Source organism: Acidaminococcus sp. HCP3S3_H5, from assembly GCF_052122235.1.
GTDB lineage: Bacteria > Bacillota > Negativicutes > Acidaminococcales > Acidaminococcaceae > Acidaminococcus.
In genome coordinates this window covers 171,703-284,906 of record NZ_JBQKCS010000003.1, presented here as the reverse complement: position 1 = coordinate 284,906, position 113,204 = coordinate 171,703, and the positions used below count along the sequence as shown (strand labels likewise).

Annotated in this window: 105 protein-coding genes, 7 tRNA genes, 1 other RNA gene, 1 pseudogene and 2 other annotated features (1 of these 116 running past the window's edge); of the genes and pseudogenes, 89 read left to right on the top strand and 25 right to left on the bottom strand. The window is 56.1% G+C overall.

The window, feature by feature from the left end:
• The 3 genes from hgdA to ACTQY5_RS05440 form a co-directional block, all read left to right on the top strand.
• A protein-coding gene (hgdA, locus tag ACTQY5_RS05450; RefSeq protein ID WP_279127953.1) for a (R)-2-hydroxyglutaryl-CoA dehydratase subunit alpha crosses the window boundary here: on the top strand, positions 1-1,365 show its 3' portion. 69 nt of this gene lie to the left of the window's left edge; the window shows 1,365 of its 1,434 coding nt (coding positions 70-1,434); the start codon falls outside the window, past its left edge; the stop codon is at positions 1,363-1,365.
• 2 nt (positions 1,366-1,367) lie between these two features.
• Positions 1,368-2,507, top strand: coding sequence for a (R)-2-hydroxyglutaryl-CoA dehydratase subunit beta (hgdB, locus tag ACTQY5_RS05445; protein WP_303225178.1), 1,140 nt, complete (start codon positions 1,368-1,370; stop codon positions 2,505-2,507).
• An 81-nt stretch (positions 2,508-2,588) separates the two neighbouring features.
• Complete coding sequence (locus tag ACTQY5_RS05440; RefSeq protein ID WP_441368911.1) at positions 2,589-3,923, top strand: acetyl-CoA hydrolase/transferase family protein; 1,335 nt, start codon at positions 2,589-2,591, stop codon at positions 3,921-3,923.
• A 49-nt stretch (positions 3,924-3,972) separates the two neighbouring features.
• Here ACTQY5_RS05440 and ACTQY5_RS05435 read toward each other — a convergent pair whose 3' ends face one another.
• Positions 3,973-4,896: a LysR family transcriptional regulator gene (locus ACTQY5_RS05435; RefSeq protein ID WP_441368910.1), complete on the bottom strand. Its 924-nt coding sequence runs from the start codon at positions 4,894-4,896 to the stop codon at positions 3,973-3,975.
• 159 nt (positions 4,897-5,055) lie between these two features.
• On the opposite strand from ACTQY5_RS05435, the gene ACTQY5_RS05430 reads away from it, so the two are divergent.
• The 11 genes from ACTQY5_RS05430 to ACTQY5_RS05380 all read left to right on the top strand — a co-directional run bounded on the left by ACTQY5_RS05430 (position 5,056) and on the right by ACTQY5_RS05380 (position 16,797).
• Entirely contained in the window at positions 5,056-6,465 is a 1,410-nt protein-coding gene (locus ACTQY5_RS05430) for a YfcC family protein (protein WP_154487846.1), read from the top strand.
• Between the two features lie 86 nt (positions 6,466-6,551).
• A complete protein-coding gene (locus tag ACTQY5_RS05425; RefSeq protein ID WP_154487845.1) occupies positions 6,552-7,742 on the top strand; it encodes a M20 family metallopeptidase in 1,191 nt (396 codons plus the stop codon).
• Positions 7,743-8,111: 369 nt separating this feature from the next.
• Positions 8,112-10,238 (top strand): anaerobic ribonucleoside-triphosphate reductase, encoded by a 2,127-nt coding sequence (gene nrdD / locus ACTQY5_RS05420; protein WP_154487844.1) that lies wholly within the window; start codon positions 8,112-8,114, stop codon positions 10,236-10,238.
• 12 nt (positions 10,239-10,250) lie between these two features.
• On the top strand, positions 10,251-10,784 hold the full coding sequence (gene nrdG, locus ACTQY5_RS05415; RefSeq protein ID WP_012939145.1) for an anaerobic ribonucleoside-triphosphate reductase activating protein: 534 nt from the start codon (positions 10,251-10,253) through the stop codon (positions 10,782-10,784).
• 704 nt (positions 10,785-11,488) lie between these two features.
• Positions 11,489-11,929: a hypothetical protein gene (locus ACTQY5_RS05410; protein WP_441368909.1), complete on the top strand. Its 441-nt coding sequence runs from the start codon at positions 11,489-11,491 to the stop codon at positions 11,927-11,929.
• Between the two features lie 66 nt (positions 11,930-11,995).
• Positions 11,996-12,613: a hypothetical protein gene (locus ACTQY5_RS05405; RefSeq protein WP_279127945.1), complete on the top strand. Its 618-nt coding sequence runs from the start codon at positions 11,996-11,998 to the stop codon at positions 12,611-12,613.
• Positions 12,614-12,665: 52 nt separating this feature from the next.
• Positions 12,666-13,076: a hypothetical protein gene (locus tag ACTQY5_RS05400; protein WP_441368908.1), complete on the top strand. Its 411-nt coding sequence runs from the start codon at positions 12,666-12,668 to the stop codon at positions 13,074-13,076.
• Between the two features lie 732 nt (positions 13,077-13,808).
• Complete coding sequence (locus ACTQY5_RS05395) at positions 13,809-15,017, top strand: M20 metallopeptidase family protein (RefSeq protein WP_441368907.1); 1,209 nt, start codon at positions 13,809-13,811, stop codon at positions 15,015-15,017.
• A 13-nt stretch (positions 15,018-15,030) separates the two neighbouring features.
• Positions 15,031-15,624, top strand: a complete 594-nt coding sequence (locus tag ACTQY5_RS05390; RefSeq protein ID WP_279127942.1) for an SGNH/GDSL hydrolase family protein — start codon at positions 15,031-15,033, stop codon at positions 15,622-15,624.
• Complete coding sequence (locus tag ACTQY5_RS05385; RefSeq protein ID WP_302157921.1) at positions 15,621-16,007, top strand: acyl-CoA thioesterase; 387 nt, start codon at positions 15,621-15,623, stop codon at positions 16,005-16,007. The genes ACTQY5_RS05390 and ACTQY5_RS05385 overlap by 4 nt, the downstream gene beginning before the upstream one ends.
• Before the next feature lie 37 nt (positions 16,008-16,044).
• Positions 16,045-16,797, top strand: a complete 753-nt coding sequence (locus tag ACTQY5_RS05380) for an EFR1 family ferrodoxin (protein WP_441368906.1) — start codon at positions 16,045-16,047, stop codon at positions 16,795-16,797.
• Between the two features lie 43 nt (positions 16,798-16,840).
• On the opposite strand, the gene ACTQY5_RS05375 is transcribed toward ACTQY5_RS05380, so the two are convergent.
• From ACTQY5_RS05375 to ACTQY5_RS05365, 3 genes are all read right to left on the bottom strand, one after another.
• Positions 16,841-18,322, bottom strand: a complete 1,482-nt coding sequence (locus ACTQY5_RS05375) for a sodium-dependent transporter (protein WP_441368905.1) — start codon at positions 18,320-18,322, stop codon at positions 16,841-16,843.
• 113 nt (positions 18,323-18,435) lie between these two features.
• Complete coding sequence (locus ACTQY5_RS05370) at positions 18,436-19,908, bottom strand: sodium-dependent transporter (protein WP_441368904.1); 1,473 nt, start codon at positions 19,906-19,908, stop codon at positions 18,436-18,438.
• Between the two features lie 168 nt (positions 19,909-20,076).
• Positions 20,077-20,484: a hypothetical protein gene (locus ACTQY5_RS05365; protein WP_288310372.1), complete on the bottom strand. Its 408-nt coding sequence runs from the start codon at positions 20,482-20,484 to the stop codon at positions 20,077-20,079.
• Positions 20,485-20,865: 381 nt separating this feature from the next.
• On the opposite strand from ACTQY5_RS05365, the gene ACTQY5_RS05360 reads away from it, so the two are divergent.
• The 3 genes from ACTQY5_RS05360 (at position 20,866) to ACTQY5_RS05350 (ending at position 23,428) form a co-directional block, all read left to right on the top strand.
• Positions 20,866-21,366 carry a hypothetical protein gene (locus tag ACTQY5_RS05360; RefSeq protein ID WP_441368903.1) on the top strand — a complete coding sequence of 167 codons (501 nt, stop codon included), beginning with the start codon at positions 20,866-20,868 and terminating at the stop codon, positions 21,364-21,366.
• A gap of 357 nt (positions 21,367-21,723) precedes the next feature.
• Positions 21,724-22,518, top strand: a complete 795-nt coding sequence (locus tag ACTQY5_RS05355) for an HAD family hydrolase (RefSeq protein ID WP_441368902.1) — start codon at positions 21,724-21,726, stop codon at positions 22,516-22,518.
• A gap of 1 nt (position 22,519) precedes the next feature.
• A complete protein-coding gene (locus tag ACTQY5_RS05350; protein WP_302574159.1) occupies positions 22,520-23,428 on the top strand; it encodes a hypothetical protein in 909 nt (302 codons plus the stop codon).
• A 44-nt stretch (positions 23,429-23,472) separates the two neighbouring features.
• On the opposite strand, the gene cysK is transcribed toward ACTQY5_RS05350, so the two are convergent.
• Together cysK and cysE are read right to left on the bottom strand one after the other, a co-directional pair.
• Positions 23,473-24,414 (bottom strand): cysteine synthase A, encoded by a 942-nt coding sequence (gene cysK / locus ACTQY5_RS05345; RefSeq protein WP_302574161.1) that lies wholly within the window; start codon positions 24,412-24,414, stop codon positions 23,473-23,475.
• Positions 24,415-24,624: 210 nt separating this feature from the next.
• The gene (gene cysE, locus ACTQY5_RS05340; RefSeq protein WP_154487835.1) at positions 24,625-25,323 is read right to left on the bottom strand and encodes a serine O-acetyltransferase; all 699 of its coding nucleotides are present in this window, start codon (positions 25,321-25,323) and stop codon (positions 24,625-24,627) included.
• 42 nt (positions 25,324-25,365) lie between these two features.
• Positions 25,366-25,583 (bottom strand) — a binding site (T-box leader).
• A gap of 137 nt (positions 25,584-25,720) precedes the next feature.
• On the opposite strand from cysE, the gene ACTQY5_RS05335 reads away from it, so the two are divergent.
• From ACTQY5_RS05335 to glyS, 22 genes and pseudogenes are all read left to right on the top strand, one after another.
• Positions 25,721-26,446 (top strand): L,D-transpeptidase, encoded by a 726-nt coding sequence (locus ACTQY5_RS05335; protein ID WP_022487654.1) that lies wholly within the window; start codon positions 25,721-25,723, stop codon positions 26,444-26,446.
• Between the two features lie 272 nt (positions 26,447-26,718).
• Positions 26,719-27,162 (top strand): Fur family transcriptional regulator, encoded by a 444-nt coding sequence (locus ACTQY5_RS05330; protein ID WP_154487834.1) that lies wholly within the window; start codon positions 26,719-26,721, stop codon positions 27,160-27,162.
• 136 nt (positions 27,163-27,298) lie between these two features.
• Positions 27,299-28,084: an MBL fold metallo-hydrolase gene (locus tag ACTQY5_RS05325; protein WP_302574165.1), complete on the top strand. Its 786-nt coding sequence runs from the start codon at positions 27,299-27,301 to the stop codon at positions 28,082-28,084.
• A 14-nt stretch (positions 28,085-28,098) separates the two neighbouring features.
• Complete coding sequence (locus ACTQY5_RS05320; protein ID WP_195839606.1) at positions 28,099-29,229, top strand: S1C family serine protease; 1,131 nt, start codon at positions 28,099-28,101, stop codon at positions 29,227-29,229.
• A complete protein-coding gene (rlmH, locus tag ACTQY5_RS05315) occupies positions 29,226-29,708 on the top strand; it encodes a 23S rRNA (pseudouridine(1915)-N(3))-methyltransferase RlmH (RefSeq protein ID WP_022487650.1) in 483 nt (160 codons plus the stop codon). Before ACTQY5_RS05320 ends, rlmH begins: the two co-directional genes overlap by 4 nt.
• Positions 29,709-29,824: 116 nt before the next feature.
• Positions 29,825-30,949, top strand: coding sequence for a DUF362 domain-containing protein (locus tag ACTQY5_RS05310; RefSeq protein ID WP_022487649.1), 1,125 nt, complete (start codon positions 29,825-29,827; stop codon positions 30,947-30,949).
• A 98-nt stretch (positions 30,950-31,047) separates the two neighbouring features.
• On the top strand, positions 31,048-31,794 hold the full coding sequence (locus ACTQY5_RS05305; RefSeq protein WP_022487648.1) for a metallophosphoesterase: 747 nt from the start codon (positions 31,048-31,050) through the stop codon (positions 31,792-31,794).
• Positions 31,795-31,968: 174 nt separating this feature from the next.
• Positions 31,969-32,042, top strand: a tRNA-Gln gene (locus tag ACTQY5_RS05300).
• Positions 32,043-32,154: 112 nt separating this feature from the next.
• Positions 32,155-32,228 (top strand) — tRNA-Gln (locus ACTQY5_RS05295).
• Positions 32,229-32,340: 112 nt separating this feature from the next.
• Positions 32,341-32,414 (top strand) — tRNA-Gln (locus tag ACTQY5_RS05290).
• A gap of 12 nt (positions 32,415-32,426) precedes the next feature.
• A tRNA-Glu gene (locus tag ACTQY5_RS05285) sits at positions 32,427-32,501 on the top strand.
• A 118-nt stretch (positions 32,502-32,619) separates the two neighbouring features.
• On the top strand, positions 32,620-33,585 hold the full coding sequence (locus ACTQY5_RS05280) for a FecCD family ABC transporter permease (protein ID WP_441368901.1): 966 nt from the start codon (positions 32,620-32,622) through the stop codon (positions 33,583-33,585).
• Between the two features lie 38 nt (positions 33,586-33,623).
• Entirely contained in the window at positions 33,624-34,190 is a 567-nt protein-coding gene (locus ACTQY5_RS05275) for a flavin reductase family protein (RefSeq protein WP_441368900.1), read from the top strand.
• 186 nt (positions 34,191-34,376) lie between these two features.
• Positions 34,377-36,767: a phosphoenolpyruvate synthase gene (ppsA, locus tag ACTQY5_RS05270; protein ID WP_022487644.1), complete on the top strand. Its 2,391-nt coding sequence runs from the start codon at positions 34,377-34,379 to the stop codon at positions 36,765-36,767.
• 89 nt (positions 36,768-36,856) lie between these two features.
• A complete protein-coding gene (locus ACTQY5_RS05265) occupies positions 36,857-37,522 on the top strand; it encodes a helix-turn-helix transcriptional regulator (RefSeq protein ID WP_154487829.1) in 666 nt (221 codons plus the stop codon).
• Entirely contained in the window at positions 37,515-38,336 is an 822-nt protein-coding gene (locus ACTQY5_RS05260) for a pyruvate, water dikinase regulatory protein (RefSeq protein WP_347567405.1), read from the top strand. The genes ACTQY5_RS05265 and ACTQY5_RS05260 overlap by 8 nt, the downstream gene beginning before the upstream one ends.
• A gap of 98 nt (positions 38,337-38,434) precedes the next feature.
• The gene (gene dnaG / locus ACTQY5_RS05255) at positions 38,435-40,246 is read left to right on the top strand and encodes a DNA primase (protein WP_022487641.1); all 1,812 of its coding nucleotides are present in this window, start codon (positions 38,435-38,437) and stop codon (positions 40,244-40,246) included.
• 51 nt (positions 40,247-40,297) lie between these two features.
• Positions 40,298-40,822, top strand: a pseudogene (locus tag ACTQY5_RS05250) (RNA polymerase sigma factor region1.1 domain-containing protein); the annotation flags it as partial.
• A 54-nt stretch (positions 40,823-40,876) separates the two neighbouring features.
• The gene (gene rpoD / locus ACTQY5_RS05245; RefSeq protein WP_441368918.1) at positions 40,877-42,073 is read left to right on the top strand and encodes an RNA polymerase sigma factor RpoD; all 1,197 of its coding nucleotides are present in this window, start codon (positions 40,877-40,879) and stop codon (positions 42,071-42,073) included.
• Positions 42,074-42,112: 39 nt separating this feature from the next.
• Positions 42,113-42,187 (top strand) — tRNA-Ile (locus ACTQY5_RS05240).
• Positions 42,188-42,408: 221 nt separating this feature from the next.
• Positions 42,409-43,281, top strand: coding sequence for a glycine--tRNA ligase subunit alpha (glyQ, locus tag ACTQY5_RS05235; protein ID WP_022487639.1), 873 nt, complete (start codon positions 42,409-42,411; stop codon positions 43,279-43,281).
• Positions 43,282-43,286: 5 nt separating this feature from the next.
• Positions 43,287-45,347, top strand: coding sequence for a glycine--tRNA ligase subunit beta (gene glyS, locus ACTQY5_RS05230; protein WP_441368899.1), 2,061 nt, complete (start codon positions 43,287-43,289; stop codon positions 45,345-45,347).
• A 186-nt stretch (positions 45,348-45,533) separates the two neighbouring features.
• Here the strand turns inward: glyS and ACTQY5_RS05225 are convergent, their stop codons facing one another.
• A complete protein-coding gene (locus tag ACTQY5_RS05225; protein WP_441368898.1) occupies positions 45,534-46,415 on the bottom strand; it encodes a LysR family transcriptional regulator in 882 nt (293 codons plus the stop codon).
• Between the two features lie 156 nt (positions 46,416-46,571).
• Between ACTQY5_RS05225 and ACTQY5_RS05220 the strand changes: the two genes are divergently transcribed.
• Positions 46,572-47,642, top strand: coding sequence for a tartrate dehydrogenase (locus tag ACTQY5_RS05220; protein WP_022487636.1), 1,071 nt, complete (start codon positions 46,572-46,574; stop codon positions 47,640-47,642).
• A gap of 33 nt (positions 47,643-47,675) precedes the next feature.
• Here the strand turns inward: ACTQY5_RS05220 and ACTQY5_RS05215 are convergent, their stop codons facing one another.
• Entirely contained in the window at positions 47,676-48,815 is a 1,140-nt protein-coding gene (locus ACTQY5_RS05215) for a trans-sulfuration enzyme family protein (RefSeq protein ID WP_022487635.1), read from the bottom strand.
• A 233-nt stretch (positions 48,816-49,048) separates the two neighbouring features.
• On the opposite strand from ACTQY5_RS05215, the gene gatC reads away from it, so the two are divergent.
• The 7 genes from gatC (at position 49,049) to ACTQY5_RS05180 (ending at position 57,328) form a co-directional block, all read left to right on the top strand.
• A complete protein-coding gene (gene gatC / locus ACTQY5_RS05210) occupies positions 49,049-49,336 on the top strand; it encodes an Asp-tRNA(Asn)/Glu-tRNA(Gln) amidotransferase subunit GatC (protein ID WP_022487634.1) in 288 nt (95 codons plus the stop codon).
• Positions 49,337-49,350: 14 nt separating this feature from the next.
• Entirely contained in the window at positions 49,351-50,817 is a 1,467-nt protein-coding gene (gene gatA / locus ACTQY5_RS05205; RefSeq protein ID WP_441368897.1) for an Asp-tRNA(Asn)/Glu-tRNA(Gln) amidotransferase subunit GatA, read from the top strand.
• On the top strand, positions 50,817-52,265 hold the full coding sequence (gatB, locus tag ACTQY5_RS05200; protein ID WP_022487632.1) for an Asp-tRNA(Asn)/Glu-tRNA(Gln) amidotransferase subunit GatB: 1,449 nt from the start codon (positions 50,817-50,819) through the stop codon (positions 52,263-52,265). The genes gatA and gatB overlap by 1 nt, the downstream gene beginning before the upstream one ends.
• 167 nt (positions 52,266-52,432) lie before the next feature.
• Positions 52,433-53,743, top strand: coding sequence for an SGNH/GDSL hydrolase family protein (locus tag ACTQY5_RS05195; protein WP_022487631.1), 1,311 nt, complete (start codon positions 52,433-52,435; stop codon positions 53,741-53,743).
• A gap of 45 nt (positions 53,744-53,788) precedes the next feature.
• Positions 53,789-54,676 (top strand): epoxyqueuosine reductase, encoded by an 888-nt coding sequence (locus tag ACTQY5_RS05190; protein ID WP_370833077.1) that lies wholly within the window; start codon positions 53,789-53,791, stop codon positions 54,674-54,676.
• 16 nt (positions 54,677-54,692) lie between these two features.
• Positions 54,693-55,901, top strand: coding sequence for an HD domain-containing protein (locus tag ACTQY5_RS05185; protein ID WP_022487629.1), 1,209 nt, complete (start codon positions 54,693-54,695; stop codon positions 55,899-55,901).
• A gap of 188 nt (positions 55,902-56,089) precedes the next feature.
• A complete protein-coding gene (locus tag ACTQY5_RS05180; protein ID WP_154487823.1) occupies positions 56,090-57,328 on the top strand; it encodes a Glu/Leu/Phe/Val family dehydrogenase in 1,239 nt (412 codons plus the stop codon).
• Between the two features lie 83 nt (positions 57,329-57,411).
• On the opposite strand, the gene recQ is transcribed toward ACTQY5_RS05180, so the two are convergent.
• Complete coding sequence (gene recQ, locus ACTQY5_RS05175) at positions 57,412-59,259, bottom strand: DNA helicase RecQ (RefSeq protein WP_288310403.1); 1,848 nt, start codon at positions 59,257-59,259, stop codon at positions 57,412-57,414.
• A gap of 198 nt (positions 59,260-59,457) precedes the next feature.
• Between recQ and ACTQY5_RS05170 the strand changes: the two genes are divergently transcribed.
• Positions 59,458-60,696, top strand: a complete 1,239-nt coding sequence (locus ACTQY5_RS05170; RefSeq protein WP_154487823.1) for a Glu/Leu/Phe/Val family dehydrogenase — start codon at positions 59,458-59,460, stop codon at positions 60,694-60,696.
• Between the two features lie 234 nt (positions 60,697-60,930).
• On the opposite strand, the gene ACTQY5_RS05165 is transcribed toward ACTQY5_RS05170, so the two are convergent.
• Complete coding sequence (locus tag ACTQY5_RS05165; protein WP_022487582.1) at positions 60,931-61,266, bottom strand: DUF3870 domain-containing protein; 336 nt, start codon at positions 61,264-61,266, stop codon at positions 60,931-60,933.
• A 284-nt stretch (positions 61,267-61,550) separates the two neighbouring features.
• On the opposite strand from ACTQY5_RS05165, the gene murI reads away from it, so the two are divergent.
• Both murI and ACTQY5_RS05155 read left to right on the top strand, forming a co-directional pair.
• Positions 61,551-62,387, top strand: a complete 837-nt coding sequence (gene murI / locus ACTQY5_RS05160; protein WP_441368917.1) for a glutamate racemase — start codon at positions 61,551-61,553, stop codon at positions 62,385-62,387.
• Positions 62,388-62,684: 297 nt separating this feature from the next.
• Positions 62,685-63,197 carry a transcription repressor NadR gene (locus tag ACTQY5_RS05155; protein ID WP_118287208.1) on the top strand — a complete coding sequence of 171 codons (513 nt, stop codon included), beginning with the start codon at positions 62,685-62,687 and terminating at the stop codon, positions 63,195-63,197.
• Between the two features lie 25 nt (positions 63,198-63,222).
• Here ACTQY5_RS05155 and ACTQY5_RS05150 read toward each other — a convergent pair whose 3' ends face one another.
• Positions 63,223-64,065: a DMT family transporter gene (locus tag ACTQY5_RS05150; RefSeq protein WP_441368896.1), complete on the bottom strand. Its 843-nt coding sequence runs from the start codon at positions 64,063-64,065 to the stop codon at positions 63,223-63,225.
• A 169-nt stretch (positions 64,066-64,234) separates the two neighbouring features.
• On the opposite strand from ACTQY5_RS05150, the gene ACTQY5_RS05145 reads away from it, so the two are divergent.
• Genes ACTQY5_RS05145 through ACTQY5_RS05135 form a run of 3 tightly spaced genes read left to right on the top strand, consistent with a single transcriptional unit; the run spans position 64,235 to position 67,887 of the window.
• Positions 64,235-64,963 (top strand): TetR/AcrR family transcriptional regulator, encoded by a 729-nt coding sequence (locus ACTQY5_RS05145; protein ID WP_231086553.1) that lies wholly within the window; start codon positions 64,235-64,237, stop codon positions 64,961-64,963.
• Positions 64,964-64,980: 17 nt separating this feature from the next.
• Positions 64,981-66,390 (top strand): YfcC family protein, encoded by a 1,410-nt coding sequence (locus tag ACTQY5_RS05140; RefSeq protein WP_022487466.1) that lies wholly within the window; start codon positions 64,981-64,983, stop codon positions 66,388-66,390.
• 12 nt (positions 66,391-66,402) lie between these two features.
• Positions 66,403-67,887 carry an aminoacyl-histidine dipeptidase gene (locus ACTQY5_RS05135; RefSeq protein ID WP_154487820.1) on the top strand — a complete coding sequence of 495 codons (1,485 nt, stop codon included), beginning with the start codon at positions 66,403-66,405 and terminating at the stop codon, positions 67,885-67,887.
• Between the two features lie 98 nt (positions 67,888-67,985).
• Here the strand turns inward: ACTQY5_RS05135 and ACTQY5_RS05130 are convergent, their stop codons facing one another.
• Positions 67,986-68,918: a LysR family transcriptional regulator gene (locus ACTQY5_RS05130; RefSeq protein ID WP_022487464.1), complete on the bottom strand. Its 933-nt coding sequence runs from the start codon at positions 68,916-68,918 to the stop codon at positions 67,986-67,988.
• A gap of 124 nt (positions 68,919-69,042) precedes the next feature.
• Between ACTQY5_RS05130 and ACTQY5_RS05125 the strand changes: the two genes are divergently transcribed.
• Genes ACTQY5_RS05125 through ACTQY5_RS05115 form a run of 3 tightly spaced genes read left to right on the top strand, consistent with a single transcriptional unit; the run spans position 69,043 to position 71,769 of the window.
• The gene (locus tag ACTQY5_RS05125) at positions 69,043-69,345 is read left to right on the top strand and encodes a UxaA family hydrolase (protein ID WP_022487463.1); all 303 of its coding nucleotides are present in this window, start codon (positions 69,043-69,045) and stop codon (positions 69,343-69,345) included.
• Between the two features lie 12 nt (positions 69,346-69,357).
• The gene (locus ACTQY5_RS05120; protein WP_441368895.1) at positions 69,358-70,518 is read left to right on the top strand and encodes a UxaA family hydrolase; all 1,161 of its coding nucleotides are present in this window, start codon (positions 69,358-69,360) and stop codon (positions 70,516-70,518) included.
• A gap of 30 nt (positions 70,519-70,548) precedes the next feature.
• On the top strand, positions 70,549-71,769 hold the full coding sequence (locus ACTQY5_RS05115) for a dicarboxylate/amino acid:cation symporter (RefSeq protein ID WP_441368894.1): 1,221 nt from the start codon (positions 70,549-70,551) through the stop codon (positions 71,767-71,769).
• 44 nt (positions 71,770-71,813) lie between these two features.
• On the opposite strand, the gene ACTQY5_RS05110 is transcribed toward ACTQY5_RS05115, so the two are convergent.
• A complete protein-coding gene (locus ACTQY5_RS05110; RefSeq protein ID WP_022487460.1) occupies positions 71,814-72,713 on the bottom strand; it encodes a hypothetical protein in 900 nt (299 codons plus the stop codon).
• Positions 72,714-72,889: 176 nt separating this feature from the next.
• Between ACTQY5_RS05110 and ACTQY5_RS05105 the strand changes: the two genes are divergently transcribed.
• Positions 72,890-73,420, top strand: coding sequence for a nitroreductase (locus ACTQY5_RS05105; protein ID WP_022487459.1), 531 nt, complete (start codon positions 72,890-72,892; stop codon positions 73,418-73,420).
• Positions 73,421-73,494: 74 nt separating this feature from the next.
• Here ACTQY5_RS05105 and ACTQY5_RS05100 read toward each other — a convergent pair whose 3' ends face one another.
• Entirely contained in the window at positions 73,495-74,325 is an 831-nt protein-coding gene (locus ACTQY5_RS05100; RefSeq protein ID WP_329778164.1) for a 4Fe-4S binding protein, read from the bottom strand.
• Positions 74,326-74,498: 173 nt separating this feature from the next.
• Here ACTQY5_RS05100 and ACTQY5_RS05095 point away from each other — a divergent pair, with 173 nt between their 5' ends.
• The 4 genes from ACTQY5_RS05095 (at position 74,499) to ACTQY5_RS05080 (ending at position 77,927) form a co-directional block, all read left to right on the top strand.
• Positions 74,499-75,074, top strand: a complete 576-nt coding sequence (locus ACTQY5_RS05095) for a GNAT family N-acetyltransferase (RefSeq protein WP_022487457.1) — start codon at positions 74,499-74,501, stop codon at positions 75,072-75,074.
• Between the two features lie 16 nt (positions 75,075-75,090).
• Positions 75,091-75,921 carry an oxidoreductase gene (locus tag ACTQY5_RS05090; RefSeq protein WP_329778163.1) on the top strand — a complete coding sequence of 277 codons (831 nt, stop codon included), beginning with the start codon at positions 75,091-75,093 and terminating at the stop codon, positions 75,919-75,921.
• Between the two features lie 12 nt (positions 75,922-75,933).
• Positions 75,934-76,854, top strand: coding sequence for an AEC family transporter (locus tag ACTQY5_RS05085; protein WP_308664254.1), 921 nt, complete (start codon positions 75,934-75,936; stop codon positions 76,852-76,854).
• A 131-nt stretch (positions 76,855-76,985) separates the two neighbouring features.
• Positions 76,986-77,927 carry an alpha/beta hydrolase gene (locus tag ACTQY5_RS05080; RefSeq protein WP_288310414.1) on the top strand — a complete coding sequence of 314 codons (942 nt, stop codon included), beginning with the start codon at positions 76,986-76,988 and terminating at the stop codon, positions 77,925-77,927.
• A 46-nt stretch (positions 77,928-77,973) separates the two neighbouring features.
• On the opposite strand, the gene ACTQY5_RS05075 is transcribed toward ACTQY5_RS05080, so the two are convergent.
• Both ACTQY5_RS05075 and rlmD read right to left on the bottom strand, forming a co-directional pair.
• Positions 77,974-79,536: a nitrite/sulfite reductase gene (locus ACTQY5_RS05075; protein WP_288310415.1), complete on the bottom strand. Its 1,563-nt coding sequence runs from the start codon at positions 79,534-79,536 to the stop codon at positions 77,974-77,976.
• Positions 79,537-79,643: 107 nt separating this feature from the next.
• Complete coding sequence (rlmD, locus tag ACTQY5_RS05070; RefSeq protein WP_022487453.1) at positions 79,644-81,020, bottom strand: 23S rRNA (uracil(1939)-C(5))-methyltransferase RlmD; 1,377 nt, start codon at positions 81,018-81,020, stop codon at positions 79,644-79,646.
• A 265-nt stretch (positions 81,021-81,285) separates the two neighbouring features.
• Between rlmD and ACTQY5_RS05065 the strand changes: the two genes are divergently transcribed.
• Positions 81,286-81,678 carry a fluoride efflux transporter FluC gene (locus tag ACTQY5_RS05065; protein WP_022487452.1) on the top strand — a complete coding sequence of 131 codons (393 nt, stop codon included), beginning with the start codon at positions 81,286-81,288 and terminating at the stop codon, positions 81,676-81,678.
• A gap of 15 nt (positions 81,679-81,693) precedes the next feature.
• Complete coding sequence (locus ACTQY5_RS05060; protein WP_302157147.1) at positions 81,694-82,776, top strand: metallophosphoesterase; 1,083 nt, start codon at positions 81,694-81,696, stop codon at positions 82,774-82,776.
• A gap of 9 nt (positions 82,777-82,785) precedes the next feature.
• On the opposite strand, the gene ACTQY5_RS05055 is transcribed toward ACTQY5_RS05060, so the two are convergent.
• Positions 82,786-83,454, bottom strand: a complete 669-nt coding sequence (locus ACTQY5_RS05055; protein ID WP_308664253.1) for a uracil-DNA glycosylase family protein — start codon at positions 83,452-83,454, stop codon at positions 82,786-82,788.
• A gap of 89 nt (positions 83,455-83,543) precedes the next feature.
• The gene (locus tag ACTQY5_RS05050; protein ID WP_022487449.1) at positions 83,544-84,206 is read right to left on the bottom strand and encodes a Crp/Fnr family transcriptional regulator; all 663 of its coding nucleotides are present in this window, start codon (positions 84,204-84,206) and stop codon (positions 83,544-83,546) included.
• Positions 84,207-84,334: 128 nt separating this feature from the next.
• Positions 84,335-84,565, top strand: a binding site (T-box leader).
• Between the two features lie 42 nt (positions 84,566-84,607).
• Between ACTQY5_RS05050 and ACTQY5_RS05045 the strand changes: the two genes are divergently transcribed.
• The 3 genes from ACTQY5_RS05045 (at position 84,608) to ACTQY5_RS05035 (ending at position 86,185) form a co-directional block, all read left to right on the top strand.
• Positions 84,608-85,531 carry a homoserine O-succinyltransferase gene (locus ACTQY5_RS05045; RefSeq protein ID WP_022487410.1) on the top strand — a complete coding sequence of 308 codons (924 nt, stop codon included), beginning with the start codon at positions 84,608-84,610 and terminating at the stop codon, positions 85,529-85,531.
• A gap of 63 nt (positions 85,532-85,594) precedes the next feature.
• The gene (gene tadA, locus ACTQY5_RS05040) at positions 85,595-86,074 is read left to right on the top strand and encodes a tRNA adenosine(34) deaminase TadA (protein ID WP_302574013.1); all 480 of its coding nucleotides are present in this window, start codon (positions 85,595-85,597) and stop codon (positions 86,072-86,074) included.
• A gap of 23 nt (positions 86,075-86,097) precedes the next feature.
• A tRNA-Ser gene (locus ACTQY5_RS05035) sits at positions 86,098-86,185 on the top strand.
• A gap of 170 nt (positions 86,186-86,355) precedes the next feature.
• On the opposite strand, the gene ACTQY5_RS05030 is transcribed toward ACTQY5_RS05035, so the two are convergent.
• Entirely contained in the window at positions 86,356-87,549 is a 1,194-nt protein-coding gene (locus ACTQY5_RS05030) for a tyrosine-type recombinase/integrase (RefSeq protein WP_441074010.1), read from the bottom strand.
• Positions 87,550-87,623: 74 nt separating this feature from the next.
• Positions 87,624-88,178: a helix-turn-helix domain-containing protein gene (locus ACTQY5_RS05025; protein WP_441074012.1), complete on the bottom strand. Its 555-nt coding sequence runs from the start codon at positions 88,176-88,178 to the stop codon at positions 87,624-87,626.
• A 138-nt stretch (positions 88,179-88,316) separates the two neighbouring features.
• Here ACTQY5_RS05025 and ACTQY5_RS05020 point away from each other — a divergent pair, with 138 nt between their 5' ends.
• The 6 genes from ACTQY5_RS05020 (at position 88,317) to ACTQY5_RS04995 (ending at position 94,234) form a co-directional block, all read left to right on the top strand.
• Entirely contained in the window at positions 88,317-88,526 is a 210-nt protein-coding gene (locus ACTQY5_RS05020) for a helix-turn-helix domain-containing protein (RefSeq protein ID WP_441074014.1), read from the top strand.
• Positions 88,527-88,766: 240 nt separating this feature from the next.
• A complete protein-coding gene (locus ACTQY5_RS05015; protein WP_441074016.1) occupies positions 88,767-89,024 on the top strand; it encodes a hypothetical protein in 258 nt (85 codons plus the stop codon).
• Positions 89,021-89,266, top strand: coding sequence for a hypothetical protein (locus tag ACTQY5_RS05010; protein ID WP_441074018.1), 246 nt, complete (start codon positions 89,021-89,023; stop codon positions 89,264-89,266). The genes ACTQY5_RS05015 and ACTQY5_RS05010 overlap by 4 nt, the downstream gene beginning before the upstream one ends.
• A gap of 561 nt (positions 89,267-89,827) precedes the next feature.
• Positions 89,828-90,997: an AAA family ATPase gene (locus tag ACTQY5_RS05005; protein ID WP_441074022.1), complete on the top strand. Its 1,170-nt coding sequence runs from the start codon at positions 89,828-89,830 to the stop codon at positions 90,995-90,997.
• A 314-nt stretch (positions 90,998-91,311) separates the two neighbouring features.
• On the top strand, positions 91,312-91,779 hold the full coding sequence (locus ACTQY5_RS05000) for a hypothetical protein (protein WP_441368893.1): 468 nt from the start codon (positions 91,312-91,314) through the stop codon (positions 91,777-91,779).
• Positions 91,780-92,833: 1,054 nt separating this feature from the next.
• Complete coding sequence (locus ACTQY5_RS04995; protein ID WP_302157154.1) at positions 92,834-94,234, top strand: FAD-binding oxidoreductase; 1,401 nt, start codon at positions 92,834-92,836, stop codon at positions 94,232-94,234.
• 103 nt (positions 94,235-94,337) lie between these two features.
• Here ACTQY5_RS04995 and ffs read toward each other — a convergent pair.
• Positions 94,338-94,437, bottom strand: an RNA gene (gene ffs / locus ACTQY5_RS04990) — signal recognition particle sRNA small type.
• A 54-nt stretch (positions 94,438-94,491) separates the two neighbouring features.
• A tRNA-Ser gene (locus ACTQY5_RS04985) sits at positions 94,492-94,582 on the bottom strand.
• Positions 94,583-94,765: 183 nt separating this feature from the next.
• On the opposite strand from ACTQY5_RS04985, the gene dnaX reads away from it, so the two are divergent.
• The 8 genes from dnaX (at position 94,766) to ACTQY5_RS04945 (ending at position 102,880) form a co-directional block, all read left to right on the top strand.
• Positions 94,766-96,754, top strand: coding sequence for a DNA polymerase III subunit gamma/tau (dnaX, locus tag ACTQY5_RS04980; RefSeq protein ID WP_441368892.1), 1,989 nt, complete (start codon positions 94,766-94,768; stop codon positions 96,752-96,754).
• Between the two features lie 36 nt (positions 96,755-96,790).
• Positions 96,791-97,123: a YbaB/EbfC family nucleoid-associated protein gene (locus tag ACTQY5_RS04975; protein ID WP_022487406.1), complete on the top strand. Its 333-nt coding sequence runs from the start codon at positions 96,791-96,793 to the stop codon at positions 97,121-97,123.
• A gap of 15 nt (positions 97,124-97,138) precedes the next feature.
• Positions 97,139-97,735, top strand: a complete 597-nt coding sequence (gene recR, locus ACTQY5_RS04970; protein WP_022487405.1) for a recombination mediator RecR — start codon at positions 97,139-97,141, stop codon at positions 97,733-97,735.
• 65 nt (positions 97,736-97,800) lie between these two features.
• A complete protein-coding gene (locus ACTQY5_RS04965) occupies positions 97,801-98,046 on the top strand; it encodes a pro-sigmaK processing inhibitor BofA family protein (protein ID WP_022487404.1) in 246 nt (81 codons plus the stop codon).
• A 1-nt stretch (position 98,047) separates the two neighbouring features.
• Positions 98,048-98,446 (top strand): GtrA family protein, encoded by a 399-nt coding sequence (locus ACTQY5_RS04960; RefSeq protein ID WP_022487403.1) that lies wholly within the window; start codon positions 98,048-98,050, stop codon positions 98,444-98,446.
• A 29-nt stretch (positions 98,447-98,475) separates the two neighbouring features.
• On the top strand, positions 98,476-99,420 hold the full coding sequence (locus tag ACTQY5_RS04955) for a diacylglycerol/lipid kinase family protein (RefSeq protein WP_154487808.1): 945 nt from the start codon (positions 98,476-98,478) through the stop codon (positions 99,418-99,420).
• An 11-nt stretch (positions 99,421-99,431) separates the two neighbouring features.
• Positions 99,432-101,462 carry an LTA synthase family protein gene (locus ACTQY5_RS04950; protein WP_441368891.1) on the top strand — a complete coding sequence of 677 codons (2,031 nt, stop codon included), beginning with the start codon at positions 99,432-99,434 and terminating at the stop codon, positions 101,460-101,462.
• Between the two features lie 62 nt (positions 101,463-101,524).
• Positions 101,525-102,880 carry an MATE family efflux transporter gene (locus ACTQY5_RS04945; RefSeq protein WP_279128004.1) on the top strand — a complete coding sequence of 452 codons (1,356 nt, stop codon included), beginning with the start codon at positions 101,525-101,527 and terminating at the stop codon, positions 102,878-102,880.
• 23 nt (positions 102,881-102,903) lie between these two features.
• Here ACTQY5_RS04945 and ACTQY5_RS04940 read toward each other — a convergent pair whose 3' ends face one another.
• Positions 102,904-103,842: a DMT family transporter gene (locus ACTQY5_RS04940; protein WP_279127847.1), complete on the bottom strand. Its 939-nt coding sequence runs from the start codon at positions 103,840-103,842 to the stop codon at positions 102,904-102,906.
• Positions 103,843-103,975: 133 nt separating this feature from the next.
• On the opposite strand from ACTQY5_RS04940, the gene ACTQY5_RS04935 reads away from it, so the two are divergent.
• Positions 103,976-104,842: a LysR family transcriptional regulator gene (locus tag ACTQY5_RS04935; protein WP_022487398.1), complete on the top strand. Its 867-nt coding sequence runs from the start codon at positions 103,976-103,978 to the stop codon at positions 104,840-104,842.
• A gap of 7 nt (positions 104,843-104,849) precedes the next feature.
• Here ACTQY5_RS04935 and ACTQY5_RS04930 read toward each other — a convergent pair whose 3' ends face one another.
• Positions 104,850-105,422, bottom strand: coding sequence for a chromate transporter (locus ACTQY5_RS04930; RefSeq protein ID WP_154487804.1), 573 nt, complete (start codon positions 105,420-105,422; stop codon positions 104,850-104,852).
• Entirely contained in the window at positions 105,422-105,961 is a 540-nt protein-coding gene (locus tag ACTQY5_RS04925; protein WP_308664250.1) for a chromate transporter, read from the bottom strand. The genes ACTQY5_RS04930 and ACTQY5_RS04925 overlap by 1 nt, the downstream gene beginning before the upstream one ends.
• A 253-nt stretch (positions 105,962-106,214) precedes the next feature.
• Here ACTQY5_RS04925 and ACTQY5_RS04920 point away from each other — a divergent pair, with 253 nt between their 5' ends.
• The 8 genes from ACTQY5_RS04920 to atpG are packed head-to-tail and all read left to right on the top strand — an operon-like array spanning position 106,215 to position 113,201.
• Positions 106,215-107,228 carry a glycosyltransferase family 4 protein gene (locus ACTQY5_RS04920; protein ID WP_288310428.1) on the top strand — a complete coding sequence of 338 codons (1,014 nt, stop codon included), beginning with the start codon at positions 106,215-106,217 and terminating at the stop codon, positions 107,226-107,228.
• 17 nt (positions 107,229-107,245) lie between these two features.
• The gene (wecB, locus tag ACTQY5_RS04915; RefSeq protein ID WP_022487394.1) at positions 107,246-108,412 is read left to right on the top strand and encodes a non-hydrolyzing UDP-N-acetylglucosamine 2-epimerase; all 1,167 of its coding nucleotides are present in this window, start codon (positions 107,246-107,248) and stop codon (positions 108,410-108,412) included.
• A 6-nt stretch (positions 108,413-108,418) separates the two neighbouring features.
• Complete coding sequence (locus tag ACTQY5_RS04910) at positions 108,419-108,799, top strand: hypothetical protein (protein ID WP_441368890.1); 381 nt, start codon at positions 108,419-108,421, stop codon at positions 108,797-108,799.
• A 55-nt stretch (positions 108,800-108,854) separates the two neighbouring features.
• Positions 108,855-109,562 (top strand): F0F1 ATP synthase subunit A, encoded by a 708-nt coding sequence (gene atpB / locus ACTQY5_RS04905; RefSeq protein ID WP_279127840.1) that lies wholly within the window; start codon positions 108,855-108,857, stop codon positions 109,560-109,562.
• A 30-nt stretch (positions 109,563-109,592) separates the two neighbouring features.
• The gene (gene atpE / locus ACTQY5_RS04900) at positions 109,593-109,850 is read left to right on the top strand and encodes an ATP synthase F0 subunit C (protein WP_022487392.1); all 258 of its coding nucleotides are present in this window, start codon (positions 109,593-109,595) and stop codon (positions 109,848-109,850) included.
• A 40-nt stretch (positions 109,851-109,890) separates the two neighbouring features.
• Complete coding sequence (gene atpF / locus ACTQY5_RS04895) at positions 109,891-110,382, top strand: F0F1 ATP synthase subunit B (protein ID WP_279127838.1); 492 nt, start codon at positions 109,891-109,893, stop codon at positions 110,380-110,382.
• Positions 110,383-110,420: 38 nt separating this feature from the next.
• Complete coding sequence (gene atpA, locus ACTQY5_RS04890; RefSeq protein ID WP_022487390.1) at positions 110,421-112,277, top strand: F0F1 ATP synthase subunit alpha; 1,857 nt, start codon at positions 110,421-110,423, stop codon at positions 112,275-112,277.
• Positions 112,278-112,292: 15 nt separating this feature from the next.
• The gene (gene atpG, locus ACTQY5_RS04885; protein ID WP_022487389.1) at positions 112,293-113,201 is read left to right on the top strand and encodes an ATP synthase F1 subunit gamma; all 909 of its coding nucleotides are present in this window, start codon (positions 112,293-112,295) and stop codon (positions 113,199-113,201) included.
• Positions 113,202-113,204: the final 3 nt, after the last annotated feature.

Here is a 113,204-nt window from a genome sequence, read left to right as displayed (position 1 = left end):
CGGGAAGCCAAAGAAAGAGGAGAAAAAGTAGGATGGTCCTCTTCCAAGTTCCCCTGCGAACTGGCAGAATCTTTCGGTCTGCATGTAGGGTATCCTGAAAACCAGGCTGCCGGCATCGCTGCCAACCGTGACGGCGAAGTGATGTGCCAGGCTGCTGAAGATATGGGGTACGACAACGATATCTGCGGCTATGCCCGTATTTCCCTGGCTTATTCCGCAGGTTTCCGCGGTGCCAATAAGATGGACAAAGACGGCAACTATGTCATCAACCCCAACAGCGGGAAACAGATGAAAGATGCCGATGGGAAGAAAGTCTTCGACGAAAACGGCAAACCCGTGATCGATCCCAAGACCCTGAAACCCTATGCTACGGTAGACAACATCTATGAAATCGCTGCCCTGCCGGAAGGGGAAGAAAAGACCCGCCGTCAGAACGCACTGCACAAATACCGTCAGATGACCATGCCTCAGCCGGATTTCCTGCTGTGCTGCAACAACATCTGCAACTGCATGACCAAATGGTATGAAGACATTGCCCGTCGGCACAACATTCCTTTGATCATGATCGACGTTCCTTACAACGAATTCGACCATGTAAACGAAGCCAACGTAAAATACATCCGGTCCCAGCTGGATACGGCCATCCGTCAAATGGAAGAAATCACCGGCAAGAAGTTCGATGAAGACAAATTCGAACAGTGCTGCCAGAACGCCAACCGTACCGCCAAAGCTTGGTTGAAGGTTTGCGACTATCTGCAGTACAAACCGGCTCCCTTCAACGGGTTCGACCTGTTCAACCATATGGCTGACGTGGTAACCGCCCGTGGCCGTGTGGAAGCTGCTGAAGCTTTCGAACTGCTGGCCAAGGAACTGGAACAGCATGTGAAGGAAGGCACCACTACCGCTCCCTTCAAAGAACAGCATCGTATTATGTTCGAAGGGATTCCCTGCTGGCCGAAACTGCCGAACCTGTTCAAACCGCTGAAAGCCAACGGCCTGAACATCACCGGCGTTGTGTATGCTCCTGCTTTCGGGTTCGTGTACAACAACCTGGACGAACTGGTCAAAGCCTACTGCAAGGCTCCGAACTCCGTCAGCATCGAACAGGGTGTTGCCTGGCGTGAAGGCCTGATCCGGGACAACAAGGTTGACGGCGTACTGGTTCACTTCAACCGGTCCTGCAAACCTTGGAGCGGTTACATGCCTGAAATGCAGCGTCGTTTCACCAAAGACATGGGTATCCCCACTGCTGGATTCGACGGTGACCAGGCTGACCCGAGAAACTTCAACGCGGCTCAGTACGAGACCCGTGTTCAAGGCTTGGTCGAAGCCATGGAAGCAAATGATGAAAAGAAGGGGAAATAACAATGGCTATCAGTGCACTTATTGAAGAGTTCCAAAAAGTATCTGCCAGCCCGAAGACCATGCTGGCCAAATATAAAGCCCAGGGCAAGAAAGCCATTGGCGTCCTGCCTTACTATGTTCCGGAAGAACTGGTCTATGCTGCTGGTATGGTTCCCATGGGTGTATGGGGCTGCAACGGCAAACAGGAAATCCGTTCCAAGGAATACTGTGCTTCCTTCTACTGCACCATTGCCCAACAGTCTCTGGAAATGCTGCTGGACGGGACCCTGGACGGTCTGTCCGGGATCATCACTCCGGTTCTCTGCGATACCCTGCGTCCCATGAGCCAGAACTTCAAAGTGGCCATGAAGGACAAGATGCCTGTTATTTTCCTGGCTCATCCCCAGGTCCGTCAGACTGCGGCCGGCAAGCAGTTCACCTATGATGCCTACAACGAAGTAAAAGGCCATCTGGAAGAAATCTGCGGCCATGAAATCACCAATGATGCCATCCTGGATGCCATCAAAGTGTACAACAAGAGCCGTGCTGCCCGCCGTGAATTCTGTAAACTGGCCAACGCACATCCTGATCTGATTCCGGCTTCCGTACGTGCCGCCATCCTCCGTGCTGCTTACTTCATGCTGAAGGATGAATACACTGCAAAGCTGGAAGAACTGAACAAGGAACTGGCTGCTGCTCCTGCCGGCAAATTCGACGGCCACAAAGTGGTTGTTTCCGGCATCATCTACAACATGCCCGGCATCCTGAAAGCCATGGACGACAACAAACTGGCCGTGGCTGCCGATGACTGCGCTTATGAAAGCCGCAGCTTCGCCGTGGACGCTCCGGAAGATCTGGACAATGGCCTCCAGGCTCTGGCCGTCCAGTTCGCCAAACAGAAGAACGACGTTCTGCTGTACGATCCGGACTTTGCCAAGAACGCCCGTGCTGAACATGTGTGCCAGCTGGTGAAAGACAGCGGCGCTGAAGGCGTTGTGGTGTTCATGATGCAGTTCTGCGATCCGGAAGAAATGGAATATCCTGATTTGAAGAAGGCTCTGGATGCTCACCACATTCCTCATGTGAAGATTGGTGTGGACCAGATGACCCGTGACTTTGGTCAGGCTCAGACCGCTCTGGAAGCTTTCGCAGAAAGCCTGTAAGAGAATTCTAAAAGAGGCTGTTGCTTAGGCAACAGCCTCTTTTTTTGGTATAATGGAGAAAAAACAAAGGAGAATCCATCCATGAGCCTTTCAGAGGAATACAATCGCAAACGGAAAAACAGTGCAGGGGAAGTGCTGGAGGAACTCCGGGACGGGGACTATGTGCTGTCCGCCCAGGCCATGGCGGAGCCGGTGACTTTGCTGGAAGCCATGCCCCTCTTGAAAAAACGGGGCCGGAAAGGCATCACCTACAACTCCTGTATGCCCGTGGCGGATCTGCCCTGGTACCATGATCCCTCCATGGCCGGAACCCTGGACCATGTGTCCTGGTTCTTCAGTGCCCCCACCCGGAAGGCCCATGCGGAAGGGCTGTGCAGCTTCCTTCCCGCCGGATCCACCAGCCTGGTCCGGAAGACTCTCCAGAGAGTGGCTGCCCGGAACCGGCGGCCGGTACTCCTGGCTACGGCTTCTCCCATGGATGCCCACGGGTATTTTTCCCTGTCCCTGTCCGCCCTGTTCGAACGGGACATCATCGACCGGGGAGCGGTGGTGCTCCTGGAAGTGAGCCCCCATTTTCCACGGACCTGGGGGGATACCCTGCTGCCCATTTCCCAGGTCACAGCCTTTGTGGAAACGGACCGGAAGCCTCCCGTATCTCCGGTGCCCGGTCTGGGGGACCTGGACCGGAAGATTGCCGCCCAGGTGGCGGAACTGATCCCGGACGGATCCACCCTCCAGCTGGGGGTGGGGCACATTCCCAGCGCTGTGGCAGAAGAACTGAAGGTCCGGCATCATCTGGGAATCCATTCCGGGCTGTTCAGTGACAGCCTGATGGACCTGATCCGGTGCGGAGCCGTGGACAACAGCCGGAAAGGGTTCCAGGAGGGAGTTTCCCTCTGCGCCTTTGCCAACGGGTCCCAGAAGCTCTATGACTTTCTGGACGGGAATCCGGGGGTGATATTCCGCAGAGGGACCTTTGCCAACGAACCCAGGATCATCGCCCGGAATCGGAACATGGTGTCCCTGAACACCGGGCTGGAAATCGACCTTACCGGGCAGATTGCCGCAGAATCCATGGGGTTCGCCCAGTTTTCCGCCACCGGGGCCCAGACGGAAACCATCCAGGGGGCCCAGCTGTCTCCCGGAGGGAAATCCATCCTGGCTCTTCGGTCCGTGTATGCTGCCCGGAATACAAAGGGGGAAAAGGTGCTGAAATCCAAAATCGTCCCCTGTTTCCGTCCTGGAACTGTGGTGTCCACCTCCCGGAACGACATCGACTATGTGGTCACCGAGTATGGAGTGGCCTGGCTGCGGGGAGCCTCGGTAAAGGAACGGGTGAAAGAACTGGTCAGCGTGGCCCATCCTGCCTTCCGGGAAAAACTCCTGGCAGCGGCAAAGGAGAAGGGGCTGGTGTAAAGGAGCTGACCGTTGACGGGGGTGTTGCTTATGCAGGCAACACCCCCTTTTACAATATCTCCTCCACGGTCTTTTGGATCAGGTTCACAAAGGCCAGGAGGTTTTTGCTTTTGGCTTTTTCTTTTTTGTAGCAGATGGTGAGCCAGGGGTACCGGGCCGGGTCCCCGGTACGGAAATACCGGACCGGTTTGGAGGTGTGGAAGGCCTGGGTGTAGGATTCCATACAGAAAGCGATGCCCATTCCTCCGGCAGCCAGGCGGACGGCTGTTTCAATGTTTTCGATTTCCCTGGTACGGGGAATTTTTCCCAGATCTGCCAGCAGTTTGTCTTCCTGGAGCCGGATCTGCTGGCTGTGGCTTTGGAGGAGGAACGTTTCTTCTTTCAGCAGTTCTCCAGGCAGATAGGGGAAACGGCTGTCGGGCAGGGGACGGGCCTTTTGGCAGAGAGGATGGTCCGCCGGCAATACCACCAGGAATCCTTCCTGCCGGAGCCTGCGGCAGACAAAATCGGGATTTGGAGCATCCTGGAAGCAAAGGATCAGATCGAACTGGTCCCGGGCCAGATCCTGGATCAGTTCCTGATAGTGCCTGTGCTGGAGCCGGAGTTCCACCTGGGGATGGCTTTTGTGGAACTGAGTCATTAAAGTGGGCATCAGCAGGGCCGAAAAAATCAGATAGGTACCGATCCGCAGCCGGTCTTTTCGGTTTTCCTGGAGGGCCTGGAGCCTTCCTTCCAGCTCCCGGTCCAGGGCCAGCATCTCCCGGGCGGCTGCCAGCACCAGTTCTCCGGCTTCGGTGGGCACCACCTGCTTGCTTTGGCGGGTGAACAGCGTCTGATGGAGCCGTTCTTCCAGCTTTTTCACAGCAATGCTCAGGGTAGGCTGGGTAATGTACAGTTTACGGGCAGCCGTATGGTAGCTGCCGGTTTCAGCCAGGGTACAGAGATACTGCAGCTGGCGGAGATTCAGGACCATGGCCGGACTCCTTTCAGCAGAGGGGTTTGAAAAAACGATTGAAAAAATTTATCACTTAATAAAATACCACAATTTGAATTTTCGCACAATGCCCCGTACAATACAGGTATCAGAACAACAACAGACCGGGCATTGCCCGGGGAAAGGGAAGTGACTGGTATGGCCAATGGGAAAACGGTGAAGAAGATGAAGGTGCCTCACACCTTTATCATTATTTTTGCCCTGATTGTAGCTGCGGTGATCCTGACCTGGATCATTCCCGCAGGGATGTATGATTTTGTGAAGAATGCCAGCGGGAAAAAGGTGGTGGATCCGGCTACCTTCCACTATGTGAAAAGTTCCGGGGTCAATCCTCTGAAGATTCCCCTGTACATTATCCAGGCTTTCAGCAAAAGGATCGACCTGGTGATGGTGATCCTTATGGCCGGGTCCGCCTTCCATGTGGTGACCAAAACCGGTTCCCTTCAGGCCATCCTGGCCCTGGGAGCCCGGAAGTTCTCTGACCGGCTGGATGTGTTCATCCCGGTGCTCACCCTGATTTTCGGGCTGATCTGCACCACCCAGGGAGCCAACACCTTCATTCCTTTTGCGCCGGTCATGGTGATGCTGGCCATGGCCATGGGGCTGGATTCTCTCACCGGGGCGGCCATTATGCTCCTGGGCGGGGCCATCGGGTTTTCCACCGGCACCCTGAACATGTACACCACGGTGGTGGCCCAGAACATTGCGGAACTGCCCCCTTATTCCGGGCTGGGATACCGGGCCTTCTGCTTTGTGGTCTATTATATCGTCACCAATATTTTCCTGATCCGGTATGCCAAAAAGGTGAAGGCCCGTCCGGAACTGAGCCCCATGTACGATCTGGATCAGGAGGCAAAGGCTTCCGGAGATGCCATGGATCTGGAAAAGACCGGCATCCTGGACCGGAACAAAGTACTGCCCCTGGTGCTCCTTGTCATTACTTTTGTGGTGATCATTTACGGAGCCATTGCCCTGAAATGGGGTATGAGCGAAATGTCCGCCCTGTTCCTGGTGTACGCGGTGGTGGCGGACCTGGTCAGCGGCGCCAGTGCCAATGAAATGTGCAAAGATCTCATCGACGGCAGCAAACAGATGCTGGGAGCCGCCTACATCATCGGCATGGCCACTGCCATCAGCACCATTATGAATGACGGGAAGATTACCTACACCATCGTCCACAGTCTGTCCTCCCTGCTGGAAGGGCTGCCGGCGGTGGTAATCGCACCGGGGATGGTCCTGGCCAACACCGTCATCAACATTTTCCTCACCAGCGGCAGCGGCCAGGCGGTGGCAGTGATGCCCATCCTGACCCCTCTGGCGGATGTGCTGGGGGTGACCCGGCAGACCACGGTGCTGGCCTTCAACTTCGGGGACGGATTCTGCAACTATGTGCTGCCCACCTCCACCGCCCTCATGGGGACCCTGAGTGTTACCAATATCCCTTATGACCGGTGGATGCGGTTCATGTGGAAACTGTTCCTGATCTGGCTGATTGTAGGCTGTATCCTGGCCTCTATCGCCCAGTTCATCCATCTGGGACCTATGTGATACTTTGAGTGAAGAGTGAAGAGTGAAGAGTGCAGAGTGGGTGACCGGAGAGAAAATCGGTCAGGGACCTGCGGAAGGAGAAAAAGATGCTGGATGAAATGATTGCCCGGGCCAATAACTGGGTGGACGGACATGCAAAAGAACTGACGGACATGGCAGATGCCATTTTTGACCATCCGGAAATCGGACCTCATGAGGTGTTTGCCAGCAAACTGCTGACGGACTGGCTGGAAGCCCACGGTTTTGCCGTGACCCGGGGCATCGGGGGCCTGGAGACCGCCTTCCGGGCTGTGTGGAAAAACGGAGAAGGGGGACCCAATCTGGGGCTCCTGTGCGAATACGACGCCCTGCCGGGCATGGGCCATGGCTGCGGCCATCAGATGCAGGGACCGGCGATCCTGGGGGCGGCAGAGGCCATCCGGCAGGCAGCCGGGGACAATCCTTTTACCCTGACGGTGTACGGGACTCCCGGAGAAGAAAACATCAGCGGCAAATACATTATGATCCGGAACGGCTGTACCTTTGAAGAGCTGGATGTGGCCCTGATGATGCACGGGGGGCCGGCCACCCAGACGGACATCAAATGCCTGGCCAATGCAGAATATGACCTGACCTACCATGGAAAAGCCGCCCATGCGGCCCTGAAACCGGAAGCGGGCCGGAGCAGTCTGGATGCCATGTGCCTGGCCTTCCACGGCATGGAATGTCTCCGGGAGCATGTGACTGACGATGTGCGGCTCCATTACAACATTACCGACGGAGGCGGCACCGCCGCCAATGTGGTGCCCAGTCTCACCAAAGCCCAGGTGATGGTACGGGCCAATACTGTAAAAGCGGTGAAGGAACTGATGGTCCGGCTGGAAAAGATCTTCCAGGGGGCGGCTCTGATGACGGAAACGGAAGTGGAGGCCAAAGTGGGAAAAATCCTGGATAACAAGATCCCCAACCTTCAGCTCAACGACATTCTGATGAAGCATGCCCGGGCACTTCAGGCCCCCAACTGTCAGCCTCCCCGGCAGCGCACCGGATCCACGGATTTTGCCAATGTAATGCACCGGGTCCCCGGGTCCTGCATCCGGGTGGCCTTTGTGCCAGACGGCACCAGTTCCCATTCCCCGGAATTCATTGCTGCCGGGAAAAGTGAAGCCGCCCACAAGGCCGTGGCCTTTGGGGCCAAGATCCTGGCGGATACGGTTCTGGAACTGGTGGAGAATCCGGAAGAACTGGCCGCCATCCGGCAGGAATTCCAGGAACGGCTGGCTGCCGAAGACAAGTGACCGGAGAGTGTCACCTGGTTTCACTGTAAACTTGAAAATCTGTAACAGAGGACGGAGAAGCCCATTCCGTCCTCTTTTTCTTTGGGTGGGTCCTGGACTGTCCCGGTACGGAAAGAGCTTGGAGCGCGAAAAAACGTAACAGCCGTGCTTTCCAAGGAAACACACTATCTATAGTGTTCTTTTGGGGTATAAAACGATTTTTGCCACAAGATATAGTTGCTGAAACGGGAGTTTTGGTGTATCATATCTATCAGCGACAAGTGCGGAACTGGAAAAAGGATTTGTACAGTTGCAGTTTTTCATGTATAATAAGGATAGTTATTCTTAAATACGGTAAATTATCAACAAATATTCTAAGGGGGAGCGGCCATGAAGGTTATCAAACGGGACGGATCCACGGTTTCTTTTGACCGGAACAAGATCGTCACTGCCATATCCAAAGCCAACAAGGCAGTGGAAGAAAAAGAACGGCTGGGACAGGAAGACATCGAAGAGATAGCTTCCTTCGTAGAGCATAAAAATAAAAAGAGACTGCTGGTGGAAGACATCCAGGACATGGTGGAAAAACAGATCATGGTCCGGGGCCATTATGAACTGGCCAAGGCTTATATCATCTACCGGTATAACCGGGCCCTGGTCCGGAAGGCCAACACCACCGATGATTCCATCCTGAGCCTGATCAGCAACAAGAACAAGGACGTAATGGAGGAGAACTCCAACAAGAATGCAGTGATGGTATCCACCCAGCGTGACCTGATCGCCGGGGAAGTATCCCGTGACCTGACCCGCCGGGTAGTGCTGCCGGAGAAGATCTCCAAGGCCCATGACCTGGGGGAAATCCACTTCCATGATGCGGATTACTTCATCCAGCCCATGTTCAACTGCTGCCTGGTGAATCTGGGGGATATGCTGGACAACGGCACGGTGATGCACGGCAAACTGATCGAAAGCCCCAAGAGCTTCCAGGTGGCCTGCACCGTTATGACCCAGATCATCGCTTCCGTGGCGTCCGCCCAGTATGGCGGCCAGTCCGTGGACGTGTCCCACCTGGGCAAATATCTGCGCCGGAGCCGGGAAAAATTCCGCAAGCGCCTGATTGAAACTACCCATGGCCAGCTGCCGGAAGAAGAAATGGAAGCCATCCTGGACAGCCGGATGAAGGACGAACTGGCCAGCGGCGTCCAGACCATCCAGTACCAGATCAACACCCTGATGACCACCAATGGGCAGTCTCCCTTTGTGACGCTGTTCCTGCACCTGGACCCCAATGACGAATACATCGAAGAAAATGCCCAGATCATTGCGGAAATCCTCCGGCAGCGGCTGGAAGGCATCAAAAACGAAGTGGGCGTCTATGTGACCCCGGCCTTCCCCAAACTGGTCTATGTGCTGGATGAATTCAACTGCCTGAAAGGCGGCAAATATGACTACCTGACCAAACTGGCGGTCCAGTGCTCCATCAAACGGATGTATCCGGACTATATTTCCGCCAAGAAGATGCGGGAAATCTACCAGGGGAACGTGTTCTCCCCCATGGGCTGCCGGTCCTTCCTGTCTCCCTGGAAGGATGAAAAGGGCAACTACAAGTTCGAAGGCCGGTTCAACCAGGGGGTTGTGTCCCTGAACCTGCCCCAGATCGGGATCCTGGCCAAAGGGGACGAGGAAAAGTTCTGGAAGCTGCTGGATGAACGGCTGGAACTGTGCTACGATGCTCTGATGGTCCGGCACAATGCCCTGAAGGGGATACGCAGCGATGTAAGCCCCATCCACTGGCAGAACGGCGCCATTGCCCGTCTGAAGAAAGGGGAAACCATCGACAAGCTGCTGGAAGGGGGCTATTCCACCCTGAGCCTGGGGTACATCGGCCTGTACGAATGCACCAAGGCCATGAAAGGCTGCAGCCACACCACTCCTGAAGGGGAAGAATTCGCCATGCGGGTGATGAAGCGGCTGCGGAAAGCCTGCGACGACTGGAAGGCACAGACCGGCCTGGGCTTTGCCCTGTACGGCACGCCGGCAGAATCCCTGTGCTACCGGTTTGCCCGGATCGACAAGGAACGGTTCGGAACCATCAAGGATATTACCGACAAAGGATATTACACCAATTCCTACCATGTGGATGTGCGGGAACCTATCGACGCCTTCAGCAAATTCAAGTTCGAAGCCCAGTTCCAGCCTATTTCCTCCGGCGGCTGCATTTCCTATGTGGAAATTCCCAACATGAAGAAGAACCCCACCGCCATCGAGGATGTGGTCCGGTTCATCTACGACAACATCCAGTACGCGGAGTTCAACACCAAATCCGACTACTGCCAGGTGTGCGGCTTTGACGGGGAAATCCAGATCAACGACAATCTGGAATGGGAATGCCCCCAGTGCCACAACAAGGATCAGTCCAAGATGAACGTGACCCGGCGGACCTGCGGCTATCTGGGAGAAAACTTCTGGAACGTGGGGAAGACCAAAGAAATCAAATCCAGAGTGCTGCATCTGTAAGGGGGCTTTTCGTTGAATTACGCAACCATCAAAAAATGTGACGTGGCCAACGGCCCCGGGGTACGGGTTTCCCTGTACGTCAGCGGCTGCACCCACCACTGCAAAGGCTGTTTCAACCAGGAAACCTGGGATTTCGCCTTCGGCAAGCCCTTTACCCAGGCCCAGCTGCAGGAAATCCTGGAAGACCTGGAACCGGAGTACATCCGAGGGTTCTCCCTTCTGGGAGGGGAACCCTTCGAACCGGCCAACCAGGAAGTGCTGGTGGGGGTGCTGCGGCACATCCGGGAGCGGTATCCGAAAAAGACCATCTGGTGCTACAGCGGCTATCTTTTCGACCACGACATGCTGGCCGGAAAGCTGGGGGACCCGGCCATTACCCGGGAGATGCTGGGGTACCTGGATGTGCTGGTGGACGGGGAATTTGTGGAAAGCAAAAAGAACCTGAACCTGCGTTTCAAAGGCAGCGAAAACCAGCGGATCATCAACGTGCCCAAGTCTCTGGAAACCGGGACCATCGTCTTGTGGGACGGAGAGGAATATGCGTGAAAAGAGAGGGTGCTGCACATTTTGTGCAGCACCCTCTAGCTGTAGAGCCGCATAGCGGCTCAAGTCTGGAGTCTGAAGTCTGGAGCCGAAGGTGAAATTTGCAGGCAAATTTTTAAATGGAAACGCAGCTGGCGCTGCTAACCCACCACCCATGCTGCGCATGGATACCCCCGCCCTTGCAAAGGGCGGATAACAAGTGCGTGGGCTGGCACCTTTGTCCTGAAAAAGCAATGGACGTCAGCCCGAGCCTGGCTGAACTGGTCAGGAATATGATGATTGCAGTATACGTTGCTGCATTTCCGGCCGGAGGTTCCGTACCCTCTGCCCAGGTATTCGGTCCTTTCAGGACCTCATGCCTCCACCATCGGGCATGGGGGGAACCCCTACATCGTTGGGGTCAGAGATTCGTACATCTGTCGGTCCGTCGCATTTGTCGGCTCAACGTCAATCCCGTCCAGCCAATCGAACAAACAACCATCGACTCCAACGGAGTAGGGGCGAGCCACAGGCCCGCCCTCCCCGGCCTGCGATTTTTACGTTCAGAAGCATCTGCTTCGGCAGATGGTCTCCATTGACAGCTGACCGTTGACGGGCCTGTGGCGCATGCAATAGCCTCTTGGAACAATGCCGCTGCAATATTGTCAGAAAAATACTTTCAGGGTATACTGGGCAAAAGGAAGAGTAAAGGCAGAGGGGTGAAGTCTATGGGAAAAACGCTAGGCAGAGCAATCTGGAATATGGTCCTTGCTGCCTTCCTGCTCTGGCTGGCTGCAGCCGGAATCGGACGGCTGTTTTTTGCCGAGAGATTCCATCAGGATGCTAAAATGATGAAACAGGCGGTAATGGAACTGCCTGTCTGCAGCCAGTATGGTTCGGCACCTCCTTATCCGCTCCACACCAAAGGACTCCTCTCTCAAAAATTCGCAGTGACTTTGGTCATCCCTGCTACCCAGGAAGCAGCTCAGGATATGATTCAAAACAGTCTTTTGGAAAACGGCTGGGAAATGAAGAAGACCAATCAGCGGAATGGGGGAGTAAAAGGAACTAAGGGAGAATATGTGTTGACGGCGGAACCTGCAACAAATCCCAACCGCTGGATTGTCATCATAGGAAAAAACGACTTGGTAAGCAGGCTGAACTTATAAAAATGCACTATGATGAAGGTTTCAACGAGAGCTTGGTGACCTATCCTCAGGGAAGAGGTATGTTGTATGAAAAATTACATCTCGGTAATTTACCAATATTATCCCCGGAATTTACCATGGGGGACTTATGCGTATCAGCAATCTGCAGAATATAGGAAGTATAAAGAAACGGTCTGCCGTTTTCAGGAAAATTCTCCTCTGGACTTTTATGATGTCTTGAAAAAAGGTCTACCTCATTTTTCCATTTTGGATTGGTGTAATTTTGATCTTTATCCGGATCGGGAATACAAAATCCTGCTGGCCCCAGATCAGCCGTATTTGGATGATGATCAGGCCCTTTTCCAGAGGTTGGCCGGGACTGTTGATGAACTGATTGTATTTGTGAGTCCGTTGCTTCCCGTATTCTATCTGTTGGAACAGCATACCTGTCAAACCGCAGAATGGTATATTTTTACCAATCAGGCAACCAGCGACAAGACAGTAGAAGTCAAAAACGCAGTACGAAAGACATTTCATGCATTCGGATATCAGGAGATAACTTATCAGGAAGCCAGCCGGATTATTCCCGCCGTTTGTACAGAATTGAAAAATACGGGACAAGCCTCTGTATTTGACTGTCTATTTGAGGACGGGGTAACAATCTGTCCTGATTTTTATAAGAAAGTAAAGAGGCGAATCAAATAGAATAAATGTGGTCGTGAGATTACGGCTGGCATAAGGAGATAAACTGATCCATATGAAAAAAGCTGCGGGGATAGTCATAGGAGTCATTTCAATCTGGCTATTGGTTTCTTCTCTGTATTTTTATGACGGAAGCCGCTACGAAATCAGCAAATATGAAGGCAAATATTGGCTCCATGATGATGTGAGAGCATTTACCATTGAAAAGGACGGGCAATCGCTTCAATGGGACAGAAGATACATTTACAGTTATGGAAAAAGCGGATTTGTCATCATTGATAAAAAAGACAACATGCTGAGAGTCCTGTTTGACAGGAAAACGGACGAGTTTCAAAAAAATAGTATGACAACTCAGGAAAAAAGATTTCCAGAGTATCTTCAGATTATCAGTTTTTCCGATATGAATGAAAGGGAAAAGAATATTTATCATGCGCTGCAGAACACCTCTGGAACCTACAAATGGTAAAATATAAAAAGGGCGGCCTGGTCTTGTTAATAAAGGGGTGTTCCAACTGGCTGGCTTTGAAAAAGAAGGTCTGGAGGCGTGGAATCGAGTTCCAGTGTCAGGCTCTGGCTTAGGTACTGGAAGCCTACGATGCTAAACTGGTCAGGAATATGATGATTGCAGTATATGTTGTTGCATTTCCGGCCGGAGGTTCCGTACCCCTGCCAAGGGATTCGGTCCTTTCAGGACCTCATGCCCCCACCACCGGACATGGGGGAACCCCCTACCCGCTGACGCGGGTCCTTTCCCCCTTTTCCACAGGATTAGGATGTTCCTATTCGTCACATCCGTCGCGGGGGACACATCTGGAACGCTCCCACAGGGCGGACTTGGCCTCCGGCCTTGCTGGCACTTTGTACGGGTATACATCGATTCTCCGGGAGCCGGGTGGACACCCTTTGGGCGGCCGGGACGGGTTTGCCTGCGGCGACCTCCTACATCGTTGGGGTCAGAGGCTCGTACATCTGGCGAGCCGCCGGTTGTGCGGCCTCTACGGGCCCATACTCTTCACTCTGCACTCTTCACTTTCAGAAATGAATGAATAACTATACTGTGATGAAGGCTTTACCGAGAACTTGTTGACACATACCCGGCTAACAGTCCCCATTTCCAAATCTCCCCAAAAATGGTAGAATAACCCTGTTGATTGCAAAGTTTTTCTGATGTTTTCATTGGATTTTGGAGGGGATTTCCATGGATGTACTGCATATGACGGAAGATGCTTTGGAAGCGCAATGTATTGAATGGCGCCGGTGGTTCCACGAACACCCGGAAGTGAGCACGGAAGAAAAGAATACCTCGGAGAAGATTTTCAATATCCTGAAGGACCTGGGACTGGATCCGGTCCGGGGCCAGGGCCACTACGGGGTGGCGGCTACCATCACCGGAAACAACCCCGGGCCCATGGTGGCTCTCCGGGCGGATATGGACGCCCTTTCCGTCAAGGAAGATACAGGACTGCCCTATGCTTCGAAAAATCCCGGGGTAATGCATGCCTGCGGCCATGACATCCACATGACCACCCTGCTGGAAACGGTTCTTCGGCTGCTCCGGCGGAAGGACGAAATCCAGGGCAGCGTCCGGCTGCTGTTCCAGCCTTCGGAAGAGCTGGCTCCCACCGGCGGCGCCCGGTATATGATCAAAGACGGGTTCCTGAAGGACGTAAAGGCGGTATTCGGTCTCCATGTATGGCCCAACTTTGTCTGCGGCCAGATCGGGGTAAAGCCCGGGGCCATGATGGCCGGTTCCGACCGGATCAAGGTGGTGATCAAAGGCCGGACTTCCCATGCAGGCCATCCTCAGGAAGGCATCGATGCCATTATGGCGGCAGCGGACTTCCTCCAGCAGGTGAGCCACATTGTCAGCCGGCGGGTGAGCCCTCTGGCCACGGCCACCATCAACATCGGCACCATCCACGGGGGATCCCGGTACAATGTGGTGCCTGATGAAGTGACCCTGGAAGGGACCATCCGGACCCTGGACGAAACCAACCGGAAACGGATCCCGGAATTCATCCAGGGCATCCTGGACGGCCTGAAGGCCTCTGCAGGCGTGGACTGCGAATTCAACTATTACTATGGCTACCCGGTACTGGACAACTGGCCGGTTCCGGAAAAAGTGGTGGAGGATACGGCCCGGCAGGTGCTGGGGGAAAAAGGTCTGGCGTCCCATGTGGTGCCGGATCTGACGGCGGAAGACTTCGGCTTCTACATGCAGGATATCCCTGGCTGCTTCCTGTGGCTGGGCTGCGGCACCGAAGGGGAACCGGTCCACGGCCTCCACAACGCCAAACTCTGTCCCAACGAAAACGCCCTGGTGGTGGGCTCCAAGCTCATGAGCCAGGTGGTGATCAACGCCCTGGAGGCTCTGAACCAGGGTGTGGATTTCAGCAAAAAAGACTGAAGGAGAAATTTTCATGAAAATGGCTTTTATCGGTGACAGCCTGGTAAGCTGCACCAACGAAACCCTGGCCAACACCTGGTATGACATCGCTTCCAAAAAGATGGGCTTTGAGGTGGTGAACAACGCCGCCGGGGGCAAACTGACCCTGGTCATGTGGGGCATGTTCAAAATGGATGTGGTGGATGAAAAGGCCGACGGGGTGTTCCTGTGCTGCGGCATGAACGACATCCTGCTGGACGAACCCATGAGCTCCATTGAAGAAAACATGGCCGGTACCCTGGACAAGGCCCGGGATGCAGGGCTGCCCATTGTGATCCTGGGGATCCCGCCTTTGACGCGGATCGAAAGTACGGAAAAGGGTTGGCAGCTGCCCAGTGAATTTGAAAAGCACAATGCGGCCCTCCGGGAATACCGTCAATGGCTCCAGGAAGAAGCAGAACGCCGGAACCTGCCGGTGCTGGACTATGAACAGGTTCTCAGCGAAGCGGAAAAGAAAACCGGCCGGAGCATGTTCCAGGACGGCCTCCATCCCAACAAGGAAGGGTACCAGGCGGTAGCGGAAGCCTTTGAAAAAGTGCTGAAAGCCGCCCTCCAGGAGCAGGCATGAAGCTGGAACACAACCAGCCGGTGGTCATGACCCGGTCCGTGATGCTGTCCATGGCCAATTCCGCCGGACACCTTTTCGGTGGCACCCTTATGGGCTGGATGGACGAACTGAGCGGGATCACCGCCCACCGGTTCGCCTGGACCCGGGTGACCACAGCTGCTGTAAAAGGCATGAACTTTTACGTGCCCATCCCCTACGGTACGGTCCTTCAGCTGGAAGGCCGGGTAATCCGGGTGGGGAACACCTCCATGGAGGTGGAAGTGGTGGCCTGGCTGGAACCGGAACAGGAAGACCAGGAGCCCGTCCGGGCGGCGGATGCCCTGTTTGTGTACGTATCCCTGGACGAAAACCGGAAACCGAAAAAAATCCAGCGGTCTCTTTGAGACGCTGGATTTTCTGTATCAGGAAAGGAAGCAAACCATGATTTATTATTTTTCCACCACCGGCAATTCCCTGGCCCTGGCCCGGAAACTGGCCGCCGCCCTGGGGGACGGGATCTGTTCCGTCACCCGGACCAGGGAAAAGACACTGGAAGGGCCGGCCGTCGGCCTGGTGTTCCCGGTGTACTACGGGGATGTGCCTGCCAATGTGCAGGAGTTTGTCCGCAGCCACGCTTTCCCGGAAGGCGCCTGTGTGTATGCCCTGGCCACCTGCGGCAGTACCTGGGGCCGGACCTTCCGGACCCTTCAGCAGCTGCTGGGAGAAAAGGGCTGCCGGCTTGCCTGGAGCCGGGCAGTACCGCTTATCGCCAACAGCACCATCTGCATGAAGTCCCATATCGGGTATGACCTGAAAAAACTGGACAAGGAGGAGGCCCTGGTCCGGGAAGGGGCGGAAGCGGTGAAAAAACGGAAGGAAGACCATTCCCAGGAACAGGATTCCCTGATGGCCGGGCTTTTTGACACCTGGCTGGGACGGAAAATCGGGAACTGGTATCTGGCTGTGCAGGTGGCACCGGACCGGTGTGTCCGCTGCGGGGAATGTGTACGGCTGTGCCCTGTGGAAAACATCCATCTGGGGGAAAAAGCGGCGGTGATGGGGGACCATTGTCTCCACTGCCTGGCCTGCCTCCATGGCTGTCCCCATCAGGCCATCACCGCCCGGGGCCGGGTGGTATTGAAAGAAGACCAGTACCGGCATCCGGGAGTGACGGTGCAGGAGTTGGAACGGTAAACAGAGGGGGTGCTGCACGTTGCGTGCAGCACCCCCGTTTTTCTTATTCTTTTTTTGTTCCGCGTCCCTTTACGCAATACCCGATCCACCCCAAAAACACCAGGGCGATGACCATCCACTGGGCCAGGGCGGTGGGGCCCTGTTTGGCGAACAGGTCGTCGTAGCCTTTCAGGTAGATGGCCAGGATCACCAGGGGCAGGCCGTAGGTGTAATACAGTTTCCATTGGTCAGCCAGGTTCCGTCCGGCACCCTGGTTCACTTCCTCCAGGAAGTGGGTCCAGCCCCAGCCGTTTTTCCGAGTGCAGAACAGCACAAAGGTCAGACCGCCCAGAGGCAGCAGGTTGTTGGAGACGATGAAATCTTCCAGATCCAGGACACCGGTGCCCGGCCCCAGAGGCTGGAAATCGCTCCACAGGTTGAAGCCCAGCACGCAGGGAATGCTCCCCAGGGCAATGAGGGCAAATACGAACCAGGCGGCTTTGGGCCGGTCCCAACCCAGCAGTTCCCGGAAGCAGGCAATGATGCTTTCCATGACCGCAATCACCGTGGACAGGGCTGCAAAGGACAGGAACACAAAGAACAGGCTGCCCCAGATCCGGCCTCCCGGCATCAGAGTGAACAGGTTGGGGATGGTGAGGAAGATCAGGGAAGGGCCGGCATCCGGCTGGATCCCATAGGCGAAGCAGGCGGGGATGATGATGAAGCCGCTCATGAGAGCCACAAAGGTGTCCAGAGCGGTGATGGTCAGGGCTTCTCCCGGCAGGCTCCGCTTTTTGTCCATATAGGAAGCAAAGATCATCATGGCTCCGTTGCCGGCGCTGAGGGTGAAAAAGGCCTGGCTCATGGCGGCATAGATCACATTTCCCCAGCCCAGTTTTTCCAGAGAAGCGAAATTGGGTACCAGGTAGAATTCAATGCCCTTTTCCGCTCCCGGCAGGAACAGGGAATGGACCGCCAGGATGATCATCAGCAGCAGCAGGGCGCTCATCATCACTTTGGTAATCCGCTCGATGCCTTTTTCCAGTCCCATATAGCACACCAGGAACCCCAGGAGGCAGGACAGGAAGGTCCAGAAGCCCATGGAAAGAGGCTGGGCCAGCATCTCTTGGAAGGTGGTCTGGATGAAGGCCGGAGACTGGCCCACAAAGGTTCCTTTCAGATGGAGCCAGCAGTAGTTCAGCATCCACCCGGTAACCGTGGTGTAGTACAGCATCAGCAGGATGACTCCGGCAATGCCAATGTATTTCAATCGGGGCCAGCGGCTGCCGGCGGGAGCCAGCCTGTCGAAGCAGCGGGCTACGCTCTGGCGGCTGCTGCGGCCCAGGGCGAACTCACACAGGAGCACTGGGATCCCCAGGATCAGCAGGAAAATCAGGTACAGAAGGATGAAGGCGGCCCCTCCGTACTGGCCGCACAGATAGGGGAATTTCCACACATTGCCGATGCCGATGGCGCAGCCGGCGCTGACCAGGATGAAGCCCAGACGGGATTGGAAGGAATCACGGGTGCTTTGCTGTTCTGACATAAGACTACCTCACTTCTATGCTACGAATGATTAATATGTTACAATTTTACAATAAATGTCTGGGGAATGCAAAAAAAAAAATAAGGGCTGCTGCCTGTGCAACAGCCCATTTTTCATGCTTTCTTTCTTGACGCTGTGTAGAATATGAATCCCAAAAACAGTGCTGCCAGGACCAGCCACTTGGCCAGGACTTCCGGGCCCTGTTTGCTGAACATGTCGTAATACCCTTTCAGATAGATGGTGATGATCAAAAGGGGCAGCACATACAGAAGGTAATTCCGGAGGGACGACGGCAGGTTCCGGCCTTCTCCGTCATTGGCTTCCGCCAGGAAATGGGTCCAGCCCCAGCCGTTCTTTTTGGTGCAGAACAGCACAAAGGCCAGGCTGCCCAGAGGCAGCAGGTTGTTGGAGACGATGAAATCTTCCAGGTCCAGGATGGAAGACCCGGGGCCCAGGGGCTGGAATCCGCTCCACAGATTGAAGCCCAGGACACAGGGGATGCTCAGGAGCACAATGGCCAGCCCATTGACGGCCACGCTTTTTTTTCGGCTCCAGCCGTACAGGTTCATGCCAAAGGCGATGATGTTCTCAAATACGGCAATCACCGTGGACAGGGCTGCAAAGGACAGGAACACAAAGAACAGCATGCCCCAGAACCGGCCGCCCGGCATCTGGACGAACAGATTGGGAATGGTCAGGAAAATCAGGGAAGGACCGGCGTCCGGCTGGATCCCGAAGGCGAAGCAGGCGGGGATGATGATGAATCCGGCCATGAGAGCCACAAAGGTATCCAGCGCTGTAATGGTGGAGGCCTCGCCGAACAGGCTCCGGCCGTGGGGCAGGTAGGCTCCGAATATCAGCATGGCTCCGATGCCGATGGACAGGGTAAAGAAGGCCTGGCTCATGGCGGCGTAGATCACATTCCCCCAGCCCAGCTGGGCCAGGGTGTCAAAATTGGGTACCAGGTAGAACCGGATCCCTTTTTCCGCTCCTTCCAGGAACAGGGAGTGGCCGGCCAGGACGATCATCAGCAGCAGCAGGGCGCTCATCATCCATTTGGTGATCCGCTCCACCCCGTTCTGGATTCCCAGGTAGCAGACACCGAAGCCCATGGCACAGGTGAGCACCATCCAGAACAGCAGGTTGGACGGATCCTTGAGCATGGTTCCGAAGGTGGCGGTGATGAACTGGGGCGAGGCTCCCACAAAGGTGCCGGTAATGTGGAGCCAGCAGTAGTACAGCATCCAGCCGGTAACCGTGGTGTAGTACATCATCAGCATGTAGCAGCCCACGATGCTGATGGCCTTGAACCGGTGCCAGCAGGTGCCGGGAGGTTCCAGCGCTTCGAAGCTTTTGGCGGCGCTGCAGCGGCTGCCCCGGCCGATGGCGAATTCGCAGACCATCACCGGGATCCCCATAATGAGCAGGAACACCAGATAGATCAGGATAAAGGCGGCGCCTCCGAACTGGCCGCACAGGTAGGGGAACTTCCACACATTCCCGATGCCGATGGCACAGCCGGCGCTCACCAGGATGAATCCCAGCCGGGAGCTGAAGGATTCTGTAGATACACCTTTCTCAGACAAAAAAACACCTCATTTCAAAATGTGACAATTCAGTGATTTATATTGTATTATAGTCTGGAAGAAGTTGCAACCTTATTGTTTTACTCAGAGCCAGCGAAGCTGGCATCCATCGGCCATTGACCGTTGACAGCTGACAGCGGCGGCCCTGTGGACGCCGCTTATCGCCGCTTATCTCGCCTTCGGCTGGATCATGGGCGGAGTCTGGGCCTTGACCTTGGGACCGGTGGGCACGGGGCCCTGAGGCTGGGCAGGCTGGGGCAGAGGAGCGGCGGTTTGTTTGTTCATGGCCGGGGTCTGTTTCTGTCCGGCCTGGGGGAGAGATTTTTTCGGCCCTGCCGTCTTGGAACCGGTTTTCTGCTGGTCCATGATCCGGTTCCGCTCCTGGGCCGCTTTTTCCTCTGCCCGCTGGGTGGACAGGCTGCGCCAGAAAAAAAGACCGGCAGCCAGTACGGCAATCAGGATGATGGACAGGAGACGCTGGGGGGAGAAACGGTGTCTTTCCCTTGAAGAAGAGGCTGCCTCCGGCTGCTTTCCCTCCGGAAAGCCCGTCAGCCATTTCATGATTCTGCGAAGCATGGCAAAAATCCTTTCTTATAGAAAAAAGTACCGCCCGACTGAGCAGTCTGGCCGGCAGAATCTATTGTACATTTCCTGGGGGGAAAAAACAATGGAAAAGGTTGGAGTCGGGAGTCAGAAATCCTAGGAAAGAATCCGTCTGGCGGAAGGATCCTCGTAAAGAATGACACGGCAATCTTGTCAGAGAAATCCCCTTACGGTATACTGGTATCCAGCAATGAACATGCAACGCAGTATCGTTTTCCAGAAAAGGAATCAAAAATATTTTATCTGAGTTTTGCCACAGACGTTGTAGGGGCTCGCCGCAGGCAAGCCCGTCCCGGCCTCCCGGAGGGCAGCGATGCAAAAATCCTGCACCGACAGGTTTTTTAAGGAATCAAAATGAAAAAAAGTATGAAAATATTGCTTTGCGTCCTTTTTGCTTATCTGGCTACTGTCCTTTACCACTTTTTGGAACCCTTTACTTACGAAACATTATTCGAACATGATGTAATTGATAATTTTGGTCCTAAGGGGAGAATTTTTGTTTTAAAGCGAGATGGCAGAAAAGAATTATGGGATCACAGACCGGAGGAAGCGAAGAAGGTAACAATTCTGGATTGGGACATTCATGCAAAAAAAAGTGAGACGGATATATTTTACCGGGACACGGTATTTTATTCTTATGGAAATGCGGGATTTTATGTGATCTATGCGGATCCATTCCATATTAAAGTGTGGAAAAATCCAGATTTAGAAGAAAAAACGGAGAAAAGAATTGAAAAATCTCTAAAGAAATACAATTCGAACCAACTTTACGTAATCCAGAATTTTGATGAGCTGACCAATACGGAACAGAGAGCGTACTTGGAATTGCGTGGGCAACCCAAATCGATTCCGTAGGGGGGGACCAAGGGCTGCTGCCATAATCCCGCCCGGCGGAGAGCCCTCGCGGGTGTATGGGTATAGAAGTTTTTGCCCTCTGGGCGGCCGGGACGGGCTTCCCTCGGGAAGCCCCTACGCCGTTGGGGTCAGAGACTCGTACATCTGGCGAGCCGCCGGTTGTGCGGTCTCTACGGGCCCATGCTCTTCACTCTGCACTCTTCACTTTTGGACATGAATGAATAACTATACGGTGATGAAGGTTTCACCGAGAACTTGTTGACACATACTCTGCCCCGGCAGATGGTCTCCTTTGGCGTGAGACTGTGTTATAATAGGAAATCATTGCAAAGCTATCATTGACAAAGGAAGGAATCCATGGCTAAAAAATATTTTTTCTTTGATATCGATCGGACCCTGGGGTTGGGAATCACCGGGCAGGTGCCGGAAGACACCCAGTACTGTGTGGATGAACTCCAGCGGCAGGGGCATTTTGTGGCCCTGGCCACAGGACGGCTCCAGTGCGATGCGGCGGCTTTTGCGGCCAAACACGGCATCCGTTCCATGGTGGCCGACGGGGGCAACAGCCTTACGGTGGACGGGAAGATCCTGGAGATGGAAGGGCTGCCCCTGGCATCGGCCAAGGCCCTGCTCCGGGAACTGACGGAACGGAACCAGCCCTGGTCCGTGGTGCTGGACAACACCCTGGACCGGTACACTCCCTATCCGGATTATCCCCGGGAGGATCCGGGAAACTACATGAACACCAAAGTCCAGCCGGTGGACATCGACGGCCTGGAACAGGTGTACAAAATCATGTATGTCCGGGAACAGCCGGGTACGGAACCGGCGGACCGGCGGCAGCTGCCCCATCTGCCCTTCATCGACAACACCTGGCTGGTGGAACCGGTGGACAAGGGGGCCGGCATCGAAAAGCTCATGGGCCTTATGGGAGCGGATCCCAAAGATGCGGTGGTGTTCGGAGACGGACTCAATGACATCACCATGTTCCGGAAGCCTTTTTTCGGGGTGGCCATGGGGAACGCCCGGCCGGTGATCAAGGACCGGGCGGACTACATCACCGACGACAACGACAAGGGAGGCATCCTCAATGCCTGCCGGAAGTTCGGGTGGATAAAAGATGAGTGCAGAGGAAAGAGAGGAGAGGAGTAAGATGAAGATTTGGAAAATCGTGACAGGGGTGCTGGTGTTCAGCCAGATTTCTCTGGGGATGGCCCTGGCGGCGGCCCCGTCCCTTGATAAAATCGTCAAACCTTCCAAGGGCTATGTGTGGCGTCTGGATGCGGCCAACAAACTCCGGCTGCCCCGGTCCTGGCGGGTGGATGATGCCAACCGGATGAGCGGCAGCGGCCAGCCTTCCATCCTGAATCTGGCGGCGCTGACCCAGGAACTGCAGAAACAGGGCATCCAGCCAAAACAGGTGATCCTGGTGGACCTGCGCCAGGAGGACCATGGATACCTGAACGGCACGGCGGTAAGCTGGTACGGGGACAACAACTGGGCCAATGTGGGAAAATCCGATGCCGCCATCCGGAAGGAGGAAGTCCGGCGGCTGGAAAAGGAAGAAAACCGGGAAACACCCTACTACCATCTGGATAAAAAGAAAAAGCCCCATTACAAGGGAACGGAAAAAGTCCAGGCGGCCCTGACGGAACAGCAGGCAGCGGCTCTGTTCGGCTTGGGCTATGCCCGGTTTGCCAGTACGGACCATACCTGGCCGGAACCGGCGGAAGTGGACGCCTTCCTCCAGTGGCAGAAAAACCTGCCGGCGGATGCCTGGCTCCATTTCCACTGCCAGGCCGGGAAAGGCCGGACCACCGCCTACATGATCATGCGGGATATCTGGCTCAACGGGCAGCAGGACAGTCTGGAAACCATCTGCGCCCGGCAGCATGCCCTGGGGGGACAGGATGTGCTCCACATGACCCATAAGGAAGGGTGGCGCCAGACCATCGACGACCAGAAAATCTACCGGCTGAAGCAGTTCTATACATATGTAAAAGAACTCCAACAGGGAAAAATCACCCAAAGCTGGACGGATTATCTGAAAGAGAATCCGTGAAAAAAGGAGTGCTGCACATTGAGTGCAGCACTCCTTTTTCGGTCTCAGTCTTCCTTCTTCAGGAACCCGGGAGTGGTCAGGTACCGGTCTCCGTTGTCCGGCAGCAGCACCACCAGGGTCTTGCCTTTGTTTTCCGGCCGTTTGGCTACTTCTACGGCAGCATACAGGGCAGCCCCGCCGGAAATCCCGATCAGGAACCCTTCATGATGGATGAAGTCCCGTGCGGTTTCGTAGGCCTGGTCCGTGGAAGCCGTGAGGATTTCATCGTAGATCTTGGTGTTCAGGGTCTTGGGCAGGAAGTTGGTGCCGATGCCCTGGATCTTGTGGGGACCGGGTTTGCCCTGGCTCAGCAGGGGAGAATCCGCCGGTTCCACAGCCACCACTTTTACGGACGGTTTCTTTTCCTTCAAATATTCCCCAACACCGGTCAGGGTACCGCCGGTACCTACACCGGCTACGAAAATATCCACAGCACCGTCGGTGTCATCATAGATTTCCGGGCCCGTAGTGGCTTTGTGGGCCGCCGGGTTGGCCGGGTTGTCGAACTGTTCCGGGATGAAGCTGCCGGGAATGGAGGCGGCCAGTTCCTTGGCTTTTTCCACAGAGCCTGCAATGCCTTTCTTGGCTTCGGTCAGCACCACTTCAGCACCATAGGCGGCAATCATGTTCCGTCGTTCAATGGACATGGTTTCCGGCATTACCATAATGGCCCGGTAGCCTTTCATGGCAGCCACAGCCGCCAGGCCGATGCCCGTGTTGCCGCTGGTGGGCTCAATGATCACACCGCCCTTTTTCAGCACCCCCCGTTTTTCCGCATCTTCAATCATGGCCTTGGCAATCCGGTCCTTGGCGGAGCCAGCCGGGTTGAAGCTTTCCAGCTTCACCAGCAGCCGGGCCTGGAGGTTCTTGTCCGCTCCGAACTTCACCGGTTCCAGCAGAGGGGTATGGCCGATCAGATCCAGTACGCTTGTATAGATTTTAGACATAATCATCTCTCCTTTATCACTGACAGAAATGGAATTTTCAACATTCAATGCATTTGAACTGCGTTCCCGGGAACGTCAACATCGGGGTCCCAGGGGCTTGTTCCACCAGTTTTGCTGCAAGGGGAAAACCTCCTTTTTCCAAGGAAAATACTAGGATATCTCTGCCGAAAAAAAGTGCCAGAGCACTTTTTTCGGAAGTTGACAACACAATCAGCGGAAGTTCACAACCTGCTTCAGGACCGGACCTTCCTGCTGGGCCTTCAGATCACTGACCTGCCGCTTCAGCAGGGCCACCTGTTTTTCCAGGGCGGCGATCTGGTCCTCAATGGGATCCGGCAGCCGGTTGTGGTTCAGGTCCACGTCCCGCTCAGAATGGGCGGGAGCCACCCGGACCCCCTTCCGGGCCACCACATGGCCGGGGATGCCCACCACCGTGGCATAGGGAGGGACTTCCTTCAGCACCACGCTGCCGGCACCGATCTTGGCGCCTTCTCCCACGGTGAAGGAACCCAGCACCTTGGCTCCGCAGGCCACCACCACATAATCTCCGATGGTGGGATGCCGTTTGCCCTTTTCCTTGCCGGTGCCTCCCAGGGTCACCCCCTGGTACAGGGAAACATTGTTTCCAATAATGGTGGTTTCCCCGATGACGATGCCGGATCCATGGTCAATGAACAGCCCTTCCCCGATCTGGGCCCCGGGATGGATCTCGATGCCGGTGGCCAGCCGGGCCAGGGTGGAAATGAAACGGGCGGTGACGAACCAGGATCTTTTATAGAAGAAATGGGAAAGCCGGTAGGCCCAGATGGCGTGGAGTCCCGAGTAACAGAGCACGACTTCCAGGGTGTTCTTCACCGCCGGATCCCGTTGTTTGATGACTCGGATGTCGTTGCGCATGGATGCAAACATAGCTTTCTCCTCCCCTTTGGATACAAAAAAAGACCGCCTCTTCCCAGAGGCGATCTCTCGCGGTTCCACTCTGATTGCAGCCAGACTTCGGCTGCCTCTCATACCGGTAACGGCGGCTGCCCGGAAGGCCCTACTTACGTTCAGGTCTTCAGCTCCCAAAGGCATTCCATCTTCTGAAGCTTCGGCGCAAACTTTCAGCCGGTGATTCGCGCTCTCTGTGCCACTTTTTGAAGTGTACTTGTTTTGGTCATTGCCATTGTGTTTTTCACGTTGACTGTATAATAAACTTTTTCGATACACTTGTCAAGAGAATTTTAAAAAATTTTAAAAGGGAGGGATTGCAGGGAGAAAGGGGGGATGGTATCATAAGGCTTGCATAAAGAAAGAGGGATGTTTTATGGACGGAAGGAAAAAGAGGACGGAAGGGTCCCGGAACCATAGAGGAAAGACCGTAATGCTGGGGGTATCCGCCCTGGTGTTCCTGGGGGTGCTGCTCACCGGCTGCTTTGCCCTGGGGTACAAGGGCGTGGGAGCTCCCGGGCCTACGGTGCCGGTCAAAAAGACGGAAACGGTGAAAAAAGAACAGCCGGCCCTGCCGGAAAAGAAGGAGACACCGGTGGAAAGCCTCCAGAAGAAACAGGAGGAACCCAAAGCGGCGGAACCCCAGCCGGCGGCGGAGCAGCCTCTGGTGCCCGGGAAAAAGTACACGGTGCTGGTGGACAAAAGCGACCACAAACTGTACCTGAAGGACGGGGATACGGTAGTCCGGACCTGGGGCTGTGCCATTGGCAAAGGAGGCCTGGGCCAGAAGGAACGCCGGGGAGACAACATGACCCCTGTAGGGACCTTCCGGGTTGATGAAATCGACGACGCTTCCGGCTGGACCCATGATTTCGGAGACGGCAACGGAGAGATCCAGGGAGCTTACGGACCCTGGTTCCTGAGCCTGGATACGGAAGACCTGAGCCAGGGGAACTGGGACGGCATCGGGATCCACGGTACCCATGATCCAGCTTCCATCGGCACCGACGCTTCCGAAGGCTGCGTCCGGCTGGACAACGGCAACCTCCGGGAACTGGAAAAAGTGGCCTATGTGGGGATGCCGGTAACCATCCAGGACTGATATTCATGGCCCATTCATGGAAATAGGGTATGCTGGGAACCCTTGAAGGAAAAAGTTCTATTGACTCGGAATGGATTTTACCTTTTCTGCCGACACAAAGAATAAAATAAAAAGTATAAAGAAAAGTAATAATAACTATTGAAAACCTTTAAGCCCTTATTTTACATGGTGTAAATCAACAAAAAACTGTTGACGAAAAAGATACAAAAAGTTATACTAATTGTAGTAATCATTATCCAAAAGTGCAAGACGCAAAATAGCAAAATAAAGGAATGGAGGTGTTGATTACGCTTACTGCTGCTGAACTGGCCAAACTGCTCCGGGACAACGGATGCAAGGTGACCCCTCAGAGACTGGCTGTTTATGACATGCTGGCCCATACAACGGAACATCCTACAGCGGAAATGATCTACAACAAGGTGAAGGAAAAATACCCCACCATGAGTTTTGCCACGGTGTACAAATCCGTGGAGATTTTCAGCAAGCTGCACATCATCCAGGTGCTGAACACCGGGGAAGACAGCTTCCGCTACGATGCCAATGTGATGGAACATCCCCACATCCGCTGCATGAAATGCGGCAAAGTCTGTGATGTGCCCCATCTGGACGCCAAAGCCATCGAAGATAAGGTGGCCAAGGAAACAGGCTTTACGGTACAGGGCCATCAGTTCTACTTCTACGGGCTGTGCGCAGACTGTCAGAGCCAGAAAAACTGAACCTGAAGAAAAAATGCCGGACTCGGAGAGTTCGGTGTTTTTTTACATTTCTTTCCCGGTTTTTGCTATAATAATAAGTATAATAGCGGGGTGGGAACATCTGCCCCGACATTTTTGTATGGAACGGTGTTATCCCATGACCTTAACCAATTTTGAAGTGGACGTGCTGGCCAGCGGCAGCAAGGGGAATTCCACCCTGATCCGTGCCGGTCAGACGGCCATCCTGATCGATGCGGGGATTTCCTGCCGGCGGATCGTCCAGGGCCTGAAGCGCTGCGGACTGGAACCGGAAGATCTCAGCGGGGTGTTCCTGACCCATGAACACAGGGACCATGTGGCCGGACTGGATGTATTCGCCCGGCACTACAGCTCCGTTCCGGTGTTTGCCAACGAGCGGACCTGGGCCCAGCTGCCTGTCCGGCGCCAGCTGCCCCGGCCTCAGGTACGGGTGATTCCCCGGAGCTGTACCATGGGGAACCTGCGGATCGAACCGTTCCGGATCCCTCACGATGCAGCGGATCCGGTAGGATATGCCATCTTCAACGGAGATGAGAAATGCACCTACCTGACGGACTGCGGGGTGATTACCCAGGCCGTGGAGCAGGCGGCGGAAGGGGCTTCCGTCATGGTCCTGGAAGCCAACCATGATGAGTCCATGCTCCGGAACGGGCCTTATCCGGTGGCCCTCCAGAACCGGATCCTGGGCCGGGAAGGCCACCTGTCCAACCGGACGGCAGGGCAGTTCCTTACTTCCCTGGAAGACCCTCCTTCGGAAGTGATCCTGGCCCATCTCAGTGAAAAGAACAATACGCCGGATGTTGCCTACCGGACCGTACGGGAAGTCCTGGAGGACTGTCCCCGGACCCGGGAAATCCAGCTGTATGTGGCACAGCAGCAGGAAATGGTCAGCAATGTCCGCTGAAAAGGAGTAAAACCATGAAACATACCATTACCAAGAAAACCCTGAGCACCCTGGTGGCTCTTTCTTTAAGCGCCAGCTTCCTCACCGCCGGCTGCGGCCTGGCCAGCAACAAGACGGCTGCCAAAACGGAAAACAAGCCGGCCCTGACCCAGGAACAGCAGACCAAAAAGGCGGAAGCCAATATGAGCGCCGCCCGGAACACCCCCATTGTCCAGGCCGCCAAGAAGGTGGGCCCGGCTGTAGTGGGTATCACCAACAAGGCCCTGGTACGGGATTACTTCAACCGGACCCAGCTGGTGGAACAGGGCAGCGGTTCCGGGGTGATCTACAGCAAGGACGGGCTCATCGCCACCAACAACCATGTGGTGGCCGGGGCCCAGGAAATCGTGGTGAGCCTGCCTGACGGAAAGACCTATAACGGAAAAGTGCTGGGCACCGACCCCAATACGGATCTGGCGGTAGTGAAAATCGATGCAGATGAGGAACTGCCGGTGGCGGAATTCGGGGATTCTGATTCTCTGATGGTGGGGGAACCGGCCATTGCCATCGGGAACCCCCTGGGCATGGAATTCCGGGGCAGTGTCACCGCCGGGGTGATCAGCGCCCTGAACCGGTCCCTGGACATGGGTGAACGGCGGTTCCGGCTGATCCAGACCGATGCGGCCATCAACCCGGGGAATTCCGGCGGGGCCCTGGTGAACGCGGACGGTCAGGTGATCGGCATCAACAGCGCCAAGATCGCCGCTTCCGGGGTGGAAGGCATCGGTTTTGCCATTCCCATCAACGAAGCCAAGCCCATCCTGAAGGAACTGGCGGAAAAAGGACGGGTGGTCCGGCCTTATCTGGGGGTCAGCCTGCTGGATCAGACCCTGGCCAAACGGCTGGGCATCGATCTGGACCTGAGAGGAGGGCTGTTCGTCGTAAAGATGTTTCAAGACGGTCCTGCATACCGTGGAGGCATTCGTCCAAACGATATTATCGTTAAGTTCAACGGTACTAAAGTGGCTTCTGTAGCCGATCTCCGGGATGCCCTGGGCAAATGCCAGGTGGGACAGCAGGTGCCGGTGACCATTCTCCGGGGAGATGAAGAAGTGAACAAGACCGTCACTCTTACGGAAATGCCCCAGCAGAGCAGCCAGCAATGATCAGGATCACCCTGGCCTGCGCAGGCAAACTGAAGGAAAAGTACCTCCGGGAGGCGGAACAGGAATTCACCAAGCGGCTGGGCGCTTACTGCCAGCTGGAAACCCGGTGCATCAACGAAGAGAAGATGCCCGATGATCCGTCCCCGGCGGTGAAGGAACAGGTGCTGGCCCGGGAAACGGACCGGATCCTGAAGCTGATCCCGGAACACAGTTTCGTCATCCTGCTGGATCTTACGGGGAAGGAAATCTCTTCCCCCCAGCTGGCGGAAAAAATGGAACAGTGGATGGTGGAGGGGGTGAGCCATCTGACCTTTGTGATCGGAGGTCCGTTTGGCTACACCGACGCCCTGCGGAAACGGGCGGATTTCCGGTGGAGCTTCTCACCGCTGACCTTCACCCATCAGATGATCCGGATCCTGCTTTTGGAGCAGATCTACCGGGCCTTCAAGATCATGCGGAAAGAAAAATACCATCACTGAAAAAGACCGGACTGGAACCTGCAGGTTGTGCGGAATCCGAGAGGGACCAGCCCGGCTTTTTGGAAAACAGCGGATAGCGGGAGTGCTCCCGGTTATCCAGCAAGGGGAGTGGAAACATGGAAAAGGCAAAAGTGTATTTTACGGATTTCCGGTGTCCGGTGGGCACCAGTGCACTGGAGAAGCTCCAGCGGCTGTGCAGGGCAGCCCATATGGGAGACATTGACTTCCAGGGGAAATTCACCGCCATCAAGATGCATTTCGGGGAACTGGGGAACCTGGCCACCATCCGGCCCCAGTATGTAAAGGCGGTGGCGGACCTGGTGAAGGAATGGGGCGGCAAACCCTTCCTCACCGACTGCAACACCCTGTATCCCGGCAGCCGGAAAAATGCCCTGGACCATCTGGACTGTGCCGCCATCAACGGGTACAACACCATTACCACCGGCTGTCAGGTGATCATCGGGGATGGCCTCCGGGGCACGGATGAAGTGGAAGTGCCGGTTCCCGGCGGGGAATACATCCAAAAAGCCAAAATCGGCCGGGCCATTATGGATGCGGATGTATTCATCAGCCTGGCCCATTTCAAGGGCCATGAAGCCACCGGCTTCGGCGGTGCGGTAAAGAACGTGGGCATGGGCTGCGGCAGCCGGGCCGGGAAAATGGAACAGCATTCCTCCGGCAAGCCCAAGGTGGATGAAGAACTGTGCCGGGGCTGCGGCCGGTGTGCCAAAGAATGCGGCAGCGATGCCATTTCCTATATCAATCACAAGGCTCACATCGATGAGGAAAAATGTGCCGGATGCGGCCGCTGCATCGGGGCCTGCGGGTTCGACGCCATCCAGAGCGTCCAGTGGGATGCCAATGAGCTGCTGGACCGGAAAATGGCGGAATATGCCCTGGCCGTGGTCCATGGCCGTCCCTGCTTCTATATCAACATGGTGATGGATATTTCTCCCAACTGTGACTGCCACGGGGAAAACGACGCACCCATCCTGCCCAATATCGGCATGTTTGCGTCCTTTGACCCCATTGCCCTGGATCAGGCCTGTGCCGATGCCTGTCAGAAGGCCCAGCCCCTGCCCAACAGCCAGCTGGCGGACCACTTGGCCCAGAAGGACTGGGAATGCCACCACGACCACTTCCTGGACAGCAATCCCCGGGTGGACTGGGCCACCACCCTGGAACACGGAGAAAAGATCGGACTGGGGACCAGAGCATATGAACTGGTTGCGCTGAAATGATCAGAGAGGGTACTGCGGCCATAGGCGGTACCCTCTTTTTATCCATCTGGAACCCTCCGGACAAATAGAGTACAATAGGGGAAAAGGAGGTGGATCAGATGGCACTTTATGCCTTGGGAGATCTCCATCTGGCCTTTCAGCGGCCGGAGAAATCCATGGATGCCATGGGGCCCGTCTGGGTCCGCCACGAGGAAAAAATCTGGAAGAACTGCCAGGAACTGGTGCAGCCGGGGGATACCCTGGTGCTGGTAGGGGATCATTCCTGGGGACGGAAGCTGTACCAGTGCCGGGAGGACCTGGACTTCATTGCCAATCTGCCGGGACGGAAGATCCTGATCCGGGGGAACCATGACATGTTCTGGGAAGCTCAGAAAACCGACGCCCTGAACCAGGAGTATGCCGGAAAACTCTTCTTCCTCCAGAACAATTTCGCAGCCTACCGGGACTATGCCCTGGTGGGGACCAAGGGATTCACCTTTGAGGGACCCTTTCTGATCAACCGGTTTACCGGAGAAGTGCTCAGCTGGGACCAGGAGGCGGAAAAACACGCTCAAAAACTGGTCCGCCGGGAAGCCATCCGTCTGGAGGATTCCTTCCGGAAAGCCCAGGACGCGGGGTACCGGAAGTTCCTGGTGTTCCTCCACTATCCTCCCACCAATATCCTGGAAGAGGAGAGCATCTTTACCCGGATGGCGGAGAAATACGGAGCGGAACAGGTGATCTATGCCCACTGTCACGGAGAAGCCCAGTTCCAGGACAGTATCCTGGGGCTCCATAAAGGCATCCGGTACCGGCTGGTCTCCGGAGACTACCTGGATTTCCGGCCGGAAAAGATCCTGGACTGAAAGTTTTTCAGATTGAATATAAAAAATACGGGAAAATCAAAAGTTTTTAGTTTCCATGTTAAAAACTTTTGATTTTCCTACTTTTTTTTAGGAAAAAGTAAAAAAATCCCTTGCATTTTTTTGCCCTCCGTCGTATACTAAGAAAATACTCTTTGAGAGAGCAAAGAGAGTTACTCCGGGATGGTGTAATGGTAGCACAGGAGATTCTGGATCTTCTAGTCTGGGTTCGAGCCCTAGTCCCGGAGCCATTTTTTTATCCAGAAACCGGCCACTGCGAAAGCGGTGGTTTTTCTTTTGGCATTTTGGAAAAAATCCTTGCAATTTCTTTTGGGTATGCTATAATAATTGAGTAAGCTTTCTTCCGGGATGGTGTAATGGTAGCACAGGAGATTCTGGATCTTCTAGTCTGGGTTCGAGCCCTAGTCCCGGAGCCATTTTTTTATCCAGAAACCGGCCACTGCGAAAGCGGTGGTTTTTCTTTTGGCATTTTGGAAAAAATCCTTGCAATTTCTTTTGGGTATGCTATAATAATTGAGTAAGCTTTCTTCCGGGATGGTGTAATGGTAGCACAGGAGATTCTGGATCTTCTAGTCTGGGTTCGAGCCCTAGTCCCGGAGCCATTTTTTTATCTTGGCGCCATGGTCAAGCGGCTAAGACGTCGCCCTCTCAAGGCGAAATCACGAGTTCGATTCTCGTTGGCGCTACCAGGTCAATACGTGGGAATCCCCTATGGGCCATGCACTCGTGAGGATGGAACTGCATTATATAAAAGACAGACGCTCCCTTTGGGGAACGTCTTTTTTGTTTGTGAGAAAGGAGAAAGACATGAAAGGAAAAGCCTGGGCCAGGCTGCTGGGACTGCTGCTGGTTCCGGTGTGCCTCCTGTCCCTGTTCAGCGGCCAGGTGCCCGTGTCTCCCCTGGGGCTGTTCCAGGGAGGATGGAGCCCTTTGGAAGTAAATGTGCTGTGGAATCTCCGGCTGCCCCGGCTGCTGCTGGGCCTGGGTACGGGAGCGGCTCTGGGGGCTTCCGGCACGGTCCTCCAGGGCATCTTCGGGAATCCCCTGGCGGATCCGGGGATCCTGGGGGTCACCGGCGGGGCTTCCCTGGGGGCGGTGGTGATGCTGCTCACCGGGCTGCCCCAGAAAAGCTACTGGTTCCTGCCCCTGGGGGCCTTTGCCGGGGCGGCCCTGGCCTCCTTTCTGGTGGGGCTCCTGGGCAGCCGGAGCCATGACCGGGTGAAGCTGCTCCTGTCCGGGGTGGCGGTGAGCCTGCTCTGCGGGGCCCTGACCGCCGGCCTTCTCAGCTTTGCCCCGGACGCCGTTATGCGCCAGTACTTTTTCTGGACCCTGGGGAACCTGGGAGTGGGCACCTGGCTCCAGGTGAAGCTGCTGCTGCCGGTGCTGGCAGGGGTGCTGGCCGTCCTGTGCCTTTGGGGCCGGCAGCTGAATGTGCTGAGCCTGGGCGAGGAACAGGCCCTGTCCCTGGGAATGGATGCCCCCTTCTGGCGGAAACTGCTGCTGGGGTGGCTGGCCCTTCTGATGGGACTTGGGGTATGCGCCGGAGGGAACATCGGTTTTGTGGGGCTCCTGGTGCCTCACTGCCTCCGGCTGCTGGCCGGACCGGACCATCGGACCCTGCTGCCGCTCAGCGCCCTGGGCGGGGGTCTGTTCCTGGTGTTCTGCGACAGCCTGGGCCGGCTGCTCCTGCCGGGGGGAGAGATCCGGGTGGGGATCATTACAGCTCTGTTCGGGGCCCCCTACTTCCTCTGGCTGCTGTGCCGGAAAAAGTGACAGTTATGGTATAATGGAACCAAAGGAGTGTGATATCCATGCGGAAAGATTTTGGCGCAAAGCCCCTGACCTATCCTCAGCCGGTGTACATGATCGGGACCTATGATGAACAGGGTGTGCCGGATGTGATGAATGCGGCCTGGGGCGGCATCAGCAATGATACGGAGATTTCCTTCTGCCTGGCCCGGACCCACAAAACCGTGGCCAACCTGAAGAAAACAGGAGCCTTCACCGTGAGCATGGCCACGGAAGACCAGCTGGCGGCCTGCGATTACCTGGGACTGGTTTCCGGGAACAAGGTACCGGACAAAGTGGCCCGGGCCGGATTCCATGTGGAGAAATCCAGCCGGGTGAATGCCCCCATCATTGCGGAACTGCCCATGGTACTGGAATGCCGGGTAAAGAGCTATGATGAGGAAAACGAGCGGCTGGTAGGCGAGATCCTCAACGTAAGCGTTGACGAAAGCATCCTCACCGACGGGAAAATCGACCCGGCCAAACTCCGTCCCCTGGTGCTGGATCCGGTGAACCACACCTATCTGGTGGCGGAGCGCGCAGTGGGCAAGGCTTTCGCCCACACGGAAGCGCCGGGAGAAACAAAATAACATTTCAAAGCCAGCGGTGCTGGCTTCCTTGGGCCGTTGACTGTTGACGGCTGACCGCTGACCGGGGTCTGCTGCATTGGCAGCAGGCCTCCTATTTTTTCTCTTGATTATGCCGCATCATAGTGATATAGTATACACTATATCGAGGATATAACCGCCAATAGCGTAGAGTAAAGGAGCGATATTATGGATAAATCCAAAGCATACCTGTTGTGGTTCGAACAGCTGGAACGGAAAGATGTGGACATTGTAGGGGGCAAATCTTCGTCTCTGGGGGAAATGACCTCCAAGACTGATGTGCCGGTTCCCTACGGATTTGCCACAACCGCCTACGCCTACCGGTACTTCATCAAAGCAACCGGCCTGGAAGAAAAAATGCGCAGCCTGCTGGCCAGCCTCACCGATGTGGAGGACAATGAACAGCTGAGCACCGTGTGCGGTCAGCTCCGGGCCGCCATCATGGAACAGGAAATGCCCCAGGATCTCCAGGATGCCATCCGGGAAGCCTACGGGGAACTGGCGGCCAAGGTGGGGGAAGCCCAGCCCTATGTGGCCGTTCGCTCCAGTGCCACTGCAGAAGACTTGCCCGACGCCAGTTTCGCCGGCCAGCAGGATACCTATCTGAACGTCCAGGGAGCCGACAGCGTCATCGCCAAGGTGAAGGAATGTTACGCTTCCTGCTTTACGGACCGGGCGGTGTACTACCGGGAAAAACAGGGTTATGACCATCTGTCTCTGGCCCTTTCTGCCGTAATCCAGATGATGGTGTTCTCCAAGGCCGCCGGGGTCATGTTCACGGTGAACGTGGCCAACGGGGACGACAAAAACATCATGATCGAAGGAGCCTGGGGCCTGGGCGAATATGTGGTAGGGGGCATCGTCACCCCGGATACCTACATCGTATCCAAGGATGACATGAAGATCCTGTCCGCTACCGTCAACGAACAGGATGTGATGCTGGTCCGGAAGAAGGGCGGGGATACGGAAGAAGTGCCGGTGCCGGAAGCCGACCGGAAACGCCAGACCCTGACCAACCAGCAGATCCTGGAACTGGCCGGATACGCCAAGAAAATCGAAGCCCATTACGGCTGCTACATGGATATGGAATGGGGCATCGACGAACGGGACGGGAAGATCTGGATCCTCCAGGCCCGTCCGGAAACCGTATGGTCCCGGAGAAACAAGGAAAAGAAGGCGGCGGAAAAAATGGAAGAACAGGATACCAAGAGCGCCAAGGTACTGGTGAAAGGCCTGCCGGCCAGCCCGGGCATGGGCTACGGCAAAGTCCATGTAATCAAGGACCCCTCCGATATCGATGAATTCAAGGACGGGGAGATCCTGGTCACGGAAATGACCGCGCCGGACTGGGTGCCGGCCATGAAGAAGGCCCAGGCCATTGTCACCGACAGCGGCGGCATGACCTGTCATGCTTCCATCGTTTCCCGGGAACTGGGCATCCCCTGCATCGTGGGCACCAAGAGCCGGGGCACCGCAGCCACCAGCCTGCTCCACACCGGAGATGAGATTACCGTGGACGCCTCCAACGGGGTGGTGTTCGCCGGCAACCTCCAGGTGAAGAAAGCGGCAGCTGCCGCAGCACCCCAGACCCAGATCGTGGCCCAGGAAACCTTCCCGGTCACCGGCACCAAGATTTACATGAACCTGGGTGACCCGGCCCTGGCGGAAAAATACAGCAGCCTGCCCTGTGACGGCATCGGCCTCATGCGGGAAGAATTCATCTGGACCACCTACATCCATGAACATCCCCTGTATCTGATCCAGTCCGGCCATCCGGAAAAAGTGGTGGATGCCCTGGCTGACGGGTTCCGGAAAGTCTGCGCCGCCATGGCACCCCGGCCGGTGACTCTCCGGTTCAGTGATTTCAAATCCAGCGAATACCGGGATCTGAAAGGCGGGGAAGCCTTCGAACCCCACGAACCCAGCGCTCTTCTGGGCTGGAGAGGAGCCTCCCGGTACTATGATCCCAAATACACCGCCGCCTTCCGGCTGGAAATCGCCGCAGTCCGGAAAGTCCGGGAAGAATACGGGCTGAAGAACCTGAACGTGATGATCCCCTTCTGCCGCACCGTGGACGAAGCCCGGAAAGTGGTGGAAATCATGGCGGAAGAAGGACTCCACAGAGGGCCGGACTTCAAGGTATGGCTCATGGCGGAGATCCCGGCCAACATCATCCTGGCGGATCAGTTCAACCAGTTCGTGGACGGCTATTCCATCGGGTCCAACGACCTGACCATGCTGACCCTGGGCTGCGACCGGGACAACGATGTGATCTCCCACCTGTTCGATGAACGGAATCTGGCGGTGAAACGGGCCATCCGCCATCTCATCGATGTGGCCCACCGGGATGGGAAGACCGTGTCCCTGTGCGGCCAGGCTGCCAGCGTCTATCCGGAATTCGCCGCCTTCCTGGTCCAGAGCGGCATCGACAGTATGTCCGTAAACCCGGATGCGGTGAAATTCACCAAAAAGATGGTGGCCCAGGTGGAACAGCGGCTGATCCTGGACAAACTCACCGGACGGGGCCGGAACCTCCACGAGGAAGAACTGGCCTGGTAATAAAAAGAGGGGTGTGAATTCTTTCACACCCTCTTCTTGCACCCTGTTGCTTTTTCTTCTATAATGAGACTGAATCCAAGGGAAAGGAGATGAGTCCCATTCCTCTCAGTGCTAGACAGCGGAAAATTGCGGAAATCGTACGGCAGGAGGGCCCGGTGGCCGGGGAAACCATTGCCCGGGAACTGGGGCTCAGCCGGGCGGCCCTCCGGTCCGACTTGGCCATCCTGACCATGAGCGGCATCCTGGATGCCCGGCCCCGGGTGGGGTACTACTACACTGGCAAGAACACCCTGGGGCTCCTCCAGGAGGAACTGTCTTCCGTTACCGTGGAAGACATCAAATCCGTTCCCATTGTGGTGAGCAGCGAAAAAAGTGCCTATGATGCCGCCATCACCATGTTCCTGGAAGACGTGGGCACCGTATTCGTGGTAGAAGGGCCGGAAGGACTGCTCCACGGGGTGGTGTCCCGGAAGGACCTGCTGAAGGCGGCCCTCAACCCCGGGTCCGACCTGCACCAGCTGCCGGTGGCCATGGTGATGACACCGCTGAGCAAAATCGTCACGGCCAAGCCGGAGGAACCGGCGGCTTCGGCAGCCCGGCGGCTTATGGACCACGAAATCGACTGCCTGCCGGTGGTCCGGCCTCTGGATGAGGATCCCCGGCGGCTGAAAGTCCTGGGACGGGTGACCAAGACCAACTTTACCCGGCTCCTGGTGGAGCTGGCGGAAGGAAAGGGAGGGAATTATCATAGCTAAAGCACCGATCATCTATGCCATCTCTGACTCCATCGGAGAAACTTCGGAATCCGTGGTGAAAGCCACCACCAGCCAGTTTGTCCAGGAGAAATTCGATATCATCCGGGTGCCCTACGTAAAGAGCGTGGAGCAGATCGACAAGATCCTCACGGAAGCCAAGGAACAGAATGCCATTGTGTGCTACACCATCGTGTCCCCGGAAATGCGGAAGGCAGTGGCCCAGAAGGCCATTGAACTGGATGTGGAAGTGGTGGACATCCTGGGTCCTGTGCTGAAGGCCATCGAGAAGACCTCCGGGCTCCTGCCCAAGAACCAGCCCGGCCTGATCCATGCCCTGGACCATGAATACTTCAAACGGGTGGCGGCGGTGGAATTTGCCATCAAGTACGATGACGGGAAGAACCCCTGGGGACTGGCCAAGGCGGACCTGGTGATCATCGGGGTGTCCCGGACTTCCAAGACCCCTCTTTCCATGTACCTGGCCAACAAGCAGCTGAAGGTGGCCAACGTGCCTCTGGTGCCGGAGATCCCGCCTCCTGAGGAACTGTTCAAGGTGCCTTCCAGCCGGATCATCGGTCTTTTGATCGACCCCTACAAGCTCAACGAGATCCGCTGTGCCCGGCTCAAGGCCATGGGGCTCACTGACGGGGCCAACTATGCGGACATCCACCGGATCCAGGAGGAACTGGAATACGCCCGGGCCATTATGCAGCAGCTCCACTGCATGATCATCAACGTGTCCAACCGGGCCATTGAGGAAACCGCCAGCCTGATCCTGGAATATCTCCGGAAACGTTTTGACTACGAATCCTGAAAAGGGATTTTGTCAAGAGGAAATTTCTGTATTAGCAGGAATTTCCTCTTTTTTGTCGAATACATACAGTACTGCAGGAGTGAAGAAGGAAGGATCCCATGGATGAACTGAAAGAAAAAATGACCAATTTCAAAGAGCAGGTGCGGCAGGCCGCGGATATCCTGGCCATCGTTTCCGAAACGGTGAACCTGAAGCGCCGTGGCACCCAGTACTGGGGCTGCTGTCCCTTCCATGGGGAAAAGACTCCTTCCTTCAAGGTGGATCCGGCCCGGGGGCTGTTCCACTGCTTCGGCTGCGGGGCCGGGGGAGATGTGTTCTCCTATGTGATGAAGCGGGACAATCTGACCTTCCCGGAAGCCCTGAAGCAGCTGGCGGAGAAGTACGGGATCCCGGTGCCGGAACGGGCCAAATCCGCCCGGGAAATCGCCCGGGAAAAGGAAACGAAAGAAGTGCTGGCCGCCAACGACCTGGCTTCCCGGTTCTTCCACTCCTGTCTGGTGAACACCCGGTACGGGGAGCGGGGGATCCAGTACCTGGCCGGCCGGGGCATCGGGAAGGACATTATCGAGTCCTTCGGCCTGGGGCTGGCCCCGCCGGATTTCCAGACTCTTTCCACCGCCCTGGAAAAACGGGGGGTGACGGAAGCCGTGCTGCTGAAGGCGGGGCTGGTCAGTCCCAGGCAGCGGGGCACCGGAGTCTACGATAAATTCCGGGCCCGGGTAATGATTCCCATCCGGGATCCCCGGGGCCGGGTGGTAGGCTTTACCGGCCGGATCCTGGACAAGGACGCCTCCCCGGCCAAGTACATGAACACCCCGGAAACCCCCTGGTTCCACAAGGGAAATCTGCTGTTCGGCCTGGATCGGGCTTCCGGCCCCATCCGGAAACGGCAGCAGGCCCTGATCGTGGAAGGACACATGGACGCCATCAGCCTCCATGCCGCCGGCATCGACTGGGCGGTGGCCTCCATGGGTACGGCTTTTACGGACCATCAGGCGGCCCTGTTGAAGCGGCTCACCCCGGAAGTGGTCTTCTGTTTCGACAGCGACCGGGCCGGACGGGCGGCGGCCATGCGGGCCATTCCCCTGGCCCTCCAGGCCGGGCTCAAATGCCGGGTGATGCATGTGACCGACGGGAAGGATCCGGACGAATTCATCCGAAAGGAAGGCAGGGAAGCCTTCGAGGAACTGCTGAAGAATGCTAAACCGGGCATGGACTACCAGATGGATACGGTGCTGGGAGAATGTGATCTGGAGACCCTGGGAGGCAAAGTGGAAGCTGTGGCCAAAGTGCTGCCCCTGTTCCGGGACTGCCAGAGCGACGTGGAAGTGGGGGAACGGATACGGGATCTGTCCCGGCGGCTGGCCATTGACGAAGGGCTGATCCAGAGCGAATACCGGAAGCTGACCCAGGGTCAGTTCGGGGGCCGGAGCTACAATCCGGAATGGCTCACCCAGCGGCAGGTGAAGGTGACCAGCCCTACGGAACAGGCGGAACGGCTGGTGCTCCGGGCTTTCCTGGAAGGAATCCCGCCCCGTCCGGGCCAGGAGGGCATCGCCCATCTGGAATCCTTCACCACCCCGGCCCGGCAGGCCATTTTCACCACCTTCCTCCGGATGGTCCAGGAAGGGACCTACCGGGATCCCCGGGACCTGTTCCCCCATCTGGAAGAAGAGGGAGCGGCAGAACTGACGGGGATCCTGAGCCTCAATGTGGAAAAGGGCACCCTGCCCTCCATCCTGGAGGACTGCCTCCGGCGGCTGCAGATTGCAGCCCTGGACCGGGAATATGAAAAACACAGCCAACTGGCGGAAAAATATGAAAAAGAGGGAAATGAAAAATTTTTGCAGGAATTAGAAGAATGTCGGCGAATAAAATTGGAGATAGGAAAATTGACAAAACCGGTATGAAGCCGGGAAATGCAGATTTTTCTCATTTGAAAGAAAGGAGGGAACGCCCCAATGACTGAAAAAGAAAAGAAAGAATTGGAGCCGCAGCTGACTGCCACGGCAGCAGAGAAAGGACAGAGTGAGGCCCAGCCCACGGCAGTGGGGAAAGCCAAGGCTGCTCCCAGAAAGAAGAAGGCGGCAAAAACCACGGGAAAGGCGGGTTCAGGAACGAAAACCAGAAGCAAGGCAGGCAAGAAAGACAAACCCAAAACCGCGGCGGAATACCTGGCGGAATTCGAAGCGCTGGCCAAAAAGAATCACGGCGTTCTCACCTACAAGGAAATCCAGGACCGGCTGCAGAACGAAGACACCGTCTCTGTAGATGAGATGGATGCCATCTATTCCAAACTGGCTGAAAAGAACATTGAAGTGGTGGATGACGGAGCCGAAGATGAGGAACCGGAAACCATCGATGAAGACGAACTGAAAGTGGACGAATCGGAACTGGCCAACCTGTCCGTTCCGGAAGGGGTCATTGTGGATGACCCGGTCCGCATGTATCTGAAGGAAATCGGCCGGGTGCCTCTTTTGGCCGGGGATGATGAAATCAAACTGGCCAAACGGGCCGACAAAGGCAACCAGGCCAAAGTCATCCTGAAAGGGGACAAGCCGGACGGGGAATTCCCGCCGGTGAACAAACGGCTGTCCATCGGCAAGCTGCTGGACGAGGCCAATGAACTGCTCACCAGAGAAGGCATCTGGGTGGACAACCGGAGCGTTTCCCTGACCTACCGGAAGGCCCAGCTTCTGTCCAATACGAATCACATCCTGGATACGGAAGACTACCAGAACCTGGTGAAGGCTTTCACCATGGACGAAAAGAAGCGGCTGAACCGGCTGCTCCAGGAAAACAAATACAAGGTGGCCCATACGGTGAAGTCCGTCCACCCGGACGATCCGGCGGAAGAAGCCGAGGAAAGCACCCTGGGGACTCTCCAGGAACTGTTTGCCGTGATCGACGACAAAGCCCTCCACCAGAAAGTGGATGAGGAAACCAAGAGCAAGATCGAAGAAGCCAAAAAACGCTTCAGCCGTCTCCTCCACCGGATGGAATTCTGCGGGGACAACGCCAAGAAATGCCTGTCCGAAGCCAACCTCCGGCTGGTGGTCAGCATTGCCAAACGGTATGTGGGCCGTGGGATGCTGTTCCTGGATCTGATCCAGGAAGGGAACCTGGGGCTGATCAAGGCTGTGGAAAAGTTCGATTACAACAAGGGATTCAAGTTCAGTACCTACGCCACCTGGTGGATCCGGCAGGCCATTACCCGTGCCATTGCCGACCAGGCCCGGACCATCCGGATCCCGGTGCACATGGTGGAAACCATCAACAAGCTGGTCCGGGTATCCCGGCAGCTGCTGCAGGAACTGGGACGGGAACCGACCCCGGAAGAAATCGCCAAGGAAATGGACGTGCCTGTGGAACGGGTCCGGGAGATCCAGAAAATCGCCCAGGAACCGGTTTCCCTGGAAACCCCTATCGGGGAAGAAGAAGACTCTCACTTGGGAGACTTCATCGAAGACCAGGAGGCTCCGTCTCCGGCGGATGCCGCCTCCTACACCCTGCTCCAGGAACAGCTGGGCAAGGTGCTCCAGGAACACCTGAGCGCCCGGGAACGGAGAGTGCTGGAACTGCGGTTTGGCCTTATGGACGGCCGTACCCGTACCCTGGAAGAAGTGGGCCAGTATTTCGGGGTCACCCGGGAACGGATCCGGCAGATTGAAGCCAAGGCCCTGCGGAAACTCCGGAGCCCCAAACGGAGCAAACCCCTGAAGGAATTCCTGGAATAATTGACAGAATTTCCTTTTCTGGTTTATAATTTTAGCATTGGGCCTATAGCTCAGCGGTAGAGCCCCCGGCTCATAACCGGTTGGTCCAAGGTTCGAATCCTTGTGGGCCCACCAACTGAAAAATCCAGGCGGAACTTGACAAGTTCCGCCTGATTTGTTATAGTTCCTCTGTAATACGCAATGAGGGGGTTGGCATCCCTGAGCGTTCGCTTCACAAGAGAGGCCGCTTTCGGGCGGCAAACAGGGTGGAACCGCGGAACAACCTCCCGTCCCTGTAATGTAGAGTATCCTGTCTATATTACAGAGACGGGAGTTTTTGTATAGGAGGAGAGAAAATGGATTTTCAGACCATCATTTTGAACCTGCAGAAGTACTGGGCCAACCAGGGCTGCATCATGGCTCAGCCTTATGACGTGGAAAAGGGCGCCGGGACCATGAACCCGTCCACCTTCCTGCGGGTACTGGGGCCGGAACCCTGGAACGTGTGCTATGTGGAACCTTCCCGCCGTCCTGCTGACGGCCGGTACGGGGACAACCCCAACCGTCTGTATCAGCATCACCAGTTCCAGGTGATCATGCAGCCGTCCCCCAGCAACATCCAAGAACTGTACTTGGAAAGCCTGCGGGAACTGGGCATCCATCCGGAAGAACATGATATCCGGTTCGTGGAAGACAACTGGGAATCTCCCACCCTGGGGGCCTGGGGTATGGGCTGGGAAGTTTGGCTGGACGGGATGGAAATCACCCAGTTCACCTATTTCCAGCAGGTGGGTTCCATCGACATCAAACCGGTGGCTGTGGAAATCACGTATGGCCTGGAACGGCTGGCCATGTACATCCAGGGGGTGGAAAACGTCTACGACCTCCAGTGGGTGGGGGATGTGACCTACGGGGATGTGTTCCACACCAACGAAGTGGAACAGTCCCGGTACAGCTTTGACATCGCCGACATCGACCTGCTGTTCGACCTGTTCGACAAGTACGAAAAGGAAGCCAAACGGGTCATCCTCACCGGCAACATCCGTCCGGCTTATGACTATGTGCTGAAATGCTCCCACACCTTCAATCTGCTGGATGCCCGGGGCGCCATCAGCGTCAGCGAACGGACCAACTACATTTCCCGGGTGCGGGCACTGGCTCGGCTGTGTGCGGCGGCCTATGTGGAACAACGGGAAAAACTGGGATTCCCCATGCTGAAGAGAGGGTAATGGATATGGCAAATTTATTATATGAAATCGGAACGGAAGAAATGCCGGCCCAATACATGCCCGGCATCCTGAAGGAATACAAGGAACTGGCCGGGAAGAAACTGGCCGAAGCCCGGATCCCCTTCAGCACGGTGAAAGTGTACGGGACTCCCCGCCGGATGGCTTTCCTGGCGGAAGGGGTAGCGGAAAAACAGGAAGACTCCAATGTGGAAAGCAAGGGGCCGTCCCTGAAGATTGCCTTTGACAAGGAAGGGAACCCCACCCGTGCCGCCCAGGGATTTGCCCGGGGCCAGGGTGTGGATGTAAAGGAACTGGTCCAGAAGGACGGCTATGTGTATGCCGTGAAGCATCTGGAAGGCAAAAAGACCATCGACCTGCTGCCGGCCATCCTGGATGACATCCTCCATTCTCTGAACTTCCCCAAAACCATGCGGTGGGCTGACTATGATTTCGGGTTCGTCCGTCCTTTCCGCTGGATGGTGGCTCTCCTGGATGACCAGGTGATCCCGGTGGAAGCCAACGATGTAAAGAGCGGCAGAGAAGCCCGGGGCCACCGGTTCCTGAGCAACCATCTGATCACCATCCCGGACGCTGCTTCCTACGAAAAGACCATGGAAGACAACTTCGTCATGGTGGACGTGGACAAACGCCGGGAAACCATCCGGAAACAGATCGAAGACCTGGCTGTGGCCGAAGGAGGCAAAGCCGCCATTTCTCCGGACCTGCTGGAAGAAGTCACCTTCCTGGTGGAATATCCCACGGCACTGTGCGGCCATATCGATGACAAGTACCTGCGTCTGCCGGACTGCGCCATCATCACCCCCATGCGGGATCATCAGCGGTACTTCCCCATGTTCGACAAGGATGGGAAACTGATGCCAAAATTCATCACCGTCCGCAACGGGGGCAAGGAACATCTGGACATCGTGACCCACGGGAATGAACGGGTGCTCCGGGCCCGTCTGGACGATGCAGTGTTCTTCTTCGACAACGACCGGAAGAAATCCCTGGCCCAGCACCGGGAAGGACTCCACGAAGTGGCCTTCCAGCACGGCCTGGGGAATATGTATGACAAGACGGAACGGCTCCAGAAGCTGTGCGACGTATTGGTGAAAGCCACCGGCCTGGAAGCGGATGCCAAGGCCGTGGAACGGGCTGCCCTCCTGTCCAAGGCGGATCTGGTCACCGGCATGGTAACAGAATTCACCGAACTCCAGGGCACCATGGGCAAGGAATATGCTCTCCTGGACAAGGAAGGGGAGAAAGTGGCCCAGGCCATCGGGGAACAGTACATGCCCCGGTTTGCCGGCGATGAACTGCCCCAGAGCAACGAAGGCCGGATTCTGGCTGTGGCGGACAAACTGGACAACATTGTGGCCACCTTCAGCCGGGGCATGGCGCCCACCGGGTCCCAGGATCCCTACGCCCTGCGCCGTCAGGCTCTGGGCATCCTGAACATCGTGGCCGACGGCGGAGTCCACTTCCCGCTCCGGGCCGTACTGGCGGAAACCCTGAAGAACCTGCCGGTGGAAGTGGAAAACGAAGCCAAGCTGCTGGATGAAGTGGCCGACTTCTTCGCCCAGCGGGCCAAGAACATGCTGCTGGACAAAGGGGTCCGGTATGACGTGGTGGATGCCGTCCTGGCCGCTCCGGGACTGGACGACCTGGCAGACATCTTCGTCCGGGCCGATGCCCTGGCTGCTTATCTGGAAACGGATAAAGCCGCCGACAGCATCCAGGCCTTCACCCGGGTGGAAAACATCAGCAAGAACAATGTGGTGGAAGCCCCTGTGGATGCCGCCCTCTTCCAGGATGCCGCAGAAAAGGCCCTCTTCGAAGCTGTGGAAAAAGTGGCTGCTGCCACCGCTCCTCTGGCTGCCGACCGGAAGTACGCCGACCTGCTGGCTGCCAACGATGAACTGGCCGCACCCGTCAACGCCTTCTTCGACGCGGTGATGGTCATGGACAAGGACGAAAAAGTAAAGAACAACCGTCTGGCCCTGCTGAACCAGGTGAAGAAGCAGGTAAACCAGGTGGCAGATCTGAGCCAGCTGGTAATGAAATAAAGAACTGTCAGCTGTCCACGGTCAGCGGCCGTAGGAAAGGACCCGTTCCCCTGCCGGGAAACGGGTCCTTTTTTTGATTACCTATTAAATAAATCAGCCAAAATTATAATATAGTTGATTTACAATGTAAATCAAAAAGCTCACTGTGGACTGCTGACTAGAGACTGCAGACAGGTCCTGCTGTCCCTACCGGGGCCACCTATTTTCCACAAACTCCAAAAACCGCTTCAGGGCGGGGAACTGGTCCGGATCCCGGTTCCAGACGAAATTCACGTGGCCGGTGGCAATCTGGTTCACGGGGATGGCCACCAGGTTCTTTTCGTCCTGGGCAAATTCTTCAGAAAGAAAACCCAGGGCGGCCTGGTGGCGGATGTATTCCAGGATGGTGAATACCTGGGAGGTCTGGTGGAGAATCCGGGGGTGGACCTGGCAGGCGGCGAACAGCCGACGCAGGTACCGGGTCTGGCCGAACTGGTCGGTGAACAGGACCAGCGGTTCATCCTCCAGGTCCTGCAGGTCCACGGAAGTCCGCCGGGCCAGAGGATGGTCCCTGTGGACGAACAGCATGAGCCGGCTGTCCTTCAAGACCCGGCAGTGGTAGGGGGCTTCCGGCAGATGGTTGGTGACGCACAGGGCCAGATCGATTTCCTGCTGGTCCAGCAGGGAATACAGGGTGGGACCGGTGGCTTCGGTGGTGATGATCCGCAGCTGGGGCCAGGCTTCCTGGAGAGCCCGGTGGAGACCGGGGAAAATGGTGTTGCCGCACATGGGAACCAGGCCGATCCGCAGCAGGGCTTCTCCGGAGCCCAGGGACCGGGCGGTGGCCTCAAGCTGTTCATACTGGTCCTGGAATTTTCGGGCCTGTTCCAGGAATACCCGGCCGGCAGGGGTCAGGGCCAGGGAATTGTGATGCCGTTCCCACAGGGCGGCCCCGCACTGGACTTCCAGTTCCCGGATGGCTTTGCTGAGTCCGGGCTGGGTGAGGTGGAGCTCTTCGGCGGCCTTGGTGAAGTTCATGTACCGGCAGGCGGTGATGAAGTAGCGGATCTGTTCCGGGGTGATGGACATGATTGCCTCCTGATTCTTTGGGATTTGCCAAACTTTTCGTTGGTCAGACTGAATGACGGAAAGTTCACAAAATAATACTTTTGTATTATAGTAATAGCATGAAAAGGGCGGGTCCGTCCATGGCTTTTTGGATTCTGGAAGAAAGAAGGAACAGCAATGGAAAAGAAAATCTACAAAATCGCAGTGATCGGCGGCGACGGCATCGGGCCGGAAGTGCTGGCGGAAGGCATCAAGGTATTGAAACGGACAGCGGAACTGGACGGTTCCTTTGGCTTTGACTTCACCTGTTTCCCCTGGGGCTGCCAGTACTACCTGGAACACGGGGAAATGATGCCGGAAGACGGGATCGAACAATTGTCCCATTTTGACGCCATCTATTTGGGGGCTGTGGGTTATCCCGGGGTGCCGGACCATATTTCTCTCCGGGGACTTCTGATCAAGATCCGGAAGAGCTTCGATGAGTATGTGAACCTGCGGCCGGTGAAACTGCTGAAAGGGGCTCCCTGCCCTCTGGCGGGAGTGAAACGGGAAGACATCGACATGGTGTTCGTCCGGGAAAACAGCGAAGGGGAATATGCCGGGGCCGGTGCCTGGCTGTACAAGGACACGCCCCGGGAAGTGGTGATCCAGGACAGCGTGTTCTCCCGGTTCGGCACGGAACGGATCATCCGGTACGCCTATGACCTGGCCCGGAAGGAACACAGATCCCTCACCAGCATTTCCAAAGGGAATGCCCTGAACTATTCCATGGTGTTCTGGGACCAGATCTTTGCGGAAGTGGGGAAGGACTATCCCGATGTGGAAACCCATTCCTACCTGGTGGATGCGGCCAGCATGTTCATGGTGAAGGATCCCAAACGGTACGGGATCATTGTGTGCTCCAACCTGTTCGGGGACATCCTGACGGACCTGGGAGCCGCCATTTCCGGCGGCATGGGCCTGGCCGCCGGTGCCAACCTGAACCCGGAACGGAAATATCCTTCCATGTTCGAACCCATCCACGGCAGTGCTCCGGATATTGCCGGCCAGGGCAAGGCGAACCCTCTGGCCTCCATATGGTCCGCCAGCCAGATGCTGGACTTCTTCGGCCACAAGGACTGGGGCCGGAAGCTGATTGACATCATCGAGACCATGATGGTGGAAAAGAAAGTCCTGACTCCGGACATGGGCGGCACCGCCACCACCCAGGAAGTGGGAGATGAAGCTGTACGGCTGTTGGAAAAATAACAAAAGAGCTGCCGCGTCGCGGCAGCTCTTTTGTTATTTACATTGCTCGAAGGCCTGGGCCAGGTCGTCCCGCAGGTCTTCTTTGTCTTCCAGGCCTACGGAGAACCGGAGCAGGGTGTGGGTGATGCCCTTTTCTTCCGCTTCTTCCGGGGTCAGGTCCGCATGGGTCTGGGTAATGGGATAGGTGAGCAGGCTTTCGGTGCCTCCCAGGCTTTCCGCGAACTGAATCAGATGGATCTTTTCCAGGATGGTCTTGGCGGCTTCCGGGGATTTCACATAGAAGGAAATCATCCCTCCGAATCCGTTGGCCTGTTTCTTCTGGATTTCATAGCCCGGGTGGTCCGGCAGGCCGGGATACAGCACCTTTTCCACCAGGGGCTGTTCCCGCAGCCACTGGGCCAGGTACAGGGCATTTTCCTGGTGCTGTTTCATCCGCACCGGCAGGGTCTTCAGGCTCCGGAGCAGGAGCCAGGCATCGAAGACGCTGAGCACGGCCCCGGTGGTCTTGTAGATGGTACGGAGCCGGGCGGCCACCTCCGCTTCCCGGCTGACGGCAAACCCTGCCAGGGAGTCATTGTGGCCGGCCAGGTACTTGGTGCCGCTGTGGACCACAATATCCGCTCCCAGGGTCAGAGGCCGCTGGAAATAGGGGGACAGGAAGGTATTGTCCACAATCACCAGGATCCCGTGTTTGTGGGCCAGTTCGCTGATGGCTTCCAGGTCCGTGATTTCCATGGTGGGGTTGGTGGGAGTTTCCAGATAGATGGCTTTGGTGGCGGGGGTGATGGCCTCTTCCACGGCCTTCAGATCACTGGTGTGGACGGCGGTGAAGGTCAGGCCCAGGGGCTCATAGGTGGTCCGGAACAGCCGGAAGGACCCGCCGTACAGGTCGAAACCGGTGATCAGGTGGTCTCCCGGGGCAAAAAGCCGCATCACCGCATCAATGGCTGCCATGCCGGAGGAAAAGCACAGGGCATCGGTGCCCCCTTCCAGGGTGGACAGGACTTTTTCCAGTCTGGCGTGGGTGGGGTTGGATTCCCGGGTATAGGCCCAGCCGGTGGATTTCCCCAGGCCGGGATGGGCAAAAGTGGATGTGAGATACAGAGCCGGAGAGACGGCGCCGGTGGCATCGTTGGGGCCGCCTCCGTGGATACAGGCAGTGGTGAATTTCATGATTTTTTTCCTCCTTGCAGGGCACAGGGTGCCAATAATGCATACTATTTATATAGGAATACATTACCTGTTCCCGGAAATTTTGTCAAGGGGCCGGAACGGGCATGGAGACAGGGAAAGACGGGCAAAATGGTTTTCTAAATGATGGGACTGTGATATAATCTTTTAGTAAAACTGGTTCCGGCGGGCCCTGACTGCCCTGCTGGAATAGATTTTCGATAGGCGGTGAAAAAATGAGCGTTACAGTCAATGATGTAAAGCATATCGCAAATCTGTGCCGGTTAAATGTTCCGGACGATGAAATGGACAAGTTTGTTGAGCAGTTCAACCAGATTTTGAATTATGCTGAAATCTTAAAGAAAGTGGATACCAAGGGAATCGAACCTTCTCCCTATGTGCTTCCCATCAGCAATGTGCTGCGGGAAGACGTTCCTGTTGAGAGCCTGTCCCACGAGGACGCCATGAAGAATGCTCCGGAGGAATATGAAGGCGGCTTCAAAGTTCCCCGGGTTATCGAATAAGAGGAGGCAGAACAGTGGCTTTATACAGTGAAACTGCACATGAGCTCCATGACAAGCTGGTGAAGAAAGAAATCAGCTCCGTGGAACTGACCAAAGCGGTCTATGACCGGATCGACGAAGTGGAAGACCAGGTCAAGGCCTATATTACCTTGGACAAGGAAAATGCCCTGGCCCAGGCAGCCAAAGTGGACAAGATGATCGCCGACGGCGAGACCATCAAACCCCTGGCCGGGATCCCCGGCGCCATCAAGGACAACATCAGCGTAAAGGGTGTCCGGATGACCTGCGCCTCCAAGATCCTGGAAAACTTCGTGCCGGTATACGATGCCCACGTCATCGAAAACCTGCGGAAGGACGAAACCATTTTCCTGGGCAAGACCAACATGGATGAATTCGCCATGGGGTCCACCACGGAAACCTCCCATTTCCAGATCACTCACAACCCCTGGGATCTGTCCCGGGTGCCCGGCGGTTCTTCCGGCGGCAGCGCTGCCAGCATTGCAGCCGGGGAAGCCATTTGGTCCCTGGGCTCTGATACCGGCGGTTCCATCCGGCAGCCGGCTTTCTTCAACGGCTGCGTAGGGCTGAAACCCACCTACGGCCGGGTTTCCCGGTACGGCTGTGTGGCTTTCGCCTCCTCCCTGGACCAGGTGGGGCCCATTGCCCGTGACGTCACCGACGCCGCCCTGGTGCTGAACACCATCAGCGGCCTGGATGCCCATGATTCCACCTCCTATGATGCACCGGTCCCTGACTACACCAAGGCTCTGCGCCAGGATGTGAAGGACCTGACCATCGGCCTGCCCAAGGAATACTTCGGGGAAGGCACGGACCCCAAAGTGGCTGCCCAGATCAAGCTGGCTGCCAAGAAGTTCGAAGAACTGGGTGCCCATGTGATCGAAGTGTCCCTGCCTCATACGGAATATGCCGTAATCACCTATTACATCATCGCTCCGGCAGAAGCCTCCGCCAACCTGGGCCGTTTCGACGGTGTCCGGTACGGCTTCCGGGAAATGGCTGCGGAAAGCGCTCCGGAAATGATGCGCAAGACCCGTACGGAAGGCTTCGGCAAGGAAGTCCGCCGCCGGATCATGCTGGGGACCTACGTGCTCAGCTCCGGGTACTATGATGCCTATTACAACAAGGCCATGCAGGTCCGGACCCTGATCCGTCAGGACTTTGCCAACGCCTTCGAAAAATGCGATCTGCTGCTGACTCCCACCTCCCCGGTGGTGGCTTATCCTCTGGATGCCAAGATGGATCCTCTGACCGTCTACATGCTGGACGTAACCACCATTCCGGTGAACATGGCCGGCCTGCCCGGCATTTCCATCCCCTGCGGCTTTGTGGACAACATGCCGGTAGGGGCCCAGCTCATCGGCAAGGCTCTGGGCGAAGAGACCCTGCTGCGGGTAGCTTATACCTTTGAACAGGCTACGGATTTCCATAAAGCCGTGGCACCTCTGGGAGGTCGGAAATAATGACAGAATATACTACCGTAATCGGTCTGGAAGTCCATGCGGAACTGAAAACCAAGACCAAGGCTTTCTGCTCCTGCTCCACGGAATTCGGCGGTGCCCCCAACACCCATGTATGCCCGGTTTGTCTGGGCATGCCCGGGGCTCTGCCTGTGATCAACAAGCAGATGGTGGAATTTGCCCTGCGCTTTGCTCTGGCTGTGAACTGCGAGATCCAGCGCTACAGCAAATTCGACCGGAAAAACTACTACTATCCGGATCTGGCCAAAGCCTACCAGATTTCCCAGTTCTATCAGCCCATTGCCCTGAACGGGCACCTGGACGTGAACGTGGACGGGGAAACCAAACGGATCGGCATCACCCGGATCCATATGGAAGAAGACGCCGGGAAACTGGTCCATTCCGGTGCTTCCATCAGCACCTCTGATTTCTCTGCAGTGGACTACAACCGGGCCGGGGTGCCTCTGATCGAAATCGTGTCCGAACCGGACATGCGGTCTGCGGCGGAAGCCCGTGCCTACATGGAAAAACTCCGGGCCTACCTCCAGTACACCGGGGTCTGCGACGGCAAGATGCAGGAAGGCTCCATGCGCTGCGATGCCAACATTTCCATTATGCCCGTAGGGGCCAAGGAATTCGGCACCCGGGCGGAAATCAAGAACCTGAACTCCTTCAAGGCCCTGGAAAGAGCCATTGAATACGAAGTGGAACGGCAGAAGGAAATTCTGGAAGACGGGGGCCATGTGGTCCAGGAAACCCGTACCTGGGACGATGCCCAGGGGATGACCTTCTCCATGCGGTCCAAGGAAGAAGCCCACGATTACCGGTATTTCCCGGAACCGGACCTGGCTCCCATCATCATCGAAAAAGAATGGGTGGAAAAGGCCAAGAGCGAACTGCCGGAACTGCCGGATGCCCGGAAAGCCCGTCTCATGAACGAAAAAGGGCTGGATGACTATTCTGCAGAACTGATCGTGGCTGACAAGAAGATGGCTGAGTACTTCGATGCAGCCGCCAAGGAAACCGACGACGCCAAAGGCGTGGCCAACTGGATCCTGGGGGATGTGTCCGCGTACCTGAACAGCAACAACTGCGGCATCGGGGAATTCCCCGTGTCCCCGGCTCATCTGGGACAGATGGTGGCCCTGATCAAAAAGGGCGTGCTGTCCAGCAAACTGGCCAAGAAGGTCTTTGCAGAAATGCTGAAAAAGGACGAAGCTCCTGCCGATCTGGTGAAGAAGCTGGGCCTGGAACAGGTCAGCGACGAAGGAGCCATCCAGGCCATGGTGGATGAGGCCATTGCTGCCAATCCCCAGTCTGTAGCCGACTACAAGGCCGGCAAGGACAAGGCCATCGGCTTCCTGGTAGGCCAGGTCATGAAGAAATCCCGGGGCAAAGCCAACCCGGGCATGGTAAACAAACTGATCATCAAGACCATTAAGGGTGAATGACAGAGGCGCCGTTGCGGAAGCAACAGTACCGTCAACGGTCAGCTGACAAAAAGAGCTGGTGCTTAGGCACCGGCTCTTTTTTTACCACAAATTTCACACCTTTGATCTTCCTTTTTCATGGGGAACTGTTATGATTAGGAATACAATAACAACAGGGAGGGAGAAAGATGCTGCAGCATACGGAAAGACGCCGGTGGCGCTGGCTGCTGGTGGGGGCGCTGCTGCCGGGACTGTTCCTGGGGCAGCTGGACAATGCCGTCCAGCACCGGATGCCCCGGTACATCCAGCGCTATATGACAGGAGGGCCCCGGCTGGGGTTCCTCCAGTGGCCCCAGGATCTCCAGGCCGTCCGGTACGAGCTGGAGATCTTCTCCCAGATCCCTGAGGAACTGGATCCGGAACATTCGGTAGAAGAAGTCCTGTACCGGGATGCTGAAATCTACACCAACCGGATCCTGCTGGATGAAGAGAAGCTGCCGGATCTGGATGGAGAGCTGCCTCTTTTCTGGCGGGTCCGGGCCTACAACCTGGACGGGAATCCCCTGGGAGGCTATTCCCAGCCGGCAGAGCTCCAGAACACCCTGGAACGGAACCTGCGTGATGCACCGGTGCCCCGTCCCATGAAGAGGGACCAGCCCGGTTCCCGGATCCTGTATCCGGTGTATTCCTATACAAGTCTTCCGGGGGCCAGCCAGTACGAAGTGGAAGTGCTGGACCAGCTGCCGGAAAAAATGGGGGGCATCCTGCCTTCCCGGCACCGGGTCTATGCAGAAACTACGGAACTGACGGACCTGTACGACAAGGAACCCCGGATCGGCACTTATTACTGGCGGGTCCGGGGGATGGACGGCAAGGGCCGGCCGGTGGGGGAATGGAGCCTGCCGGAAAAAGTGGAACTGGAACCAACGGATCGGGTCCAGGTGGGCATCTTCGGAGACAGCATTTCCCATGGAGGGGGCCGGCTGTCCTTCAGCCCCTCGGACCTGGAATACAGCTATGCCCATTACATCTCTGTGCCTACAGTGAACCTGTCGGAAAGCGGGGACACCAGTGAAATGATGGTGGAACGGTTTGAACGGGATGTGCTGCCTTTCCATCTGAAGACCCTTCTGATCATGGGAGGCAGCAACAGCCTCCGGAATGGGACGGAACCGGAAGAGGTGATCGCCGATCTCCGGAAGATCCAGGCTATGTGTCGGGAAAACGGCATCACCCCGGTGCTCCTGACCCTGGCACCCATCAACCCGGGAAACATCGAAAAGGCTTTTGACGAGCCTACGGACAGCCACTGGCAGGAAGCTTTCCGGAAGGTGAACGCGTACATCCGCACCCAGCCCCACATCGATGTGGCGGCGCCTTTTGAAGCCATGGGTCCGGAGCTGCCTACGGAAATGGCCCTGGACGGTCTCCATGGAGACGTGCCCATGAAACGGATCATGGGCCAGGTGATCAGTGACCAGGTAAGGGAGTTTTTGTAAGGGTATGATATAATGACCCTGTAAACCAGAAAAAGGGGGCGGACCATGGATAAAAAGGCATTGAAGGCATTCTGCCGGGAACTGGGCCTGACGGAAGTGGGCGTGGCTCCCAGCCATCTGCCGGTGCCCGATCCTTTTCCGGAGGTGTGTCCCCTGGCGGCGGGGAAGGGACTGGAACGGTATGATCTTACCACTCTGCTCCCGGGCTGCCGGGGAGCCGTGGTGATCCTTTTTCCCTACCGGTTGGAACCGTCATCCGGCAGCAATCTGTCCTGTTACTGCCAGATCCCGGATTACCATCCGGTGGTCCGGGAGTATCTGGAGAAAATCGCCGGCTGGATGGAAGGCCAGGCCCCTGGCAGCCGGCAGCTGGCCATTGTGGATACCTCCCCTCTGGCGGAACGGGACCTGGCGGTCCAGGCCGGACTGGGATTTCTGGGGGACAACGGCTGCCTCATTAACGACACCTGGGGTTCCTGGTGCTTCATCGGGGCAGTGCTCACCACCCAGCCTCTGGAGCCGGACCGGCCTCTGGAACGGAGCTGCCGCCACTGCGGGGCCTGTGCCCGGGTCTGTCCCGGACAGTGTTTCCAGGGAGGGACCTACACCTACCGGACCTGCAAATCCTACCTGACCCAGAAAAAAGGAGAACTGACCGAATCAGAACAGGCTGTCCTCCGGGAAACGCCCCTGATCTTCGGCTGTGATGAATGCCAGCGGGTCTGCCCCCACAACCAGCAGGTGCCGGAAACCCCTCTGACAGAATTCCGCCGGGACCGTCTGCTCCGGCTGGACCGGCAGGATCTGGAAAACCTGACCAACCGGCAGTTCCGGGAACGGTACGGATCCTATGCCTTTGCCTGGCGGGGGAAAAAGCTCCTGCTCCGGAACCTGGAACTGGTGGAACAAAAGGAACAACAGGAAAGTCAGTGAACACAGGAGGTGTCCTATGGCAAATATCCAGACCATCCCGCTGCCCCGGGATCTGATCCAGTTTGTCTTTGAAGCGGCCTACATCCAGCGGTGGAACGATCATATCCGGCCCCAGGGCTTTACGGAACTGGACAAACAGGCTCACAAGATGATGATCCTCTATGTGCTGGCCCGGTATGAGGAACAGGACCATGGAGCCAGCCTGGACTGGCAGGTGCTGGTGGAAGGGGGCATCTTCGAATTCCTCCACCGGGTGGTGCTCACGGACATCAAGCCCCCGGTGTTCCACGAGCTGATGGAAAAAAGCGGCGCCCGGCTGAACCAGTGGGTGTACAAGGAACTGGTACGGCGGGTGCCGTCTCTGGCCGGCAGTCTCTTTATGGCCAAGATGGAGGCCTATCTGGACGGAGACAGCCATCCTTTGGAGAAACAGCTGATCCGGGCCGCCCACTACCTGGCCACGGAATGGGAGTTCCGGATCATCTACCGGATGAACCAGGGGATTTTCGGAGTGGAGGAAATCAGGGAGCGGATCGCCGACAACATCGAAGACCATTACAACCTGGCAGGGGTCCAGAAAATCGCCATGAACGGGAAGACCCGGAAGTTCGTGGATCTTATCGGCAAGCTCCGGTTCCAGAAGCGCTGGTCCCAGTCTCCCCGGGTGCCGGAAACTTCCGTCATGGGCCACGTGCTGGTGGTGGCCATCATGGGGTACTTCTGCGCCCTGTCCATGGGGGCCTGCAAGGGACGGCTGGTGAACGATTTCCTGGGCGGCCTGTGGCATGACCTGCCGGAAGTGCTCACCCGGGACATTATTTCTCCCATCAAAAGGTCCATCGAAGGCCTGGACGAACTGATCAAGGACATCGAACAGCGGCAGATGGAAGAAATCCTGCTGCCCCTCCTGCCGGCCGCCTGGCATGAGGATATCCTGAATTTCACCGTCCATGAATTCGATAACAGGATCCGGGAAAAGGGAAAGGTCCGGCTGCTGGCGGGGGATATCCCGGAAGCATACAACCGGGATGAGTACAGCCCGGTGGACGGCCGGGTGCTCAAGGGCTGCGACCATCTGGCGGCCTTTATGGAAGCCTGGCTCAGCATCCAGTGCGGCATCACCTCCTCCCATCTGGCAGGGGTGGTGGAAGAACTTCCCCGGGCCTACCAGGGAAAAATCATCGGCGGCGTCGATTTCGGGAAGATCTATGAGCAGTTCCGGTGAAATGTGTGCTGCACGTTATGTGCAGCACACATTTCTTATATATGCAATAAGAATACGATGAATTGCAGGAATTTTTCCTCAAAATAAATTTGTATACAAAATACAAAAAACGATTCCATATTTTCTGAAAGGTGCTATAATAAGCACTGTAAGGGTTCACTAGATACTATTTTTAGGAGGCGTTACAAATGAGTTTGTTTGAAATGGCAAAGATTCCTATGGAAAAGGCTAGTAAGCTGATCAATCTGGATCCCAACGCTGAGGCAGTCATCTCCCAGCCTGAACGGACCCTGGAAGTCAGCATCCCTGTAAAGATGGATGATGGCCACGTGGAAGTATTCACCGGCTACCGTTCTCAGAACAGCACCGTGCTTGGGCCTGCCAAAGGCGGCGTACGGTACCATCAGAACGTATCCATGGATGAAGTAAAGACCCTGGGCTTCTGGATGACCACCAAATGCGCCATCGCTGGTCTGCCTTACGGCGGCGGCAAAGGCGGCATCATTGTGGATCCCCGGAAAGTATCCAAGACTGAACTGGAAAAGATCACCCGTGGGTATATCGACAAGATTGCTCCGGTAATCGGCGAAAAGAAAGATATCCCGGCTCCTGACGTGAACACCAACGCCCAGATCATGGCCTGGATGTGCGATGAATTCTCCAAGATCAACTGCCAGTTCGCTCCTGGTTTCATCACCGGGAAAGCCATCTGCATGGGCGGTTCTCAGGGCCGTACCTCTGCGACGGGCCGTGGCGTAATCACCGCTACTCTGGAACTGCTGAAGAGAGAAGGAGTTAAACCGGAAGACGCTACTCTGGCTATCCAGGGCTTCGGCAACGTAGGTTCCTGGACCGCTAAATGCGCAGCCGACAAAGGCCTGAAGATTGTAGCTCTGAGCGATATCAGCGGCGGGATCTATGATGCCAACGGCTTCGATCCGTACAAAGTGGAAGAATATGCCAAGAACAACGGCGGCGTGATCAAAGGGTATCCTGGCGCTACCCCGATCAGCAACGAAGAAGTGCTGGAACAGGATGTAACCGTACTGATCCCGGCTGCTCTGGAACTGCAGATCACTGCCAAGAATGCTGACAAGATCAAAGCAAAAATGATCGTGGAAGCAGCCAACGGGCCGACCGATGCAGAAGCAGACGTCATCCTGGAAAAGAGAGGCATCCCTGTAGTGCCTGACGTGCTGGCCAACGGCGGCGGCGTAACCGTATCCTACTTCGAATGGGTACAGAACCTGTACAGATACTTCTGGACGGAAGAAGAAGTCGTCGACAGACAGGAACAGATGATGGTGAAGGCATTCGGCAACGTATATGACGCAGCCAAGAAATACAACACCACCATGCGTGTAGGCGCCTACATCGTAGCTCTGAACGCTCTGGTAGAACCTCTGAAACTGAGAGGCATTATCTAATAGAACCCTACAAACGGAGCTTGTGCCCAGACGGCACAGCAAAACACCCCGGACAGTGGCTGTCCGGGGTGTTTTGTAATTTTTTATATCCCTTTTTCCTCACAGAACCCGTTGATGGCTTCCAGAAAAGGATCTCCGTATTTTTCGTCCTTGTTCTGGCCCACGCCCATGACCTGGAGAAATTGTTCATGGGTCCGGGGCAGCTGCCGGCACATGTCCCGGAGAGTCCGGTCTCCGAATACCACAAAAGGCGGCACCATAGCCTGTTCCGCCAGCTGTTTCCGGAGGGCCCGGAGCCGGGTGAACAGTTGGGCCCCCATTTCCTGGGTGAACCCTTCCGGCAGGTCCAGCTCCGGCTGGACCTTCTTCTTTTTCCGGGGGCCGGAACCCCCATCCTGGGTCCCGGCTTCTTTCCGCAGCAGCACCCGGATGGAATCGTCCTGGAGTTCCCAGATCTTTTTGGAGATCTTCAGCACCGGGTACTTGTCCCGGGTGATCAGCAGGTAGCCCTGGTCCAGCAGGTTCTGGATCATTTCCTTGATTTCCTTCAGGGAATGCTGGTGGAGGGCTCCGAACATCCGCAGCCGGGAAAGTCCGGTTTCTTCCACCCGGGTGGACCGGCTGCCGGCCAGGGCGTTGGCAATCAGGGTGATGCCGTAGGGCCGCCGGGCCTCATGGATGCATTTTACGATGCTCTTGGTCTCTTCCGTCATGTCCACCTCTTCATAGTCTCCGTTGCAGGTGGAACAGTGATTGCACCGGGCCGGAGCATCTTCCCCAAAGTAGTGGAGGAGGGTCTGGCGGAGGCAGCTGGTGGTCCGGCAGTAATGCTCCATGGCATAGAGCTTCCGGAGATTGGCTTCTTCCACTTCTTCCAGCACTTCATTCTGCTCCTTGTGTTCCAGGAGGAATTTCTGGATCACCACATCCTGGGGAGAGAACAGCAGGATGCATTCCGAGGGCTCTCCGTCCCGGCCGGCCCGGCCCGCTTCCTGGTAGTAGTTTTCCAGACTGGAGGGCATGTTGTAGTGGAGTACGAAGCGCACGTTGGACTTGTCGATGCCCATGCCGAAGGCGTTGGTGGCGATGATCACCGGGGCCCTGTCGTACTGGAAATCCTCCTGGGCCTTCTGGCGCTCCTCCTGGCTCATCCCTGCATGGTACCGGGCAGCCGGGATCCCTTCCAGCCGGAGCCGGTCGCACAGTTCATCCACGTTCTTCCGGGTGGAACAGTAGATGATGCCGCTGTCTTCCGGATGATCCTTCAGATACCGGAGCACCCAGGCGTCCTTGTTCCGGGGATGTTCCACCCCGAAATACAGATTGCTCCGGTCGAAGCCGGTGACCAGGATCTGGGGATCCTGCAGTTCCAGGCTCTGGAGGATGTCATCCCGGACCTGCTCCGTGGCCGTGGCGGTAAAGGCTCCCACCACCGGTCTTTTCGGCAGGAATTCCAGGAAATCCAGGATCCGGGTGTAGCTGGGCCGGAAATCCTGTCCCCACTGGGAAATACAGTGAGCTTCGTCCACTGCCACCATGGAAATGGCAGCCTCTTTGGCGAAATCCCGGAACAGTTCCGTCTCCAGCCGTTCCGGGGCCACGTAGATCAGCTTGTAGGCACCGGCCCGGGCCTGGTCCAGGGTGGCGTAGAATTCCCGTCCGGACAGGGAACTGTTGATGTAAGCGGCCTGGATCCCGGCGGTTTCCAGAGCCTGGACCTGGTCCTGCATCAGGGAGATCAGGGGAGAAATCACCAGGGTGATCCCGGGGAGCAGCAGGGCGGGGATCTGGTAGCACAGGGATTTGCCGGCGCCGGTGGGCATGATGCCCAGCACGTCCCGGCCCTGGAGCAGGGCATCGATCAGGGATTCCTGACCGGGGCGGAAGGAAGTGTATCCAAAATACTTTTTCAGTGCAGATAGTTTGTCCATGCTGGGAAAAGGCCTCCTTCAGAAAAAATCAAACGGCTGTTTGTTTCAATCATAACGAAAACTCCAGAAAAAAGCAAGGACACCTCATGGACGATGAATTGTATACAAAATACAAAAAAATAAACAGTTATTTCTGAATCGTGCTATAATACAAATCGTAAAGGGTTCACTAGATACTATTTTTAGGAGGCGTTACAAATGAGTTTGTTTGAAATGGCAAAGATTCCTATGGAAAAGGCTAGTAAGCTGATCAACCTGGATCCCAACGCTGAGGCAGTCATCTCCCAGCCTGAACGGACCCTGGAAGTCAGCATCCCTGTAAAGATGGATGATGGCCACGTGGAAGTATTCACCGGCTACCGTTCTCAGAACAGCACCGTGCTTGGGCCTGCCAAAGGCGGCGTACGGTACCATCAGAACGTATCCATGGATGAAGTAAAGACCCTGGGCTTCTGGATGACCACCAAATGCGCCATCGCTGGTCTGCCTTACGGCGGCGGCAAAGGCGGCATCATTGTGGATCCCCGGAAAGTATCCAAGACTGAACTGGAAAAGATCACCCGTGGGTATATCGACAAGATTGCTCCGGTAATCGGCGAAAAGAAAGATATCCCGGCTCCTGACGTGAACACCAACGCCCAGATCATGGCCTGGATGTGCGATGAATTCTCCAAGATCAACTGCCAGTTCGCTCCTGGTTTCATCACCGGGAAAGCCATCTGCATGGGCGGTTCTCAGGGCCGTACCTCTGCGACGGGCCGTGGCGTAATCACCGCTACTCTGGAACTGCTGAAGAGAGAAGGAGTTAAACCGGAAGACGCTACTCTGGCTATCCAGGGCTTCGGCAACGTAGGTTCCTGGACCGCTAAATGCGCAGCCGACAAAGGCCTGAAGATTGTAGCTCTGAGCGATATCAGCGGCGGGATCTATGATGCCAACGGCTTCGATCCGTACAAAGTGGAAGAATATGCCAAGAACAACGGCGGCGTGATCAAAGGGTATCCTGGCGCTACCCCGATCAGCAACGAAGAAGTGCTGGAACAGGATGTAACCGTACTGATCCCGGCTGCTCTGGAACTGCAGATCACTGCCAAGAATGCTGACAAGATCAAAGCAAAAATGATCGTGGAAGCAGCCAACGGGCCGACCGATGCAGAAGCAGACGTCATCCTGGAAAAGAGAGGCATCCCTGTAGTGCCTGACGTGCTGGCCAACGGCGGCGGCGTAACCGTATCCTACTTCGAATGGGTACAGAACCTGTACAGATACTTCTGGACGGAAGAAGAAGTCGTCGACAGACAGGAACAGATGATGGTGAAGGCATTCGGCAACGTATATGACGCAGCCAAGAAATACAACACCACCATGCGTGTAGGCGCCTACATCGTAGCTCTGAACGCTCTGGTAGAACCTCTGAAACTGAGAGGCATTATCTAATAGAACCCTACAAACGGAGCTTGTGCCCAGACGGCACAGCAAAACACCCCGGACAGTGGCTGTCCGGGGTGTTTTGCTGTGTGTCTGCAGACGGGCGGCTCTGGCGACATTTTGCCAGAGGCAAAAGTCTTGAACCGACCCTGCGGATTCGGCTTATCCATTTCAAAAATTTGCCTGTAAATTTTTCGTTGGCTGTAGGCTGGTGACTGCTGACTAGTGACTGGAAGGGGGTATTCACACCTCCCTCGGATACACCGTCAAAAAATGGTTCTGGGCGTCTTTCAGGGCGGCGATCACCGCCTTCTGGGACAGGGCCAGAAACCGGCTGCGGAGTTCTTCCACCATCCGGTCCATGTCCTTCAGCAGGTTTTTCCCGATCAGGATGTCTTGGAGAAAGGCGATGGTGTCCGCCATGATCATGTTGGCGCTGCAGTGGAGGATCAGGCCGGTGTTCCGCTGGATCACCAGGCTCAGGGTGAAGGTGCCGTACAGGGTATTGATCACATCTTCCCGGGATACTTTGGCCACCCCGGTGACAAAAATGGAATCAGAAGGATAGTGTTTGTCCATAGAGGAAAGCTCCTTTGCAATGAATTGATTTTAGGGTATCACAAAAAGCCGGCAGGGGTCAATGACAGGACGAAAAATTCACAAAATTCTGTTGCACTGCTGACGGGAATATGCTATACTAAACATGTTATGAAGAAAGTATAAGACAACTGGATAAATCCTTATGGATCTGGGAACAGTTTCCCCTGTTTCTGACCGTCTGTAAGGCCTGGATCGGCAGTCCTTCCCCATGGGACTGTCTGTTCAGGCCTTTTTTGTTTGAGTTCAGGAGGTAAAGTATCATGATGCAGGCAAAGCAACCCATTGGCGTAATCGATTCCGGCGTAGGCGGGCTCACCGTCCTGAAATGGCTCCAGGCCAAGCTGCCCCACGAAGATTTCATCTTTATCGGGGATACGGCCCGGACCCCTTACGGCAACCGGCCCCGGGAAGAAATCACCCGGTTTGTGGGAGAGATGACCGACTGGCTGGACAAACGGCACATCAAACAGCTGGTGGTGGCCTGCAATACCATTACGGTGCTGGGGCTGGACGTGATCAAGGGGAACCATTCCTTTGACGTGATCGGCATGGCCAAAGGCGCCCGGATGGTCCCGGGAGTGACGAAGAACAACCGGGTGGGCTTTTTTGCCACGGATTTCACCGTATCCACCGGGGCCCACAAACGGGAAATCCAGCGGATCAGCCCGGAAATCCAGGTGTTCGGACAGGGGTGTCCCAAGTTCGTGCCGCTGATCGAAGGAGAGAAATTCGGCACGCCGGAACTGAAGGCGGCCATCCACGAATATGCGGACAAGCTCCGGGAACATCATGTGGATACGGTACTTCTGTCCTGCACCCATTATCCCTTTGTCCGGAAGGAAATCGAAGAGGAATTCGGTCCGGAAGTGACCATCCTGGATCCGGCGGAACGGACCGCCCAGGATGCTCTGGAAAACCTGGAAAAACGGGGGCTGGCACGGACGGATGGCCTGGGCCGGGCGGAAGTGTGCTTTACCGCCGACCTGGAACGGGGACGGCGGCTGGCGGCCCGGATGCTGGATCTGAGCAAGTGCAGCTTCCATCTGATCGATTTGAAAAAAGATCCGGAACAACCGGAAAAAGAAGGAAAAAAGGCGTGAAAGAGGGGGTGCTGCACGTTGCGTGCAACACCCCCTCTTTAAATCACCGCTGCAGTATGATTTCAAAGCAGATGGGCAGGGACATGGCAAAAACCGCCCATCTGCTTTTGTATTCTTTCATGACAATCAGGATCCTCCATACAGTGTAACTATTGATTCAGGCTTTTTTTATGCTAGCACAGGGACAGAGTCATGACAAGGAAAAAGAAAATAGTCGGGGAATGTGGAATTTTTAGAAATGTTCGTATATAATAAAAAGAAATGAAATAATCATTATCAGGCGGGGAGTGAAAAATTATGGAAAACAAAGAACGGCGGGATACCATCCTGGCCATGCTCCGAAAAGCCGACAAACCGGTGACCGGAACGGACATGGCCAGGGTATGCCAGGTAAGCCGTCAGATCATCGTAGGAGACATTGCCCTGCTGCGGGCCAGCGGAACCCCCATCATTTCCACCCCTCGAGGCTATCAGCTCCAGGAGTTCCGAAAACAAGGGGTGCAGGAATCCTTCCTGTGCCGCCATGGGGCGGACCAGGTGGAGGCGGAACTGAACGCCATTGTGGATAACGGGGGAGTTGTCCACAATGTGGTTGTGGAACATGAGGTATACGGCTTCATGGAAGGGGAGCTGAACCTCCGGTCCCGGAGAGACGTGCAGCTGTACATCCAGCGGATGAAGGAGACAAAGGCACCGCTGCTGTCCACCATGTCCAACGGAATCCACACCCATCTGGTGGAAACCAACACCGAAGAAGAAATGGAAGCCATCCGCAAAGCCCTGGAGAAACTGGGGGTGCTGGTGGAATAAAAGAAAATGCAAAAGGGGCTGCCGCCTACGCGGCAGCCCCTTTTGCATCCATCACCATCCCTGCCAGGATGATGGCGAAGCCGGCAAGGACCATGGGACCCGGGTACTGGTGGAGGAACAGGGCCACCCACAAAGGTCCCAGGATCATTTCCCACAGGGCCAGCACCGAAGCTTTCCGGGCGGGGATTTTCTGGACTCCCAGGTTGAAGAATCCGTAGCCCCCGGCCACCTGGACCACCCCCAGGATCAGCATCAGCCCCCATTCCTGGCCCTTCATGGCCGGCAGGGCAGCCCGGGCGGTGGGGAACAGGAGAAAGACCGCCAGGGCGGTGAACAGGTTCCCGATAGCGGTAATCCCCAGAGCATTGGTCCGGGTGGCTTTCTTGGAGGCCAGGCTCATGCCTGCAAAGAAAATCCCTTCCGTGAGGGCAATCAGGTTCCCCAGAGGATGGGAATCCCCGCTGCCTCCGGAGAGCATGAAGCACAGGACCCCGGCCATGATCACCGCCACCGGCAGGAAGGCCCGGCGGCTGAAATACCGGGTCTGGAACCAGTACAGCAGGAACAGCCAGATGGTGGCGGTGTACTGCATGCCGATGGCAATGGCGGCGGAAGTCAGGGACAGGGAAACAATCACGCTGAGACACAGGGCACAGTAGGCCAGGACATAAGCCAAGAGGTACCGGTTCCAGGCGATTTCCCGGGGCCGCACAAAAGGCAGCAGCACCAGCCCGGCGATCAGGGACCGGAGTCCGCAGATCAGGAAGGGGTCCAGGGTCAGATACTTCACCAGAGGGGAATTCAGGCTCCAGCAGACAGCTCCCAGAAGGACCAGGGCGCTGCCGGACAGGGCAGGGAGACGGGGCATGGGGATACCCTCCTTTCCAATGAGGAAAAATTCGTACTTGACGTTTAATCACGATTAAAATATAATCATGATTAGAAATCAGCTATATTATAAAAGCGGCCTGAAAAATTGTCAACCATCTTCCCGGAACGGGAATCAGGATCAGCAGTCAGGAGGTGCCCTGCCCCATATGGAAAACCAAAATCAGGAAACCCAAAAACAACAGCGAAAGGAACTGACTCTCCGGCAGAAGCGGAACATGATGTATTTTGTGGAAGCTACGGAGAAAATCCTCAAGGAAGAGGGAATCCCCGGAGTGACCATCCGGCGGATCGCCGCCGAGGCCGGGTACAACAGTGCCACCCTCTACAACTATTTCCAGGACCTGGACGAACTGATTCTGTTCGGATCGGTGTGCTTCCTCCGGGATTACCTGCTGAGCCTGGCCAGGCACCTGGAACCGGAGATGACTGCCCTGGAACGGTACCGGACCATCTACCGGTGCTTCAATGAAAGAGCCTTCCGGTTCCCGGAGATCTTCTACAACATGTTCTTTGGCCGGTACAGCGCCAAACTGGGCCATGTGATCCAGGTCTATTATCTGGACCTGTTCCCGGAAGAACTCCAGGGACTGCCGGCGGATGTCCGGGAAATGGTGGTCCGGGGCACCCTGGTGGAACGGGATCAGGTAATGATGAAGAGCCTGGTGGAAGAAGGGTATGTGGCCGGAAACCGGGCTTCGGAAACCCTGGAAATCATCGTGGCTCTCCATGGCAGCTACATCCACCGGGCCTGCCTTTTGGGCAGCAGCCTGGACCGGCCCCTTCTGGAAAAGCAGTTCCTGCACATTTTCGACTATGTCCTGGCAGCAGCCAGACCCGGGGAATCCACCCGGGGCAACCGTAATCATACAGTCTGAAAAAGGAGTGGTACAAAATGGCGGAAGAAAAGAAAAAAGGCTTCAAGCTCCATGCTCTGAACCCCATGGTCCTTCTGGGCATCATCATGTTCCTGGCTTTCCTGGCCTCTTACATCGTCCCGGCCGGGGAATACAGCCGGGTGATGAACCCCGTCCTTAACAAGGAAGTGGTGGATCCCGCCACCTTCCATTACATCCAGCAACAGCCGGTGAGCCCCTTCTATCTGTTCCAGTCCCTGACCCTGGGACTCCAGAACGCAGCGGAAATCATTTCTTTCCTGTTCATCATCGGGGGCATGTTTGCCATTATGGACGCTACCGGAGCCATTAACGCCGGACTGTCCAATGTGGTGGAAAAAATGAAGGGCCGGGAACTGATGATGATCCCGGTGTGCATGGTGCTTTTCAGCCTGCTGTCCGCCTTTGCCGGCTGTTTTGAAGAATTCCTGGCCTTCACCCCTCTGGTGATCGGGGTTTCCGTGGCCATGGGGTTCGATTCCCTCACCGCCATTGCCATTGTGTTCTGTGCGGCGCCGGTGGGGTATGCGGGAGCCATGACCAACCCCTTTACCATCGGGGTGGCCCAGGGCATTTGCGGTCTGCCCATGTTTTCCGGTATGGGACTCCGGGCTGTGCTGTTTGTGGTGATGAACATCGTAACCATTCCCTATGTGATGTGGTATGCCAACAAAGTCCGGAAGAATCCGGAACTGAGTACGGTCCGGGAAGAAGACCTGCTGTACAACAGCCATCTGAAACTCCAGGAAACTCCAGTGATCACCCTCCGGCACAAACTGGTGCTGGTGCTGTTTGTGGCCACCATCGGCGCCGTGGTCCTGGGCGTACTGAAATTTGACTTCTACATCAACGAAATGGCCGGGCTGTTCCTGGTGTGCGGGATCCTGGCCGGGATTATCGGGGGCCTGTCCTCCGGGGAAATCGCCGATGCTTTCCTGGCCGGCTGCAGCAACATGCTGTTCGCCAACCTGGTCATCGGCATGTGCAACGCGGCGGTGCTGATCATGCAGAACGCCCACATTATGGATACGGTGATCCACTACATGGCCAGCCTGCTGAACGGGCTGCCGCCCACTCTCAGTGCCTGCGGCATGTTCATCGTCCAGGATCTGTTCAACGTGCTGGTGCCTTCCGGCAGCGGCAAGGCGGCCATTACCATGCCTCTGTTTGCCCCGCTGGCGGATCTCATCGGGGTCACCCGGCAGACGGCTGTGCTGGCTTTTCAGATGGGGGATGCCTTCACCAACGTATTTGCTCCCACCAGTGGGGAAGTGGTGGCCGCCTGTGCCATGGCCCACATCTCCTTCGGGAAATGGTTCCGCTGGCTGGCGCCTCTCTTTGCCATCTGGTGCGTGGTGGCCATGGTGTTCATGGTGATCGCCGTCCAGATCCACTATGGTCCGTTCTGACAAGGAGGCAGTATGATGGAAAAAGAAAATTTCGGCAGCCTGGAAGAACTGCTCCGGCATCCGGTGTTCCGGCACTTTGCCCGGATCTGCCAGATCCCTCACCCTTCCTTTAAGGAAAAGGCCCTCAGCGATGCCCTGTTCCAGTGGGCCCGGGAAAAAGGCTATGCCGTCCGTCAGGATGAATGGAACAATGTGCTGCTGCGGAAGCCGGCTTCCCCCGGATACGAAAACCGGCCGGGGGTCATGCTCCAGGCCCATCTGGACATGGTCTGCCAGAAGGCAAAGGGGGTGGAACACGACTTCCTGCAGGATCCCATCCATCTGGAACTGGAGGGGGATATCCTGTCCACCGGAGGGCGGACCACCCTGGGGGCCGATGACGGCATCGGGGTGGCGCTGGCTCTGGCCCTTTTGGAAGACGGGTCCTTTGCCCATCCGGAACTGGAAGTGCTGCTGACCACCGCCGAGGAAGAAGACCTTAGCGGGGCCCAGAATGTGGACGCCAGTGATTTCCGGTCCCATTACCTGGTGAACATCGACAATGCGGTGGAACGCCATTCGGTAACCGGCAGCTGCGGAGGCTTCGGGGTGAACTTCCACCTGCCGGTGACCTGGGAAGCGGTGCCGGAAGGGGCCCGGTTCTTCCATCTGAAGGTGGAAGGGCTCCAGGGAGGCCATTCAGGGGAAGACATCCACCGGGGCCGGGGAAACGCCAATATTTTCCTGATCCGGATGCTCCTGTCCGCCCGGAAAGAAATGCCCCTCCGGCTGTCTTCCCTTCATGGAGGCACCTTCCGACTGGCCATTCCCCGGGATGGGGAAGCGGTGGTGCTGGTGCCCCGGGGCAAGGAAGAAGCCTTCCTCCAGGCGGTGAACGCTGCAGCGGAAGAACTGCGCCGGGAATACAAGGCCGTGGCTGCCAATCTGAAGATTTCCGTGGAAGAGACCCAGGGACCGGACAACGGACTGGTGGTGTCCCGGGAAGTGACGGACAAGTTCATCCAGGTGCTGGTGCTGTCTCCCAACGGAATCTCGGAAATGAATGCCGCCGTGCCCGGGGTGGTCCAAAGCTCCGACAACCTGGGAGAAATCCGTCTGGAACGGGAACAGAACCGGCTGGTGGTGGTCTACGAGATCCGCACCTCCTTCCGGTCCAAGGCGGAATACATCTGGGATAAAATCCATCTCCTGGCCCAGATGGTGGGGGGGACCTGCGAGAAATTCGCCGCCTATCCCGGCTGGCCCCATGATCCGGATTCCCGGCTGACGCCCCTGGTCCAGCAGGTGTATGAGGAAACCTTTGGAGAAAAAATGGACGCCACTCCCATCCATTCCGGCCTGGAGTGCGGATGCCTGATCGAGAAGAAACCGGACCTGGACGCCATCTCCCTGGGCCCCGACTGCTGGGACCTCCATTCTCCTCAGGAAAGGCTCAGCGTAAAGAGCACCATCAGGATGTATGAGTTTTTGAAGAAGCTTCTGGAACAAATTGCATAAAAAATAAGGGGCTGTGAAGAAAGAAAAGATTCACTTCTTCACAGCCTCTCTGGTCGCAACCTGCGACCGGGGGTGTGGATTTTCCACACCCCCTTCTTTTATTTTCCCAGCAACTGGATAAAGGCCCGGACTGCGTATGGGGTAAATTCCCTGTCCGGCAGCAGGGCATGGAAGGTGCGGATGCAGTCCCGATCAGAAAGCCTGAAGAACAAAAGGGTTTCGCTGTCCCGGGAAACCATGGCATCACTGACAAAGGTGGCGGCCAGTCCATGCTCTGCCAGCCGGTAGGCGGTGGCCAGCTGGGAAAGCATCAGTTTGACATGGGGAGTGAAGCCGGCTTCCCTGAACAGGATCTGACAGCGCTGATGGAGGTTGTTTCCTGGGGTCAGAAGGATGAAGGGCAGATCCTGGAATCGGGCCAAAGGGAGGGAGGGGCAGTCCGGCTGACCGGCCCGGCCTTCCAGCACATCCTGGCAGGTCAGGGCACTGGGCAGCAGCGGATCAGGCAGTGGATAGGAACGGGGCACAGCCAGCAGGATCTGGTCCTGAAAAGCCCGGTAGTGATGGCTGTGGCGCCGGATGATGGTTGGATCGCAGCTGAAGGTCAGATCCAGGTCTTCTCTTTCCAGAAGGGATAGAAGGGCATCAGAACCTTCTTCAATGAGCTTCAGCTGAATCCTGGGGTATGTTTCTGCAAAGGCTGTCAGCAGGTTGGGGATTTTGTAAGAAAGGATATAATGGCTCCCTCCGATGGTGAGACTGCCTGTCTGGAGATCTTTCAGCTGTTGGACTTCCCGGTCCAGATCTTTTTCCAGGTGCTGCATTTTCCGGATGGCTTTCAAATAAAGGACACCGGCTGGGGTCAGCTGTATCGGGCGCCGGTTCCGGATGAACAGAGGCATGCCGATCCGGGCTTCGATCTTCCGCAGGGCGATGCTCAGGGCAGGCTGGGTGATAAACAGTTTTTCTGCGGCCCGGGTAAAACTGCCTTCCCGATAAATGGTGTAGATGTATTCATAGTCGGCATTCATGGAATCCACCTCTTCTTATAAAACTAGTTTATAGAATTATATATATGATAAATTGGATTATATAGCAAAAGAATGATATTGTAAATATAAGAAAAATCAAGGAATTCCGAAGGGGAGGAAAAGTATGAAAATCAATGGACTGCTGATGGACGACCAGGACAATGTGGTCACCTGTGTGGCCGAAATCCGGAAAGGGGATCAGGTGGTTTATCAGAAAGATGGAAAAATGGAAACGCTGGAGGCAAAGGAAGACATTCCGTTCTGTCATAAAATCGCCCTGGTGGATCTGCCCAAGGATGGTTCGGTGATCAAATATGGAGAATTGCTGGGAAAGACCCGGGAACCCATCGGGAAGGGCCATTGGGTCTCTGACAAAAATATCTTCAGTGTGCCCAGAGATTATGAACAGGAATTTGTAAAGGAATAAGGAGTGACAATCATGGAATTTTGGGGATATAAGAGAAAAGAAGGAAGAGCCGGGATCCGCAATCATGTCCTGATCCTGCCCACCTGCGCCTGCGGCAGTGAAACGGCCCGTATCGTAGCCAGCCAGGTCAAGGGAGCCGTAAACATCATTTTCAATACCGGATGCTCCGATGTGGCGGCCAACACGGCCATGTCCCAGAAGGTGCTCACAGGATTTGCCTGCAACCCCAATGTGTACGGGGTGGTGATCATTGGTCTGGGCTGTGAAACCGTACCTCATCTGAAACTGAAGGAAAAAATCCAGCAGATGACCTCCAAACCGGTTGTTTCTTTTGGCATCCAGGACGAGGGAGGCACCCTGAAGACCATCGAAAAAGCAGTCCGGGCGGCCCGGGAAATGGTAGCGGAAGCAGCGCTCCAGCAGAAAGAACTGTGTGACATTTCCAATCTGCTGCTGGGCATCGAATGCGGCGGATCCGATGCCACCAGCGGCATTGCCAGCAACCCGGCTGTGGGAGAACTGAGTGACCTGCTGGTGGACCTGGGGGCTTCTACCATCATGAGCGAATCCATCGAATGGATCGGTGCGGAACATGTACTGGCCAAACGGGCAGCCACTCCCCACATCCACAACCAGATCATCCAGATCTGCAAAGACTATGAGGCCCATCTGATGGCCGCCGGCCAGGACTGCCGGGCCGGGCAGCCTACCCCGGGGAACAAGGCAGGGGGACTTTCCACCCTGGACGAAAAGAGCCTGGGCTGCATCCGCAAAGGCGGTACCCGTCCCATTGTGGAAGTGCTGGAACAGGCAGCACGGCCTTCCTGCCAGGGCGCCATTGTGATGGATACGGCAGGGTACGACATTTCTTCCGTAACCTCCATGGTAGCCGGGGGCTGCAATGCGGTAATCTTCACCACCGGCCGGGGGACGCCCACCGGGAATGCCATTGTACCGGTCATCAAGGTTACGGGCAATGAACGGACCTACCGGAAAATGGAAGACAACATGGATGTGGATGTAAGTGCCATTGTCCGGGGCGAAAAAACCTTCAAGGAATGCGGCAAAGACATGCTCCAGGTGATCCAGGATGTGTGCAACGGCAAGATGACCAAAGCGGAAGCTTTTGGCTTCTCGGATATTGCCGTGGATCATGTGTGCCGGTTTGTCTGATGGAAAAAGGGAAAAGGAGAGCGATGAAAAATGGGATTTATTTGTAAACCGTGGAATCGGCTGAGCCTTTTCACCCGGATCATGATCGGGTTTGTCCTGGGGATTGTCCTGGGACTGGTCCTGGGACCCCGGGCCGAAGTACTGAAGCCCCTGGGGACCATCCTGACCAATCTGCTGACCATGGTGGTGGCTCCTCTGGTATTTACCCTGCTGGTCTGTGCGGCAGCAGATGTGGGAGACGGCAAACGGCTGGGACGGATCGGCATCAAAACGGTCATCATCTTCCTGGTCAGCACGGCATTGGCCATTGTCCTGGGGCTGGTGGTGAGCAACATGATGAACATTGGTGCCGGGGTGGAACTGAGCAATATGGCAGCTCCTCAGCCCAAGGGACAGGCACCGGCTTCCATGCTGGATACGGTGATCAATATCATCCCGGTGAACATCTTTGCTTCACTGGCCAAACAGAATCTGCTCCAGATCATCTTCTTTGCCCTGATCATGGGTTTCGCCCTGCTGAAACTGGGTGACAAGGGCAAGCCCCTGCTGGATTGCTGCCGGGCAGGCCAGGAAGTAATGAAGGAAATCACCAACATGGCTCTGGAATTCACTCCCTACGGGGTGCTGGGACTGATGGCCTCCGTTGTGGGGAAAAACGGGACGGCCATCCTGATCCCCTACATCAAGACCATCGGGGCTATGTATCTGTGTGCTGTGGTGTATCTGCTGGTGGTCCAGGCTGTTCTGATGGTGGGCGTATTCGGCCGGGTCAGTCCCCTGAAATTCCTGAAGAACATGAAGGAAGCCATGACCTTTGTGTTTGCCACCTGTTCCAGTGTGGCCACCATCCCCCTGAACCTGGCCTGTGTAAAGAAAGTGGGGGTGGATGAAGAAACCGCCAATTTTGTGATTCCCTTCGGCGCTGTCATGAACATGAACGGGACGGCCATTTATGAAGCGGTTGCTGTGGTGTTCACGGCCCAGATCTTCGGGGTGGAACTGACCTTTACCCAGCAGGTGATGATCATGCTGACTGCCACCCTGGCCTCTATCGGGACGGCGGGAATTCCCGGGTCCGGGCTGGTCATGCTGACCATTGTGCTCAGTTCGGTGAATCTGCCCATGGAAGCCATCGGCCTTTTGGCAGGGATCGACCGGATCCTGAACATGGCCCGCTGCGTACCCAACATCGTGGGAGATGCGGCAACAGCGGTCATCGTGGCCCAGTCGGAAGGAACGCTGAAAAGATAAAAAAAGAAGAGGGTGCTGTACCTTGCGTGCAGCACCCTCTTCTTTCATTCTGCTGTTTTGGCTGCTTTTTCCACGGCTTCCGGCAGGGTCACGTCTTTACCCTGCTGGTAGTCGAACTGGAAGGCGAAGACCAGGGTGGAGCTTCCCAGCAGGCTGGTGAACATCTGCTGCTGCTCCGGGGTGATCTTTTTGGTCTTGGCGGCGGCATCCAGGATGTAACCGCCGGTGGTCTGGAGCACCGGGGTCATGTCCATGCCCAGCCGTTTCATCCGCCAGGTCTTTTTATCCAGCACCACTGTGTAGGGCACGTCCTTTACCTGGGCCACCAGGGACTGGATCTGTTCTGCATCCTTCTGCTTTTTGAATTCCGGATCCTGGGCCAGCTTATTGGCCAGCTTCTGGCCGTCCAGGGTGAATTCCAGGGTCTTTTCCCGGCTGGTTTCCTTGGTTACCTTGGCGGAAGACAGGTACTCCAGCAGTTCCTTTTCGGCTTTTTTGCTGTCCGGATTGGGCAGGAGAGGCAGGGTGTAGGGACGGACACTTTTGGCCCAGCCTTTGCCGCTGTTGATGTACTGGGTCAGCTGGCCTTTTTCCGCAAAGAAATAGGCGTCAATGGGCTGGCTGGCGGTCTGCTGGCCGGTGAGCAGGGTCAGCTCCCCGGTGCCGTGGAGATCTCCGCTGAGCTTTTCCATCCGGGTATTCTTTTTGTCTGTTTCTTCCACTCCGTTCCCGGTAAGGGACAGGTTCCCCACTCCGATGGGGCTGAACAGGGTGCCCTTCATTTCGTACTGGATGTATTTTTCCTTGGCCATGACGCTCTGGACACGGACCATGTCTTTCACCACAGCCTTGTCTACGGGAGAAGCAGCCTGGGCCAGGGAGCCGGCGGAAAGCACCAGCAGCAGGGACAGGCCTGCCGCACGGATTTTCGATAACAATGCCATAAAAAAAGCCTCCTTTTCAGATCAACGTCTGTTTGTTCCTTATTCTATCCTCTTAGCATGTCACATTCAAGGAGGAAAGTCAAAGGAAAAAGTTTTGAACTTTTCGGGAAGAACCGGTGCGAGGGCCGGGGGATATGGTATCATGACAGCAGATAACTGGAAAAGGAGAGGATACCATGAACAACGAAGTACTGGAAGCCATGCAGCTCCGCAGGAGCATCCGCAGTTTCAAACCGGACCCGGTGCCGGAAACCGATCTTCAGGAAATCATCAAGGCAGGACTCTATGCCCCCAGTGGCAGAGGCAGCCAGGATACCATCATCCTGGCCATTACCAACCCGGCCATGGTGAAGCGGCTGAGCCGGCTGAACTGTGAAATCGGCGGCTGGGCTCCGGATTTCGATCCTTTTTACGGGGCACCGGCCGTGCTCATCGTACTGGCGGACAAGACGAAGCCCACGGAAGTGTATGACGGGTCCCTGGTCATGGGGAATCTGATGCTGGCCGCCCATTCTCTGGGCCTGGGCAGCTGCTGGATCCATCGGGCCAAGGAAGAATTCGAACGGCCGGAAGGCAAAGCCCTGCTGAAAACCCTGGGTATCACCGGCGAATGGGAAGGCATCGGCCACTGCGCAGTGGGCTATGTAAAGGGAGATATCCCCATCGCTCCCCTGCGGAAGGAACATCGGGTGTATTGGATGAAATAAGGAGCATATTGCAGAGGCAATATGCTCCGGTCGCGGGTCGCGACAAAAGGGGTGCTGCGTCAGCAGCACCCCTTTTAAAATACTTCCGATTCCGCCGTCCTCTGGTAATTCTTCTCCAGCATGGCTTTGTGGGAGAGAAAGCGGGGATCGTCGAAATATTTGGCCCCTTTGGGACAGTATTTGATGCAGGCCTGACATTTGATGCAGATGCCGGGGACTTCATCGGTGTTTTCCGGATTGATGGACCCCATGGGACACACCTGGGCGCATTTGCCGCAGTGATCGCATTTGGTCAGGTCCGTTTGGGGCTTGGCTTTCAGGAACTTGGCAGGCTGGCCGTCTTCTCCCAGAGGGATGTAGTAGGGGGCCACCGGGGCGTCTCCGTTGATGCTCACTCTTTCCAGAGGCTCTCCGCTCCGGAGTTTTCCTTCCACCCGGTCCAGCAGTTCCTGGAATTTTTCTTTGTCCTGAACCGTGGGATGATCCCGGCCGATGGCGGCAAAGGCGTGGGGAGCGGCAAAGGCACCGGCAGCGAACACCCGGAAATCCTTCTTTTCCAGTTCATCCCGAAGTTCCGTCAGAGAGCTGTCGTAACTCCGGTTGCCGAAGGTCACCAGGGCCACAGCCGGGGTCTTGTTTTCCGGATCTCCGGAAAACAGCTGCTGGACAAAGGGCAGGGCCTTGTTGGGAATCCGGCCGGCATAGGTGGGCATCCCGAAGATCACCAGGGTGGCGGGACCGAAGGTATGGAGAGTCTGCTGATCCTGGGGCAGGGTGAAGGAATGATGGGACAGGGTGACCCCTTCTGCCTGGAAACGGCGGGCCAGCTGTTCCCCGAATTCCCGGACCAGGGCTTCCGTCTGACCGGTGGGACTGAAAGAAATGGCGGCAATATGGGTAATCAAGAACAAGACCTCCCTAAAGAACTGAATTTTCAGCCAATGGATTTTCTTTTTATCATACCCTATTTTCAAGAGAAAAGCCAGTGCCAGGGCCTTCCTTTCAAAAAATTTGCTACCGGTCCCGGAAATGGCCTATAATAAAAACAGCAAACCTACCAAAGACAGGGGGAATACCCATGAGTGAACTGATGATCCGGGAGGCCACGGCGGAGGACGCAGCGGCCATCCGTTCTGTTTATGCACCCTATGTGGAAAGCACGGTGATCACCTTTGAATACCAGGTGCCCAGTGTGGAGGAATTCCGGCGGCGGATCGCCCATACCCAGGAACGCTATCCCTATTTTGTGGCGGTGGAGGACGGCCGGGTGCTGGGGTACGCCTATGCCGGACCCTTTGTGGGCCGTCCGGCCTATGACTGGTCCGCGGAACTGAGCATCTATGTGGACTGCCATCTTCGGAAAAAGGGACTGGGAAAGAAACTCTACGGCGCCCTTCTGGAAGCCCTGAAAAAAATGGGGATCCTGGATGTGTACGCCTGTATCGGCTATCCGGAACAGCCGGACGAATACCTGGACTTCAACAGCGCCCAGTTCCATGCCCATCTGGGGTTTGAACCGGTGGGGCTCTTCAAAAACTGCGGCTACAAGTTCAACCGCTGGTACCATATGATCTGGATGGGGAAGAACATCGGGGAACACGGGAAGAACCAGCCGGCTGTCCGGCCCTATCCGGAAGTCCAGGCCGGGGAATAGAAAGGGAGGGGGAACCATGGAACAGCAGGTGGTGCTGGTCACCGGGGCCAGCAGCGGCATCGGCCGGGAAACCGCCATCCTTATGGCCCGGACCGGCCATGTGGTGTACGGGGCAGCCCGGCGCCTGGACAAACTCCAGGAACTGTCCAAATACGGGGTCATCCCCCTGGTGCTGGACGTGACCAAAGACTATTCCTGCCAGAACGCCCTCCAACAGATCCTGAACCAGCACGGGACCCTGGACATCCTGATCAACAATGCCGGCTACGGATCCTATGGAGCGGTGGAGGACGTGCCCCTGGCGGAGGCCCGACATCAGATGGAAGTGAACGTGTTCGGGGCCATCCGGCTCACCCGGATGGTGCTGCCGCTTTTCCGCCGGCAGCACCAGGGACGGGTGATCATGGTTTCGTCCATTGCCGGACGGGTCACAGGTCCTTTCGGGGGCTGGTATCATGCCAGCAAATATGCCCTGGAAGCCCTCAGTGACGCCCTGCGGATGGAAACCGCCGGCCAGGGAATCCAGGTGAGCATTGTGGAACCGGGGCTGGTGCGGACGGCCTGGGGCCACATTGCCGCTGACCATCTGGCAGAAGTGTCCCGGCAGGGAGCCTGCAGGGCCTGGGGAGAGAAAATGGCCCGGGGGCTCCATCGGCTCTACGACCAAAAGTGGCTGAACACCCCCCAGGATGTGGCCAAAACCATTTTCCTGGCGGCCAACGCCTCCCAGCCCCAGGCTCGGTATCTGTGCGGCAAGGACGCCTGGCTGCTGCTTTTGGCCCATACCCTGCTGCCTACCGGACTGTATGATATGGCGGCCCGGTGGGTCATGAAAAAACTGTCCTAGGGAGGCGGTGCCATGGATATCTATCGACTGGGGAATCTCCAGCTGTCTCTCTTCCTGCTGATTCTCATTGGTCTGTACCTGCGGAAAAAGAATATTGTGGATGAACCGGGGAAACGGTGTCTCACCGATGTGTGCGTCTATGTGATCATTCCCTGCAACATCATCAAATCCTGTCTCATGCCCTTTGAAGGAAATATCTTCCTGACCTGCGGCCGGATCCTGGGGGCAGGGGCTGTGCTCCAGGTGCTCTTCATGATCCTGAACCATTTCCTGTTCAACCGGTATCCGGATACCCGGAAAAAGGTGCTCCAGTACGGCACCCTGGTGTCCAACAGCGGCTTTCTGGGCTATCCGGTGGCGGAAGGGGTCTATGGGGACCTGGGGCTGTTCTATGCCTCTGTGTTCCTGATTCCCCTGCGGCTGGTCATGTGGTCCGTGGGCACCGGATATTTCATGGCCCGGCAGGAAAGCCGGAAAGAAGTGCTGAAAAAGGTCCTGACCCATCCCTGTCTGATCGCTGTGTACATCGGGATCGTATTGATCCTGACCCAGTGGCGGCCTCCGGCTTTTCTGGACATGACCATCCGGTACATCGGGGGGTGCAATGCGGCCATTACCATGTTCATCGTGGGGACCATCCTGGCGGATGTGCCGCTTTTGACCATCTTCAACCGGGACAGCATCCTCTACAGCATCCTGCGGCTGATCCTGCTGCCCGGGCTAGCCTGGGGGGTCAGTGCCGCACTGGGGCTGGATCCGGTGGCCACCGGGATCGCGGTGCTCATGACCGGCATGCCTGCCGGAGCCACTACCGCCATTTTCGCCGCCCGGTACGGCAGCGACGCTCCCTTTGCCACCAAGCTGACGGTACTGTCCACCCTGCTCAGCATGTTCACCATCCTGTTCTGGTGCATGGTGCTGCCGGAGCCGTGAGACAAGGGGCTGTTGCATGCGCAACAGCCCCTTTGTTCATCCTTTTGCCTCTTTTCTGCCTTATTTATTCTGCATCTTGGGATTATGATGTATAGTCAGTATTCTATGCATCACAGAAAGGCGAAGAAGGTATGCGTTTCCTTTGGAATTTCATCAAATATCTGGTGTTCCTGACCCTGCTGCTCCTGCTGGGAGCCGGATTCTATGCCGGGAATGCCGCGTACACCCAGCTGTTCACCCAGCCCTGGGACAAACTGCTGGCCATCGAGAACCATCGGAATGACCTGGACATGATCCATGGGCTGGAACGGAAATACGGCTGGGAACGGGTGGCCGTCACCTCCAAGGACGGTACCCGGCTCCAGGGCACCTACATTGAAAGCCCTACAGGAGGCCATAAAACCGTTATCCTGCTCCACGGCCTGTACCAGAACCGGACCATGTGCGTTCCCTATGCCCGGATTTACCTGGCCCGGGGATACAATGTGCTGATGCCGGACATCCGGGGCCATGGGGAAAGCGGCGGCAATACCAATGACTGGGGAATCCACGATCCGGAAGACATGGACAGCTGGGTGGCTCTGCTCCGGCAGCAGGATCCTCAGGTATCCATCGGGTTCCACGGCATTTCCCTGGGGGCCGCCATGAGCCTGATCTATGCCGGCACCCCTCAGGGCCGGGACATGGCTTTCTACGTGGCAGACAGTTCCTATGGCAATGTACTGGAACTGGGCCGGGAAAAGCTCATGAACTATACAGAGGACCAGCGGATCCTTACCGGCATGGAAGTACTGGATCCCTTTTTCCAGGCTTCCATGTACTACCATACCCGGAAGACCCTCCGGGATGTGGACCCGGCTTCCTGCGTCCAGAGGATGACCACTCCGGTACTGTTCCTCCACGGAGATGTGGACCGGCTGATTCCCCCTCACATTGCGGAAGAACTGATGGACCGGTGCACCAGTCCCCATAAAAAGCTGGTCTATTTCGAAGGATCCGGCCACGCCAATGAAATAGTAGACAATCCGGAAGGATATGCCCAGGCAGTGGGAAGCTTTTTGGAGAGCTTGTAAAAGGAGCTGTGAAAAAATGATTCTTCATTTTTTCACAGCCCCTTTTTTACGCGTATTTCTTCAACAGTTCCAGGAACGCCTCTTCATGGTCCGGATACCACTGGGTAAAGGGCTGGCCGGCTTCCAGGAGGATCTGGTTCAGGTCCAGGAAGAACTGGGGCAGCCGGGCGGTGGCAATCAGGCCCAGAGGCTCGCTGATCTTTTCCTTTCCGTAGGCGTAGCTGCCTCCCGCGTACACCTGGAAGGCACTGGCCCGTTCCCCGTTCACCAGGGTGAAGGCCCCACGGAAGCCCAGCGCCGCCAGGGATTGGACAGTGCAGGTGGAAGGGCAGCCGGAGAAGTGGCATTTGGGCAGATACCGGGTATCCACGCCCTTTTCCTTCAGGAAGGAGGCAATCCGGGCCAGGGTCCCATGGGAATCACACAGGCCCTGCTGGCATACAGCTGCGCCGATGCAGCTGACGGAATGTTCAAAGAGGGTGTGGGCGGTGTCCTTTTCTGTCAGGGCGGCCACCTGCCGGGCTTCTTCCGCCGTCAGGTTGATGATGTAGCAGGTTTCGTCTGCGTTGAGCCGCAGCTGGGCGCCTTCCATCTGAGAAGCTTCTCCCAGCAGCTGCCGGAACACCTGGATATCCGGCACCCCGCCCAGGGGCTTGTATTCCACATAGTACAGCCCTTCCTGTTTCTGGCTGTGGATCCGGGGATCGGCCAGGACGGAATCATCTTTTCCGGATTTGGTCAGGGGAGGGATGGGTTCCAGTTCCAGACGGGGGATCCCTTCTTCCCGGCACCGGGCCACGGCATCCCGGACCGCTTTCCGGAAGGGTTCTTCTCCCATTTTGGTCAGGATGAACCGGGAACGGGCGGTCCCCCGGTGTTCATAGTCCCCGTATTTCATGTACACGTCCCGGGCATAGCCCAGGATATACCAGGACAGGTCATGGGGATCCACCTGGGTGTCAATGAGCACCCCGAACCGGCTGCCGTTGACCCCGAAGCCCCCGCCGGCGTAGGCATCGAAGGTGCCGTCAGGACGGGCTACAAAGCCCAGGTCCTTGAAAGTGGCATGGCCTTCATTGTCGATGCCGTTGGAAAAGCTGATCTTGTATTTCCGGGGCAGTTTCAGTTCCGGAATCAGGCTGATGACGAAATTGGCGGCTGCCCGGATGGCCGGGGTCATGTCAAAGGGTTCTCCCTTTTCCACCCCGTGGAGAGGGCTGGCCGTGATGTTCCGGGGATTGTCTCCGCCGGCGCCTGCGCAGTAGATTCCATGGTCGAAGCAGTCCTGGTACAGCCCCAGTACTTCCTGTTCCTGGAGATGGTGGAGCTGGAGGGCTTCCCCGGTGGTGAAATGGGCCAGGGTCACATGGTATTTGTCGATGGCCTGGGCCAGGAAGGCCATATGGGCCTGATCGATGGCCCCGCCGGAGAAGCGCAGCCGGAGCATGCTGCTGTTCGCGCCCCGTTCTCCATAGGAACCGAATTTGCCGGAAGTCCCTTTATATTTTCCGGGAGCCAGCTCTTTGGCATAGAAAGCCCGTGCGGCTTCCTGGAAGACCGGGAACTGGCTTCGGATCTTCTCTTTGGCAGTTTCAGAAATCTGAGTCATGGACGGATTCCTCCTTTGTGTGCTTGTAAATCCGGATGGATGGAATAGAAAAAGAATAACACATCCTAATTCATAGTGCAATAGTGTGATATAAGCAGCAGCCCCTCCTACCGCAGGGTCAGCAGACACACGGTCTCCACATGGCTGGTATGGGGGAACATGTCCACGGGCTGGACTTTCCGGACCACGAAGCCTTTGTCCCGCAAAATGGCCGCATCCCGGGCCAGGGAGGCCGGGTTGCAGGAAACATACACCACCCGCTGGGGACGGACTTTGGCAATGGCGTCCAGCACCCGTTGTTCACAGCCGGCCCGGGGAGGATCCAGCACCACCACATCGGGGCGGCTGCCCTGGCGGACCAGTTCGGGCATTTCTTTGGCCGCATCTCCGCACAGGAACTCTGCATTAGTCACCTGGTTGTCCCGGGCATTCTGCCTGGCATCCCGGATGGCCGGAGCCACGATTTCGATTCCCAGGGCCCGCTGAGCTTTCTGGGCCAGGAACAAGGTAATGGTGCCGGTGCCGCAGTAGGCGTCGATGACCTTCTCCTTTCCTGTAAGGGACGCGTACTGGAGGGCTGTTTCATAGAGCTTTTCCGCCTGGAGGGTGTTCACCTGGAAGAAGGAATGGGGAGAAATGGCAAAGGTGAATTTTCCCAGCCGGTCATGGATTACGCCCGGCCCCCAGATCACTTTGTTTTTGGGGCCCATGATCACATTGGTATGACGGGTGTTCAGGTTCTGGACCAGAGTGGTGAAGCCGGGGATTTCCTGCCGGAGCATGGCCGTCAGATCCTTCAGATGGGGGACCTGAGGTTCGTTGGTCACCAGCACGGCCATTACTTCCCCGGTACGGACTCCCACCCGGCCCATAATGTGCCGGACAATGCCCCGCCGGGCATCTTCTTCCAGAGCCGGGATCCGGAATTTTTCCATCCAGGCCCGGACCACCTGGACGATTTTGTTGTTGGTCTGCTGCTGGATCAGACAGTCTTTCACATCAATGACCCGGTGGGTGCCCTGGGCGTAGCAGCCAATGGCCAGGGTGTGGTTCCGTCCCTGGGCAGCCGGTACCTGCATTTTATTCCGGTAATGCCAGGGGTCCTCCGCTCCCAGGGTTTCCTGGACGCAGAGTTTGGAAAAATGGCCGATCCGTTCCATGGCGTCCACCACCGTCTGGCGTTTCAGGGCCAGCTGGGCCGGATAGGACAGGTGCTGGAGCTGGCAGCCGCCGCACTGGGCATACACCGGGCAGGGTGGGGTCACCCGGTCTGGAGAAGGCACCAGCAGTTTCAGCAGCCGGGCCTGGCCGTAGCTTTTCTTCAGCAGGGTCACCTGGGCCTGGATCCGCTCTCCCGGCAGGGCTCCAGGGACGAAGAAGGTAAAGCCGCTGACTTTGCCCACCCCTTCTCCGGAGCTGCCCAGACCGGTGATGGTCAGTTCGATGTTCTCTTTGATTTTGAAGGGTAATTTGTTTTCTTTCATAATACTGTCATTATACCGTTGTCCCCGTTCCGGTGCAATGTTTCCGGCTGAAAAGTCGGGAAAGAGAAGGAAAGGATGGATAAAGAAAGAGAAAGAATCTTTTTGAACAATTTTCAAATGAATTGACAAAATAAACGGTTTTTACTATCATATTATTATGGAAGGACGCTGGTAGTGGATTCAGCGCCCGTTTTTTCAAATGGGGAAAAAGAGTCCAGCAGGGAGGCGTGATTTTACTGTTATTTCTATTGAGGGGGAGAAGTTTATGATGTGGAAAGAAGATGCATTGCTGCTTGTCTATGTGGCTTTGGGCGGCGCCCTGGGATCGGTGGCCAGATACCTGGTGGCTGGGGCCCTGAAGGGAGTTTGGAGCAATCATTTTCCTTGGGAAATGGTCTTTGTGAATACCTTCGGATGTATCCTGGTAGGCTTTTTCGCTGCCTTCCTGTATACCAAATTCCCACACCCCAAATGGGCCATGCTGCTGTACTGGGGGTTTATCGGCGGCTTTACGGCCTTTTCTTCCTTTATTAAGGAAGGGCTCCATTTCTTTCTCCACGGGGAACATGTAACCGGGTTCCTGTATCTCCTGCTCCAGAATACCCTGGGCCTTCTGGCAGCCAGTGTGTCCTTCTGGGCGGGAAAAACGCTGTTGTAAAGGGATGATGTTCTCGTGAAATCCTTCTTTGTGACCCTGCTGCTGGTGGGACTGGGTGGCTCCATGGCCATCTGGGCCATGTACCGGGCGGGGCTCTCTTTTTTGCGGTCCTGGTGGACTCTGGTGCCTTTTTGGGTACTGCCTTTGTGTTTTGTGTTCAGCAATGTGTATCTGAATGCGGTGCCCCGGCCTCTTTTGCGGTTCCTGGCCTGGGCAGGGGGCCTGTGGATGGGCTTCCTGTACTATTCCGTGCTGGGGATGGTTCTGTTCCTGGTGGCTTTTCTTGTAGGGAAACTGGGGCACTGGCCGTTTCTGGCGCCCCGGGCAGCCCAGGTGCTTTTTGCGGGGACGGTGCTCCTGGTGGCTGTGGGCTGCTGGCAGGCCCTCCACCCGGTGGTCCGGAAGCTGGAATATGCCACGGATAAAAACATCCCTGGCCCCTATCGGATCGTGTTTGTGTCCGACCTTCATTTTGGCGGTCTTTTCGGCACCTCCTATGGGGAAACTCTGGTCCGGAGGATCAATGAGCAAAAGCCGGATCTGGTCCTTCTGGGGGGCGATATGGTGGACGGGGACCTGCCCTTTGTGCTCCAGGAAGGGAGCCTGGGCACGTTCCGGAAGCTGCGGAGTACCGACGGGGTCTATGCGGTGTTTGGCAACCATGACAAACGGCTGGGTTCCGGAGCTGTGGAACGGGAATTCCTGGAAGAGGAAGGCGTCCGGTTTGCCGTGGATGAAAACCGGATGGTGAATCCCTGGCTGAACCTGACGGGGATGGACGATTACCTGTTTGGAAACCGGCGGGCGGACTATCATCCGGAACCCGGGAAGTTCAACGTGTTCATGGAACATGAACCCCGAAGGATCCCGGAAGCGGCGGGTAAAGGATACGATCTGTATTTTGCCGGCCATACCCATGCAGGCCAGATGGCTCCCAACCGGCTGATCACCCGAAAAATGTACTTCCTGGATTACGGATCAGAAATGGTGGAGGGGATGCTGGCCACAGTCTCCAGTGGCTACGGCCTCTGGGGCGTCCCGGTGCGGACGGGCCCAAAACCGGAAATCGTCGTTGTTGACATCAAAAAAGCAGATTGAGCGGCAGGCTCAATCTGCTTTTTTCCTTTGGCCGCTGACCGTTGAACGTTGACAGCTGACGGGCGGTGCTGCTTCAAGCAGCACCGCCCCATACATCTCCGCTTTCTTTTCCAGCTTCATGGGATAGGCCCGGGAAGTGGAGGGGAGCCGGGAAAGAAGCAGTTCCCGTCCGTCCAGGGTAATGGGCAGGGTGGTGCCGGTCCGGGGCAGTTTGGGAGGATTTGTGCACTGGCCAAGGAGGATTTCCGTAGCCTTTTCTCCGGTGGTGATCAGATGGCGGCAGTTCGGGATCTGCCGGACCATGGCGGCCAGGGAGGCTTCTTCCACCACATGGAGGAGTTTGTCCGAGGCATTGCCTTTCTGCCGCTGGGCCCGGAGCACCGTGGGCCCCAGGGCGATGCCCGTCCGGGTCAGGAAGGCCTTGATGGCTTTCGGGTCAAAGGCTTTTTCCGTCCCTTTCCGGAAATGGTCCGGGTCTTTGAAATATATCATTCCCATGATCCGCCAGATGTCGTTCTGGAAATTGGGATAGTAGAAATCCATGGCCCGCTTTTCCGCTGCCGGGGGAAATGTCCCCAGGATCAGCACTTTGGCTCCCTCCGGCAGGAAAGGTGGAAAAGGATGCTCCTCCACCGGGATCCCCGGCAGGATCTTTCCTGTAAGTTCCATTTGCTCCATAGCAACCTTACTCCTTTATATCATTCAGAACCGGCTGAAAGCCGGCTTCCAACGGCCATTGACAATTGACCATTGACTATTGACAGTCCTCATTCTTCTTTCAGCAGCTTGAAGCTTTCCTTGTGGTATTCCAGGAGGCCTTCCTTCTGCATCTTGCTCAGTTCGTTGCTGAGGGCACTCCGGTCCACACTCAGATAATCCGCCATCTGCTGCCGGTTGAAGGGGACGGTGATGATCTTCCGCTTCTGCTGGGCTGCCAAAAAGGACAGGTAGGACAGCACTCTCCCCCGGATGGATTTGGAGGAGGTGTGGAGAATCCGCCGGGCCAGGGACAGGTTCTTCCGGGCCAGGATGTGGAGCAGGTTGTCGCTGATCTGCTGGTGCTGGGGACAGCTCCGAGAACAGGTGTGGAACACCTTGGACAGGTCCATCATCAGCACGGTGGTGGGCTCCACCGCCAGCACATTGATCAGCAGGGGTTCGTTTTCCGCACAGGCATAGGCTTCTGCAAACAGCTCCCCGGGGCCCATCTGCCCCAGCAGGTTCCGGTTGCCCCACAGGTCGTCGTTTTCGATGATGACCCTTCCTTTCAGTACCATGCTTACCGTGTGGACCACATCCCCGGCGTAATGGATGTAGGTTCCCTTGTCGTAGGAGCGGACTACACCTCCCAGACAGTGTATCCGGACCTGGATCTCTTCCGGGGGAACATTTTTGAACAAAGCCGTTTTGGCCAGAAATTCCGTATCCATAGTTTTCCTCCGTTGTTTTAACAACATCAAATCTGCATCCAGTATACGGCCAAAAGGAGAAGATTGCAAGGGGGAAACCTCTTGACGAACCGGGTTTTCTGTGCTAAATTGAAAGCAATTTGATAGACAAACCTGCAATGAAAAGAAGAGTACCCTTTGCAGGCCGGCACAGAGAGCTTCCATTTGGGTGAAAGGAAGAGCGGCGGAGAAGGGGAACATGGCCTTGGAGCAGATGATTGAACGGCAGTAGGTCATCCGGGGGTGCCCGTTACAGCACTGGAGCATCCGCCTTGCGTGTGCTCGAGAGGCCTGGGCAACCAGGCGAAGCCGGGTGGTACCACGATGCTTTCGTCCCTGCAGGGGCGGAAGCTTTTTTTATTCATGAAGAAGGAGTGATTTCCATGCCAATCAAAATCGACAGCCATCTTTCCGCCAAGGAAAAGCTGCGTGAAGAAAATATCATCACCATCGACAATGACCGGGCCCTGACCCAGGACATCCGTCCTCTGAAGATCCTGATCCTGAACCTGATGCCTTTGAAGAAGCCTACGGAAGTGCAGCTGCTCCGGCTTTTGGGGAATTCTCCCCTCCAGCTGGAAATCGATTTCTGCCGGCCGGTGAGCCGGGTGGGGACCCATACGGACAATTCCTACCTGGAATCCGCCTACCTGGAATTCAGCGATGTCCAGGACCGGTATTACGATGGGCTCATCGTCACCGGGGCTCCTGTGGAAAAACTGGAATTCGAGGATGTGGAATACTGGGGAGAAATCGAGGAATACCTGGAATGGGCCCGGACCCATGTGTATTCCGTGCTCCATTACTGTTGGGGCGCCCAGGCCGGCCTGTACTATTATTATGATGTGCCGAAGATCATGTTCCCCCAGAAGCTCTGCGGCATCTATCCCTATGGGCTCACGGTCCGGAACCATCCGCTGCTCCGGGGCTTTGACGACCGGTATTTCATTCCCCAGTCCCGGTACACCACCGTGGATGACGCCAAGGTGTACAGCAATCCGGATCTCCAGGTGCTCAGCCGCAGCGTGGAAAACGGTATCAACATCTGTGCCACGGAAGACATGCGCCGGATCTTCGTCATGGGCCATTTTGAATATGACCGGATGACCCTCCGGGATGAATACGTCCGGGACCGGGAAAAGGGCCTGAACCCTTCCCTGCCCAAACACTACTATCCCACGGACGACACCACCCAGGAACCGCTGTTCAAATGGTGCAGCTATGCCCATCTGTTCTACCTGAACTGGCTGAACGTGGTGTACCAGGATACTCCTTACGATCTGCACAAGCTGACCAAGAGGGAGTAGGAGGGTTTGCTGCACGGTCCGCCTGCCGCCCCAGTGGATCTTTGGAAAAGGAGAAAAAACAAGATGGCGCAGATTACCAAGAACTCGCTTGCCGGACAGACCGATGTTCATTTCATGGAAATGGCCCTGGAGGAAGCCCGGCAGGCAGCCCGGGAGGGGGAAATCCCCGTGGGGGCTGTGCTGGTCCGGGAGGGCCAGGTGCTGGCCCGGAACCACAACCGCCGGGAGCAGGACCGGGACGCCACGGCCCATGCGGAAGTGCTGGTGCTCCGGGAAGCCTGCCGGCAGCTGGGCCGCTGGCGGCTCAGCGACACCGCCCTCTATGTGACTCTGGAACCCTGCCCCATGTGCGCCGGAGCCATCTGGAATGCCCGGGTGGGCCGGCTGGTGTACGGGGCCTGGGACAGTGCCGCCGGGGCCTGCGGATCCCAGTTCAACCTGCCTGCCCATCCTTCTCTGAACTTCCGGACCCAGGTAACGGCCGGAGTAATGGAGGAGGAGTGCCGGAAAATTTTGCAGGATTTTTTGAAAGCACGGCGGTAAGTATGGTATAATAAAACTCTCATGGATGGGTGTCCGAGTGGTCGAAGGTGCTTGACTCGAAATCAAGTGTACCGCAAGGTACCGAGGGTTCGAATCCCTCTCCATCCGCCATTCCTTACTAGGACAACGGTAAACAGTTTATTGGTGTTCAACTCTTGAAAACATTCGGTTTTATGGGGGCTGGAACCAATATGGACTGTTTCCCGTTGTTCTTTTTTTATTGCCTTTTTTGCGCATTTTTGCGCATTTCCCGGGTGCGCATTTTATCCCTGCGCATTTTTTTACACGGTCAGTTTTTCCAGGCTGTCCTGTAACTGTTTTTCCATGGATTCGGTCACATGGGTATATACGGCAAGTGTCGTATTCGGGTCATTGTGGCCGACACGTTTCATTATGGCTTTCAGCGGTACACCCATAGACGCAAGCATACTTATATGGGTATGGCGGAAAATATGGGTGGTAATATGCTTCCCTGGAATATCAATTTGCCGCAACAGCTTATTAATATATTGCATGTTGTAGGGCATACCCGTATTTGTGGTGAATATATAGCCCCTGTCCTTGTAATTGCTACAAAGGCTATTGCCCCGGCGGCCCCAATGTTCCTGTCTCTTATTGTCCGTAATGAACCATTCCAGAATCTGAACGGCCCTTTTGTTTAGGTCAATTGTCCGGTAGGAATAAATGTTTTTGGGTGTTCCCCGTTGCAATTCATCCCCATTTTTCCGGGTATTGACCAAAGTACCCGTTACGCTGATCTGTTTCTTGTCCAGGTCAATATCTTGTTGCCGCAAGGCCAGTAATTCCCCGATTCGTAGCCCTGTCAGTGAAACAAATTCCATGGCCAGGGATACCCGGTAATTGATCCTGGATAATTGGGACAGACATTCTTTCAGTTCGTCATGATCCAGAAATTTGTTTGTCCGTTTGGCTAGTTCTTCCGGGGTTGCCGGGCGGCGTTTCAATCGAATACTTTCAAAGTCGGATATATCACCAATATACCCGGCTTTTTTTGCAAAGCGCATAACCGCTTTCAGAGTTACCAGGGTGGACTGGACATAATAATACGAAAACTTGTCCAGGTAGTACATAGTGAAAATAATCTTTTCCGCTATAGTTGGGGTAAAATCACGCAATAGCAAGCCGGGGGCCGTACTAATGAGAATCCGTCGTATATAGGTCAAGTGGTTGCGGCGGGTAATTTCCTTTACCGTCAAGTCACTGACTTCTTGCCATTCTCTGCAAACTGTTTCCAGGGTCAAGGATTCAAGCAGGGCCGCCTTTTCTTCCCTGGATCCGTTTACCTTTTTCTGGAACTTGTTCCAAAGCATTTCACGGGCCATTTTTTGAGCATGGCGACTGTTGCTGTTCAAAGTGACGGACACGGCAATATTCTTCCCTGTCTGTTCGTCCTGGAAGCGTTCCCGATACATGTACCGGGTTCCCTTGCCATTCTGTTTTTCAGTGATCCACATTGTGCAATTCCTTCTTTCCCGTTACTCATTGCACCCCTGCAAGGACTCATAGAGTTGGGAGAAAAGGAAAATGGCTACTTGTCGGGCTTCCCCTGGAAGGCGGGGCCAATTGGTATGGAGCCGTTTTTTAGGGCTTCCCCTAGAAAATCCTCTACAAAAACATCAGTAATAACTTTCTCTGTAATTTTGGGCAATTCGTTTGTTTCCAGGCGTTGCATTTCTTCTTTTACCCTATGGGCAATTTCTATTACTTTCTCATATCTGTATGGGATAGGCGAACTGGCCATAGCCTTTTTGGTGTTTGGAAAGGTATCCAGATAGGGGACATGGACATATAGGGAAATGCAACCGGCGGGGGAATTGTCGGCAATCCTTATTCCGCCTTCTTTTAGTAACTGAATGGCCTTTTCTAGTTCGTCTGGATGATCTGGATCAAAATCCAATAGTTCGTTGGGGGACGTTTTGAGAATCCGGGCAATTTTGCATAAGGTTTTATAACGGGGTTCTCTGTCCTTGTTCTCATAGGCAACATAGGTTGTATAACCCATACCCAACTTTTCCGCAAATTCTTTTGCAGACTTGTAACCGGCTTTTTCTCTGTAATATTTCAATCGTTCTTGAAAAGTCATAGTCACCACCCTTTCAAAGTCATTATAGACGAAAAGTAAACACAAGTAAACAAGAAACACAAATAAGCCATTGACAATAATTCACATAAAAGCTAATATAAAATAAACTAGACTAAAAGTATATAAGGTGGTGGAACTATGAGAACCGGAATTTTCCCCAATATGGGAGAAGTAAAGCGACTGACCTATAAAAAGGGATGGTCATTAGCTGACCTAGCAAGGCAAGCGAATTTGTCTTTGAATACCATTTTTGCCCTGCAAGCCAAAAGACGGCGGGCCAGTGAAAGAACAGTGTACAAGCTAGCCAATGCCCTGGACGTATCCCCGGCCGATATCATCGAAAAATAAACTCTATAAAACCCCTGCAAGGACTCATAGAGTTAGGAGAGAGGAAGGAACAGGCATGGAAGCAAGCTGTTATGCACCTAACAGCCGTTACGATCCAGAAGGCGGATCATCTGGAAATCTGGAAGGCGTGCGACACGGTTCGAGAATTGGAAAATGACCTTTTCCCAGGTATGAATAATCTGTTGTACCAGGATGAAAAGGCCAGCCTGGACAAACTGAAAGAAAGGATGGATGAAGGCAATGAAAAATAAGCGTTTTGGCGTGATCCTGGAAGGCCCGGACGGAACGTATTATAAACGGCTTATCCTTGCTACAGATACCTTGCAAAGGGCTAGAGAATTAACAGGGGAAGTTGTGGGCATGGGCGTAAATGTTGCGATTGTGGAAATAATCCCCGGCGTGGCCATTGGTTGCGGGAAAAGTTGGGGCATGGAAAGAACAGACGAAATAGGCGGCGGGGTGAAAATCCTGGAAGAAAGAAAGGCGGCGATGGTATGACAGTATTACGAATGGAAACGGTACGGGTTGACGATTGCGGGGGCCGTTGGTTGCGGCCGAAACAGCTTCAAGCGAAATTTTCCATTACCCGGACAACGGTTTGGAAGCTGTTAAGCGAAATGAGAACTATTCCCAAATACAAGGGGGATTTCATCGATTTAAGCAAGACATTACGCCTTGTACGGGAACGGGCTTTTCTGGAATTTCTCAAAAGCCAGGACAAAGCCTATTTGAAGGCGTGAGAACGCTTCTCAATGCGTTCAGAGAAAATAAAAATAGGCCCCTATACATTCCCATAGGCCAGGGGACTTATACCCCAAAAATAGGGGTTAAACCCATAGCAGAGAAGCACAGAGGGCAAATATAAGGCGGTGAAACATAGCAAAATTACAAAGAGTAGTTATAAAGGACGTAAAAGCCCCTTCCATGGCCAGGGCAATCAAAGAAAAATGCCTGGATTGTTGCGGCGGCGTTCGGGTGGAAGTTCGGGACTGTACAATGGTAAATTGTCCCCTCTTTCCCTACAGGTTTGGGAAGAATCCAAAAGCGGCCATAAACAGCCTGGAAAAGTATTACACCGTGGAAATCAAATAAAAATAGCCGTCATGAATGAGTATCCATTCACAACGGCAAAGGGCAAAATTCCGGCCAGGGGTTTTGTCCTTGTTCTTTATTTGGAACTGTAAACAGTATGAAACAAGAATAAACAATGGACTTATAAAAGGCATATGTGTAAAATTTCACCCAATACCATTTTACCAGAAATGGCCAGGGGGTGCACGAATAGAAACAAGAGGTGGAAAATGGCTACTAGGGGATTAGAACTTTTTGACAGTTGCTATTATGATTCTTTTGAAGAACTGGACAAAAAACAGGAACCACTAATTAACGGACTAATTCGGGACGTAGGGCAAACGATTCTTATTACAGGCCCTAGCAAGGCGGGCAAAAGTTTTCTGGCTATCCAATTAGCTCTAGCCCTTGCCAATGGAGATAATTGGTTAGGCTTTAAGGTAAAAAGCCCAATTAAAAAAATAGGAAGAAAGCCCTATGTTTTCCGTGACGTAGTTTTATATGTTGACCTAGAATTATTGGGAAGTGATTTTGGATACAGGCTAAAGGCCATTGGCCGGGCCATTTATCACATTGATTTATCCAGTGAAAGTGGGGAACAGTATGTAGAAAATTTCGCAAGAAGCAAGATTGATTGTGAAACGTTCGGGGACGAACAAAAAGCCTATAAAGACAATATACCACACCCCATGGCCCAAACGGTCATAGACTGTATAAAAGAGGACATAGAAGAAATACATAGCCATTCATCTTCTGATTCTTCTAGTTCTATAGAACGGGAGGTAAAAACAGTAATTATTGATCCTGTGTATAAGGCTTTTGCAGGGGACGAAAACAGCGTGAAAGAAGTTACCCAATTTCTGACTAAATTACATGAATTGGGTGTAACCACCATTCTTGTACACCACCATAGCAAGGGAAGCCAGGCGGGGAAAGCGTCCATGGACAGGGGGAGCGGTTCCGGGGCTTTTGCCAGGGACGCAAATACCATTATTGACATGATAGAACTACAGCCCAAAACGCCACCAGAGGACGGGGCCAGGGCATTCAAACTAGAATTTACCACACGGAACTACAAAACGCCGCCGCCTAAATTCGTATGGTTCCGGTATCCGATCTTTGAAGAAGCGGCCCCCGGTGAATTGGAAAATGCCAGGACAACACAACTTTCAAACCATGAGAAAGGGGCCGTTGCTATGGAACAGAAAAAGGCGGCCAGAGTAAACGAGTTTGAAAGCCTTTTTGCGGAACTGGATACTGGGGAAGGGGTTCAAGTTTCTACCATTGCCGAAAAACTGAAGCTGACAGAAAGAACCGTTTCCCGGTATGTATCCACGATCAACAAGGAACGGGGCAAAAAGGTGTATAGAACTAGAAAAGGGGCCATTGTGAAAGAGTAAAAGGGAAAGAAAAACGTAATTCTAGCCTTGTCATTATGTACAAAAAGACAGAACTAGAATTACGCAAAAAATCAATGACAAAATGACAAAGCTCTTATATATAGCTATGTCATTGTCATTGGCATGAAAAAAATGTGTCTATTACAGATAACAATAACCATGTGAGGGGGAATTTAAAAATCCCCCTTACACACACAGTTATTGTAATTCTGTACATAGACTTTAGCTTCATGCCAAAAAGGGGAAAGACCGAAAAACGGAAAAATCTCTGAAAATTCCATGCGGAACGGCCAGGGAAAAAGGGTGGTGGATACATGGACAGTAAAGAGACAAAAGTAAAAGCATGGTTGAAGAATTATCGAACCTGGAAAGCATTTACCATGAACGCCAATAAAAGGATAGAAGGAATTTTACAGGAATTGCGATTATCACCGGCCCCGGCGGCCGTCCGTTATGGCGGCGTGCCAGGGGGCGGAAAATCTGGCCAGGGGGGCAGCATGGAAGAACGCTACATGGAACGGCAACAGGAATTGAAAGACCTTATAACCGACTTGAAGGAGCGTAGCCGCACGGCCAGGGAAAACACCATGCTAATTGACCTGGCTATTTCTTCTTTGTGTCCTACTGATCAAGCAATAGTGCGGTATAGGGTAGAAGAAGGGTTAACATGGGATTCAATCGGCGTTCATTGTGGGTATGATCCTAGTTGGTGTCGGCGGCGTTGGGAAAAGGCTATACAGGAAATAGCCCTTATTCTGTTTCCCGATTGCCTGGAACAATAGACGAACAAAAGAAAACCGGCCTTCTAATTGGCGTTTTGAGCGGCGAAAAATCCGGGGGGTATATAACTATATGGGCGGTTGTAGTTATTTTCCAGGAACGCACAGGGAAGCCCGCTACAGAAGATAGGACGCATTTTGAACAGGGCCGGCCCTATCGAAAATTGGTTGAACTTCGATTGAACTTCGGATGAAGTTAGGAAAATGCCACCTATACCCGGAATCATCCAGGCTATTTCCCTCTACCTGGAAGCCGTGGCCACCAGGGCCAGGGCAAAAATAAAAAGCCCCGCACCACAAGGGCAACAAGGCCAGGAACCCAGGAAAACCTAGGTTACAACCTTACAAAACCTGCCATCAATTTGACCTAGTAAAACCTAGTCATGGAACGGCGCATTATGGGCCAGAAGCCCCGGGCGGCGGCCCTTATATGCGAACTCATGGAAATGTATATAGCCAAAAGCAAGGACATGTTGCAGGAACAGCAGGAACTTGCAAAGAAACTAAAAGGGATCTAACTGTCCAGGGGCCGCAATGGATACCAGGAAGGGCAAACAGCCCCCGGCCTATGGAATGGCCCCGGATACAGGGCTAGGCGGCCACAACGGACACCAGGGAAAGCCCTGAAAGCGGCCACAGCCGGCCAGGAAATGACGCCTATACACGGAACGCCTTCTCCGTTCCCTGGATGATCTGACAGGAGCGGCGGGGGCCTGGAAGGAACCGGCGGCCAGGAAGCCAGGGAACCGCCCCGGACAAATCACCAGGGAGAAGGCAACAGCCGCATGGATCCCCCGGCCTGGGACATGAAAAAGACATTGCCCAATCAGATAAAAGAAAAGCCCCTGGAAGAAATCCAGGAGCCTTGTTATAATACAGGGGTGCAACAGAAATTTGTATGGTGCGCATTTTTTGCGCATTTATTCAAATTGGGTATTTGACATGGCGGCTGTACAGGCTTTTCCCGCCTTATCCGCCAGCCATGGGGCTGCTGCTCGTGCAGCAGCCCTTTTTTACTGTATAAAAACTGCAGAGGCCGCGAAAGAAGGAAGGAAGCATGAAAATCTATCAACCCATGACCGGGAAAGTCCTGGACGCACTGCGCAGCATTGTAGGAGAGAAGTATGTCTGGACGGATCCGGATCACCTGGAACAGTACAAGACCGATGAGGAAACCGACCCCCGGAAGTTCCATCTGCCGGAGGCAGTGGCTGCTCCCGGCTCTACGGAAGAGGTTTCCGCCATCCTGAAACTGGCCAACCGGGAACAGTTCCCGGTGACGCCACGGAGCGGGGGCACCAGCGTATCGGACGGGGCCATTCCCGTGTGCGGCGGCCTGGTGCTTTTAATGGAACGGATGGACAGGATCCTGAAAGTGGATCCGGAAGGCATGTATCTTGTGGCCCAGGCCGGGGCCCGTACCGCAGCCGTCCAGCAGGCCGCCAGGGAAAAGGGCCTGTTCTATGCCGGGGATCCCTGCAGCGCCGACAGCTGCCTGATCGGCGGGAACCTGGCCACCAATGCCGGGGGAGACAAGGCCGTCCGGTACGGCACCACCCGGAACCAGGTCCATGCCATCGAAGTGGTGCTGCCCAACGGGCAGATCGCCCGTCTGGGCACCCGGAGCAAGAAGAACACCACCGGCTACTGCCTGGATCAGCTGGTAATCGGCAGCGAAGGTACCCTGGGCATCATTACGGAAGTGACCCTGAAGCTGCTGCCCCAGGCTCCCTATAAAGCCGATGTGCTGGCCATTTTCACCGACCAGGCCAAGGCTACAGGCATTGTGCCCGTACTGCTCCGGGAAGGGCTGAATCCCACCAGTGTGGAATTCATGGACAATGCCTTCGTCCGGTCCGCCAGCGACTATTCCCAACTGGACCTGGGCCATTATGAGGATGGGTCCTATGTGATCCTGACTCTGGAAAGTTTCGACGAGGACGAACTGGATAAAAAACTGCTGAAACTGGACGAATTGTGCCGGAGCCACGGAGCGGCCGATGTGTCCATGGCCGATGAACGGGTGTGGACCCTCCGGAAGAACTGTCTGGAATCCGCCCGGGTGCTGAGCAAGGTCATGACCAGTGACGACTTTGTGGTGCCCCTGGACAAAATCGCCCAGGCCCTGGACGAACTGTCCGCGGAAGCCAAAAAATATCCCTTCCGGGTGTTCACCTTGGCCCATGCCGGGGACGGGAACCTTCATTTCGCCATGCTGAAGGGAGATCTGTCCGACCGGGAATGGGAAGAGGCCCTGGATGCCTTCCACGAAAAGGCCTATCAGTACATCTATGCCCTGGGCGGCAAGCTCAGCGGGGAACACGGCATCGGGGCCAAAAAGGTGAAGCAGCTGGCCCAACTGGCGGACCCGGGAGAACTTTATATGATGGAAACCATCAAGCGGGCCCTGGATCCGTTGGATATTTTGAATCCGGGGAAGGTACTGGAGGTGTTTTAAGGGCCTTCTTGTGTGCAGGGAAGCAATCGTTGACCGATGACAAAAAAAGAGCCGCCGCCCCAAGGGGCGGCAGCTCTTTTTTCTTTATTTTCCCGGCGGGCTGCAGGGGCAGGCACCCCTGCGGCACATGGGGGTATCCGCTTATTGCTGCTTCCTTCCGGACCTGACAAGGTTCACAGGCCTCCATTGCGCAGGACCCACTCCTGCAGTCCGCCGGAAAAATAAAAGCCGCTGGACGCGGCTGATTGGATAAAAAATGGCGGAGAGTGAGGGATTCGAACCCTCGATACGGTTATCCCGTATACACGCTTTCCAGGCGTGCTCCTTCAACCACTCGGACAACTCTCCAGGTTGAATTGCTGACAGACAGCTATTCAGTTTTCAGCTGCCTGAACGACAACTGCGAGATTTAGTATAACGAATTTTACATTCTTTGTCAAGGGATTTTTGAAAAAAGAAAAGAATCCTGTTGAAAGCGTCCATGGAAAAAAGGTATAATAGCAAAGAAGCACTGCAGAAAGGATGGGAAAGATGGCATACGTAGCATTGTACCGGACCTGGCGTCCCCAGGATTTTGACGATCTGGTGGGCCAGGGTCCCATCAAGAAGGCTCTCACCAACGCCCTGGAAACCGGGCGGATTTCCCATGCCTATCTGTTTGCCGGTCCCCGGGGTACCGGGAAGACCAGTACCGCCCGGATCCTGGCCAAGGCACTGAACTGCAGGGAAGGCCCCACAGCCCATCCCTGCAACGACTGTGAAAGCTGCCGGGAAATCACCGAAGGCACCTGCCCGGATGTGGTGGAAATCGACGCGGCTTCCAACCGGGGCATCGACGAAATCCGGAAACTCCGGGAGCAGGTGTATTTTGCGCCCTCTTCCTGCCGGTACAAGGTGTACATCATCGACGAAGTCCACATGATCACCACCGATGCCTTCAATGCCCTGCTGAAAACCCTGGAGGAACCGCCGGAGCATGTGGTGTTCATACTGGCCACCACCGAGCCCCAGAAGATCCTCAATACCATCCTGTCCCGATGCCAGCGGTTCGACTTCCGCCGGGCCACTGTGGACGAGATTGCAGCCCATCTGGCCAAAGTGGCCAACGGCAGCAAAATCCAGGCGGAACCGGAAGCCCTGCGGCTCATGGCCATCCAGGCGGACGGGGGACTTCGGGATGCCCTGAGTCTCCTGGACCAGTGCAGTGTCATGGCCAGTCCTGTTACGGCGGAAACGGTCCGGCAGGTGCTGGGCCTGGTGGGCCGGGAAAAACTCCGGGAACTGGTGACCCGGATCGGCCAGAAGGATCTGTCCGGGGCCCTGGATGCCCTGGGCCAGCTGTTGGAACAGGGCAAGGAAATGGAGCAGATCCTGGCGGAACTGATGGAATATTTCCGGGCCCTGCTGCTGTACCAGGCAGACCGGGAGTATCAGGAAATTTACCTGACGGATACCCCGGAAGCCCTGGGGGAGACGGCGGCCCTTTTTACTTCCAGCCAGATTGTGGCCAGTGTGGAGCGGATCCACGAGGCCATCCGGGAAAGCAAATTCTCCCTGCGGAAAAAGATCGTAGGGGAACTGTGCCTCTTTGACCTGTGTGAAACCCGGGGCCATACGGAGGCGGCTCTCCTGGCCCGGATCGACAGTCTGGAACAGCAGGTGGCCGCCCTCCGGCAGGGAGGCATCACGGCGGCACCGACTGCAGCCCCGGTAATCCGGCCGGCAGCCGTACAGGCCTCCGTATCCCGGCCGGCATCTCCTGGCCCCACGGCTGTCAGGCCGAATTCCGGGGTGAAGGATGCCTTTGCCCGGATGGCGGCAGCCGCCCGGCAGGAAGAAGCCCGGCGGCCCCAGGAGACAGTTCCCGCTGCTCCCGCGGCGGAACCGGCTGCGCCCCCGGCACCACCGGCCCCGGCTGTACAGCCGGCCCGGCCGGAACCTGCTGCCGGGGAAGTGCAGTTTGACGGCAGCGGACGGGCCAAGGCCCAGCAGCTGTGGCAGCTGGTGCTCCAGGGTCTGAAACGGCGCCGGAAGCGGACGTTCCTGGTCTATGCGGAAATGGCCCAGGCAGCGGATTACCAGGACCAGGAACTGCTCCTGGCCGTCAGCTCCGCCTATGGAAAGGAAAAAATGGAAGAACCTTCCTTCCGGAATCTGATCCAGGATATCTTGAAGGAAGCGGTGGGGCAGCCTATCGGGCTCCAGGTGGTCCAGCAGGAAGGAGAGATTTCCCTCCACCGGCCCCAGGAGAAACCGGCGGCTGCACCGGCACCGGTCCAGGCGGCACCGCCGCCTCCTCCCGTGCCGGATCCCATGCCGGAACCTCCGGCGCCTCCGGAGGAGGAAATCCCGCTGCCCCCTGAACCGCCGGAGGAAGAGGAAATACCGGAACCTGTTCCGGCCCCTTCCCCGGCCAGCCAATCAGCAAGTCCCGCCCCTCACCCGGTCAAACCAGGGGAACTCCCTGAGGGTGTGAAGAAAGCCATGCAGGTTTTCGGCGGAGAAGTCTATAAAGAATAAAACAAGGTCCCTGTTGGGACATAAGGAGGAAACCAAATGTTCAAAGGTGGAATGGCAATGAACGGCATGCAGGGCATGCTGAAGAAAGTACAGAAGATGCAGAGCGAAATGACCAAGCTCCAGGAAGAACTGAAGGAACGGGAAGTGGAAGGCACCGCCGGCGGCGAAGCCGTCAAAGCTGTGGTCAACGGGAACAAGAACCTGGTGAGCCTGACCCTGTCCCCGGATGCAGTGGATCCGGAGGATGTGGAAATGCTCCAGGACCTGATCGTCACCGCTGTCAATGATGCCATGAAGAAAGTGGACGAAATGACGGAAAAGGAACTGGGCAAAGTGACTGGCGGACTGAAGCTGCCGGGGATGTTTTAAGGAACGGTCTCAGGCATGCGGATGGTAAAACCCCTGGCACGGCTCCACGAACAGCTGCGGCGCCTGCCGGGAATCGGCTCCAAATCGGCCCTGCGTCTGGCCTACCATGTGCTGGACATGAAGCGGGAAGATGTGGAGGAACTGGCCCGGGCTCTCCTGGACGTAAAGGACAATGTCCATCTCTGCCGTCAGTGCTTTGACCTGTGCGAAGGGGATCTGTGTGAAATCTGTCAGGATGAAAAACGGGACCGGAGCCTGGTGTGCGTGGTGGAACAGCCCCAGGATGTGGCGGCCATGGAAAGGACCCGGGGCTACCAGGGCCTGTACCATGTGCTCCACGGGGTCCTGTCTCCTCTGGACGGGGTGGGCCCGGATCAGCTGAAGATTCGGGAACTGCTGCTCCGGCTCCAGAAGGGGACGGTGAAGGAAGTAATCATTGCCACCAATTCCGATGTGGAAGGGGAAGCCACAGCCAACTATCTGGCCGGGCTGATCCGCCCCACCGGGGTGAAGGTGAGCCGGATCGCCCATGGGCTTCCGGTGGGCGGGGATCTGGAATATGCCGATGAACTGACTTTGTACAAAGCTCTGGAAAACCGGCGGGAAATCTGATCCTTTCCGGCAGGCAGAAGACTGCCTGGAAAAAACGGATTATGCAGAAAAGGCGGTTAAACAATATGGAAATATGGCTGGTGGGCGGGGCAGCCCTGGTTGTCCTGTTCCTGATCATCAATATGTTCTCTCTTTCCCTGAAGCTCCTGTGGAACGGGATCTGCGGGGTGGTGCTGCTGTGGTTGTTCAACATCCTGGGAGGCCTTTTCGGAGTGACCATTCCCATCCACTTCATTTCAGCTCTGGTGGCCGGCTTCTTCGGAATCCCGGGAGTGGTGGTCATGCTGCTGTATCAGCTGATGGGGCACTGAAATGCTCCAGAAATCCAAAAGTGAAAAGATCCGTGTCCTCTGTTATCTCTGCATCGGGGGCACGGCTGCTTTGTTTGAGTGGGCCCTGGTCTATCTGTTCAACAGTCACTGGGGCTGGAACTATCTTGTAGCCACAGCGGCGGCTTACCTTTGTTCCACGGTGTGCCACTACATCGCCACCAACATCTGGGTGTTCACCAGCGGAGTCCGTTACAGCAAAGGAAAGGAATTTTCCCTGGTACTCCTGGTGTCCACCCTGGGGCTGTTGTACAACGTGCTGCTTATGCGGCTGTTTGTAGGCAGCCTGGGTCTGCCGGTGATGGGATCCAAAGTGGGGGCTTCGGCACTGGTGACGGTTTGGAATTATTTTTCAAGGAAAAAATGGATTTACACGGAATAATGGAAGAAAAAGAGTAGGTGGAGATGCACATGCTTCGTCATAAAGTCGATATTGAAGGATTCCAGAAAGTCCTTCTGGTCCACAACCGCAACTCCGGAAAGCAGACCCTTTTCAGCGGAATCCACAGCAATGTGGAAAGCATTGCCCGGCAGCTGATGCGGCTGTACGGTGCGGAAAAGTTCCAGTATGTGACCGTGGGCACCTTTGCGGAAACCCAGGCTGTGGGAAAAAAGATCTGTGCAGAACAGATCCAGTGGGTGATCGTGGCTGGGGGAGACGGCACCCTCCGGGCCCTGGTGGAAGAATGCGTGGACCAGGACTACTGGCCCTATGTAAGCATCTATCCGGCAGGAACCGTGAACCTGGTGGCCAAGGAACTGATGCAGAAAACCGATGTGCACAACTGGATGTACCGGGTTTCCAAAGGAGTCACCACCCCGGTGTGCCTGGGCAAGGCCAACGACCGGATCTTCCTCACCGTGGCCGGGATCGGGGTGGATTCCATGGTGGTCCAGCAGGTGACCCCCAAACAGAAAAAGTACCTGTCCACCCTGGCCTATGTGCGTCAGAGCGGCCGGGTGCTGGGGAATGAAATGCTGCTCCACAACTGGAAATACCGGTTCCAGGTGATGATCAACGGGGACGGGGTGTGGCACCAGGCCAGTTCGGTGATCGTCACCAAAAGCCGGTACTATGCCGGCCGGTTCTCTCTGGTCAACGGAGGCTCCCTGTCCAATCCCACCATGCATGTGTGCCTGTTCACCAAGGGCCGCTGTGTGGACTTCCTCCGGTATACGGCACTGATTGCCGCAGACATGCTGACCCTGGACAAAAGCGTGGAAATCTATCCCGCCACCCAGGTGGATGTCCGGTGCAATGTAAGTAAATTCGCGGCGGAACTGGACGGGGATGCGGTGGTCAATTCCCCTCTTTCCATTGTCCTGCTGCCCAAATCCCTGCAATTCATATCCTGAGAGGCTGCGTTGTGAAAAAGAAAATCCTGTACGGAGTCTTTGTGCTCCTGAGTTTTCTGGCGGAAGCCGGGTACCGCTGGAACTTTTTGAAAGAAATCGTACCCTTTCCCTGGGCGGAATTCTGGTACCACACCCTGAACTATTTCTGCCGGGACCTGCTGCTGTCCTGGGTGGTCCTGTTCCTGTACGCCCAGCGCCGGCGGATCCGGGACCGGGTGAAACGGTATTTCCCGGTGGTGGTGGTGGGCACCCTGTATCTGATCGATGCGGTGTTCATGGTCAGCTATCTGGAACTGGACCCCGGGTTCATGACGGTGCTTTCGGTGCTGGCCGGGCTGTTCAACAACATCGTGTTGGTGCTGCTGGCTGCCATGTGCTACCATCACTGGCCCAACCGGGCCATGAAGGCGGTCTATTTCCTGGTCTACTATGTGACCTGCCTTCTGATCCTGGGAGACGGGATCTATTTCTGGAACACCTCCATGCACGTGGAAAGCGTGCTGTTTGACAACCTGAACATCTACGCCGCCAAAGGGATCCTGAGCACCACGGAAAACTGGCAGCTGGGTCTGATCGCTGCCGTGATGCTGGTGTTCGTCCCCCTGTTCCGGGTGGTCCATCCCCGGCGGCACAAGCCCAACCTGCCCTGGTCCCTTTTGTGCGTGGTGCTGTTTGCCATGGGCCTCAACGGCTCCTACCTGCTGCTGGCAGAAGGGGTCTACCATGCCACGGACAGCGTCAGCGGCCTGGACATCGAAGTGGATATGGAAAAGAGCCGGAAACCCACCCGGGCCATGGTGTCTTATCCCATCAACGTGAACTTCTTCCAGAAAGCCTTCTTCAAGACCGACAAGGTGGTCCATGATCCCTGGAAATACCAGGAACGGACCCTGACGGACAAGGACCAGGCAGCCCTGACGGAATTGGGGATCCTGCCCAAACAGGAAATCGTGCCCCGGAAGCAGCCGGCCTACGACCGGGTGGTGATGCTGATCCTGGAAAGCGTCCATCGGGACTACCTCCATCACTACAACCCCAACATCCCGGCGGATGCCACGCCCTATCTGGATTCCCTGGTGGAGAAGTATCCCCGGATCGATCATTACTATTCTTCTGCGGTGCCCACTACCCAGGGGCTCAATGCTACCTTCCGGTCCCAGCTGATCTATGACAAGGACCTGCCCGGCGAAAAGCAGCCCTCCCTGTTCCGGAGTCTCCAGCAGGCCGGCTATGAAGGGTACTTCATCAATGCCTCCAGCCGGTACTATGCCAACGAATACCGGGAATATCCCGCCCAGTTCGGCATGGAACACTACCTGGCCAAGGAGGACCTGGGGAACATGGGCTACAAGGGGGCCAGCGGCTGGGGCTTCCACAACGACGTAATGTACGATGTGGCTCTGAAGACCCTGGCGGAACACCGGGACCAGAAACTGTTCCTGGTGTGCAAGACCCTGGACATGCACCAGCCCTATCCCTATTACGGGTACACCTATGCAGAGATGCCGGAAGATGTCCGGGACCACGGGACCGCCACAGTCTGCGGCATGTACTGGGTGGACAAGACCATCCAGCATTTCTTTGAGGAAGCCTCGAAGCAGGGACTGATGGATGACCGGACCCTGTTCATCATCACTTCGGACCATAACCCCCATTCCGGCGGGGAATACAAGACCCTGGTAAGCAATCCCCAGGACAAACAGAGCGTGGCTCCCATTCCGGTGATCTTCGTTTCCAAAAATCTGGCTCCTCTGGCGGACCTGGATGAAACCATGTACGCCAGCCAGGAAGACATGGCACCCACTCTGCTGACCCTGCTGGGCCAGCCAGTGCCGGCAGAATTTTTGGGCCGGGATCTGCTCCAGCCAGTGCCCCATCCCTATGCCCTGGGATATTTCGGAGGCAAGGCCTACTATTATTCCGCCGACCGGAATTTCGTGGCTACCCTGGACGAAGAAACCCCGGATACAGAAGAAAAAAACGCCCTGGCCAACTACATTATGTACGGCTATGTGAAAAGGCATATTGAGTTTATGAAGTGAAAAAGGAGGCTGCTGCCCGGGCAGCAGCCTTTTGATTTAAAGGAGTTGATTTGTTGACTGCAATGACCATGGCGGGTAACGGGACCTTCCGTTCCCGTCTGAAAAAGATCCTGGGGGTGATGATCCCCATCCTGATCACCCAGCTGTGCATCACCGGCATGAGCCTGTTCGACACGGTGATGAGCGGCCATGCAGGCACTGTCCAGCTGGCCGGGGTGGCTATCGGTACCAATGTTTGGATGCCGGTGTTCACCGGTCTCAATGGCATCCTCCAGGCCCTGACTCCCATTGTGGCCAATTACCGGGGCGCCCGGGAATTCCACAAAATCTCCGGCGCCGTGGTCAGCGGCCTGGCCCTGGCCTGCGCCCTGGCGGTGACGGTAATCGGGGCCGGCTCCCAGCTGCTGCCCCGGATCCTGGACACCATGAGCCTGGCTCCGGAAGTCCGTACCGTGGCCTTCCGGTATCTGGGCTTTGTGGCCTGGGGAATCCTGCCCCTGTTCTGTGCCAGCATCCTCCGATCTTTTGTGGATACCCTGGGCTACACCCAGGTGACCATGAAGCTGTTCCTGCTCACCATGCCGGTGAACGCCTGCATGAACTATATCTTCATCTTCGGCAAACTGGGAGCCCCTGCCCTGGGCGGTCCGGGAGCCGGGGTGGGGACGGCCATTACCTGCTGGCTCCTTTGCCTGTCCTTTGCCCTGCTGGTGCTTCGGCTGAAGGTGTTCCGGGATTTCCACGTGTTCCGGACTTCCGGCTTTTCCTTCCATCATGTCCGGGAACATCTCCGGATCGGCATTCCCATGGGGCTGGCCATTTTCCTGGAAACCAGCTTCTTCGGGGTGGAATGTCTCCTGGTGTCCCGGTTCGGCACCATTGCCGTGGCGGCCAACCAGGCGGCCATGAGTTTCTGCAACATGCTGTACATGGTGCCCCTGAGCTTTTCCCTGTCCCTTACCATTATTGTGGGGGCCTATGTGGGAGCCCGGGATTTTGTTCAGGCCAAGGCCTATGCGGACACGGGACGGCTGTCCAACATCCTGATCGGGGCTTTTTTCGGCTGCTGCCTGTTTTTGGGACGGGGGCTCATCGCCCGGCTCTATACCTCCGACCCCAATCTGCTGGAACCCATCATGCACTTCCTGACCTTTGCCGTGGCCTTCCAGTTCTTTGACAGCACCGCCGCTCCCATCCAGGGGGTGCTCCGGGGGTACAAGGACGTAAAAGCCACTTTCTATTCCGCTCTGGCTGCCTATTGGGGCATCGCCCTGCCCTTCGGCCTGTTCCTGGACCATGGGCTGGACAAGGGTCCGGACGGCTACTGGCTGGGGCTCATTACCGGAATCTTCTTCTCCGCCGCCTTCCTGAGCCTGCGGCTGAGATATATGGAAAAGAAAAAAAGAGAGGCTGTCTGAGGCAGCCTCTCTTTTTCTGGTGTTTAAAAGCCAGCGGTGCTGGCTTCCTTTGCCCGTTGCCCGTTGACAGCTGACCGCTGACAGGTCTGTCGCTCTTGCGACAGACCCTTCCAATTCACAAACCCCAGCCCGGTGAGGATATACACCGCTCCCAGGATCCCGGCGGGGCCGAAGGTCTCTCCCAGGACCCAGTGGCCCAGGAGGCTGGCGAACAGAGGATTGATGGCACAGTAGAGACCCGCTTCTTCCGGGGTCAGATACCGTTGGGCCTTGGGCTGGAAGGCAAAACCGAAGCAGCTGCACACCAGCACCTGGAAGGCCAGGGACTGCCAGGTAAGAGCCGCCTGGGGCACCGGGATCCCTCCGTCCAGCACCAGGGCCGCACCGAAGCTCATGAGTCCCATGATGCCCATCTGGAGGGTGCCCAGGGCCAGAGGGTCAGCGGAATGGGACAGTTTCCCGATGGCGATGATGTACCCGGCGTAGAAAACCGCCGCCAAAAGGGCCCAGCCTTCGCCGCCTGCCAGGGTGAACCCGGCGGTGCCGATGGTAAGGGCCGCCACCCCCAGCAGGATGAAGCCCACTCCCTGGAGGATCCGGTCACCGGGGAGCCGACGGTACCACAGGGCCAGGAACAGGGGCACCAGGGCCAGGGACAGGTTTTCCAGGAAGGCTACGGTATGGATTTCCGCCGTAAGCAGGCTGCGCATTTCGCATCCCATGACGGCAAACAGCAGGAGCCCCAGGAGCAGGCTCTTCCGGCCCAGGCTTCGGTGTTCGTCCCAGGCCCGGACCAGAGGGCGGCGGAGCACCAGGGCCATCACCAGGAATGCCAGGGTGAACCGGTACCCCAGAGCCTGGAACGGCGTCAGTTCCTCCATGATGAATTTGGAAAAGAGAAAGGCACTGCTCCGGGTCAGGATGATCAGCGCCATAAGGATTTTGGCGGCAGTGGGTTTCATACTAAGACCTCCCTGTAATTTTTTTCTTCTTTCTGGTTCCATTATAAAAAGAAAAAGGCGTTGCAGGAAGCGCATATTCTGCAATATACTGTTGCTGAATATGCAATACGAAAAGCAGAACAGGAGGGATTTCATGGATACGGAAAAATACCAGGCCCTGGTCCAGGCAGCAGAGCAGGGGAGCATTACGGCAGCGGCCCGGTCGCTGGGCTATTCTCCCTCCGGGCTGACCCGGATGCTGGACAGTCTGGAACGGGAAGTGGGCTTCCCGCTATTGGCCCGGACCTCCCAGGGGGTACGGCTGACCCGGGAAGGGGAGGGACTGCTGCCGTCCATCCGGGGACTGCTCTACTGGAGCCGGCAGATCCGGGAACAGTGCAACGGGATCCTGGGCCTGGACCAGGGGGAACTGTTCGTGGGCAGCTATTACAGCATTGCCTCCTGCTGGCTGCCGGGGATCCTCCGGGAGTTCCAGAAGGATTATCCGGGGATCCGGGTCCATGTCCAGGAAGCCGGGAACCAAACCCTGCTGGAGGGTCTCCGGGAACACCGGCTCAGCTGCTGTCTGTTCAGCCGCCATCCCGGGTACCAGGGGGACTGGGTGCCTCTGTATGAGGATCGGCTGGTGGCCTGGGTGCCGGAAGACCATCCTCTGGCACAAAAAAAGGCCCTCCTGCCGGAGGACCTGGAAGGCCAGCCTTTTATCGAACCCCTGCCCCAGCAGGAAACAGACACAGACCTGTTCCTGGATAAATACCAGGTCCATCCGGATTTCCGGTTCACCACCAGCAACATGTACACCTGCTGGACCATGGTGGAGGCGGGACTGGGGCTGTCCATGGACAACGCCTTCAGCAGCCGCCGGTGGAACGGAAAGGTAAAGGTGCTGCCCTTTGCCACCCCGGACCGGCTGGAACTGGGCATGGCTCTTCCCAGCCTGGCCCAGGCTTCCCCGGCCCTGAAGAAGTTCCTGGAGTATGTGAAGAAAGGGGTGGGGTGATCCTTTCTTACTGTCCAAACCCGAAGACCACGCCCACTACAGCCGAGGCAGCCAGGAAGGCGATGGGGTGGACCTTTTTGTATTTCCCGGTAAGGAACACCAGCACCAGGGCCAGAAGGAGGGAACGGCCATTCAGCACCCCGGCCAGGTCACCCTGCTTCCAGGCTTCCGGATGGAGCAGGGTCACCCGGGCCACCATGAGCCCCGCTGCGGCGATCAGACCGGCGGAAGCGGCCCGGAGCCCGTACATTACCGCTTTCACGTATTTGCTGTCCCCGAACTTCTTCAGGAACTGGGACACGATGATGATCACGATTACCGACGGGGTGATCAGTCCGAAGGTGGCGTCCACTGCCCCGGGGATCCCGGCAATGTGATAGCCCACATAGGTGGCGGTATTCACCCCGATGGGGCCGGGAGTGGATTCAGATACGGCGATCATGTTCAAGAGATCCGTTTCTGTGAACCAGCCGGTGGCAGTAGCCAGCTTGGCCAGGAAGGGAATGGTGGCCATGCCGCCGCCGATGGCGAACAGGCCGATTTTGAAAAATTCCCAGAACAGCTGCACAAAAAGGCCCATTACAGCTCACCTCCCGCTTTTTTGGCCAAAAGACCCACCACGCCGGCCAGGACCACCAGCCAGGCGGGAGAAATGCTGGAGAACAGGTTGATCCCCATGACCAGAAGGAACAGACCTATGGTCAGTTTATCCACCAGAGCCCCTTTTGCCAGTTTTTTGATGGCGTTGAAAATCAGCACACAGACGCAGACCCGGATCCCGGCAAAAGCGTCCCTGACGAACTGGAGCTGGGCAAAGTTGGACAGGAAGGCGGCGATTACCGTAATGATCACCAGAGAAGGGAACACTACCCCCAGGGTGGCAATGATCCCTCCGGTTACCCCTTTCCGTTTCATGCCGATGAAGGTGGCCGTATTCACCGCAATGACCCCAGGGGTACACTGGCCCACCGCATAATAGTCCGCCAGTTCTTCCTCGCTGGCCCAGTGGTATTTTTCCACCACTTCCGCCTGGAGGATAGGGAGCATGGCATAGCCGCCCCCGAAAGTGACCGCCCCGATCCGGGCGAACACCGTAAACAGCTGGATCAGTTCATTCATGGAAACACCTCCGATTCTTTTCAGTGTAACACGGAGCAAAGAGCCTGTAAACAAACTGGCACCAAATGGCTGGAGGAGAAAAAGAACGGGAAGAAAAATGGAGAAAATGTCACAAAGGAAACAGGGGAACAAATTGTAGATTTTCCAAAACTGTACTATAATAACTTTGTATGAGCAAAAGTGCAGAGAAAATTTTCCAGGAAAAGGGAAAGCAAATTTCCCTGGGCGGGCAATCCGCAGAAAGGCTTGTTTTGTGAAAACGTATTTACTGGCATTGAGCATTTCCCTGATCATCAGTTGGGTCCTGACTCCTTTTGTGAAGAAGCTGGCTTTCCGCATCGGCGCTGTGGACCGGCCCAACGCCCGGAAGGTGCACCACAGGATCATGCCCCGGATGGGGGGCCTGGCCATTTACATCGGGTTCATGGCTGCGGCTGTTTCCACCATGGAACTGACCCGGGACGTGGTGGGCATCCTCCTGGGAGGTACGGTCATTGCCATTGTGGGTATATTGGATGACATGTTCCAGCTGGCCGCCAAGGTGAAGCTGGTGGGCCAGATCATTGCGGCCCTGGTGCCGGTGTTCTTCGGAGTCCGGATCGAATGGCTGAACAATCCCTGGGGCGGGTATTTCTATCTGAACTACCTGTCCATCCCTTTTACCGTGTTCTGGATCGTCAGCTTCACCAATGTGGTGAACCTGATTGACGGGCTGGACGGCCTGGCAGCCGGGGTGTCCGCCATTGCCTCTGTCACGGTGATCATGGTGGCCCTCCAACAGGGACTGTATCCGGTGGCGGTGATCACCGCGGCCCTGGCCGGAGGCATCATCGGCTTCATCCGGTACAACTTCAATCCGGCCACTATTTTCATGGGGGATACCGGGAGCCTGTTTCTGGGCTACATGCTGGCAGCCATTTCCATTTTCGGCGCTGTGAAAAGCGCGGCCACCATTGCTCTTCTGGTGCCGGCCATTGCCCTGGGGCTGCCCATTATGGACACGGCCTTTGCCATTGTCCGCCGGTACCGGAACGGACGGCCTATTTTCAGTCCGGACAAGGGACATATCCATCACCGCCTGCTGGCCATGGGCTTCAGCCAGCGGCAGGCAGTGATCTTCATGTATCTGATCAGTGCAGGACTCTGCCTTACGGCAGTGCTCCTGACGGAAATGGAGGGGATTTATGCCATTGCACTGCTGGTATTCCTGCTGGCGGTGATCTTCATTGGCGCAAGAAAAATCGGGATTTTACAGGATAGATCATGAAATAGGGGCGAAGGAAAATGAAAAAATTGAAAGTCATGACGATTTTTGGGACCCGGCCGGAAGCCATCAAAATGTGTCCCCTGGTGCTGGAAATGAAAAAGTACCCGGATATGCTGGAACCCATTGTGGCAGTTACCGCCCAGCACCGGGAAATGCTGGACCAGGTGCTGGAGCTGTTCCAGATCAAACCGGATTATGATTTGAACATCATGACCGCCGGTCAGACCCTGTACGATGTGACCAGCCGTGCCCTTATGGGGCTGAAGGAAGTACTGGAAGAAGCCCAGCCGGATCTGGTGCTGGTCCATGGGGATACCACTACCACCTTTGTGGGGGCGCTGGCTTCTTTTTACAAACAGATCCCCGTTGGCCATGTGGAAGCAGGACTGCGCACCGGCAACAAATATTCTCCCTTCCCGGAGGAAATGAACCGGAAACTCACCGCAGCCATTACCGACTGGCATTTTGCTCCCACCAGCAACGCCAGAGCCAACCTGCTGAAGGAAAACATCAAGGAAGATGACATCTACGTCACCGGGAATACGGTAATCGATGCCCTCCAGGCCACGGTGAAGGATCATTTCGATTTCCACAACCCCAAACTGGAGGAAGCCATCCGTTCCGACCACAAGCTGATCCTGATGACCACCCACCGGCGGGAAAACCTGGGGGCTCCCATGCGCCACGTATACCAGGCTCTGAAGGAAGTGCTGAAGGACAATCCGGAAGCGGAAGCCATTTTCCCCATGCACAAGAATCCCAAGGTCCGGGAAGTGGCAGAAGCGGTCCTGGGCAAAATGGAACGGGTCCATCTGCTGGAACCCATGGACTATGAACCCTTTGCCAACCTGATGGCCCGGGTGGACATTGTCCTCACCGATTCCGGCGGCATCCAGGAAGAAGCACCGGCCCTGGGGAAACCGGTGCTGGTGCTCCGGAACACCACGGAACGGCCGGAAGCCGTTACCGCCGGCACGGTGAAGCTGATCGGCACCGGCAAGGAAGATGTGTATGCTGCCACCTGCCGGCTGCTGAACGATGAAAAATACTACCGGTCCATGGCAGAAGCCGTGAATCCCTATGGGGACGGCCAGGCTGCCAAACGGATCGTCACCTATCTGCTCCATACCCATGGGTATCCGGTGGATCTGATGCCGGAATTCCATGGGGGACAGGAAAAGTAAGACCCTATGGAAAACCTGTTCCAGCGCCTGGGCCGTCAGCTCCGGTCGCTGTTTCTGAAACAGCTGGCTCTGGGGCTGGCCTTTCTGCTGGCGGTGCTCCTGCTGGGAGGAACCCTGCCCGGGGCCCTTCTGGGCTCCGCCGCCGGCCTGGCGGACACGGCCCTGTTCCTCTGGGGCGTCCGGCGGGGGATGGAAAAGGAACCGGCCCAGGCCGCCCTTTCCATGCACCGGCTCATGTTCCTGCGGATCGCCGTACTGCTGGGGTTCACCCTGGCGGCGCTCCGGGGAAAATGGCAGCCGGTGCTGGTCCTTTCCGGTTTCCTGATCCTGAATCTTGGCTTGGTCATCCAGCTGGCCCGCAGCCGGCCCGGATGCCGGAAACCCTGAATTGTCAGAGTTTCCTATAAAAAACAAGAAATAATACAAAGGAAGTGATAAGTCTATGGGAATTGCAGAAGCTGCCGGTTCAGAAGTCATCCACTACGGGACCACACAGGTCCTGCCGGGGATCACCCTGAACATGCAGACCATCTATATGTCCTGGCTTACCATGCTGATTGTGGCAGCCATCGTCTTTGCCGCTACCCGGCGGGTGCAGGAGATTCCCTATGGAATCCAGAACCTGGTGGAAATGATCGTGGAGTGGCTGGAAAAACTGATGGATGCCAACCTGGGGGTGGAAGGCCGTCGGATGGCCACGCCCTTCATCCTGACCCTGTTCCTGTACATCTTTGTGGGGAACGAACTGGGCCTGATGCCTTCCCTGGGGGTCCATCTCTCTTCGCCCACCAATGACATTAACGTGGCCCTGGGGCTGTCCATTACCGTGGCTGTGGCCACCTACATCATCGGGATCATCCAGCAGGGGCCCAGCTATTTCAAGCATCTGGTGACACCCTTTGCCCTGATGCTCCCTCTGAATATCATCGAGGAGCTGGCCAAGCCCCTGACCATGGCCTTGCGTCTTTTCGGGAATATCCTGGCCGGGGAAATCCTCCTGGCCGTGCTGTACATGCTGGTACCCTGGGTGGTGCCCAACCTGTGGATCGGATTCAGTCTGGTTATCGGTTTCCTCCAGGCCTTCATCTTTACCATGCTGACGGTAATCGCCCTGGCGCCGATCTTCAAACAGGTCCATTCCAAAAAATAAGAATCTGGAAAACAGAAAGGATGTAAAAAAATGATAGACAACAATACCCTGATCATCGTGGCTTCCATCCTGGGAGCAGCAATCATTGGCGTAGGGGCTTCCCTGGGGGCCACCAAAGGGGACTCCACCGTGGCTTCCAAGGCTCTGGAATGCATGGCCCGTCAGCCGGAACAGGCAGGCAGCTTCCAGGTGAACATGCTGATCGCCATCGGCCTGGTGGAATCCATCCCCATCATCGCCTCCGTTATCGCCATTGTGCTGGTGTTTGCCAACCCCTTTGTAAAATAAGAGGCATGCACCCCTTTGGGGAGAAAGGAAGCGATAGGGAATGGTAAGTATCAATTATACGCTGGTGGCCCAGGTGGTGAACTTCATCATCCTGCTGTGGGTCCTGGCCAAATTTGCCTACAAACCCCTGCTGAAGGCCATGGATGACCGCCGGACCAAGATCGTCAAGGATATGGACCAGGCGGATCATGCCCGGAAAGAGGCGGAAGCCCTGAAGCAGGAATATGTGCAGCAGCTGCAGAACGCCAAGAAGGAAGCCAACGACATTGTGTCCAAGGCCAACGCCATGGCCCAGCAGCTCCATGATGAAGCCCTGGCCAACGCCCAGAAGGAACGGGAAGAACTGCTCACTTCCGGACGGCAGGCTGTGGAAATGGAACGGAAGAAAGCACTGCTGGACGTGCGGGAGCAGATCATCGCCCTGAGCACGGAAATCGCAGGCCGGGTTCTCCAGGAAAAGCTGGATTCTGCAGAAGACCAGCAGCGGATCACCCGGATTACCGATGAAACCCTGGCAGAACAGAAAAAATAAAAGTCCCTTCAGAGGAACTGTGGAGGCAGTATCAACCTATGAACAGTAAAAACAAGGAAGCTCTGTGGAAACAGATCCTGGACCGGCTGACCCTCACCGAGGACGACCAGGCTCTTTTTGCAGGAGAGTCTCTCCTCTCCCTGACGGTGACCACGGCCCAGCCTCTGGCTCCGGAAGAAGCCCAGCTGCTCCAGGAGCTTCTGGCAGAGAAATTCGGAAAACCGGTCCGGCTCCAGGAACAGAAAGTGGATGCCCGGCTGGTGGGTGGCGTACTGATCCAGTACGGCGACCATATCTTTGATGCCACCATGAAACGGCAGCTGGAAAAGATGGATGCCCTGATGAAGGAAATCCATCTCAGCGACCAGGATCTGGACCATACCCAGAACATCACCCAGGCCCTGACCCAGGGGGTCCAGTCCTTTAAGGACGACGTGGACCTGGAAGAAATCGGCGTGGTGGAAAAAGTCGGTGACGGCATCTGCACGGCCTCCGGGCTGGGCGGTGCCATGAGCGGGGAACTGGTTGCCCTCCATGACGGGGTGTACGGCATGGTCCAGAACCTCCGGGAAAAGGAAGTGGGGATCGTCCTTCTGGGCGGCGCCACGGAAATCAAGGAAGGGGACCTGGTCCGGCGTACCGGTGAAATCATGGAAATCCCCGTAGGGGAAGCCATGCTGGGCCGGATCGTGAACCCTCTGGGCCAGCCCCTGGACGGGAAAGGGGCCATCAAGACCTACGCCCATTATCCCATCGAACACCAGGCACCGGGCATTGCCGCCCGGCAGCCGGTGGATGTGCCCCTCCAGACCGGCCTCAAGGCCGTGGATGCCCTGGTGCCCATTGGCCGGGGCCAGCGGGAACTGATCATCGGGGACCGGGGCACCGGGAAAACCGCCATTGCGGTGGATACCATCCTGAACCAGAAGGGGAAGGGTGTGATCTGCATCTATGTGGCCATCGGCCAGAAGGCCTCTTCCGTGGCCCGTCTGTTCCATACCTTTGAACAGTACGGGGCATCGGATTATACCATGATCGTGGCGGCCACCGCCGCGGATACGGCCCCCATGCAGTACCTGGCTCCCTATGCCGGGGCGGCTGTGGGGGAATATTTCATGGACCAGGGCAAAGATGTACTGATCGTCTATGACGACCTGAGCAAGCACGCGGTGGCCTACCGGGCCATGAGTCTGCTGCTCCGCCGTCCGCCGGGACGGGAAGCCTACCCTGGGGACGTGTTCTACCTCCATTCCCGGCTGCTGGAACGGGCCTGCCGCCGGAATGCCAGACACGGCGGCGGCTCCATGACCGCTCTGCCCATTATTGAAACCCAGGCCGGGGACGTGAGCGGGTACATTCCCACCAACGTGATTTCCATCACCGACGGCCAGATCTATCTGGAAACGGACCTGTTCAACTCCGGTGTCCGGCCGGCCCTGAACTCTGGGCTGTCCGTATCCCGGGTAGGGGGCGCAGCCCAGACCAAGGCCATGAAATCCGTGGCCGGCACCCTGCGGCTGTCTCTGGCCCAGTACCGGGAACTGGCGGCTTTCGCCCAGTTCGGTTCCGATCTGGACCGGGAAACCAAGGCCCAGCTGGACCGGGGCGCCCGGGTGACGGAAATGCTGAAACAGGGTCAGTACCAGCCCCTGTCCATGGCCCAGGAAGTTATTTCCCTTTACGCTGTGAACAACGGGTTCCTGGATGAGATCCCGGTGGAGGATGTGACCCGGTATGAACATGAGATGCTGGGGTATCTGAACAACCACTGTTCCATCATCCTCACCACCCTGGAAAAAGAACAGAAATTCACTGATGAACTGAAGGCCCAGCTGGACGACGCCCTGGATGACTTTGGCAAAATGTTTGCGCCCGGCAGCGCAGACGGCATGTAAGGCAGGTGATCCCTGATGGCAAATACCAGCGGCATCCGTGCCCATATGAAAACCGTCGGCAGCATCAGCAAGATCACCGGGGCCATGCAGATGGTGGCCTCTGCCCGGATGCATCAGGCCCAGCAGCGGGCTGACGCCAGCCTTCCCTATGCGGAGAAACTCAAGAGCCTGCTCCAGGAAGCCGTCAGCGATCCTTCGGTGATGGCCCATCTGGACATGAAATCCAATCCCCTGCTGGAAAAACGGCCGGTGTACCGGACCGCCTATGTAATCATGGGCTCCGACAAGGGGCTGGCAGGCCCCTACAACAACAACGTGGTGAAATACGCCGGAGTGGAGCTCCGGGGCCGGGAGGATTCTCCTCTCCTGGCGGTGGGGAAGCAGATGAAGATCGGGCTGAACCACTGGGGCTACCACATTGCCAAAAGCTGGAGCGGATTTTCCGAAAAGCCCACCTTTGAGGCGGCGGAAGACATTGCAGACACGGTGGAATCCATGTTCATCCACGGAGAAGTGGACGAAGTGGACGTGATCTTCACCTATTTCAAATCTGCCATGATCCAGATCCCCAAAACCGTGCAGCTGCTGCCGGTCCAGCCCAAGGCCAAGGACAGCCTGGAGGTACAGGCCCAGGAAGTCTGGGAGGACGATGATCCCACCGATTATCCCACCCTGATCTTCGAACCGGAACCGGCCCAGATGCTGCCCTACCTGGCCCGGTATTATCTGCGCAGCCAGATTTTCACGGCGCTGATCCAAAGCTCCGCCTGTGAACTGGCTTCCCGGATGACGGCCATGAGCACGGCCACGGACAATGCCCAGAACCTGTTGGGCAAGCTCCAGGTCTATTACCAGAAGGTGCGGCAGGCCAGCATCACCACAGAAATCAATGAAATCGTCAGCGGCGCGGAAGCGCTGAAATAAGGG

Bases quoted from the DNA above. Each gene is read 5' to 3' on its own strand.
- hgdB (WP_303225178.1), top strand. From the start codon at position 1,368: ATGGCTATCAGTGCACTTATTGAAGAGTTCCAAAAAGTATCTGCCAGC.
- ACTQY5_RS05440 (WP_441368911.1), top strand. From the start codon at position 2,589: ATGAGCCTTTCAGAGGAATACAATCGCAAACGGAAAAACAGTGCAGGG.
- ACTQY5_RS05435 (WP_441368910.1), bottom strand. From the start codon at position 4,896: ATGGTCCTGAATCTCCGCCAGCTGCAGTATCTCTGTACCCTGGCTGAA.
- ACTQY5_RS05430 (WP_154487846.1), top strand. From the start codon at position 5,056: ATGGCCAATGGGAAAACGGTGAAGAAGATGAAGGTGCCTCACACCTTT.
- ACTQY5_RS05425 (WP_154487845.1), top strand. From the start codon at position 6,552: ATGCTGGATGAAATGATTGCCCGGGCCAATAACTGGGTGGACGGACAT.
- nrdD (WP_154487844.1), top strand. From the start codon at position 8,112: ATGAAGGTTATCAAACGGGACGGATCCACGGTTTCTTTTGACCGGAAC.
- ACTQY5_RS05410 (WP_441368909.1), top strand. From the start codon at position 11,489: ATGGGAAAAACGCTAGGCAGAGCAATCTGGAATATGGTCCTTGCTGCC.
- ACTQY5_RS05405 (WP_279127945.1), top strand. From the start codon at position 11,996: ATGAAAAATTACATCTCGGTAATTTACCAATATTATCCCCGGAATTTA.
- ACTQY5_RS05400 (WP_441368908.1), top strand. From the start codon at position 12,666: ATGAAAAAAGCTGCGGGGATAGTCATAGGAGTCATTTCAATCTGGCTA.
- ACTQY5_RS05395 (WP_441368907.1), top strand. From the start codon at position 13,809: ATGGATGTACTGCATATGACGGAAGATGCTTTGGAAGCGCAATGTATT.
- ACTQY5_RS05390 (WP_279127942.1), top strand. From the start codon at position 15,031: ATGAAAATGGCTTTTATCGGTGACAGCCTGGTAAGCTGCACCAACGAA.
- ACTQY5_RS05385 (WP_302157921.1), top strand. From the start codon at position 15,621: ATGAAGCTGGAACACAACCAGCCGGTGGTCATGACCCGGTCCGTGATG.
- ACTQY5_RS05380 (WP_441368906.1), top strand. From the start codon at position 16,045: ATGATTTATTATTTTTCCACCACCGGCAATTCCCTGGCCCTGGCCCGG.
- ACTQY5_RS05375 (WP_441368905.1), bottom strand. From the start codon at position 18,322: ATGTCAGAACAGCAAAGCACCCGTGATTCCTTCCAATCCCGTCTGGGC.
- ACTQY5_RS05365 (WP_288310372.1), bottom strand. From the start codon at position 20,484: ATGCTTCGCAGAATCATGAAATGGCTGACGGGCTTTCCGGAGGGAAAG.
- ACTQY5_RS05360 (WP_441368903.1), top strand. From the start codon at position 20,866: ATGAAAAAAAGTATGAAAATATTGCTTTGCGTCCTTTTTGCTTATCTG.
- ACTQY5_RS05355 (WP_441368902.1), top strand. From the start codon at position 21,724: ATGGCTAAAAAATATTTTTTCTTTGATATCGATCGGACCCTGGGGTTG.
- ACTQY5_RS05350 (WP_302574159.1), top strand. From the start codon at position 22,520: ATGAAGATTTGGAAAATCGTGACAGGGGTGCTGGTGTTCAGCCAGATT.
- cysK (WP_302574161.1), bottom strand. From the start codon at position 24,414: ATGTCTAAAATCTATACAAGCGTACTGGATCTGATCGGCCATACCCCT.
- cysE (WP_154487835.1), bottom strand. From the start codon at position 25,323: ATGTTTGCATCCATGCGCAACGACATCCGAGTCATCAAACAACGGGAT.
- ACTQY5_RS05335 (WP_022487654.1), top strand. From the start codon at position 25,721: ATGGACGGAAGGAAAAAGAGGACGGAAGGGTCCCGGAACCATAGAGGA.
- ACTQY5_RS05330 (WP_154487834.1), top strand. From the start codon at position 26,719: ATGGAGGTGTTGATTACGCTTACTGCTGCTGAACTGGCCAAACTGCTC.
- ACTQY5_RS05325 (WP_302574165.1), top strand. From the start codon at position 27,299: ATGACCTTAACCAATTTTGAAGTGGACGTGCTGGCCAGCGGCAGCAAG.
- ACTQY5_RS05320 (WP_195839606.1), top strand. From the start codon at position 28,099: ATGAAACATACCATTACCAAGAAAACCCTGAGCACCCTGGTGGCTCTT.
- rlmH (WP_022487650.1), top strand. From the start codon at position 29,226: ATGATCAGGATCACCCTGGCCTGCGCAGGCAAACTGAAGGAAAAGTAC.
- ACTQY5_RS05310 (WP_022487649.1), top strand. From the start codon at position 29,825: ATGGAAAAGGCAAAAGTGTATTTTACGGATTTCCGGTGTCCGGTGGGC.
- ACTQY5_RS05305 (WP_022487648.1), top strand. From the start codon at position 31,048: ATGGCACTTTATGCCTTGGGAGATCTCCATCTGGCCTTTCAGCGGCCG.
- ACTQY5_RS05280 (WP_441368901.1), top strand. From the start codon at position 32,620: ATGAAAGGAAAAGCCTGGGCCAGGCTGCTGGGACTGCTGCTGGTTCCG.
- ACTQY5_RS05275 (WP_441368900.1), top strand. From the start codon at position 33,624: ATGCGGAAAGATTTTGGCGCAAAGCCCCTGACCTATCCTCAGCCGGTG.
- ppsA (WP_022487644.1), top strand. From the start codon at position 34,377: ATGGATAAATCCAAAGCATACCTGTTGTGGTTCGAACAGCTGGAACGG.
- ACTQY5_RS05265 (WP_154487829.1), top strand. From the start codon at position 36,857: ATGAGTCCCATTCCTCTCAGTGCTAGACAGCGGAAAATTGCGGAAATC.
- dnaG (WP_022487641.1), top strand. From the start codon at position 38,435: ATGGATGAACTGAAAGAAAAAATGACCAATTTCAAAGAGCAGGTGCGG.
- glyQ (WP_022487639.1), top strand. From the start codon at position 42,409: ATGGATTTTCAGACCATCATTTTGAACCTGCAGAAGTACTGGGCCAAC.
- glyS (WP_441368899.1), top strand. From the start codon at position 43,287: ATGGCAAATTTATTATATGAAATCGGAACGGAAGAAATGCCGGCCCAA.
- ACTQY5_RS05225 (WP_441368898.1), bottom strand. From the start codon at position 46,415: ATGTCCATCACCCCGGAACAGATCCGCTACTTCATCACCGCCTGCCGG.
- ACTQY5_RS05220 (WP_022487636.1), top strand. From the start codon at position 46,572: ATGGAAAAGAAAATCTACAAAATCGCAGTGATCGGCGGCGACGGCATC.
- ACTQY5_RS05215 (WP_022487635.1), bottom strand. From the start codon at position 48,815: ATGAAATTCACCACTGCCTGTATCCACGGAGGCGGCCCCAACGATGCC.
- gatC (WP_022487634.1), top strand. From the start codon at position 49,049: ATGAGCGTTACAGTCAATGATGTAAAGCATATCGCAAATCTGTGCCGG.
- gatB (WP_022487632.1), top strand. From the start codon at position 50,817: ATGACAGAATATACTACCGTAATCGGTCTGGAAGTCCATGCGGAACTG.
- ACTQY5_RS05195 (WP_022487631.1), top strand. From the start codon at position 52,433: ATGCTGCAGCATACGGAAAGACGCCGGTGGCGCTGGCTGCTGGTGGGG.
- ACTQY5_RS05190 (WP_370833077.1), top strand. From the start codon at position 53,789: ATGGATAAAAAGGCATTGAAGGCATTCTGCCGGGAACTGGGCCTGACG.
- ACTQY5_RS05185 (WP_022487629.1), top strand. From the start codon at position 54,693: ATGGCAAATATCCAGACCATCCCGCTGCCCCGGGATCTGATCCAGTTT.
- ACTQY5_RS05180 (WP_154487823.1), top strand. From the start codon at position 56,090: ATGAGTTTGTTTGAAATGGCAAAGATTCCTATGGAAAAGGCTAGTAAG.
- recQ (WP_288310403.1), bottom strand. From the start codon at position 59,259: ATGGACAAACTATCTGCACTGAAAAAGTATTTTGGATACACTTCCTTC.
- ACTQY5_RS05170 (WP_154487823.1), top strand. From the start codon at position 59,458: ATGAGTTTGTTTGAAATGGCAAAGATTCCTATGGAAAAGGCTAGTAAG.
- ACTQY5_RS05165 (WP_022487582.1), bottom strand. From the start codon at position 61,266: ATGGACAAACACTATCCTTCTGATTCCATTTTTGTCACCGGGGTGGCC.
- murI (WP_441368917.1), top strand. From the start codon at position 61,551: ATGCAGGCAAAGCAACCCATTGGCGTAATCGATTCCGGCGTAGGCGGG.
- ACTQY5_RS05155 (WP_118287208.1), top strand. From the start codon at position 62,685: ATGGAAAACAAAGAACGGCGGGATACCATCCTGGCCATGCTCCGAAAA.
- ACTQY5_RS05150 (WP_441368896.1), bottom strand. From the start codon at position 64,065: ATGCCCCGTCTCCCTGCCCTGTCCGGCAGCGCCCTGGTCCTTCTGGGA.
- ACTQY5_RS05145 (WP_231086553.1), top strand. From the start codon at position 64,235: ATGGAAAACCAAAATCAGGAAACCCAAAAACAACAGCGAAAGGAACTG.
- ACTQY5_RS05140 (WP_022487466.1), top strand. From the start codon at position 64,981: ATGGCGGAAGAAAAGAAAAAAGGCTTCAAGCTCCATGCTCTGAACCCC.
- ACTQY5_RS05135 (WP_154487820.1), top strand. From the start codon at position 66,403: ATGATGGAAAAAGAAAATTTCGGCAGCCTGGAAGAACTGCTCCGGCAT.
- ACTQY5_RS05130 (WP_022487464.1), bottom strand. From the start codon at position 68,918: ATGAATGCCGACTATGAATACATCTACACCATTTATCGGGAAGGCAGT.
- ACTQY5_RS05125 (WP_022487463.1), top strand. From the start codon at position 69,043: ATGAAAATCAATGGACTGCTGATGGACGACCAGGACAATGTGGTCACC.
- ACTQY5_RS05120 (WP_441368895.1), top strand. From the start codon at position 69,358: ATGGAATTTTGGGGATATAAGAGAAAAGAAGGAAGAGCCGGGATCCGC.
- ACTQY5_RS05115 (WP_441368894.1), top strand. From the start codon at position 70,549: ATGGGATTTATTTGTAAACCGTGGAATCGGCTGAGCCTTTTCACCCGG.
- ACTQY5_RS05110 (WP_022487460.1), bottom strand. From the start codon at position 72,713: ATGGCATTGTTATCGAAAATCCGTGCGGCAGGCCTGTCCCTGCTGCTG.
- ACTQY5_RS05105 (WP_022487459.1), top strand. From the start codon at position 72,890: ATGAACAACGAAGTACTGGAAGCCATGCAGCTCCGCAGGAGCATCCGC.
- ACTQY5_RS05095 (WP_022487457.1), top strand. From the start codon at position 74,499: ATGAGTGAACTGATGATCCGGGAGGCCACGGCGGAGGACGCAGCGGCC.
- ACTQY5_RS05090 (WP_329778163.1), top strand. From the start codon at position 75,091: ATGGAACAGCAGGTGGTGCTGGTCACCGGGGCCAGCAGCGGCATCGGC.
- ACTQY5_RS05085 (WP_308664254.1), top strand. From the start codon at position 75,934: ATGGATATCTATCGACTGGGGAATCTCCAGCTGTCTCTCTTCCTGCTG.
- ACTQY5_RS05080 (WP_288310414.1), top strand. From the start codon at position 76,986: ATGCGTTTCCTTTGGAATTTCATCAAATATCTGGTGTTCCTGACCCTG.
- ACTQY5_RS05075 (WP_288310415.1), bottom strand. From the start codon at position 79,536: ATGACTCAGATTTCTGAAACTGCCAAAGAGAAGATCCGAAGCCAGTTC.
- rlmD (WP_022487453.1), bottom strand. From the start codon at position 81,020: ATGAAAGAAAACAAATTACCCTTCAAAATCAAAGAGAACATCGAACTG.
- ACTQY5_RS05065 (WP_022487452.1), top strand. From the start codon at position 81,286: ATGATGTGGAAAGAAGATGCATTGCTGCTTGTCTATGTGGCTTTGGGC.
- ACTQY5_RS05055 (WP_308664253.1), bottom strand. From the start codon at position 83,454: ATGGAGCAAATGGAACTTACAGGAAAGATCCTGCCGGGGATCCCGGTG.
- ACTQY5_RS05050 (WP_022487449.1), bottom strand. From the start codon at position 84,206: ATGGATACGGAATTTCTGGCCAAAACGGCTTTGTTCAAAAATGTTCCC.
- ACTQY5_RS05045 (WP_022487410.1), top strand. From the start codon at position 84,608: ATGCCAATCAAAATCGACAGCCATCTTTCCGCCAAGGAAAAGCTGCGT.
- tadA (WP_302574013.1), top strand. From the start codon at position 85,595: ATGGCGCAGATTACCAAGAACTCGCTTGCCGGACAGACCGATGTTCAT.
- ACTQY5_RS05030 (WP_441074010.1), bottom strand. From the start codon at position 87,549: ATGTGGATCACTGAAAAACAGAATGGCAAGGGAACCCGGTACATGTAT.
- ACTQY5_RS05025 (WP_441074012.1), bottom strand. From the start codon at position 88,178: ATGACTTTTCAAGAACGATTGAAATATTACAGAGAAAAAGCCGGTTAC.
- ACTQY5_RS05020 (WP_441074014.1), top strand. From the start codon at position 88,317: ATGAGAACCGGAATTTTCCCCAATATGGGAGAAGTAAAGCGACTGACC.
- ACTQY5_RS05015 (WP_441074016.1), top strand. From the start codon at position 88,767: ATGAAAAATAAGCGTTTTGGCGTGATCCTGGAAGGCCCGGACGGAACG.
- ACTQY5_RS05010 (WP_441074018.1), top strand. From the start codon at position 89,021: ATGACAGTATTACGAATGGAAACGGTACGGGTTGACGATTGCGGGGGC.
- ACTQY5_RS05005 (WP_441074022.1), top strand. From the start codon at position 89,828: ATGGCTACTAGGGGATTAGAACTTTTTGACAGTTGCTATTATGATTCT.
- ACTQY5_RS05000 (WP_441368893.1), top strand. From the start codon at position 91,312: ATGGACAGTAAAGAGACAAAAGTAAAAGCATGGTTGAAGAATTATCGA.
- ACTQY5_RS04995 (WP_302157154.1), top strand. From the start codon at position 92,834: ATGAAAATCTATCAACCCATGACCGGGAAAGTCCTGGACGCACTGCGC.
- dnaX (WP_441368892.1), top strand. From the start codon at position 94,766: ATGGCATACGTAGCATTGTACCGGACCTGGCGTCCCCAGGATTTTGAC.
- ACTQY5_RS04975 (WP_022487406.1), top strand. From the start codon at position 96,791: ATGTTCAAAGGTGGAATGGCAATGAACGGCATGCAGGGCATGCTGAAG.
- recR (WP_022487405.1), top strand. From the start codon at position 97,139: ATGCGGATGGTAAAACCCCTGGCACGGCTCCACGAACAGCTGCGGCGC.
- ACTQY5_RS04965 (WP_022487404.1), top strand. From the start codon at position 97,801: ATGGAAATATGGCTGGTGGGCGGGGCAGCCCTGGTTGTCCTGTTCCTG.
- ACTQY5_RS04960 (WP_022487403.1), top strand. From the start codon at position 98,048: ATGCTCCAGAAATCCAAAAGTGAAAAGATCCGTGTCCTCTGTTATCTC.
- ACTQY5_RS04955 (WP_154487808.1), top strand. From the start codon at position 98,476: ATGCTTCGTCATAAAGTCGATATTGAAGGATTCCAGAAAGTCCTTCTG.
- ACTQY5_RS04945 (WP_279128004.1), top strand. From the start codon at position 101,525: ATGACCATGGCGGGTAACGGGACCTTCCGTTCCCGTCTGAAAAAGATC.
- ACTQY5_RS04940 (WP_279127847.1), bottom strand. From the start codon at position 103,842: ATGAAACCCACTGCCGCCAAAATCCTTATGGCGCTGATCATCCTGACC.
- ACTQY5_RS04935 (WP_022487398.1), top strand. From the start codon at position 103,976: ATGGATACGGAAAAATACCAGGCCCTGGTCCAGGCAGCAGAGCAGGGG.
- ACTQY5_RS04930 (WP_154487804.1), bottom strand. From the start codon at position 105,422: ATGGGCCTTTTTGTGCAGCTGTTCTGGGAATTTTTCAAAATCGGCCTG.
- ACTQY5_RS04925 (WP_308664250.1), bottom strand. From the start codon at position 105,961: ATGAATGAACTGATCCAGCTGTTTACGGTGTTCGCCCGGATCGGGGCG.
- wecB (WP_022487394.1), top strand. From the start codon at position 107,246: ATGAAAAAATTGAAAGTCATGACGATTTTTGGGACCCGGCCGGAAGCC.
- ACTQY5_RS04910 (WP_441368890.1), top strand. From the start codon at position 108,419: ATGGAAAACCTGTTCCAGCGCCTGGGCCGTCAGCTCCGGTCGCTGTTT.
- atpB (WP_279127840.1), top strand. From the start codon at position 108,855: ATGGGAATTGCAGAAGCTGCCGGTTCAGAAGTCATCCACTACGGGACC.
- atpE (WP_022487392.1), top strand. From the start codon at position 109,593: ATGATAGACAACAATACCCTGATCATCGTGGCTTCCATCCTGGGAGCA.
- atpF (WP_279127838.1), top strand. From the start codon at position 109,891: ATGGTAAGTATCAATTATACGCTGGTGGCCCAGGTGGTGAACTTCATC.
- atpA (WP_022487390.1), top strand. From the start codon at position 110,421: ATGAACAGTAAAAACAAGGAAGCTCTGTGGAAACAGATCCTGGACCGG.
- atpG (WP_022487389.1), top strand. From the start codon at position 112,293: ATGGCAAATACCAGCGGCATCCGTGCCCATATGAAAACCGTCGGCAGC.